The following is a 114,529-nucleotide window of genomic DNA, read 5'->3' on the forward strand; positions in this document are numbered from 1 at the left end:
ACAGGCCCGGACCCCGTGGCCCGGGCCGCCGGCCCTGCTCTTCCGCTCCTGTTCATAAAACGTTTCAAGATCGTGGACCTGCCTGCTCTTCCTCTAAGTTCGGGGAGATATTGACACGCAAGAAGAGCTGCAGGTAGTTTCAGCGAAACCTGAGTGAAACGATTCAATCGCGCTCGATCACCGGTCCGACCGGCCGGTCCGCCCTCCCCGAACGGAGCCCTCCGTGGCAGCACCCACCGACCGCCGCGCCGACGCCCTGGACGTCCTGCGGCGCCAGCACATCGAGCTCCCCTCCTGGGCCTTCGGCAACTCCGGCACCCGGTTCAAGGTGTTCGCGCAGCCCGGGGTCCCGCGCGACCCCTGGGAGAAGATCGCCGACGCCGCCCAGGTCCACCGGCTCACCGGCGTCGCACCCACGGTCGCCCTCCACATCCCCTGGGACCGGGTCGACGACTACGCCGCCCTCGCCGCCCACGCACGCGACCTGGGGGTGGGCGTCGGCACCATCAACTCCAACGTCTTCCAGGACGACGACTACCGGCTCGGCAGCGTCACCAACCCCGACCCCGCCGTCCGCCGCAAGGCGATCGACCACCTCCTGGACTGCGTGGACGTCATGGACGCCACCGGCTCCCGCGACCTCAAGCTGTGGTTCTCCGACGGCACCAACTACCCCGGGCAGGACGACCTGCGCGCCCGCCAGGACCGCCTCGCCGAGGCGCTGTCCGAGGTCTACGGCCGCATCGGCCCCGACCAGCGGCTCCTCCTGGAGTACAAGCTCTTCGAACCCGCCTTCTACGCCACCGACGTCCCCGACTGGGGCACCGCCTACGCCCACTGCCTCGAACTGGGCGAGAAGGCCGTGGTCTGCGTCGACACCGGTCACCACGCCGCGCACACCAACATCGAGTTCATCGTCGCGTTCCTGCTCAGGGCCGGAAAGCTCGGCGCCTTCGACTTCAACTCGCGCTTCTACGCCGACGACGACCTCATGGTCGGCGCCGCCGACCCCTTCCAGCTGTTCCGCATCATGTACGAGGTCGTGCGGGGCGGGGGGACGGCCGAGGACACCGACGTCGCGTTCATGCTCGACCAGTGCCACAACATCGAGCCCAAGATCGCCGGACAGATCCGCTCGGTGATGAACGTGCAGGAGGCCACCGCCAAGGCCCTGCTCGTGGACGCCGACGCGCTCGCCGCGGCCCAGCGCGACGGCGACGTCCTCGCGGCCAACGCCGCCCTGATGGACGCCTACAACACCGACGTCCGACCCCTGCTCGCCGGGCTGCGCGAGGACCAGGGCCTCGACCCCGACCCCATGGCCGCGCACGCCCGCTCCGGCTACATGGAGCGCGTCATCGACGAGCGCAAGGGCGGCACCCAGGCCGGGTGGGGCGCGTGAGCGAGCAGGACGCACCCACCGACCACAGCACCCCTCAGGGAGACACCGTGTCCGACTCCGTCGTCGACCAGCTCATCGCGCGCAGCAACGCCCTCGGCGCGGACCCGCGCAACACCAACTTCGCCGGGGGCAACACCTCCGCGGCCGGCACCCGGACCGACCCCGTCACCGGAGGGCCCGTCGAACTCCTGTGGGTCAAGGGCTCCGGAGGCGACCTGGGCACCCTCACCGAGGACGGCCTCGCCGTCCTGCGCCTGGACCGCCTGCGCTCCCTCGTCGACGTCTACCCGGGCGAGGAGCGCGAGGACGAGATGGTCGCCGCGTTCGACCACTGCCTGTTCGGCAGGGGCGGGGCGGCCCCCTCCATCGACACCGCCATGCACGCCCTCGTCCGCGCCGCCCACGTCGACCACCTGCACCCCGACTCCGGCATCGCCCTGGCCACCGCCGCGGACGGCGAGCGACTCACACGCGAGTGCTTCGGCGACCGCGTCGTGTGGGTGCCCTGGCGCCGCCCCGGCTTCCAGCTCGGCCTGGACATCGCCCGTATCGCCGAGGAGAACCCCGACGCCATCGGCGCCGTCCTCGGCGGCCACGGCATCACCTCCTGGGCCCAGAGCAGCGAGCAGTGCCAGGCCAACTCGCTGGAGATCATCCGCACCGCCGAGGCCTTCCTCGCCGAACGCGGACGCCCCCAGCCCTTCGGCCCGCCCCTGCCCGGCTACGGCGCCCTGCCCGCCGCCGAGCGCCGCGAGCGCGCCGCCGCCCTCGCCCCCGTGCTGCGCGGCCTGGCCTCCACCGACCACCCCCAGGTCGGCCGCTTCACCGACGCCGACGTGGTCCTGGACTTCCTCGCCGGTGCCGAGCACCCGCGCCTGGCCGCCCTCGGCACCTCCTGCCCCGACCACTTCCTGCGCACCAAGGTCCGACCCCTGGTCCTCGACCTGCCGGCCGACGCCCCGCTCGACGACGCCGTCGCCCGCCTCAAGGAACTGCACGAGGCCTACCGGAACGACTACCGGGCCTACTACGAGCGCCACGCCAACCCCGACAGCCCCGCCATGCGCGGCGCCGACCCCGCGATCGTGCTGATCCCCGGCGTGGGCATGTTCTCCTTCGGCAAGGACGCCAAGACCGCGCGCGTCGCCGGCGAGTTCTACGTCAACGCCGTCAACGTGATGCGCGGCGCCGAGGCCGTCTCCACCTACCGGCCCATCGAGGAGTCGGAGAAGTTCCGGATCGAGTACTGGGCCCTGGAGGAGGCCAAGCTCGCCCGGATGCCCCGGCCCAAACCGCTCGCCACGCGCGTCGCCCTCGTCACCGGCGCCGCCGGCGGGATCGGCAGGGCCATCGCCGCACGGCTCGCCGCCGAGGGCGCCTGCGTGGTCGTCGCCGACCTCGACGCCGACCGGGCCGCCGCTGCCGCCGCCGAACTCGGCGGATCCGACGTCGCGGTCGGGGTGGCCTGCGACGTCAGCGACGCCGACGCGGTGGCACGGGCCTTCGCCGAGGCCGCCCTGGCCTTCGGCGGCGTCGACCTGGTGGTCAACAACGCCGGGCTCTCCATCTCCAAGCCCCTCCTGGAGACCACCGAACGCGACTGGGACCTCCAGCACGACGTCATGGCCAAGGGCTCCTTCCTGGTCTCCCGCGAGGCCGCCCGGGTGATGACCGACCAGGGTATGGGCGGCGACATCGTCTACATCGCCTCCAAGAACGCCGTGTTCGCCGGTCCCAACAACGTGGCCTACTCCGCCGTCAAGGCCGACCAGGCCCACCAGGTGCGCCTGCTCGCCGCCGAACTCGGCGGCGTGGGCATCCGCGTCAACGGCGTCAACCCCGACGGGGTCGTGCGCGGCTCCGGGATCTTCGCCGGTGGCTGGGGAGCCCAGCGGGCCAAGGTGTACGGGGTCAAGGAGGAGGACCTGGGCGCGTTCTACGCCCAACGCACCATCCTGGGCCGCGAGGTGCTGCCCGAACACGTCGCCAACGCCGTGTTCGCGCTCACCGCCGGGGAGCTGGCGCACACCACCGGGCTGCACATCCCCGTCGACAGCGGTGTGGCCGCCGCGTTCCTGCGATGAGCGCCTCCCGCACCCCCGGGGCGAGCCCGCGCGTCCACGCGGCCGTCGACCTCGGCGCCTCCAGCGGCCGGGTCATCACCGGCCGCCTGGAGGGCGGCCGGCTCCACACCGAGGAGGTCGCCCGCTTCCCCAACGGCCCCGTCCCGGTGCCCTCACGGGGGCGCGACACCCTGTACTGGGACATCCTGTCCCTGTACAAGGGGGTGCTGGAGGGCCTGCGCCTCGCCGCCGAGCCCCACGGCGGCCTGGCGTCGGTGGGCATCGACTCCTGGGCCGTCGACTACGGACTGCTCGACGGTGACGCCGCGCTGCTCGGCAACCCGGTGCACTACCGCGACGCGCGGACCGTGGGCGCCCCGGAACGGGTGTTCGAGCACCTGCCCGCGGCCGGGCTGTACGCGGTCAACGGCCTCCAGGTCCAGCCGTTCAACACGCTCTTCCAACTGGCCGCGGCGTCCGACGACGGCCAGCTCACATCCCTGGCCCGGGACCTGCTGCTCATCCCCGACCTGCTGGGGTACTGGCTGACGGGAGAGCGGGTGGCGGAGCTGACCAACGCCTCCACCACCGGACTGGTGGACGTGCACACCCGCGCCTGGGCCGACGTGTGCCTGGACGTGCTGGAGGGGCCCTTCGGGGTGCCGGTGCGAGGACTGCTGCCGCGCCTGGTCGAACCGGGCACGGTCGTGGCGCCCCTGCGCCGGCGGGACGCGGTGGGCTCCGCCGCGGGGGCGCCCCTGGTGGCGGTGGGCTCCCACGACACCGCCTCCGCCGTGGTCGCCGTACCGGCCACCACGCCGAACTTCGCCTACGTCTCCTCGGGGACGTGGTCGCTGGTCGGGGTGGAACTGGACAGCCCCGTCCGCACGGAGGAGAGCCGGGCCGCCAACTTCACCAACGAGCTCGGCGTGGACGGCACCGTCCGCTACCTGCGCAACGTGATGGGCCTGTGGGTGCTCCAGGAGTGCCTGCGCACGTGGCGCGCGCAGGGCAGGGAGGTCGACCTGGCCGACCTGCTCGAACGCGCCGCCCGGGTGCCCGCCCTGTCCTGCGTGGTCGACGTCGACGACCCCCGGTTCCTGCCGCCGGGCGACATGCCCGCGCGCGTGGCCGCGTTCGCCGCCGGAACCGGGCAGACGCCTCCGGGCAACGACGCGGAGACGGCCAGGTGCGTCCTGGACTCCCTCGCCCTGGCCTACCGCCAGGCCGTCCACCAGGCCGCGGACCTGAGCGGGCGGCGCGTGGACGTGGTCCACGTCGTGGGCGGGGGAGCCAACAACGCCCTGCTGTGCCAGCTCACCGCCGACGCCGTGGGCCTGCCCGTCGTCGCGGGCCCCGCGGAGGGCGCGGCCGTCGGCAACCTGCTCGTGCAGGCCCGGGCGGTCGGTGAGGTCGAAGGAGGCCTGGCGGATCTGCGCAGGATCGTCGCGGACTCCACCCAGACCCTCCGCTACGAGCCGAGCGGCCCCGTCGGGCCGTGGGAGGCCGCCCAGCGGCGCCTCCACGGGTAGGGACGGGAAGGGACCGCGCGCACTCCCGGCCTGTACGGGCGGGAGGCGGTCCCGGAACCGTCGGTGTCCCCGAGGGGCGGTGGTCCGGCCGCGCCTCGGGGAGAGGTCACCGACAGGGACATACACCGCCAAGTGCTATGTGTAATAGTGAAGTAACTCATGGTTATAATCTTGGCCAAGGAGGCGCGGTTCCCGACCGAACCCCGTCCCTGGTGCGAGTGAGCCGTCCTGCCCCCGGCACGACGGACCTCCCTGCCCCGGCGAAACGGCCCGCCCCCGGGGCCCTTCGGCTTCCTGTCGGCCCCGGTGGCCCAGCGCGCGCCAGCCACCAGGCAGCCGACCACAGGAAGGGCCGTTGTGCTCCAGATTCCCATCGACGAGTTGCAGATCGCGCCCGGGTACGCCGTGGAATGGACGATCTCCTTTCCGACGCACGGTGGCGACACAGGCACCGGACAGCCGCGCCGCCTCGCCTCCTACATCCAGGACAAGCACTTCGCCGTCGCCCGGTACATGGACCAGGAGGACATCACCTGCCCGTCCTACCTCGGCGGATCGTTCGAGATCCGGGGGCGGCTCGACCGCGAGGCGCTCGACGACGCGCTGCTGCACCTCGTACGGCGCCACGAGGTGCTGCGCTGGGTGTTCCAGGAGTCCGACGGGGGGCTGGACGTCAGCGTCCTGGAACCCGAGCAGGTCAAACTCGACGCCGTCGACGCGGGCCCTGTCGCCACGTCCGCCGCGGCCCGCGACTACGTGCACCGGTTCCTCCAGGGAACCGACACACTCCGCGGACCCTGGTTCGTCATGGGGGCGATGATCGGCGAGGAGTCCACGACCCTGTACTTCGCCTGCGACCACCTGGTGTCGGACGGGGTGTCCACACCCATCGTCGTCCGGGACGTCTCCACCGCCTACGAGGCCCTCGCGGCCGGCCGGCCGGTCGAGTTGCCCGAGACGGGCGGCTACGGGGACTACGCGGCCCAGGAGCGCCGCCGCGGCCACTCCATCGGCCCCGACGACAGCCGACTGGACTACTGGAAGGGGTTCGTGGCGCGCAACGGCGGTGTCTTCCCGAGGTTTCCGCTCGAACTGGGGGTGGAGCCGGGTGTCCTCCACCCCGTGGTCAACGAGGTGCACGCACTGCTGACCGGACAGGACGCCGACGCGATGGAGGCCCGCTGCCGCGCGGCGGGCAGCGAACCCACCGCCGGGATCCTGGCCGCCGTGGCGGTCAGCCTCGCCAAGGAGGGCGGGCCGCAGGTCTACCGGGCGCTGCTCCCCGTCAGCCGCCGCAACCGCGTCGCCTACACCCACAGCATGGGCTGGTTCGTCAACACGCTCCCGATCGAGTTCTCCGTGGAGGGCGGAGGGGATTTCGGGGAGGTCGTCTCCAGGGTGCGCGCCGCGCTCCTGGTGATGCTGAGGAGCGTCAACGTCCCGTTCGACCGCGCCGTCGAGGTGATGACGGAGGGGGAGGAGCCCGGGAGCTGGCCCTACCCCGTCAACTTCTTCTCCTACCTCGACTTCAGGAGGACGCCGGGAGGGGCCGACCACGTGGCGCGCAAGGCGTGCGGGCACGTGTGGGGCTCGCACAGCGACGGCATCTTCTTCTGGTTCTACCGCAACGACGGCGGGCTGTACGTCAACACGGTCTTCCCCGACACGCCGCAGGCGCGGAGCTCCACGCGCGGGTACCTGCGGACGCTGGGGAGGACGCTCGCCGCGGCCACCCGCGACGGCACCTTCTGACCGGAGCGGGCCCCTCGCGGCACGGGGAGGGGGACCCGCACGGCCCCGGCCCCCGGTCCGCCCCCGTCACAAACCCCGGCCGGGGGATCCCACCGCGTCCTGCCACTCCCTCAGGAGCTCCCTCGTCCGTACCGTGTCCGCGTGGTCGGGCCCCAGGACACGGGCCTGGTCCGAGAGCAGGGGGAGCAGGAGCGCGACCGCGCCGTGCGGGTCCCCGGCCCACCCGCTCCAGTGGGCGACGTACGCACGGCACCGCAGGGTCTGCGCGTGCTCGGGCCCCAGCACGCGCAACATGTCCTCCAGGAGCCCGCGCAGCGACGCCAGAGCGCCCGCCCGGTCCCCGTCCGCGGCCTTCCAGTGGATGATCCTGAACCGCAGGGACAGGGTCTCGGGGTGGTCCGGGCCGAGCACGCGGGACTGGTCGTGCAGGAGCGGTTCGGCCAGCAGGAGGGCGCGGGCGTGCCCCTGCGCCCGGTCGACCAGGTAGGCGGTGTGCCGGCGGGTCCGCAGCGTCTCGACGTGCTCGGGCCCCAGCACGCGCTCCGTCTCCACCAGCAGCGCCTCGTACCCGTGCTGCGCGTCCTCGACGTCACCGCGCGCCTCCGTCCAGCGCGCGATCTCCCGCCGGGTGGACAGGGTGCCGTGGTGGTGCGGTCCCAGGACGCGCAGCTGCTCCAGGAGCAGCGCCCGGTGGGCACGCAGGGCGGTCCCGGGCTCCCCGGCCTGGGCCGCCGACCGGGCCCTGTCCTCCAGCACCGTGAGCGCGTCCGACCGGGTGCCCGGGGCGGCCGTGTCGGGCGGCGGCAGCGGCGCGGGGGAACCGCTGGGAGGCGCTGTCCCCGGCCCCGGCGCGGTGCCCCCGGTGCCCCCGGTGCCCCCGGGGGCACCGGGGGCGGCGGGGGTGGCGGGGCCGGCACCCGGCGCGGGGACCGCCAGGTGCGGTGGCGGCCAGGCCCCGCTGAGGTCGTCGTCCCCGAACAGCGCGAGGATCTCCACGGGGGCCGGCCGGCGCTCGGGGTCGTGCCGCCAGCACGCGGCGACCAGCGCCCGCAGGTCGCCGGGCACCCCGTCCGGCTCCGGCGCGGGGCCGATGAGCCGCCGGATGACGGCCGGCACGGACGGCGCCGCGAACGGGTTCGTGCCGGTGGCCGCGTAGGCGAGCACCGTCCCCAGCGAGAACACGTCCGAGGCGGGCCCCACCACCGCGCCCTCGGTCTGCTCCGGTGACATGTAGGAGGGGGTGCCCACCGGCATACCCGTGAGGGTCACCCGCGCCGCGTCCGGTGCGCGGACGATACCGAAGTCGATGATCCGCGGACCGTCCGAGGCGAGGATGATGTTGTCGGGCTTGAGGTCGCGGTGCGTGAGCCCGCAGGCGTGGATGGCCTCCAGCCCCTCGGTGATCCCCGCGGCCAGCGCGCGCAGGGCCTCCTGCGGCAGCGGGCCGTGCTCGCGCACCGCCAGGCCCAGGGATGGGCCGGGGATGAACGCGCTCGCGATCCAGGGGGACGGCGCGTCCGGGTCCGCGTCCACCACCGGGGCCGTGTGGAAGCCGCCGACCCGGCGGGCGGCCTCGACCTCGCGGGCGAACCGTGCCCGGAAGTCCGGTTCGTCGGCGTACTCGGTGAGGACGACCTTGACGACGATCCGCCTGCTGGCCGGGGTGAGGGCGAGGTACACGCGGCCCATGCCGCCCGCCCCCAGACGGTGGGTGAGTCGGTAGCGGCCGACACGCGCGGGGTCGGTGGGGTGGAGTGGTTGCACTATCCGTCGGCTTTCCGGACGCGGGAACAGGAAGGGGGGCGAAGAAGTATCCCAGCCCGCGCCGCCCGTCCGCTCCGGCCCCGCCGCGCGGGGAGGGGCCCGTACCAGAGCCAGGCGCGGCGGTGGCGCAGCATGACCACGGTGGGGTCCAGGGCGTGGGACTCCACGAGCTCCAGGGCGATCCGGGCCTTCGGCTCCTGGAAGAGCGGCTCGCCGCCTCCCGGCGCCGTCCTCCCCGATGACGGGGTGCGTCACCTCGGTCACGGACGTGCCGCCGGCCGCGACGGCCCTGCGGTGCGCGGCGTCGGCGTCCTCGACGTAAAGGCGCGGGAACGCGGGCGTGGGCGGCCAGTCCTCGGGCCCGTCGGTCAGGCGCACCGGGCCGACGGCGGAGGGGGCCGTCCCACTCGCAGCCGGCCTGGGTCCTTCGGGCTCAGCGGCTCATCGCGGTCTCCACGTCGATGCGCGCCAGTTTCTCGGGATTGCGCACGGCGTACAGCCCGGTGACGAGGCCGTCGTCGACGCGCACCGCCAGGACGCTGTCGGCCTCTCCGTCCAGCCCGATGATCAGTGCGGGGTGCCCGTTGACCTGTACCGGCCGCAGCGACGCCGCGATAGCGAGCCGGCCCAGCACGCGGGTCACCCGGTCGGCGCCCACGACGGGTGCCAGCGCGGCTCGAACGACTCCGCCGCCGTCGGTCAGCAGGACGACGTCCGGTGCGAGGACGTCGAGCAGGCGTTGCATGTCGCCCGTTCCGACCGCCCGCTGAAAGGCGTCGAGCACGTCGCGGGTCCTGGCCGGGGAGAAGTCCCCGCGCGGCCGGCGCTCGGCGACACGGTTGCGCGCGCGGTGGGCGATCTGGCGGACGGCCGCCGGGGTCTTGTCGACGGCGGCCGCGATCTCGTCGTAGCCGAGGTCAAAGACCTCGCGCAGCACGAACACCGCCCGCTCGGTCGGCGCGAGCGTCTCCAGCACCAGCATCATCGCCATCGAGACGCTGTCGGCCAGCTCGACGTCGTCGGCCACGTCGGGCGCGGTCAGCAGCGGCTCCGGAAGCCAGGGGCCGACGTAGGACTCCTTGCGCCGGCGGAGCGTGCGCAGCCGGGTCAGCGCTTCGCGCGTGGTGATTCGCACCAGAAAGGCGCGCTGGTTACGCACTGTTTCGAGGTCGACGCGTGTCCACCGCAGCCAGGTCTCCTGTAGGACGTCCTCGGCATCGGCGGCCGAGCCGAGCATCTCGTAGGCGACGGTGAACAGCAGATTGCGGTGGGCGACGAACCCCTCGGTGGCGGGGTCCACGCGGTCGTCGCGGGCGAGGTGTTCGGCTGTGGCGGTGGTTCGCTCGCTGCCCTCGTTCATTCCCGGCTCCTGCCTGTTCGCTCTTGTCGGGGTTGCACGAATTTCCCCGGGGGACGCTCGACAGCACCGACACTCTCGACCGCGTCACGCACAAGATGCCGCCCCTGGCCGCTTTGTGACAGCCGAAACGGGTGGCCTGTGACACATCACCGCACTGTCACAGGGGCCGGGCGGACGGCTTCTCATGGTCGTCAACATGCCGCGCGGCATGCGATCCACGAGTGAGGACGAAACATGGAACCCCGTATCAACCTGATGACCAACAAGATCGGCGCCAAGGTCAGCAAACGGGTCTACAACGTCAACCTGGCGATTCAGGAAGCATCGCTGCCCAAGGCCCTCCAGGAGTTGGTGGAGCTGCGCGTCAGCCAGATCAACGGTTGCGGCTGGTGCGTCGACGTCCACACCAAGGAGGCCGCGGCCGCTGGTGAGACCGCGGACCGGATCAACCTGGTCGCCGCCTGGCGCGAGTCCACCGTGTTCACCGACACCGAGCGGGCCGCGCTGGCGCTTGCCGAGGAGGGAACCCGGCTCGCCGACGCCCACCGTGGCGTGTCCGACGAGACCTGGGCCCAGGTGCGAGAGCACTACGACGACGACCAGGTCGCGGCGCTGGTCTCCCTGGTTGCCATGATCAACGCCGCCAACCGGCTCGGTGTGATCACGCGCATGCAGGGCGGTTCCTATGACCCCGGCATGTTCACCAGCCTGTCGAACTGATCGCGGGTGAGTCGCGGACGGGCCCGGGACGGTTCGATCCGGGCCGGGTCCGCACGGTTCCAGGCGCGGACCATCGACGTCGCGCACCTGAAGCGGTTCAGGGCCGGGGATTTCACCGGTGACACCACCGTGATGGTCCTCGGCCCGAAGCAGTCAGGCTGAAACCGGACCGGCCGGCCCATGCCCGGACCCGTCGTCGGAATTCTCCGTCAGGATCACCGGGACCCGAGAGGCCCGGGTCCCGGGGCCGTCCCATTGTCAATTCTATCGTTTTTCGATAGATTCCTATCGAAAATCGAGTCAAGGGGATGCGATGGGGAAGATGACAGTGCTGGCGCTGCGCTCCGTGCTCGTGATGTTGCTCGGAGGCTCGGTATTCGTGCAGGCGGTCATGGTGCCGCTGCTGGCCGTGGACCTGCGCGAGGCCGGTGCCGACCCGCTGCTCGTGCGCGCCCCCGTGGTCGCGATCGTGTTCCTGGGCATCGTGGCGGTCCAGGCCGTCCTGGTCTGTGTGTGGCGCCTGGTGACGATGGTGCGGCGCGCAACCGTGTTCTCCAGCGCCGCCTTCCGGTACGTCGACGTGATGACCGGCGCGATCGTGGCGGCAGCCCTCCTGGTGTTCGGGCTCGGGTTCGTCATGGCCCCGGGTGAGGACGTGCCACCGGGTGTGGTCCTGCTGGTGGGCGGGGCGGGCATCGCGGTCCTGGGGGTCGCGCTCATCGTGGTGGTGCTGAGGGCGCTGCTGGCCCAGGCGATCGCGAGCGAGGCCGAGGCGTCCCGGCTGCGGGACGAGCTCGACGAGGTGGTCTGATGCCGACCGTCGTCGACCCCGACGTGGTGCCGGCCAGGCACAGGACGCGGGGGCGCCCTCCCCACAGGACCCGGGGAGGGCGCCCCCGTGGCGCGCGGACGCGCCCCGCGGTACGAGCGGGCTCAGACCGTACCGTCCTCCCTCTTCTTCGCCGCGCGGACGACCCGGGCGGCCTGCACCCGCGTGACCGGCATGTCCCGGGCGTCGACGGAGGGGCGCGCGGCGTCCGCGGCCCCGGCAGGCGCCGGGTCCGCGCCTGATCCGGGCTCGGACCCCCCTGCCCCGCCGACCGCCGTGTCCCCGCCGGTAGCGGGCATGTCCAGGGTGTCGCGGAGCCGCACCGCGGGCAGGAAGAGGGCCACGGCGAGGCCGAGCAGGGCGATGCCCGCGGCGACGAGGAAGATGTCACCGGTCGCGGACCCGTACGCCGACTCCACGATCTCCCGGACGAACGGCGGCATGGCCGCCAGGTTCAGGGTCCCGCTGCCCGCCGACGCGGAGGCGTCGGCACCGGCCCCCGCCAGCCCGTCGGAGATGTTGGTGCCGACCCTGTTGGCCAGGATCGCGCCCAGCACCGACACGCCCATGGTGCCGCCCAGGGAGCGGAAGAAGGTGATGGCCCCGCTGGCCGCGCCGAGTTCGCTCAGCGGGACGGAGTTCTGCACCACGAGGACCAGGTTCTGCATGGACATGCCCACGCCGACACCCACCAGCAGCATCCCCGCCGACACGAGGAGCAGCGAGGTGGTCTCGTCGATGGTGGACAGCAGGAGGAACCCCAGGGTCAGGGAGACCAGGCCGGTGACCACGTACGGTTTCACCCGGCCGGAGTTGGACACCATGCGTCCGGAAACGGTCGAGGAGGCCATCACCCCCAGCATGAGCGGGGTGGTCAGCAGCCCCGCCGCGAGGGGCGAGTAGCCGCGCGCGAGCTGGAAGTACTGGCCGAGGAAGACGGCCCCGCCGAACATGGCCATGCCGACCGCGATGCTGGCCAGGATGGCGATGGCGGTCTCCCGCCGCACCACCAGGTGCAGTGGAATGACGGGCTGCGAGACCCGCGACTCCACCCATACGGCCAGGCCCAGCAGGACGGCGCTGCCCGCGACCATGGCGGCGGACGGCCAGGAGATCCAGGCGAAGTCGTCGCCGACGAAGGTGACCCACAGCAGCAGGGTGCTGACGCCGGCCGCGATCAGGAGGGCCCCGGCGTAGTCGACCTTCGTGTCGGGGCGGCGGATGTCGTTCAGCTTCAGGGTCCGGCCGAGGACGACGGAGGCGACGACCATGAACGGCACGCCGATGAAGAAGCACCAGCGCCACCCGAGCCAGGAGATGTCGGTGATGGCGCCGCCGATCAGCGGCCCGCCGACGGTGGCCAGGGCCATGACGCCGCCGATGTAGCCGTTGAAGCGGCCGCGCTCCTTGGGGCTGATCAGCGTGGCGATGATCACCTGGACCAGCACCTGGGAGGCGCCCATGCCGAGGCCCTGGACGGCGCGGAACGCGATCAGCTGACCGGTGGTCTGCGCGAACCCGGCCAGCAGCGACGAGACGACGAACAGGACGATCGACAGCTGGAGCAGCTTCTTCTTGTCGAACAGGTCGGCGAGCTTGCCCCAGACGGGGGTGGAGGCCGTCGACGCCAGCAGGGTCGCGGTCACCACCCAGGTGTACTGCGACTGGGTCCCGTCGAGGGAGCCGACGATCTGGGGAAGGGCCACCGACACGATGGTGCCGCTGAGCATCGTCACGCCGAGCACCAGGAGCAGCCCGCTGAGGGAGCGCATGATCGGTGGTTGCCCGGTGTCGGTTAAGGAACGTGTAGTGCTCAAGGAACGACCTCTGCGAGAACGGAAGCGGCCTCGACGGGCCGCGAAGACTGCTCAGAAGGCAAAACTGCATGATGGGCATTTTTGCACTCCATGTAGAATAACACCGTGGACAGGACACAGGGTCTGCGGGAACGTAAAAAGGCCGAGACGAGACGAGCGGTACACACCGCAGCCGTGCGCCTCACACGCGAGCGCGGGTTCGACCAGGTCACCGTCGAGGCGATCGCCGAAGCCGCCAACATCTCCCGCCGCACGTTCTCCAACTACTTCGCGTGCAAGGAGGAGGCCCTGCTGCACGGTGAGTGCCTCTACATCGACGCCTTCGCGCGCCACCTGCGCGAACGCCCGCCCGAGGAGCCCGCCTGGACCGCCCTGCGCGCGGCGGTGCGCACCCTCTACTCCTCCTGGGGCAGGCCGATGGACCGCGAGTGGGCGGCGCGCACCCGTATGGCCCGCGATCACCCCTCGCTCCTGGCCCGGCAGCTCGCCAACCAGACCCGGCTCGCCCAGGACCTGGAGGCGGCCCTGGAGGCCAGGGAGGGGCCGCCCGGTGTGCGCCACGGCGTGCTCGTCGGGGTGTTCCTCGCCGGGCTGCGGGTGGCGGTCACCGCGTGGACCGAACAGGAGGGGCGCGAGCTCCTGGCGGTCGTCGACGAGGTCCTGGACGAGGTCGGGGCTCCCTTCGACAGTTGAGGCGGGAGACCGGCCCCGGGCACGGGGCGCCGGTGTCGGCCGGGCCCGGCCGACGGTCCCGCGAAGGCCCGTGCCGCGACCCGCCGGTCCCGCGCGCGGCCGGGATACTGGGGCCCATGGACGACCTCACGCGCTCCCTGCTCCCCCTGACCACCAGCGCCGAGGAGGGCAGACGGGCCGCGCGGGTCGCGCTGCTGCCCGTCGGCAGCCTCGAACAGCACGGCCCCCACCTGCCGCTGGTCACCGACACCGTCGTCGCCTGCGTCCTGAGCCGCGCCCTCGCCGACGACCACCGGGTGCGCGTCCTGCCCCCGGTCACCATCGGGTGCTCCCACGAGCACGCGTCCTGGCCCGGCACCGTCAGCGTCTCCGCGCCCACCCTGCACGCCGTCGTCACCGACATCGCCGCCTCCCTCGGCGGCACCCGGCTCGTCCTGGTCAACGGCCACGGCGGCAACCACGTGCTGGCCAACACCGTCCAGGAGTCCGGCGGACGGATGGCCCTCTTCCCCGGCCCCCACGACTGGGCGGCAGCCCGCGCCGCGGCCGGGATGGCCACCGACAACGACGGTGACATGCACGCCGGTGAACTGGAGACCTCCGTGCTCCTGCACACCGCCCCCGACCTGGTGCGGGAGGGCTACGAGGACGCCGACCACGTCACCCCGCCGCGCGACCACATGCTCACCGTGGGCCTGGAGCCCTACACCGCCTCGGGTGTGGCCGGGAGGCCGTCACTGGCCACGGCGGCCAAGGGCCGCGCCCTCCTGGCCGCGCTCAGCGGCGCCTTCGGGGGGTACATGAGGGCTCTGGACGCGGCGCTCCACCCGGATCCGGGCGCGGTCCACGGGTCCGCCTGACCGGGGCGGGGCGCGTGGGCGGGCCCGGCCCGCTCGCGCGCGCGGTCCGCCGGGGCGGGGGAGCGCGGGCGCTCGGCTCCCCTCGGAGGTGAAGATTCGGATTGCTAGTATCTCGGAAAACGAGATAGAAAGGCTCCGATGGCCTCCCTCCTCTTCGCCGTGTTCGCGCTGGCACACCTGGGCCTGACCGTCTGGCTGGTGAGACTCGCGATCACCCGGCACGCCGCCCACACCTGGCCCGTCGCGCTCGTGGCCGCCGGGCTCGTCTACGACAACGGGATCGTCGCGATCGGTTCCAGCATCGGGGCGGGCGACCTCCTGTACGCGCTGAACCTGCCCCGGTTCCTCGTACACGCCCTGGTCACACCGCTCCTGGTGGTCTTCGCCGTCGGAGCGGCCCGCGACCTCGGGCTGACCTGGGCGCGCTCACGCGCCGTCCGCGCCGCGTTCTGGCTCCTGACGGCCCTGCTCATCGCCTACGGCCTCGCCACCGAAACCGTCGGGCTCGCCCTGGTGCCAGGAAGGGAGGGGGACGCGCTGCGCTACTCCGCCGCCGAGTCCTCCGTGCCGATCCCGTCCGTCACGGCCATCGTCGTGCTGATCCTGGTCGGTGTCGCGTTGTTCCTGCGGGCACGGAGCGCCTGGATGCTGACCGGGGCGGCGTTCATGTTCGCGACCGCGGCGATGCCCTCCGCACCCCTGGCGGTCGGCAACCTGGGCGAGGTCGCCCTCATCGCCGGGCTCGCCCTCACAGCGCGAAAGGCCGGCCACGCCTCTGTTCGCACGCCTTCGGGCCTTGCGAGAACTCCCACTCCCGGGTGAGGGACGGGCGCCTTGCATCCGGCTGTCTTGAATGCCCTGCGACCGTGATGGTCCCCCAGCTACCTGGACGGCCTCTGGTCGTCCATTCGGAGCGCGTCCGGGGCAGGGCATCGTCACTGCCAAGAGCACGGCGGTGTCCGACCCGACCAGGTCGCTCAAAGGCTTCGTCAACACCGGCAAGGTCTGGACACCGCTCGCCGGGTACGGTGCCCAGGGCCCGGCAGGGCAGACGCGCGCGGGCTGCCTCAGTGAACATTTCCTGAGGCAGCCCCGACATTCCAACTTCCAGCGCGAATTCGTTCAAGTCGTTTCACGCGGATCAGGGAACGCTTCGAGCGTGCTCTACCAGCTCTCTCAAAGCCGAGGGGTTCGTGGGCGTCCTGCATGGCGAGCTGTGAAAGCGCGAACAGCTCCGCAGGGTGGTTTCCGCGCCCCGTTCCTGGACAACACCGTTGTGCGAGCCACCCTGGCCGCACCCTCCTGGACCCACCTCAACCACACAGCCACCGCCTACGGGAATGAAGCCATCACCGAAGGCCGCGCCCGTCCCGACGCGCTGGCGACTCTGGCTGACCGCTTCGACCTCCCCCCGAACGTCTGGACGCCGACTTGGCCCCACTCTTGGACGACCTACACCAACGGCGCCTCCTCACCACGGAGGAATTCCGGTGACCAGCCCCATGGCCCTACCCGACCACCACAGGCCGGTGCCCCGGGGATCCAAGATGCTCGCCACGCTGGCGTTCATCTGCGCGATCTGCCTGCTCCGACTGCCACCGCGGGTGCTGGGACAGGTGACTGCCGCTGACGGCCACCAGGTGATCCGGGCCGAGAGGCGCGGCTCTCCACGGGATCCCGTTCCGCTCATCCTCCGGCCCCGAGTGGGGCGCGGGCCCGCTTCCTGCCGGGAAAGGGGCGACCTCCGGTCGGATCGGTCGCTCCCTCGACCGTGAACGGCCTGGCGGCAGGTCCGCCGGCCGTGAGGAAAGAACGCGGTAAGGTCCATGTCTGCGTGCGCCTGAGTCAAAGATCCTCTTTGTGAAATAGTCACATGTATCCCACTTGTTGCTCCTTTTCAGTGTTTTGTTTCGCAGGGTTTCGCCGCCCGGAGAGGCGCCCCGGGAGAAACCGGGAAGAAGACCTCCGCTCACGCGATAGGTTCGCGGGTGGGCCGACTTTTGGATTGCCGGGCATGTGGCGACGCCTGTTCTCATGCCATGTGCTTCCTTTGGTGGAATTGTCCGTTCGGAGAGAAACAGCGGCCTGTTTGCCGTCCGTGAGGAGAGACGTGTGAGTTTGGCGATGACGCCCGAGGACGACACGGATCGGCGTGTGTGCGCCGACGCGGCCGCGTGCACTCCGCCGGGGGCGGACCATGACGAGGGCTACTGGCGGTTCGTCACCTGGCTCGACGACGGCGGCTCCGCAGTCGGCCTCACCGTCCACCTGGCCCGGTACAGGGTCGAGGGCGCTGACGGAGGTCCCACGCACGCCCACGCCGCCACCTGGCACATTCGCCACCGGGACACGGAGAGCTGTGCCGACACCTCCTGGACGGACACGGGGTTCCTCGACCTGGCGCGTGCCGAGGCCGAGAACGACCCTCTCCTGGACCGCAGCGTGCGCGCCGCGATGCTGGACCTCCTCAAACCCGGCGACGGCCTGTACCCCGACCGCGAACTCCCCGGGCCCGTGGTGGCGGACGAGGACGGTCTCGACCTCGACTACGGCGGTGCCGTCCACCTGCGCGCCGTCGGGGACGACCTCCTTCTCGACCTCCGTGGAGACGGGTGCGCCTGGCGTCTGCGCCTCACCCCCGGGGCACTCGCGGTCCCCCGCACGGCCGTGGACGGCGCCCCCTCGACGTGGCGGTCCCAGGTCGTGCCGCGTGTCGCCGTGGAGGGTCTTCGGGACGATGCCGACGGTGAAAGGCCCGTCCACGGCACGGGCTGGTACGAGCACGTCCTGCCGGACGCTCCCCGCAACGTGGCCGAGCCGGTCCCGGACAGCGAACCCGTGTGGACCCGTGCCGTGGCGCTCCTGGACGACGGCTGGACCGTCACCGCCACGCGGCGCGGCCGGGCGGACGCGCTCACGGGACAGATCCGCACCGAACCGGCAGAGGTCGTGCTGCACTCCCCGGAGGGGGAGCGCACGACGGTGCGGGCGAGCGTGTCCGACGCCGTGACCTGGACGTCCCCGGTCAGCCTGCGCACCCACGTCACCGAGTGCGTGGTCGAGGCCCCCGGCGGTCTGCGGCTGCGGGTACGGGCGTGGTTCCCCTTCCAGGAGTCCCGCGCGCTCCTGCACGGCATCGGTACGCTCGTCGCCCACGCCGACGTCGAGGGCGTCCGGGACGGCGTGCCAGTCCACGGACGCGGACACCTGGAGTCTCGCCCGGCCGGCAGGATCACGCGCTTCGAGCCCCACATGCGGGGCATCGGGGCTCTGGTGAGGGAGGAGGTGCGGCGCGTCTACCCCGACAGCCCGGACAGGGACGCCCTCACCGCCCTCGCGGGCCTGGAGGAACACCCCGACGCGCTGGAGGCCTCGGTGGTGGACGACCTGCACGCCGCACTCGTGCGACCGGTCCGCCACATCGCGGACGGCGCGGGCAAGGGCATGCGCACCTACCTGTGGTTGCAGATCGTGGACCTGTACGGGGGCGACACCGAACAGCTCAAGCCCATGCTCGCGGTCATCGAGGGGCTCCAGGCGGGCAACCTCATGATCGACGACATCCAGGACCGCTCACCCGTGCGCAGGGGGCGGCCCGCCGCCCACACGGTGTTCGGAGAGGCGCTGACGATCAACGCCGGGACGGACGCCTACTTCCTCGTCGATCAGGTCCTCCCCCCGATCCTGCCCGGCGACGAGCGACTGCTCCTGTCCGTGTACCGGGTCGTCATGGGCATCATGCGAGTCGGGCACGCGGGCCAGGCCCTGGACATCACCGGCCACGCCACCGCGATGGACGAGGCCGTGCGCACCGGGGAGGCAGGCCCCCTCCTGAAGCGGATCCGCACCGCCCACCTCCTCAAGACAGCCCTGCCCATACGCAGCCTGGCCGAGATCGCCGCGCTCCTGTCCGGGGCTTCCGAGAAGCAGGTCCTGGCCGTCCGCTCCTACAGCGAGAACGTGGGCCTGGCCTTCCAGATCGGAGACGACGCGCTGGACCTGAGCGGGGTCGCCGTGCGCGCCCCCTCCGGGGCGCGGATGTCCACCAAGCTCCGGGCCGAGGACCTGCGGCAGGGCAAGGTGACGATGCCACTGGCCCACGCCGTCGCCCTCCTGCCCCCCGATCGCGTACGCGCGCTCTGGGCACGCGTGCGGGCAGGGGTGACGGACGAGGCGGAGGCCGCGCGGATCGCCGACGAACTCATCGCATGCGGTGCGGCTCGGGCCTGCGAGGACGAGTGCCGCGCCCTGGTCACCGAGGGGTGGGACCGGTTGCGGGCGGACCTGCCCCGGAACTGGTCGGCGCTGGGGCTCCACGCCCTGGGCACCTGGGCCGTCCACCGGAACGCGGAGTGGTGAGCCTGGTGCGTTCCGCGTCACCGTACTCGGAGGAGACAGCCGGCACGCCCGCCTCCGACACGTCCACGCTGAGCGTTCGCGGGGTCCACAAGTCCTACGGTCACCACCGCGTACTCGGCGGCGCCGACCTGGAGCTGCCTCCGGGGTGCCTGGGCGGCGTGGTCGGCGAGAACGGCTCCGGCAAGTCCACCCTCCTGCGGATCCTCGCCGGGCAGCTGGCACCCGACCGGGGCACCGTGACCTACGCCGAACGACTCGGCTACTGCCCCCAGAACACGGTCCTCAACCCGTCGTTCACCGTCCAACAGCACCTGCGGTTCTTCCAGGTCGCCTACGACCTGCCGAACCTGACACTGGCCCACGAGCTCATGGACCTCCTGTCGTTCACCGAGTACCGGCACCACCGCGTGGGCACCCTGAGCGGAGGGACCCGGCACAAGCTCAACCTCACCCTGGCCCTCATGCACGATCCGCCCCTGCTGCTCCTGGACGAGCCCTACCAGGGGTTCGACTGGGACACCTACGAACGCTTCTGGGGGCTGGCCGCCCGCCTGCGCGACCGGGGCCGATCGGTGCTGGTGGTCTCCCACACCGCCTTCGACACGACCCGCTTCGACCGCCTGTGGCGCCTGGAGCAGGGACGTACGGTACTGGTGCCCGCGGGCGCGGGGGAGAGACGATGAACGTGTGTCGGACCTGGAACCGCTACCGGACCGCGACGGTGTTCGCGATCACCGAGCACCTGCGCAACCGCCTGGCCCTGATCCTGATCCTGGGCTTCGTGCCCCTGTGGATCTCACTGGTCCACCTGGTGATCGCCGACGGCGACGTCACGTTCCTGCTGCGCGCCAGCGGTGAGCACCTGACAGTGAACGGCAACCACATCAGCCAGCTCTCGGGGGCGGTCAACGCCGTCACGCTCATCGTCGGCTTCATGATGTTCATCGTGACGTTCCGGTCGGTCGGCTTCGACCAGAGACTGGTACTGGCGGGCTATCCCCGCGGGCACCTGCTGGCGGCCAAGCTCACCGCGCTGATCCTGGCCGCGTCGGCGGTGTGCGCCTACGCCACGGCGGTGACAGCCGTGTACTGGACCCCCGAACGGCCGGTGGTGCTGTGGATGGCGCTGTGCGGTGCCGCGCTGGCGTTCGGCGGGATAGGGATCGCCCTCGGGGTGGCCCTGCGCGGGGAACTGGAGGGCATGTTCATCGTGATCATGCTCAGCATCATCGACATGGGCCTCCAGAACCCGGTGGCCACCCCGGCCGCCGACAGCGACATCGTGCGCTACCTGCCCTCGTACGGGAGCATGCAGTCGGGAACGGCGGCGGGGTTCGTGGAGAACGTCCCCTGGTCCCACATGGGGTTGGGGCCACTGTGGTTCGTGTGCGCGGTGGTGGTGGCGGGCACGGTGCTGTGGATGCGCACCCGTGACCGCCGCGCACCTCTGGCCGGGATGCGCGGGCGTGTTCCGTACCGGGTGTGATGGACGGTCGGGCGAACCGCCGGCACCGATGGGGCCGGAAGGGCCTGTGGGACGCGCAGACGCGAGTGGCGAGCGGCCGGGGCGGGTCCGGTGCGCAACCTGGGAGGGGTCGCGCTCATCGCCGGGCCCGTCCTCACCGGGCGCCGCCCGGGCGCTGCTGCCGCGCCTCTCCCCGCCTCCGGTTCACAGGGGAGGTGACGCCGCCGGGTCCCCGGCCCCGCGGCGGCGCACGAGCCGCACCAGCAGGACCGCGGCGCCCGGCAGCGCCGCCACCAGGGCGAGGAGCCCGTAGACCACCGACGCCGTCAACCCCGTCGCGGCTCCCAGCCCCGCCGCGCCGAACGCCAGTGCCGTGACCGCCTCACGCGGACCCCAGCCGCCGACGTTGACCGGCACACTCATCGCCAGGAGCGCCAGGACCAGCAACGGGACCAGTTGGGGGACCGGGGCGGAGGACCCGGCCAGCCTCGCGGCCAGGACGAACAGGGACACGTGCCCGGCCAGCGCCGCCGCCGACAGCGCCACCAGGAGCGGCCCGTGCGCGAACACCCCCGCGCGGGCGTCGGACGCGGCGGTGCGCAGACCGCGCCACCAGCGGGCTTGGCGGGCACGGCCCGCCCGCAGGCCCGCCGCGACCGCCAGGGCGGCCAGTGCCATGATCCCCGCCGACACCCCCACCGCCCGTAGCCCCGGGCCGAGCAGTGCGGCCGGCAGGGCCAGGAGCAGCACCGCGCCCGCCGATGCCAGTACCGCCTGACCCACCGTGCGCTCCAAAACCACCGCGCGTACGCCCCGCCCGAGGTCGCCGCTGGACCGGCCGTGGCCGACCGCGCGGTTCACGTCGCCGAGCACCCCGGCGGGCAGCGCCGCGTTCAGGAACACGGACAGGTAGTAGTCGGCCACCGCGCGGCGGAACGGCAGCCGCAGGCCCACCCCGCACGCCACCACCCGCCAGCGGGCCGCGCACAGCACCGTCGTCGCCCCGCCGACCACCAGGGCGGCCAGGGCGGAAACGGCGTCCACCGCGGAGAACGCGTCGGTGAACGCCTCACGCGGGTACCACCACACCACCGCGGCCAGGACCGCCGCCCCGGCCAGCGTCCGCGCCCACGCCCTCCACCGGCCCAACGGGGCCCCTCCGGCCGGGGCCGCGGGACCGCCCGCCCCCGCCCCGTCCCGCAACCCCCGTGTGGTCGTGGTACTCATGTGCTCGTCGCCCCTCGAACTGCGGTGGGCGCCACCGGTCCGCCGTAGGTGGGTGTGCTCCCCGCCGGGTGACCCCGGCAAACTCCGTGGAGCCGCCCGATCCGCGTGCCCCCGCCCGGTGGGACGCGCACCGGGCAGGGGACGCGCACCTTTCGCGGTCCTCGCGGCGCAACCGGGAGGGCGCCCGCGGCGCAACCGGCTCCCGTGGCCGGCCGCGGGACCCTCACACGGGTTCCGGGGAACGCGGAAGCACCAGGAGGTCGGTGTGGTGCACCGTGACCTCCAGTTCCCCCCGTGCGCACTGCGCCAGCCGGCGCTCCAGGTACGCGCCGTGGGGCAGGGACGGGTCCTGGTCGACGGCGGCGCCCACCCAGCCGCGCAGCCACGCCCGTGTCAGCGCCGCGTCGCCGGGTCCCAGGCGCCACGGGCTCGGGAACGACCGCACCTGTCGGCCCAGGCCCTCGAACGCGTCGGCCGTGAACGCGGCAGCCTCCGGGCCCAGCCGCCCCTCCCGTCGCTGGTGGTCGTCGAACGCCTGCGCGAACGCCGCGTCCGACGGATCCCCGGGAGAGAGCTCCACCCGGCCGACCACCGAGAGCGAGAACAGCGCGGGACACCCCGCCGCCGCCACCGTCTCGGCGAGCACCCCCGCCTCCGCCCCGGTGAGCAGGTCGAGCAGCGCCGAGGCCACCACCAGGGTCACCCCCGCCAGGTCCGGGGCACGCAGCGCCGCCAGGTCCAGGCGGCGCGTCCGCACCGACGCGGCGGGCACGCGCTTTCGCGCCACCTCCAACAGGGTCGGGTCACGGTCGAACAGGATCCAGCGCTGGGGGCCGGGCAGGCGCGGCCCCAACCAGCGCCCCATCGCCCCCGTCCCGCAGCCCAGGTCGGCGACGACCCGACCGTGGTCGCGCAGGAGCGCGGGCGGCGCGGTGGCGCGTGCCCGCGCGTCCGCGCCCTCGCGCAGCGCCAGCCATTGCGGCGCGAACGCCGGAACCCCGGTCGTGCTCAACGTGCCCCCTCCCGGTCGAGGACGGCGGCCATGCCCCGGGCCGCCGCCTCCCATCCTGCCAAGCCCTCACGCCGTCCGCGGGCCGAACGCCTCAGCCGGTCCCGGAGCGCGGGGCCGGTGAGCCAGCGCCGCAGGGCGTCGGCCAGGGCGTCCGGCTCCCCGGGAGGGACCAGCAGCCCCGGGCGGTTCCCCTCCGCGTCGAGGCCCAGCGCCTCGGGCACCCCGCCCACGTCCGTCGCCGCGACCGGGATCCCCCGGGCCAGCGCCTCGGTCACGACCATGCCGTACGTCTCGGCCCGGGACGGGAGCACGAGCAGGTCGGATCCGGCGTAGGCGGACTCCAGGGCGGCCCCGGTGAGGGGACCGGTGAACCGCACCCGGTCGGCCAGACCGTGTGCGCCCACGAGGTCGCGGAGCCGCTCCTCGTGGGCCTCGGGCCCGGACCCGGCACTGGAGTCGCGGGCCCCCGGGCCGACGCACACGCACCACCAGGGCAAATCCGCCAGCGCGGCGAGCGCGGCCAGGAGGACGTCGTGCCCCTTGCGCGGGGTCACCGAGGCCACGCACAACAGACGGGAGCCGTCGCCGGCGGGGGAGAGGGGCGCCGGGTCCACGCCGGGTTCGACCACGTGCACGCCGCCGATCCCGTGGTGGTCCGCCACCCGCCGCGCGGCCCACCGGCTCGTGGCCACCACGGCGCGGGCGGCACGCAGGACCGTCCGCTCGCGGCCGTCCAGCTCGGCTGCCCGCGCCTGCGGCAGCCCCGTCTCGTCGGCCAGCGGCAGGTGTACCAGGACCACCAGCCGCAGACGGGACGCGTGGGGGAGCACCACCTCGGGCACCCCGCAGGCGACGAGCCCGTCCAGGAGCACCACCGTCCCGTCCGGGACGCCGGCCAGCACGCGGGAGAGCCCGGCCCGCGCCCCGGGGTCCGGGTCCGGCCAGGCGCCGGGGACCGCGGCCTCCCGCGCCGGCCGCCCCAGACCGGCCAGGGCGTCGCGCAGACGGCGGTCGTAGGTACCGCCGCCGCTGGGCGCGCCCCCCTCCGGGACGACGAGGACGGTCCTCACAGCTCGCGCTCGTAGCTCGCCCAGGCCACGTGCGACTCGTGCAGGGTGACCGCTACCGAGTCCAGGCCCCGCGCCCGCGCGTCGATCCGTTCGACCAGCCGGTCCGCGACCACACGGGCCAGGAACTCCGTGGTGGTGTTCACCCCCGCGAAGTCCGGCTCCTCGTCCAGGTTGCGGTAGTTGAGCTCGGCGACCAGGGACCCCAGCTCACGGGTGGCCAGGCCGATGTCCACCACGATGTTGTCCGCGTCGAGCGTGCGGCGGCGGAAGGTGGCGTCCACGACGAACGTCGCCCCGTGCAGGCGCTGGGCGGGACCGAACACCGCACCCCGGAAACTGTGGGCGACCATCAGGTGGTCGCGGACGGTGACGCTGTACATCGGCGTACTCCTCGGATGTCGGAAGCGGTCGTGTCGGGCGCGCGCCACGGGCCGGGGTCAGGGTGCCGGGTAGACGATGCGGTGGCAGAGGGCGGGGAGGCTGCCGTCGGCGATGCGCGGCATCACCGAGGGCAGCTCCTCGAACGCGCTCTCCCCGGTGACCAGCGCGTCGAAGGCGGGATCGTCCAACAGCTCCAGTGCCAGGTCGAGCCGGTCCCCGTAACCGCGCGACCCCCTGCGCGCCGGCGAGACCATGCCCACCTGCGTGGCGCGCACGCTCAGGCGGCGCGAGTGGAAGTGCTCGCCCAGCGGTACACCGACCCGCCGGTCCCCGTACCAGCTCATCTCCACCACCTCCCCCTCCACGCGGGCCAGCTCCAGCGAGCGCTCCAACCCGGCCGCGCTCGCACTGGTGTGGAAGACCCGGTCGCGTTCGCCGCGCGCGTCCTGGGGCAGCGCGAACTCCACCCCGAGCCGCTCGGCGACCTGCGCGCGGGCCGGGTCCACGTCCACCAGCTGCACCCGCACCCCCGGCACCCGGGACGCCAGACGGGCCACGGCGCATCCCACCATCCCGGCGCCGACCACCGTCAGCCGGTCGCCGAGCAGCGGCGGGGCGTCCCACAGCGCGTTCACCGCCGTCTCCACCGTCCCCGCCAGGACCGCGCGCTCCGGCGGAACGCCGTCGGGTACGAGGCGCAGATCCGCTGCCGGGAGCACGAACCGCGTCTGGTGAGGGAAGAGGGTGAACACCGTCGCGCCCACCAGGTCCGGCGCGCCCTCCTCGACCACACCGACGTTGAGGTACCCGTACTTGAACGCGGTGTCGAATCCGCCCTCCTGGAACGGCGCACGCATGACCTGCCGCTGGCTCGGCGGCACCCCGCCCCGGAACACCAGGGCCTCGGTACCCCGGCTCACACCCGAGTACAGCGCGCGCACCACCACCTCGCCGGGCGCGGGAGCGGACAGCTCGCTCTCCCGGATCTCCCCCTCGCCCGGCGACCTCACCCAGAACGCCCGCGCCGTACGGCTCATGCCCCTCCTCCGTGCCGCGTGTCCGCGCGGGGACCGACGGCCCCCGTGCCGGCCCGTCCCGGCCCGGACCGCCACAACCCCACGGCGTCGCGCCCGAACGACCACGTCAGCGACACCAGGGCGGCCGAGACCACCGCCACCGCAGCCCACACGGGGACGCCCGGGGCGGCGGCGACCACCAGGGCCACCCCCTGCACCACGGCCACCGCCTTGCGCGCCTGGCTCGGCGGCAGCGGTCCGCCCAACCACGGCGCGGCCTGCGCCGCGGCGACGAACAGGTACCGCATCGCGCCGATCGCCAGCACCCACCACCCCAGCTCGGACGCCACCCGTACGCTCAGCACCAGGATCAGGAACGCGTCCACCTCCATGTCGAACCGGGCCCCGAAGGGCGACTCCGTCCGGGTACCCCGGGCGACGAGGCCGTCCACCAGGTCCAGGGCCAGAGCGACCGACGCCAGGGCGACCAGGGGCCACGCGGGTCCGCCGTCCGCGACCAGCGCGACCACGCCGCCGACGAGCACCGCCCGTGCGAGTGTCACCCGGTCGGCGGGACCCAGGCGTTCACGGCCGGACCGCCGCGCAGCCCACACCAGGACCGCCGTTCCCGCCAGCAGGTAGACGGCCCCGGCCGCCCAGCCCGCCGGTCCGAGCCCCACCGCGGACCCGAGCAGCGCCAGCAGCGACACCTGCGCGCAGGCGGCCGCGCCGAAGGCGGCGGGATCACCCACGCGGACCGTCCAGGTGCGGGAGGTCGTGGCCCAGCCGGTCCCGCTTGGCGGTCAGGTACGCGACGTTCTCCCTGCGGGCGGGCATCAGCAGCGGGACACGGGAGGCCACCTTGACCCCGTGTTCCCGGAGCGCCCGCACCTTGGCCGGGTTGTTCGACAGGAGCCGGACCGACCGCACCCCGAGGTGGGCCAGGATCCGCGCGGCCGGACCGTAGTCGCGCACGTCCACGGGCAGGCCCAGCGCGGTCGCCGAGTCCACGGTGTCCAGACCGTGCTCGTCCTGGACGGCGAGGGTGCGCACCTTCTCCACCAGCCCGATGCCCCGGCCCTCGTGCCCGCGCAGGTACACCACCACACCCCGCCCCTCGGCGCAGATCAGGTCCAGGGCCGCCTCCAACTGGTCACCGCACTCACAGCGCAGTGCCCCGAAGACGTCGCCGGTCACACACTCGGAGTGCGCTCGCGCCAGCACGTCCTCGCCCTCGCAGACCTCGCCCAGGACCAGTGCGGCATGCTCCCCGCCGTCGGTCGGGTCCCGCAGTGCCAGGACGCGGAACAGTCCCCTCCTGGTGGTCAGCTCCGCCTCTGCCACGGCCTCGGACCCCGCACCGGGGCCGCTCACGTCCGTCCCCTCCAGGACCACCCCGCCCGTGTCCGAACGGTTCCCGCCCGGACCGCCCGTGCCCTGACAGCTCATAAGCCCCTTCGTTCCGAGTCGGGACAGCAACCACACACGCCCGGTGCCCACCGTTCCACTGGGGGAAACCTTGCGCAGGTCGGCTGCGGGGCAAAGGAGGCCAACGGGCCACGGCGGTGTCCGTTTCCGCCCCGGAACCGGTCGTGCGCGATCCCTGTGACCTCCCACCCCCGGGTGGTCGGGGTCCCCGTCCGACCCGGAAGGGGTCTTGGATGGAAAGCGCTTGCCCGCTAGTGTGGGCCGCCCCGCTGTCTGAGGAGGCGTTATCCGTGGGCATCCCCCGGCGTTCCATCCTGAGAAGAAGCCCCCTGGTCGCAGGCGTGTGTGCAGTCGTTCTCGTGGGAGGGGGCGTCGCTCTGGCCGAACCGGCGGGCGGTTCGGGTCTCCAGTTGGAGCGGTTGGACCGGGGTCTGGTCGCGGTCAAGACCGCGGAAGGCGTTTTCCTGAGCTGGCGGCTGCTCGCCCACGAGGTCACCGGGCACACGGACGCCGGGCTCACGGGCCCGAGGTTCGCCGTGTACCGGGACGGCAGGGGCATCGCGACCGTGGCGGACAGCACCAACCTCCTCGACACCGACGGCACGGAGGACGCCGAGTACGAGGTCGTGCCGTTCCCGCGCAACCCCGGCGGACGGCTCGACATCGGGCCCGGGGGCGAGGCGGCCGTGTGGGCGGACGGCCACCACGACCTGCCCCTGCGCAGGCCCGAGGGCGGCACGACCCCTGCGGGGGAGGAGTACGGGTACACCGCCAACGACGTCAGCGTGGGTGACGTGGACGGCGACGGCAGCTACGAGTTCGTCGTCAAGTGGGACCCCACCAACGCCAAGGACGTCTCCCAGCGCGGGTACACGGGCAACACCTACGTGGACACCTACACGCTGGAGGGCGAACTCCTGCACCGCGTCGACCTGGGCGTGAACATCCGCTCGGGCGCGCACTACACCCAGTTCCTCGTCTACGACCTCGACGGCGACGGCCGGTCCGAGCTGATGCTCAAGACCGCGCCGGGGACCAGGACCCTGGCCTTCGACGAGGACGGGACCGCCGCGGAGGAGTACGTGACCCTGCCGGAGGAGGACGTCGAGGCCGGATACGGCCACGGCGACGACTACCGCATGAGCGCCGAGGACTACCACGAGCACCTGGTCGGGGTGTTCCAGGGGTGGCACGAGCACCCCGAGGTGGTGGCGGGGACCTGGCCGCGCACCCTGGAGGAGGCGCTGGGAACGGAACCGGCGTACGACTACCCGCTCGACCGGGAGGACGCCGTGGCCCTCGCGGACTTCTTCGTGGACGAGTACGCCCCGGGGCGCAGCGAACGGAACCTGCTCCGGGAGTTCGAGGGCTTCGTCGTGGACGGACCCGAGTACCTGACCGTGTTCGACGGCCTGACCGGCACGGAGCTGGACACCGTCCGCTACGAGCCCGGGCGCGGCGACGACGGACTCCTGTGGGGTGACTACGCCATGGCGCGCATCGAGCCGGCCAACCGGGTGGACCGCCTCCTGTCGGGCGTGGCCTACCTGGACGGCGAGCACCCCTCCGCTGTGTTCTCCCGGGGCTACTACACGCGCTCGGCCGTGGCGGCCTACGACTTCGACGGGGAGTCCCTCCACCGGCGCTGGCTGGCCGACAGCGGCCACGTGCCGATGGACAACCCCTTCGACGCCTCGCCGCACGCAGGCCGGGGCGCCGACCCCGACCTGGGGTCGCTGGCCGGACAGGGGTTCCACTCCCTGGACGTGGCCGACGTCGACGGGGACGGCCGTCAGGAGATCGTCTACGGAGCCGCGACGCTGGACGACGACGGGTCGCTGCTGTACTCCTCCCACGCCGAGGGGCCTCCCGGAAGCGAGGTGGAGGGCGAGTACACCAAGCTCGGGCACGGCGACGCCATGCACGTGGGGGACCTCGACCCCGGGCGGGAGGGCCTGGAGGTCTGGACCGTCCACGAGGGCGGCGCACACGCCCCCCACGGCTTCGCGATGCGCGACGCCGCCACGGGAGAGGTCCTGTTCGGCGGCTACACCGGGGTGGACACCGGGCGCGCCATGGTCGGCGACGTCGACCCGGACGTCCCCGGGCTGGAGGCGTGGTCCTCGATGCCGCCCGGCGACGACGTCGAGGCGGGCCTGTGGAGCGCCGCCGGCGAGTACCTGGGGGACAGGACACCGGGCACGAACATGAGCATCCGCTGGGCCGCCGACATGACCACCCAGACCGTGGAGGGCACCAGTACCGGGGACCAGTCACAGGCCCCCAGGATCGAGGACTGGAGCCGCGGCACGCTGCTCACCGCGGAGGGCACCCTCACCAACAACGGGACCAAGGGCAACCCCGCCCTGGTCGCGGACGTGCTCGGCGACTGGCGCGAGGAGCTGGTCGTGCGCACCGAGGACAGCACGGCGCTGCGGATCCACACCAGTACCGAGGTGACCGACCGCAAGCTGCACACGCTCATGCAGGACCCGCAGTACCGGGTGGGCGTGGCCAGGCAGCAGACCGGCTACAACCAGCCCGTGCAGCCGAGCTTCTACCTGGGGTCGGACACCGACTGGGGGAGTGTGCCGGCGCCCGACGCGAGGTATCCGAGGCAGTCGAGGTAGCCGTTACCGGACCGGTCCCGGAGGTCCTCACGCAGGCCTCCGTAGGTCGGGGCGTCCGCCAGCGCACCTCTCCGTCACATCGGCGCCTGGGGACCCGACTCCTTCTCCCGCCAAGGGCGTCAGAGTTCGTGGCCAAGAGAGCCGCTGGTGCAGAGCGAAGCGACCGTACGGGCATACCCAGGAGACCGGGAACGGCCGGTATCGGCAAGGAACTCCCGCTGGTGCGGGTTTTTGGGATCATCTGCTCCCAGCCGGACCGACCCCCTCTCGAAAGCGGTGCCATGACCGACCCCCTACTCGACGGCGACCCCAAACGGATCGGCCCCTAGCTGCCGCGCGCAAGGTGGGAGGGCTCTACACCGCCCAGGTCGTGGACGCCGACCCCGACGCGAACCCGCCCTGGCCGGCCACCGCCCACATCCCCGGACCCACCCTGCACCGGGCCGCGGCCGACCACGGCCCCCTGCCCGCGGAGTCGGTGGCCGTGCTGGGCGCTGGCCTGGCCGAAGGACTCGCCGCCGCGCTCTTCGTCCATCGGCTGACCGCCATGCAGGCGTCCAGGCCCAACACCTGACCGATGAGGTCGGCCGGCCCCAGCGTGATCTGTCGTGTTCGGCCTGGGTGAGTCCGCCTTCCGCCATCGCGATCTCCCCCGTGGCCCGCGGTGTGTCCAGCACAGCGTTCACTCTCACTGCATTGCAACGAATGACATGATCCTTGTTGCATTGATCTCAAAACTATTGCAACGAAATAATAGATTCTGCCTGCATCAATGCTGTTTTTAGGCAACGAACGTGTTGCCAGAGAGTAGAAAGCAACGTAGCGTTTCCATTGTCAGAAACAACGAGTCACAGGAGAGCACCATGCACACGTTCGCCACCCCCGCCCCCGTCTCCGCCGTCCTGGACATCCCCGCCGGGCGCATCCAGTTCATCGCCGCCGACCGCGCCGACACCACCGTCGAGGTCCTGCCCGTCAACGCCTCCAAGGGCCGCGACGTCAAGGCCGCCGAGCAGACCACCGTCGACTACGCCGACGGCGTCCTGCGGATCCACACCCTCGCGTCCGAGAACCAGCTCTTCGGTCCCTCCGGATCCGTCGAGGTCACCGTCCAGCTGCCCGTCGGCTCCCGCATCGAGGCCAAGGCCGCCGGCTTCGAGCTCCGCGGCGTCGGCCGCCTCGGCGACGTCGCCTTCGAAGGCGCACAGGGCCCGGTCAAGCTCGACGAGGCCGCCAGCGCCCGCCTGACCCTCCAGGACGGTGACGTCTCGGTCGGCCGCCTGGGCGGCCCCGCCCGGATCAGCGTCAGCAAGGGCGACATCACCATCACCGAGGCCGTGCACGGCTTGGTCGAGCTGCGCACCGAGTCCGGCCAGATCTCGGTCGGCGCCGCCGCCGGGGTCTCCGCCTCGATGGACGCCGGTACCTCCTACGGCCGGATCCACAACGCGCTCAACAACACCGACGGCGCAGACGCGGGCCTGAACATCCACGCGAGCACCTCCTACGGCGACATCACCGCCCGCAGCCTCTGATCCATAGCCACTGAGGAGCGCCACCATGTCCATCACCCCTTTCGACCAGGGCAAGCTCACCTCGCGGACCACCGCGGAGACCGGAGCCCCCGACGCCGCCGGGCAGGAGCGCCCGGAGCTACAGAAGGTGACGCGAAGGCTCGTGAAGAAGGTGTTCGGCGGCGGGCGGGCCGAGTCGGCTGACGAGGCGGCCGAACCGGTCCAGCCGACGAGCTGAGTACGTCGGACCCGTACCTCTGGAGGGTGGACTCCTTCCGGTCGTGCAGCACAGGTGGAACGCGAACCGGGCCACGCCGAGCTTGCTGAGCTCGGAGTGGCCCGCCCACCGACGCGGACCAAAGAGCCCCGATACGGACGGCCCTGTTTCACCCGAACTCCTCTGCGGCACAGAGCCGGCGCGGCTTTCGATAAATGACTCAAGGAATGGGCCCAAGGCTGAATCTGAGCGTGTGAAGAGGCAGAGACCGCCTTCCAAGGCAAGCCAACGCAGATGTGGCATATCCTTGCGGCAGGTCCGAATATTCCGCAGCGTCGTGGTGTTACGCTCTTCGCCGTCACCATGGAACGTATGGAATAGAGTGCGAGTGCCCACACGCAATGTCACCACACGACTGAATGAGGACCCTGCTGCGCACGCCGCAGCCATAGCCGAGGAACAGATCATCCTCGACGAGGCCTTCACCCGCCGCGACGGGATACTCCAGTACCTCGAAGCCGAGCTCGCGACCCCGGCGGGCGACGCAACCGGGCAAGCCCGGATGCGCATGATGATCAACCACCGCGAGGAGTTGCGGCGCGCAGACAAGGGCCTGATCTTCGGTCGGCTCGACGCGCTCGACCAGACAGTCCTCCATGTGGGGCGCGTCGGCATATCCAGCGCCGGAGACGACAGCGATCCTCTGGTGATTGACTGGCGTGCGCCGGCCGCACGGGCCTTCTACACCGCGACGCCGGTTGACCCCCAGGGCCAGGGCCGACGTCGCCACGTGCGCGTCGACGGGCGCGAAGTGATCAGCGTTGACGACGAGCCACTCGACGGGTCGAGGGCGAGTGAGCTGGTTGGTGAGGGCGCCCTGCTCGCCGCCCTCGGGTCGCGGCGCACTGGTCGAATGAGTACCGCAGCGGCCACCTTGCAGCGCGAGCAGGACGAGGTGGTTCGCGCTGACTCCCAAGGTCCGCTGGTCGTGCAAGGCGGCCCGGGCACCGGCAAAACCGTGGTGGCGCTTCACCGGGTGGCGTACTTGCTCTTCACCTATCCGCAGCTCGCCGCACAGGGCGTACTGGTACTCGGGCCGTCACAGCGTTTCCTGGACTACATCACCCAGGTGCTACCAGCACTCGGGGAGACCGCCCTCGTGTCGGCGACCTGCGACGCCCTCGTTCCGGGAATCGGCGTGGAGCGTGTCGAGTCGCGCGAGATCGCGGAGATCAAAGGTCGAGCGCTCTGGCAACAGGTGCTTTCCCAGTACTCGGCATCTCTCATCCCGCAGCCCGTCGACCTCGAACTGGTCTGGGAGGGGGAACGGTACACGATCAGTGAACAAAGGATTTCCAGAGCCCTCGCCTCAGCGACCTCGGGGCACTCCTACCACGCGGCGCGCGCCATCTTCAGCGAACAGGTCTACCATTTGCTGACCGACGCGATAGCCGAACGCAACGAAGAGATTCTGGCGCAGATGGAGGAGGGCTTCGAGGACCTGCTCGCCCGATTCGATGCCGGAATCACGCACTCCGACAACCGCGCTGCGCGCAACGGAACAACCGGTACCGATGTCGACGGGGCTCTCACGGAGGAGGACCTGGAGCGGCTACACGACCGGATCGCTGTCGACCCCGGCGTGGCCGCGACCCTGGAGGGGTGGTGGCCGACCCGCGATACGAAGGACGAACTACACCGGCTACTTGGTGACGAAGCACTGTTGCGCCGGTGGACGCCGGAGCTCACCGACGTCGAAAGAGGCATGATCGTCGGTGAACCGAAGGCGTGGGCGAGCAGTGACATTCCCCTGTTCGATGCCTTGGACGATCTTCTGGGTGATGTGCGATCGAGCGGGGAGCAGAGGGAGTTCCTGACCGATCGTGCCGCGGCACAGAGGGACTGGGTTTACGGACACGTCGTCGTGGACGAAGCGCAGGAACTCTCCCAGACGCAGTGGCACATGGTGATGCGCCGCTGTCCTTCTCGATCGATCACCGCTGTCGGCGACATCGATCAGGCCGAGGCACCGCACCGGCACACGACCTGGGAAGAAGCGGTCAGCGCGGCCTTCGGCACGAGATGGACACAAGCCCGGTTGACCATCTGTTACCGCACTCCGCTCGAAGTCATGGCCCTCACCGGGCCGGTACTCCAGAACGCGGGCAGCCAGAACGAACCGCCCCGCGCCGTCCGGGCCTCGGGCGTCGAGCCCTGGGAGCGCACTGTAGGCGAGCATGACCTTGCGGCCGAGGCGGTCCGTATCGTCGAGGAGCTGTCAGAGCGGTGGGCGGGAGGGACGGTCGGTGTCATCGCCCCCCTCGAACGCGTGCCAGCTTTGCGAGCGGTGCTACCCGGCACATCAGTTCTCTCCCCGACCGATGCCAAGGGCCTGGAATGGGACGCCACCCTGGTCATCGATGCCCCTGGCATCATCGCCGAACCCCGGGGCTGGAACGGACTGTATGTCGCGCTCACCCGATGCACCCAAGAGTTGGGTCAACTGCTGGTGACACAAAAGGTGGCGGTCTCACCGAGGTGATCTCGGTAAGGGTGGAGGGGTGATCCCGACACCATGGCATAACCGCGACAGAACAGGCACGTCGCTGAGATCACCTCAATGGATGCGTGCCGATTTCGCGGCTTTTGTCTCTTGCGTCTCAACGCGTTCCGCGCACCTTCCTGTATGCGGAACGACTCGGTAGCGGCGGCTGGAATCCCGCCCGGTCCTGGATGACGGCCTCGACCAGGAGGTCGACGCGGTCGCGCTGGACCTACCTCCACTTTCCGTCCCGGTCCTGGTACCCCCAGGACCAGCCGTCTTTGAGGCCGACGGCGACGTGCCCCAGATAGGCGGGGCCGATCAGGGCCCGGTCGGCATCGGCCCCGTACGTCCAGGAAAAACGGCGCCACTCGATGGTGAACACCAGGCCCCGCTGGCGGTCGAAGGCTTCCTGGGCTCGCGAACACGTCGGCGCTCGACTTCTTCGCGCTCGGTTCCTCACGCTACGAGTTTCTGCGCAGCGCGAACGACTCCGACGTGGTCGCGGTGTGTCCAGCGGCGGCGTCGGTCATCGTGACTCGTCTCCTTCGGGTCAGGACCTCAGGGGCACAGTGGCGCGGGGCGACCCCGGGGGAGCGGCGCCCCAGGGCCAGGCATCAGTCCCGGTGGGCGGCCGTGGAGCCCCGCACCACCAGTTCGGGGGTGAACAGCACCCGTTCGTGCCGGTGGGCGGGGTCGTTGAGCTCCGAGCCGAGCAGCCGCATCGCCGTGCGCCCCAGGTCGTACTTGGGCTGGGCGACGGTGGTCAGACCGGGGTGGACCAGGTCGGCGAGGTCGACGTTGTCGTAGCCGACCACCGAGATGTCGTCCGGCACCCGCAGGCCGCGCCGCCCCAGCCCCTTCATCAGGCCGAGCGCGAGCTGGTCGTTGGCGCAGAACACCGCCTGCGGGCGCTGGCGCGGACCTCCGGCCAGGACCGCGTCCACGGCCCGCTCGCCCTGCTGGGGGTTGAGCAGCGGCTGCTCGACCACCCGCACGTGGGCCTCGGGGTCCATCCCCGCCTCGGTGAAGGCGTCCCGCAGCCCCTCGTGGCGGCGCCGCACCTGTTCGATGGCGAAGGGCCCGGTCAGGAAGGTGACCCTCTCGTGGCCGAGGCCGATCAGGTGCCGTCCTGCGGCGAGGCCGCCCGCGTGGTTGTCGACGCTGACGCTGCACCCGACCTCCTCGGCGACGTCGCCCCGGTCCAGTGCCACCCAGGAGGTGCCCTGGTGGCTGAGCCACAGCAGGTCGGACAGGTCGTCGTCCACGGGCATCACCACCGCGCCCGCGGCGCGCTGCTCGGCGAGCAGGCGCACGTTGCGCCGCTGCCGGTCCTGGGCCTCGGCCGAGTTGAGCAGCACCACTGCCAGGCCCGCCTCGGCGGCCTCGTCCTCCACGCCGCGCGCGACCTCGGTGAAGAAGGGGTTGGTGACGTCCAGGACGAGCAGCCCCACGGAGCCGCTGCGGCCCGACCGCAGGCTGCTGCCGGAGGAGTTGCGCACGTAGTCGAGCTCGGCGATGGCCGCCTCGACCTTGGCCCGGGTGGCACCGGCGACGCGCTCGGGGCGGTTGAGGACGTTGGACACGGTGCCGGGGGAGACCCCGGCGTGCCGCGCGACCTCGGTGATGCCCACTGAGGGGCGGGTGGGTCGGGGCCTGGTGGACAAGGAGATTCTCCCGGGGCGTGTTCGGACGGGCATCAGGGAACTGCGCGAACGCATGCTACTGATCCGGCGCCGATGTGCGGGGGAACATGCTCACACCCGGATTGAAACGTGTCAACAACCTACCTGTGGCAGGGGCTCCGGGAGGCGCGGGGTGCGGAGCGGGCCGGGACCCGTCCCGAGGCCGTTACCAGGGCGATACCTGGGAATTCCATGGTGATCCTCTTGACGGGGGTGTGTGTGACACTTAACATCCAGTTCATATTAAAACGTTTTTGTACGTTCGGTGGAACACCACCGAACCGGCACCGGAGAAGGAGGGCGCACGTGGACCCGACAGAGGTCCCTCCACCCCTCGCGCTGGTGGACGTCACCAAGTCCTTCGGGAGCGTCAGGGCCCTGCGGGGACTGTCCCTGGCACTGCGCCCCGGAGAGATCCACGCGCTGGTCGGAGAGAACGGGGCCGGCAAGTCCACCCTGGTCAAGACCATCGCGGGCGTCCACCGGCCCGACGGCGGACAGGTCCTGGTCGACGGCACGCCGACCCACTTCACCGCCCCCGCCGACGCACAGCGCGCCGGCGTCGCGGTCATCTACCAGGAACCCACCCTGTTCCCCGACCTGTCGGTCGCCGAGAACATCTTCGTCGGCCGCCAGCCCCTCACCCGCCTGCGCACCATCGACCGGGGGCGCATGCGGCGCGACACCGAGGAGGCCTTCGAGCGCCTCGGCGTCCACATGGACCCCGACCGGCCCGCACGCGGCCTGTCCATCGCCGACCAGCAGCTCGTCGAGATCGCCAAGGCCCTCACCCGGCGCGCCCGGGTCCTGGTCATGGACGAGCCCACGGCGGCCCTGTCCGGGGTGGAGGCCGAACGCCTCTTCACCGTCGCCCGCACGCTGCGCGACTCCGGTTCGGCCCTGCTGTTCATCTCCCACCGCTTCGACGAGGTCTTCGCCCTCTGCGACCGCATCACCGTCGTCCGCGACGGCGGCTTCGTCTCCTGTGACCCCGTTGGCGACCTGGACGTGGACACCGTCGTACGGCGCATGGTCGGCCGCGACGTCACCAGCCTCTACCCCAAGGAGGACGCCGAGCACGGGGACACCGTCCTGGAGGTCGACGGGCTCACCCGCCACGGCGTGTTCGCCGACGTGTCCTTCCGGGTGCGCGCCGGTGAGATCGTCGCCCTCGCCGGACTCGTCGGCGCCGGGCGCAGCGAGGTCGTCCGCGCGGTCTTCGGCGTCGACCGCTACGACGAGGGCACCGTCCGCGTCCACGGCACGGTCCTGCCCGCCGGTCGGCCGCGGGCCGCCATGGCCGCGGGCATGGCCCTGGTCCCCGAGGACCGCCGCCAGCAGGGGCTGGTCATGGAGTCCTCCATCGATCGCAACGCGACCGCCACCCGCCGCGGGCCGCTCAGCCGCCTCGGCATCCTGCGCCCGCGCGCCGAACGCGACTCCGCCCGCGAGTGGGGCGAACGGCTCGAACTCCGGTTCGGCAGCATCGGCGACCCCGTCTCCACCCTCTCCGGCGGAAACCAGCAGAAGGTCGTCCTCGCCAAGTGGCTCTCCACCGAGCCCGAGGTGCTGTTCGTGGACGAGCCCACACGCGGCATCGACGTCGGCACCAAGGCCGAGGTCCACCGCCTGCTCTCCACCCTCGCGGGACGGGGACTCGCCATCGTCATGGTCTCCAGCGAACTCCCCGAGGTCCTGGGCATGGCCGACCGCGTCCTGGTCATGCACGAGGGCAGGGTCACCGCCGAGATCGACCGCGCCGACGCCGACGAGGAGTCCGTCATGTACGCGGCCACCGGACAGCGACCGAACGAGGCCGCCTGATGAACGCACCCTCCACCACCCAGACCTCCACCGCCGGGGCCCCGCCCCAGCCCACCGGCCGCCCCGCGCGGCGCCGGCGCCAGGTCCGAGAACTCGGCGTGCTCCTCGCGGTCGTCCTGCTCATCGCCGCCACGTGGCTGTACAACCCCGGGTTCCTGTCCACCCAGGGCGTCCGCGACCTGTTCCTGGGCGCCACGGTCCTCGCCGTCCTCGCCGTCGGCCAGGCCCTCGTCCTCATCACCAGGAACGTCGACCTCTCGGTCGGTTCCGTGATGGGGCTGTCGGCCTTCGGAACCGGGGCGCTCTTCGTGGCCCTCCCCGGGCTGCCCGTCCCCGTCGCCATGCTCGCCGGGATCCTCATCGGCCTCGTGTGCGGGCTGCTCAACGGCCTGCTCGTCACCACCGCACGGGTCCCCGCCCTGGTCGTCACCCTGGGCACCCTCTACGCCTACCGCGGACTCGGCCACTGGTGGGCCGACGGCGGCCAGGTCAACGCCACCGACATGCCCGCAGCCTTCCTGCTCCTGGGCCGCGTCAGCATCCTCGGCGTACCGCTGCCCGCCGCGATCGCCATCGCCGTGGTCGCCGCCGTCGGCTTCTACCTCGCCAACTACCGGTCGGGCCGCGAGCTGTACGCCATCGGCTCCAACGCCGACGCCGCACGCCTGTCCGGCATCCCCGCCGGACGCCGGGTCATCCTGGCCTTCGCCGCCAACGGAGCCCTGGCCGGACTCGCCGGAGTGCTGTTCGCCGCCCGCTACGGCACCGTCGACTCCACCGTCGGCAACGGTATGGAACTCCAGGTCGTCGCCGCGGCGGTCGTCGGCGGCGTCGCCATCGCCGGCGGGGTCGGCACCGTCTACGGAGCCGCCCTCGGCGCGGTCCTGCTCACCACCATCACCGCCGCCCTGCCCATCTGGCAGATCAACCCGTTCTGGCACCAGGCCGTGGTGGGCACGCTCATCCTGGCCGCCATCGGCCTGGACCGGCTGCTCGCGCTGCGCACGGCACGCAAGCTTCGAGGAGGAGGTGCCCGTGGCGCCTGAACGCACCGTCACCGCCCCGGCCCCGGCCACCGCCCCCGGCGGAACCCCCGGCCGGCGTACGACCGGATCCCGGATCACGGCGCTGCTCTCGGCACGGGAGGCCCCCGTCGTCGGATCGCTCGTGGTCGCCCTGCTCGGCGCCGGGATGTTCGTCGACATGTTCGCCACCGGCCGCAACATCGACTTCCTCGTGCTGAGTATCGCCGCCATCGCCCTGATGGCCCTGCCGATGACGCTCATCGTCATCACCGGCGAGATCGACCTCTCCGTGGCCAGCACCCTCGCCCTCACCGGCGCCACCCTGGGCGTGCTCTGGGAGTCCGGGATCCCCATCGAGACGGCCCTGTGGATCTGCCTGGCCGTCGGCGCCGCCCTGGGCGCCCTCAACGGGGTCCTGGTCACCGTCTGCGGGCTGCCGTCCCTGGCCGTCACGATCGGCACCATGGCCCTGTACCGGGGGCTGGCCTACGTGCTGCTCGGGGACCGCGCCGTGGCGAGCTACCCCCGCGACTGGGTGAGCGGCGCCCGCGCGCCCTTCCTCGGCGTCGAGGGGCTGCCGTGGGTCGCCGTGGCGATCCTCGCCCTGGCCGCGGCCTTCGCCGTCCTGCTGCACGCCACCGGTATCGGCCGGTCCCTGTTCGACATCGGCAACAACGACGAGGCGGCCCGCTTCACCGGGGTCCCCGTCAGGTGGACCAAGTTCTGGCTGTTCACCCTCAGCGGCGTCGTCGCCTCCGGAGCCGGGGTCTTCTGGACCCTCCAGTACGGCACCTCCCGCGCCGACACCGCCTTCGGGCTGGAGCTCCAGGTGGTCGCCGCCGTCCTCCTCGGCGGGGTGTCCATCTTCGGCGGCATCGGCTCGATCCTGGGCGTCATGAGCGGCGTCCTGCTCCTCGGTACGATCCGCAACGCCCTCCAGCTGTTCGGCATCAGCAGCGAGGTCCTCCAGATCGTCACCGGGCTCATCCTCATCGCCTCCGTCGTCACCCCCAACATCGTGGCCCGGATACGCGCCGCACGCGCACCCCGGCCCGGGCCGGCAACGGAACCGCCGCGGCCCGCCGCGACCGGAACCGCCCCCGCGTCCGACCCCACCAAGGGAGAACCCACATGACCGACCGCCGCCCCCGCCACCTGCTGCTGGCCGCCTCCGCGTTCACGGTGCTGATGACCGCCGCCTGCGGCGGCACGACCATCGACGACGCCCAGGAGGAGGACACCTCCGGTCCGACCGGTACCGCCGACCCGGACGCAGAGATCCCCGAGGGCCTCAAGATCGACTTCCTGCCCAAGCAGCTCAACAACCCCTACTCCGACATCGTCAACGAGGGCGGCGCCGTCGCGGTGGAGGAACTGGCCGGTGAGTTCACCGAGCGGGGCGGCACCGAGCCCACCGCCGACTCCCAGGTCGAGTACATCAACGCCGCCAGCCAGGCGGGCAGCGACGTCGTCGTCATCGCCGCCAACGACCCCGACGCGGTGTGCCCCTCACTCGACCAGGCCAGGGACAACGGCGCCGCCATCGTCGGCTACGACTCCAACGCCAACTGCACGGACATCTTCGTCAACCAGTCCTCCGACGAGCTCATCGGCCGCACCCTGGTCGAGATGATCTCCGAGCAGATCGGGGGCGAGGGCACCTTCGCCGTCCTGTCCGCCACCCCCAACGCCACCAACCAGAACTCGTGGATCGCCGCCATGGAGGAGGTCCTGGCCGAGGAGGAGTACGCCGACCTCGAACTGGTCGACACCGTCTACGGCAACGACGACGACCTCCAGTCCTTCCAGGAGATGCAGGGGCTCATGCAGTCCCACCCCGACCTGGACGGCGTGGTCTCCCCGACGACCGTCGGCATCGCCGCGGCCGCCCGCTACGTCAGCGACTCCGAGTACAAGGGCGAGGTCGCCATCACCGGCCTGGGCACCCCCAACCAGATGCGCGAGTTCGTGGAGGACGGCACCGTCGACTCCTTCGCGCTCTGGAACCCCGAGGAGCTCGGCTACCTCGCCGGGTACGCGGGCGCCGCGCTGAGCGCGGGACGGATCACCGGCGCCGAGGGCGAGACCTTCGAGGCCGGGGACCTGGGCGAGTACACCGTCGAGGCCGACGGCGAGATCGTCCTGGGCCCGCCCACCGTCTTCGACGCCGACAACATCGACGACTTCGACTTCTGACCCGACCGACCCGCCGTCCGGAGCGGGTGGAGCACGTTCCACCCGCTCCCTCCCACCTCCAGGAGGACCACGCCGTGCAGCGTGTCTGCTTCATCCTCAAGGTCCGCCCCGACCGCCTCGCCGAGTACCGGGAGCGGCACGCCCGGGTCTGGCCCGAGATGCGTGGGGCGCTCACCGCGACGGGCTGGCACAACTACTCCCTCTTCAGCACCGACGAGGGCATGGTCGTGGGCTACCTGGAGACCGAGGACTTCGAGGCCGCCCGGGAGGCCATGGCGCGTACCGACGTCAACGCCCGCTGGCAGGCCGAGATGGCGCCCTTCTTCGAGAACCTGCCCGGGCGTCCCGACGAGGGCATGGTCCCGCTCACCGAACTCTTCCACCTGCCCTGACCCCTCCCCGCCGGACCGCGGCGCCCCGCGGTCCGGTCGGGAGGAGGGTCAGTCGGCGGGGAGCTCCACACGGATCTCCCCTCCCAGGGCCGCCCCGCCCTCCAACTCCAGGTCGTCGCCGCTCCAGAACCGCCCCGGGTCGTAGTACCCGGGGCGGCGGCTTCGCGGCAGCAGACCCATCTCCTCGTAGGTCAGGGCCATGACCTCGGCGCAGTAGGCGGTCTCCAGGGCCCGCTCGCGCGAACGGCTCCCGAACGGGAGCCTGCGCAGGGGCAGGCGCCCGCGCGCCCACCGCGCTGCCAGCTGCGCGGTGGAGGGGAAGGGGGTGCCGTCGAGCCGGGCCACGGTGCGCAGGGCCGCGTCCTCCATCGCCCGGGTCGCCACGGGGTCGAGCTGGCGGACCCAGCCCTGCTGGCCGTACTTGCGGCCCCACACCAGTACGGCGTCGCGGAGGTCGTGCAACTGCACGCCGCGCTGGTGGCTGCCCGTCCACATGTCCGGCAGGGAGCGGCCCAGCTCCGCGTGCCACATCAGAGGTGGAAGGTCCTCGACCACGATGGACATGCCGACGTGGTTGACGGGGCTGTTGGTGGTGATCTGGATGGCGCGGTCGGGCACGCTCGTGCCCCGGAAGACCCACACGTCACCGGTCCGGGTGAGCTCCAGCGCCTCGTTCAGGGACATACTCGTGTCTGCCACACGGATAGCCTAGGCACATGCGATGGTGGAAAATCCTGGGAGTGGCCGCTTTCGTGGGCGTCGCGGCGTCCGGCGTGGTGATCGCGCGCGCCGAGCGGCAGCGCCGCGCCTACACGCCCGAGCAGGTCAGGGGCCGTCTGCGCGAACGCGTCGCCGAGGCCGAGGCGGCGCGGGACCCCGCACTTCCCGCCGAGGCGGCCTCCGGACCCGGGTCCGACCCCGCAATGCCCGCCTGGCGCCAGATGCTGCTCGCCGCCGTGCGCCGACAGCCCCGGGTCGACCGCGGTCCCGGCCACGAACCCCGTGACGGCGAGTCCGACCGGAGCTGAGGCCGGACCGCCGCGGTCGCCCACCCCTGCGAGCGCTGCCCCGCCGCACCGCGCCGTGTCCGACGCCACGGCCGCCGATCCCGGGCCGCCTGCCCGGGCCTCTCCCGTGTTCTGCGAGCCCAGGCCGCCCCACGAGTGGCCACCGTCCGGGGTTCCGCGTGCCCACCCTTTGTTACCGGTCGGTATTACCGACTGGTAAGTTCTTCCTGTCGCGATGGCCGCCGAGCCGAACCCGGAGAGGAAGCAGGGGAGAGCAGTGCACGAGGGCGTCCTGACCAGGCTCAGGCCGGTTCCCGGCAGCCGATTCCGGCTCTTCGTCCTCCACCACGCGGGCGGATCGCCGCTGGGTTACCGCCCCTGGGTGCGCCACTTCCCCGCCGACTGGGACGTGTGCCTCGTGGAGGCTCCCGGACGCGGCCGCAGCGCGGACGCCGAGCCCTACCGGGACGCCGCCGACCTGGCCGAATATCTCAACGAGCGCATCGGTCACGCGCTGGACCGCCCCTTCGGCCTCTTCGGACACAGCATGGGTGCGCTCGTCGCCTACGAGATGGCCGCGCGGATGGCCGCGGGCGGCGCCCGCGAGCCCTCCTGGCTGGGGGTGTCGGCGTGGAGCCCCGCGCCCGGCCCCGAGCGGGAGCAGCCCCGCCACCGCCTGGCCTCCGACCGTCTGCGCGACGGTATCGCCCGCATGGGCGGAACCCCGGCCGCGGTCCTGGCCGACCCCGCCCGGTGGCGGCTCGCGGAGCCGCTCGTCCGCGCCGACCTCGAACTGGTCGACACCTGGCGGCCGAGCCCCGGGGCCGAGAGGCTGCGCGTACCGCTGTCGGCCTTCGGCGGAGAGGACGACCCCGGTATGCCGCCCGGGCGCCTGGACGCCTGGCACGACCACGTCGACGGCCCGGTCGAGCGGCACACCATGCCCGGGGGCCACTTCTACTTCGTCGGACGCATCGACGACGTGGCCGGTCGCATCACCAAGGACGTCCACGCGGCGCTGGCCCCGGGCGTGTAGGCCCCGGGCAGGGCCACCTGCGCCGCCACCCCGGGACGCGTACGCGTCAGGGCGCCCACCGTTCTGCGGGCGCACGCGACCGGACCCCGCCGCGCGGGCGGGGTCCGGTACGGGAGCGGCCAGGACCGCGGGGCGGGCCCCGCCGGGCGACACGGTGGTCGCGCCGCCCCCCGGAGGCTGTCCGTCAGTTCCCTGCGTTCAGGGCCATCTCGTAGGCGAGGTCGGGCACGAAGGAACCGGCGGGACCGGCGCAGCCGTCGGCCTCACCGGGCAGCTTGACCCACACGAAGGCGTCGATGAGCGGGCGGCCGGTGTCGGTCGTGCTGGGTGTGCCCAGGGCGCGTCCGGTCGGGTCGCACCACTCGTCGTCGGGAGCGGGACCGTTGCCGTTGCGGCTGGTGTCGACGACCGCGCCCAGCCCGTCCAGGCCGGTGGCGCCGATGATCGCCTCGGCGTAGGCGACCTCGTCCGCGGTGGTGCGGTAGTTGGAGGTGTTGACGGCGATGCCGTCCGCGCTGTCGGCGATGTCCACGCCGTGCAGCAGCTCGGCGACCTCCTCGGGGGAGTGCCATGCGGAGTGCCCGGAGTCGATGTACACGCGGGCCTCGGAGGAACCCTCCTTGAGCGTCCGCCCGGCGTAGGCCAGCGAGTCCATGACCTCGGCCGGGGGCTGGCCCTGGCAGGAGCCCATGAGGGACAGGGCGTCGGGCTCGACGACGACCGTCGCGGGGCGGTCGTCGAGCCCGGCGGCGAACGCGTCGATCCAGGCCCGGTACGAGGCGTGGTCGGGGGCGCCGCCGCCGCTGTGGTTGCCGCAGTCGCGCCCGGGGACGTTGTAGACCACGATGATCGGCACGGCGCCGGCGGACTGGGCGGCGCCGGTCAGGGCGTCCACCTCGGACTCGATGGTCTCGGGGTTGTACCGGGTGAACCAGGTCGCCTGGGCGACGCCGGCGATGCGCTCTCCGATGAGGGAGGCGCGCGGGTCGCCCGGGTTGTCGGCGACCCAGTTCGCCGCTCCGGTGTCGGGGTTGACGTAGAAGGGCGTGTCCTGGGCGGCGGTCCGGGCCGCCTCCGTACCGGACGCCGTGCCGGACACGGTCTCGACCTGTGCGGGGCCGCAGCCGGACAGCAGGGCGCCGAGCGCCAGGGCGCTGACGGCCCCCAGGGTCGCTGATCTGCGATTCATCGGGACTACTCCTTGTGCGAGCGGGGGTGCAGGGGTAGTTGGGAGCGCTCCCAGTTGTGACGCTCCACGATAGGCACTCGTGCACTCCGTGTAAAGGGGTCGTGACAATCGGGTCCGGGTACCGTGGGCGTCCTTCGGCGGTTCCGTGCGAAAGTGCGCCGACCGCGCGGATGCAGACTCTTCCCCCACACCCCTGTCATGGTGGTTTGTCCCGGGTTACGGTTGTGATATGAGCCTTGAGTTGCCAACCGACCGACTCCTCATCCGGGAGTGGGAGCTGGGCGACGCCGAGGACGCCCTGAAGATCTACGGGGCCGACGAGGTCGCGCACTGGCTGACGCCGGAGTGGCATCCGGTGACCGATACCAACGCCATGCGCTCGGTGCTGCACGCCTGGATCGAGGCGGGGCCCAACCTGATTCCGCCCGCGGGCCGCTGGGCGATCGTCCGCGAGCAGGACGGGCAGCTGGTGGGAGGGTTGTCGTTGAAGCTCCTCCCGCCCTTCGAGGAGGACTTCGAACTGAGCTGGGCGCTGCGCCCCGACGTGTGGGGCCAGGGCTACGCCACCGAGGCGAGCCGGGCCATCATGGCCTGGGCGTTCAAACAGGGGATCGAGGAGGTGTTCGCGGTCGCGCGCCCCAAGAACGAACGAGCCGTCGCCGTGGCCCGCCGACTGGGCATGGAATGGGTCGGCGAGACCGAGAAGTACTACGGCATGCGCCTCCAGGTCTTCCGGTTGCGCCCCACCTGACCGGGACGACCGCGGGCGGCCCACCGGCACCTCCGGTGGGCCGCCCGTGTGCGGGCCCCCGCCCGGACCCCGCCCGGGGGAGCCCTCCTCCGTCGGGGCGGCCGTCGGAGTTCACGCGCGGGCGAACAGCGGCGGGTTGAGCCGGGCGAACCCCTCCTGGCGCTGGTACGGGAAGTGAGGGTAGGGCGCCTCCCGGTGGCTCACCGCATCCAGCCGCGCCACCTGCCCGGCCGTCAGCTCCCACCCGACCGCGCCCAGGTTCTCGACCAGCTGGGCCTCGTCGCGCGCTCCGATGATCACCGTCGCCACGGTGGGGCGCCGGAGCAGCCAGTTGATGGCGACCTGCGCCACCGTGCGTCCCGTCTCCTGCGCGAGCTCCAGAAGCACGTCGACCACGTCGAAGAGGAGTGCCTCGTCCACGGGCGGCCCCAGCGCGGCGGTGCGGTGCAGTCGGCTGCGCTCGGGCAGGGGGCGGTCCCGGCGCAGCCTCCCGGTGAGCCGGCCCCAGCCCAGGGGGCTCCACACCATCGCGCCCACGCCCTGGTCCAGGCCGAGCGGCATCAGGTCCCACTCGTAGTCGCGTCCCACGAGGGAGTAGTAGACCTGGTGGGCGACGTACCGGGGCAGGTGCAGCCGCTCAGCGGCGGCCAGTGAGCGCATCAGCTGCCAGCCGGCGAAGTTGGACACCCCGACGTAGCGGACCTTGCCGTCGCGGACCAGGGAGTCGAGGGCGAAGAGCGTCTCCTCGACCGGGGTGGTGGCGTCGAAGGCGTGCAGCTGGAGCAGGTCGACGTGGTCGGTGTCCAGACGGCGCAGCGCGTCCTCGGTGGTGCGCAGCAGCCGGCTCCGGGAGGTGCCGGCGTCGTCGGGTCCCTCGCCCATGGGCAGGCCGACCTTCGTGGAGATCAGGGCCCGGTCCCGGCGCCCCTTGAGGGCCTGGCCGAGGACCTGCTCCGCGGCGCCGTCGGAGTACACGTCGGCGCTGTCGAAGAGGGTCACCCCCGCGTCGAGGCTGATGTCGACCATGCGCCGGGCCTGTTCGACACCGTTGGTGCCCCACTCGCCGAAGAGGGGCCCGCTGCCGGCGAAGGTGCCCGTGCCGAGGCTGAGCTCGGGCACGAGGAGCCCGCTGGCTCCGAGAGGGCGGTACAACATGGAGGTCTCCCTGTTAATGGGTCTATTGTTCCGTTAATGTGGGATGTACGCTAGCACGGAAGCATTACTAATGGAACTGGAGTTCCCTTATGGGGTCGAGTGGGGAGCCGGGCAGCCTCCGGCCCGGCGGGCGGACGGCGCGGGTGCGCGCCGCCGTCCTGGCCGCGGCAGGAGACGCCCTGGCCGAGGGCGGGATCGACGGGCTCGACCTCGCCGACGTGGCGCGCCGGGCCGAGGTCGGCAAGACCACCGTCTACCGGCGCTGGGGCACCGTCCCCGTGCTGGTCGCCGAACTGCTGGAGGACATGGCGGAGCAGTCCCTGCCGCGTGTGGAGACGGGTTCGCTGCTGGAGGACCTGACCGCCAACGCCAGGCTGGTGCGCGACACCCTGGCCGACGCACGCCAAGGGGCCCTGTTCAAGGCCGTGATCGCCGCGGCCACCTGCGACGAGCGCACCGCCCGCGCCCTCCACCGCTTCTACGAGGTCCGCGTGCGCGAGTGGGCGCCGTGCGTCGAACAGGCCGTCGAACGCGGCGAGGTCCCGGAGGGCACCGACGCCCACGAGGTGGTCCGGGCGGTCTCCGCGCCCCTGTACTACCGGCTGCTCGCCAGCGGCCACCCGCTGGACGAGGCCGCGGCCGAGCGCTGCGCCCGCGCCGCCGTCGCCGCGGCCCGCGCCGGGGTCTACGTCCGCCCGGGCGCATGAGCGGGACCGGGCTGCGGGCGGGCCGCACCGGCGGCTCCTGCGCCGTGCCGGGGGACCCCGCCCTGGGCGGGCCGTCCCGCAGGGCCCGGGCGCGGGCACCGTGCCGCCCCGGGACGGCACGGCACGGTGTGCGGGCTCGGGCTCAGACGCCCAGGTACTGGTTGATCCGCTCAGTCTCCTCCTGCGACAGCCGCACCGCCGCGGCCGCCGTGTTCTCCTCCAGGTGCGCCACCCGCGACGTGCCCGGGATCGGCAGCATCACCGGCGAACGGTGCAGCAGCCAGGCCAGGGACAGCTGGACCGGGGTGACCCCGTGTTCGGAGGCGGCCGCGGCCAGCGGCGAGTCCGCGCCCGCCATCTCCCCCCGCGCCACCGGAGCCCACGGCAGGAACGCGATCCCGTCCTTCTCGCACTGCTCCAGAACGTCCTCGGACTGGCGGAAGGACGGCGCGTACTGGTTCTGCACCGACGCCACCGGGGTGATCGCGCGGGCCGCCGACAACTCGTCGACCGTCACCTCGCTCAGCCCGATATGCCGGATCTTGCCCTCCTCGCGCAGCTCGACCAGCGCCCCGAGCTGATCGGCGAGCGGTACCCCGGGGTCGATCCGGTGGAGCTGGAGCAGGTCGATCCGCTCCAGGCCCAGGTTGCGCAGGCTCATCTCCACCTGCTGCTTGAGGTATTCGGGCCGACCGAGCTTGTGCCACTGCCCGGGGCCGGTGCGCGCGAACCCCGCCTTGGTGCCGATGACCAGGTCGTCGGGGTAGGGGCGCAGGGCGTCCGCGATCAGCTGCTCACTGATCTGGGGGCCGTAGGAGTCGGCCGTGTCGATGAAGGTGACGCCGAGCTCGATCGCGCGCCGCAGGACCGCCAGCGCCTCGTCGCGGTCGCGGGGCGGCCCCCACACCCCTTCGCCGACGATCCGCATCGCCCCGAACCCCAGTCGGTGGACCGGGAGGTCGCCGCCGATGGCGAAGGTCCCCGACCGCTCGGCGATGTCTGGTGTGGCGTGTACGTCGGTCACGGTGTCCCTCCGGGCGGCGCTGGGGCCGCGGTTGCGTACTGGCGTCGACCACCTGCCGGGGTACGGGTCCCACGTGCGGGGAAACGCGCACCGGCGGTGTCGCGGGAAGGATCTCAGGAGGCGGAGACCGCCGCAAGGTGCCACGGTGGCGGGGGCCGCCGCCCGCCTCGGGCCCGTGGGCCCTCGGCGGCCCCGGTGCCGTGTTCCGCGCCGAGGGCCGCTCCGGGCCGCCGCCGGTGAGCGCTCCGTCAGTCGGCGGGCCGCTCGCCGGCGGAGGCCAGGTGCGCCTCGACGAGGCGGGCGGCCGGGGTCAGTGTCACCCGGTGCTCGCCGCACCCGCAGCGCTGGTAGCTGACGACGCCCTCGCTGGTGGGGTGCTCGGAGTCCGTGGACCAGAGGTGTTCGTGCCGTGTAACCATGGCCCCAGTCTGATGTAATGGCATTATGCATCTCAACCCTTACGGCCAGGAGCCGCTGACACTCGCGGTGGACCTGGTCAACCGTCCGCCGGCGGGCGTGGAGGACCTGGAGCGGCGCTGCGCCGAAGCGGGCTTCCTCCTGGAGCAGGCGGTCGGCGAGGACGACGTCGAGGCCGTCCGGGAGTTCCTGGACCTGTGGGTGCCGGTGATCGACAGCCCCGACCGGCCGACCCGCGCCGCGCGGCTGAACGCGCTGCTCATCGAGTTCTCCGCCGCCCCGCGCCTGACCGACCACGCGGGCACCGGATGGCACCTGCACTACAGGCCCGACACGCTGCCCGCCCACCGCCAGGTGGCCGCACTGATCTCGGTCGGCACCGCCCTGCACCTGACCGGCCGGGGCATGGACCGTCTCGGGCGGTGCGCGGCCCGGGGCTGCACCCGCGTCTACGCCGACTTCTCCCGCAACGGGCGCCAGCGGTACTGTTCACCGTCCTGCGGGAACCGGGACGCCGTCCGCCGCCACCGCGCCCGCGCCGGCGAGCGCGAAGGGGCGCTGTAGGGCCCCGGTGCCCGGTGCGGCCGTGACCGGGGGCATCCCGGCGCCGACACCGGGTGCGGCCCCGCGCTCCGCACCGGCCCCCCGTGCGGCTGCGGCGCGGAGCGCCCTCAACGGCTGGTGTCGCGGCGCGAGACCGAGGCCAGGTCGGTCTCGATGCGGGAGGTCGTCTCCAGCAGGGCGGGCAGCAGGTCGCGGCGCACGTCGTCGATCGAGGAGCGGTTGGCGTGCGCGGACACGTTCGCGGCCGCGATCACCCGCCCCTGCGCGTCGCGGACGGGGGCGGCCAGTGAACGCAGCCCCTCCTCCAGTTCCTGGTCCACGATCGAGTACCCCTGCTCGCGTACCCGCCGCAGTTCGGCGCGCAGCTCGCCCGGGTCGGTGATGGTGAACCGGGTCAGGGGCCTGAGCTCGACCCGGTCCAGGTAGGCGTCCAGTTCGCGGTCCTCGCGCCCGGCCAGGAGCACCCGGCCCATGGAGGTGGCCGAGGAGGGGAAGCGCGTGCCCACGGTGATGGCGACCGCCATGATTCGGGAGGTCGCCACACGCGCCACGTACAGCACGTCGTCGCCCTCCAGCACCGACACCGAGGCGGACTCGTGCACCCGGGACGACAGGTCCTCCAGGTGTGGCTGGGCCACGTCCGGAAGCCCGGCCGAGGCGACGTAGGCGTAGCCGAGGTCGAGGACGCGGGGGGTGAGGGAGAACAGCCTTCCGTCGGTGCGCACGTACCCCAGGTCGGCCAGGGTGAGCAGGAAGCGGCGGGCGGCGGCACGGGTCAGGTCGGTCTCACGCGCGACCTCGCTCAGGGTCATCGACGGCCGCTTCGCGGAGAAGGCGCGGATGACGGTCAGGCCGCGTTCCAGGGACTGCACGAAGTGGGCGCCGCGGGCCGGTTCTTCTTCGTTGGACATGTCGTCTTCCTGGTTCGGGTGGGGACCTCGGGATCGGAGTCCCCGGTGATGTTCTCATACCGAACAGAGGTGGTCACCCGCGTGGACGTCTTGACCCTGTCCGGGATCGGCGCTACGGTTTGCTCCAAGATGTTCGCTGTGAGAACATCTATTCGCTATACGAACGGGAGGCTCTCCATGATCGTGCCCCTGGACGAGGCGGTACGCGAACTCGTCCACGACGGCGACACCGTCGCCCTGGAAGGGTTCACCCATCTCATCCCCGTGGCGGCGGGGCACGAGATCATCCGCCAGGGCCGGCGCGACCTGACCCTCGTCCGGATGACCCCCGACATCGTCTACGACCAGCTCATCGGCGCCGGTTGCGCGAGCAAGCTCGTCTTCTCCTGGGGCGGCAACCCCGGGGTGGGATCGCTGCACCGCTTCCGCGACGCCGTCACCCGCGCCTGGCCCGTCCCCCTGGAGATCGAGGAGCACAGCCACGCCGGCATGGCCAACCGCTACGTCGCGGGAGCCTCCGGCCTGCCCTTCGCCATCCTGCGCGGCTACGCCGGCACCGACCTGGTCGAGAACAACCCCAACATCAGGACCGTCACCTGCCCCTTCAGCGGGCAGGAACTCGCCGCCGTCCCCGCGCTCAACCCCGACGTCACCGTCGTGCACGCCCAGCGCGCCGACCGCGACGGCAACGTGCAGCTGTGGGGCATCACCGGTATCCAGAAGGAGGCCGCACTGGCCGCCGAGCGGGTCCTGGCCACCGTGGAGGAGGTCGTCGACGACCTCGACCCCGTCCCGGGCCAGGTCATCCTCCCCGCGCGGGTCGTCGACCGCGTCAGCGTCACCCCCGGCGGTGCCGCGCCCTCCTACGCCCACGGCTACTACGAACGCGACAACGAGGCCTACCGGGCCTGGGACGCGATCGGCCGCGACCGGGAGGCCTTCGGCGCCTGGCTGGCGGAACTCACCGCGGCCCCGGCGCACCCCGCCCCGGCCGACCCGACCACCCCCGAGCCCGCCGGGAGGGGCCTGTGACCACCGTGACCTGGACGTCCGACGAGATCATGACCGTCACCGCCTCGCGTTCGCTGCGCGACGGGATGTCGTGCTTCGTCGGGATCGGGCTGCCCAGCACCGCCGCCAACGTGGCCCGCCGCACCCACGCCCCGGGCCTGTGGATGATCTACGAGTCCGGGACCCTGGGCACGGTCCCCGGCCACCTGCCGCTGTCCATCGGCGACGGGATCCTCGCCGACACCGCCGACACGGTGGTCTCGGTTCCGGAGGTCTTCAACTACTGGCTCCAGGCCGGGCGGATCGACGTCGGTTTCCTCGGCGCCGCCCAGCTCGACCGGTACGCCAACATCAACACCACCGTCATCGGCGACTACGCCGCCCCGAAGGTCCGCCTGCCCGGTGCGGGCGGCGCGCCCGAGATCGCCGCCTCCTGCCGCGAGGTGGTCGTCATCATGCGGCACAGCCGGCGCGCCTTCGTGGAGAAGGTCGACTTCGTCACCTCGGTCGGCCACGGCTCCGGGCCGGGCGACCGCGAACGGCTGGGCCTGCGCGGCGCCGGGCCGGTGCGGGTGATCACCGACCTCGGCGTCCTGGAGCCCGACCCCCTCACACGGGAGCTCGTCCTGACCGGGGTGCACCCCGGGGTGGAGGTGGACGCGGTCCGGGAGGCGACGGGGTGGGACCTGCGCGTGGCCGGGGACCTCGCGGTGACCCCCGCGCCCACCGATGCGGAGCTGTCCGTGGTGCGTTCCCTGACCGGGGCCGCCTGAGGGGAGGAGCAGACGCCGCCCTACAGTTACCTAACAGTGTTAGGTTCCAGTTCGTCCGCAGCCGGGCCCTCCCCGGCCGCACCACCCCCAGGAGGCCCACGGTGACCGACGTCCACGTCCTCGACGCCGTCCGCACACCCTTCGGCAAGTACGGCGGCGCTCTCTCCGGCGTACGCCCCGACGACCTCGCGGCCCACGTCGTCGACGCGCTCGTGCGACGCGCGCCCGGCCTCGACCCCGCCGCCGTCGACGAGGTCGTCCTCGGCAACGCCAACGGCGCGGGAGAGGAGAACCGCAACGTCGCCCGCATGGCCGCCCTCCTGGCCGGGCTGCCCACCTCCGTGCCCGGCGTCACGGTCAACCGCCTGTGCGGATCGGGGATGGAGGCCGCCGTCCAGGCCTCCCGCGCCATCCAGACCGGGGACGCCTCCCTGGTCGTGGCCGGGGGAGTGGAGTCCATGAGCCGCGCCCCCTGGGTGCTGCCCAAACCCGCCAAGGGCCACCCCGCCACCGACGCCACCCTGCACTCCACCACCCTGGGCTGGCGCATGGTCAACCCGCGCATGCCCGGCAGGTGGACCGTCTCCCTCGGCGAGGCCACCGAAGGACTGGCCGCACGGCACGGCGTCACACGGGCCGACCAGGACGCCTTCGCCCTGGACAGCCATGCCAGGGCCGCCAGGGCCTGGGCCGACGGGGTCTTCGACGACGAGATCGTCCAGGTCGAGGGCGCGCACCTGGACCGCGACGAGAGCATCCGCGAGAGCTCACCCGACAAGCTCGCCGGCCTCAAGCCCGCCTTCCGGCCCGAGGGCACCATCACCGCCGGAAACGCCTCACCCCTCAACGACGGAGCCGCCGCACTGCTCCTCGGCGACCGCGCCGCCGCCGACGCCGCGGGCCTGGAACCCCTCGCCCGTATCGCCGGACGCGGAGCCGCCGGGGTCGACCCCGACGTGTTCGGCATCGGCCCCGTCCGCGCCGCCGAGATCGCCCTCGAACGCGCGGGGATCGGCTGGTCGGACCTGACCGCCGTCGAACTCAACGAGGCCTTCGCCGCCCAGTCCCTGGCCTGCGTCCGCAGCTGGAAGGGGCTGGACCCCGACATCGTCAACCGCCACGGCGGGGCCATCGCCATCGGCCACCCGCTCGGTGCCTCCGGTGCGCGTATCCTCGGCTCCCTCGCCCACGAACTGCGCCGACGCGGCGGGGGCTGGGGCCTGGCCGCACTGTGCATCGGAGTCGGCCAGGGCCTCGCCGTCGTCCTGCACGCCGAGTAGGACCCCACCGCGCCACCTCCCCGGTACGTGCCCCGCACCGGGGAGGTGGCGGACACCGGCCGCAGGGACCACCCACCGCACACCGCGGACCGCAGGGAGCCGGTGCCGCACGAACGAAGGAACGACCGCCATGTCCACCACACCCGACGCGGCCCGCACGCCGTCCGGGCTGTCCGTCCCCGGCTACGTCCGGGACCACGACACCCACCCTCCGCTGGACTACCCGGGTTACCGGAGCACCGCGCTGCGCCACCCCCTGCGCCCGCTCACCCTGCTCCCGCACACCCTCACCGAGATCACCGCACCCGTCCTGGGCGAGGACCGCGTCGGCGCGCTCGACCACGACCTCACCCGCCAGCACGACGAGGAGCCCCAGGGCCAGCGCATCATCGTGCACGGGCAGGTGCGCGACAGCGACGGCGCGGCCGTGCCCCACACCCTCGTGGAGATCTGGCAGGCCAACGCCGGGGGCCGCTACCGCCACACCAGCGACAACTGGCCCGCCCCGCTCGACCCCCACTTCACCGGGGTCGGCCGCGCCATGACCGACGCCGACGGCCACTACCGGTTCGTCACCGTGCGGCCCGGCGCCTACCCCTGGAAGAACCACCGCAACGCCTGGCGGCCCGCCCACATCCACTTCTCCCTCTTCGGACGGGCCTTCACCCAGCGTCTCGTCACCCAGATGTACTTCCCCGACGACCCGCTGTTCTTCCAGGACCCCATGTGGAACTCGGTTCCCGACCCCCGGGCCCGCGAGCGCATGCTCGCCCGGTTCGACTACGACGCCACCGAACCCGAGTGGGCCCTGGCCTACCGCTGGGACATCGTGCTGCGCGGACGCGAACAGACCCCGTTCGAGTCCGACGAGGAGATCCTGGAGGACGACGAGTGAGCACCCACCCCACCACGCCGGCGCAGACGGTCGGCCCCTACCTCCACATCGGCCTGCCCTGGCCCGACGGCCCCCTCGCCGTCGCCGAGGGCACCCCGGGCGCGGTGTGGATCCGGGGCACCGTCTACGACGGGACCGGCCTACCCGTCACCGACGCCCTCGTGGAGACCTGGCAGGCCGACCCCGACGGACGCTTCGACCACCCCGACGACCCGCGCGGGGCACGCGCCTACCCGGGGTTGCGCGCCTTCGGCCGCTGCCCCACCGGACCCGACGGCCGCTACGGCATCCTCACCCTCAAACCCGGGACCGTCCCCGGCCCCCACGGCGACCAGGCACCCCACATCGACGTGTCCCTGTTCGCGCGCGGCATGCTGCACCGGGTCGTCACCCGCCTGTACTTTCCGGAGGAGGAGGCCGCCAACGCCGCCGACCCGGTGCTGAACAGCATCGACGAACCCGGCGCCCGCGCCACCCTCGTCGCGGAGGCGGCGTCGGACGGATACCGTTTCGACATCCGCATCCAGGGCGACGGGGAGACCGTCTTCTTCGACATCTAGCAAGGAACCTCCATGACCGGCCTGTTCGACGGTGTCCTCAACCACGGCTCCGTGGCGGGGGCCACCGACGACACCGCCTGGCTCCAGGCGCTCCTCGACGTGGAGGCGGCCCTCGCGCACGCCCTCGCCGACACCGGGGGCCTCGCGCGGGCCCGGGCGGAGGGCATCGCCGCCGCCTGCACCGCGGACCGCTACGACCCGGCCGGGCTCGGGCGGGCCGCCGCGGGCGGCGGCAACCCGGTGATCCCCCTGGTCAAGGAGCTCACGGGGCACGTCCGCGCCGTCGACCCCGACGCCGCCCGCCACGTGCACCGCGGCGCCACCAGCCAGGACGTCATGGACACCGCCGCCATGCTGGTCGCCCGGCGCGCGGGCGAGGTCATCCTCACCGACCTGCGGGGGCTCGCCGACGAGTTCCGCGACCTCGCCGGGACGCACCGCGCCACGCCCATGCCGGGCCGCACCCTGCTCCAGCAGGCCCTGCCCACGACCTTCGGGGCCGTCGCCGCCGGATGGGCCAACGGGCTGGCCGAGGCAGCCGACCAGCTCGAACACGTGCTCGCCCACCGCCTGGCCGTGCAGCTCGGCGGCGCCGTTGGCACCCTGGCCTCCCTGGGCCGGGACGGCCCCGCCGTCACCGCGGCACTGGCCGCGCGCCTGGACCTGGCCGAGCCCGTCCTGCCCTGGCACACCGAGCGCGGCCGGATCGCCGAACTCGCCGCAGCCCTGGGCCGGATCTGCGGCGCCGCGGGCACCGCCGCCCAGGACGTCGTCCTGCTCACCCAGACCGAGGTCGGCGAACTGGTCGAGGACGGCGGTCCCGGGGTCGGCGGATCCTCGACCCTGCCGCACAAGCGCAACCCCGTCGCGGCCGTCAGCGCGCTGGCCTGCGCCCGCCAGGCACCGGGGCTCGTCGCGAACCTGTTCGCCGCCCAGGTCCAGGAACACCAGCGCGCGGCCGGCAGCTGGCACGCGGAGTGGCTGCCCCTCACCGACCTGCTCCGCCGCACCGGCGGTGCCGTGGCCTGGCTGCGTACCAGCGCCTCCCGGCTGAGGGTCGTCCCCGAGCGGATGCGCGCCAACCTCGACGCCACCGGGGGACTGGCCCTGTCCGAGCGCGTCACCACCGACCTCGCACCCGAACTCGGACGTATGGACGCCCACCGCCTGGTCGCCGACGCCTGCCGGGAGTCGGTGTCCTCCGGACGCGACCTGGCCGACGTCCTCACCGCGCGCCTCGACGGAGTCCGCACCCGGGACAGGATCCTCGCGCTGCTGGACCCCTCCGGTTACCTGGGCGCGGCGACGGTGTTCGCCGACCGGGTCACCGGGGCCCGGACGGGCGGGGGCGCCGGAGCGGCCACCGCCCCCGGGCGGCCGGCGACGGGGACGGAGCCCGACACCGAACACACGAACAACGGAGAGCGGACCCATGAGCGTTGACCTGCACCACGTCGAGAGCGGCCCCGCCGACGCGCCGCCGCTGCTGCTCGGGGGGTCCCTCGGTGCCACGGCGCACATGTGGGAACCACAGGTCGAGGCGCTGTCCACCGTCTTCAGGGTGATCCGCTTCGACCACCGCGGACACGGACTCTCACCCGTCCCCGCCGGCCCCTACTCGATGGCCGACCTGGGAGGCGACGTCGTCGCCCTGATGGACCGGCTGGGCATCGGCCGCGCCCACTACGCGGGCCTGTCCATCGGAGGCATGGTCGGCCAGTGGCTGGCGGTCCACCATCCCGAACGGATCGACCACCTCGCACTGCTGGCCACCTCCCCGTTCATGGGCCCGGCCGGGAACTGGCGGGACAGGGCCGCCCTGGTGCGCGACCAGGGCACCGCCGCGGTGGCCGACTCCGTCGTGGAACGCTGGTTCACCCCCGGCTTCACCCGGGACAACCCCCACGACGTCGCCCGGCTGCGCGGCCAGATCGCCGCCACCGACCCCGAGGGGTACGCGGGGTGCTGCCAGGCGATCGAGACCTACGACCTGCGCGACGACCTCCACCGCGTCACCGCCCCGACCCTGGTCCTGGCGGGCGCCGACGACCCCTCCACCCCGCCGGCGGGCCATGCCGAACTCATCGCCGGGCGCGTCCAGCACGCCCGCCTGGTGGTGCTGGACGACGCCGCGCACCTGCTGTCCTGGCAGCAGGCCGCCAAGGTGAACACGCTCCTCACCCAGCACTTCGCCTCCGCCGACCGCTACGCGTCGGGGATGCGGGTGCGCCGCGGCGTGCTGGGCGACGCGCACGTGGACCGGGCCCAGGCGCGCACGACCGGGTTCACCGAGCCGTTCCAGGACCTGATCACCCGCTACGCGTGGGGGGAGGTCTGGACCCGTCCGGGGCTGGACCGGCGCACCCGCAGCTGCATGGTGCTCACCGCCCTGGTCGCCCACGGCCACTGGGACGAGGTGGCCATGCACGTGCGCGCCGCGCTGCGCAACGGACTGACCCCCGACGAGATCGGCGAGGTGTTCCTCCAGGCGGCCGTCTACTGCGGCGTTCCCGCCGCGAACAAGGCGTTCGCCGTCGCCCAGAAGGTCTTCGCCGAGGACGCCTGAGCGCACACGTCCCCGCGCCGTGGGGCGCGGGGACGTGTGCGCCGTCCGGTGGAGCGGCCCCGGTCAGCGCTTGAAGGCGACCCCGGCCAGCTCCCACAGCTTCACCGCGGGGTCGTCCGGGCGCGACCGGGGACCCACGTCGGGGTGGCGCCAGGAGGCGCAGTCCACGGCGCGGGGCCCGCCATCGTCGCGCCCGTCGTTCCACGGGCTGGCCAGTTCGAGGCCCTGGAAGACGACGGAGGCCTCCTCGGGGCTGCGAACCCGGCCCCACGGGGTGCCGAAGGAGTGGATCTTGTCGGTCAGCCACGCTGCCGAGGCCGGGTCGTCGGAGACGATGTGGGAGAAGATGACGCAGGACCCCGGCGCGAGCCGGTCCACCAGCCTGTGCACCATGCCGAACGGGTCGTCATGGTCCGGTAGGCAGTGCAGCAGGGACACCAGCATCACGCACACGGGCAGGTCGGTGTCGATCAGCCGCTGCGTCTCGGGCGCATGGAGGATCCGGTCGGTGTCCCGGATGTCCGCCAGCAGGAAAGCCGTCTCCGCGCTGTCGTTGATCAGCGCCCGGCCGTGCGCGAGCACGATGGGGTCGTGGTCGACGTAGACCACCCGGGCGCCGGGGTTGGCGCGCTGCGCCGCGTGGTGGGTGTTGTTGGCGGTGGGGAGCCCCGCTCCCAGGTCCAGGAACTGCTCCACGCCCTGGGCGGCCACGTACTCGACGGCCCGGGAGAGGTAGGCGCGGTTGTCGTTCGCGAAGGAGACGAGTTCGGGCGTGCCCTTCGCGAGTACTTCGCAGGCCTTCCGGTCCGCCTCGAAGTTGTCCTTGCCGCCCAGCAGGTAGTCGTACATGCGCGCGATGCTGGGGGTTTCCATGTCGATGTCCGGGGGGAAGCGCTCTGCCATCAGATGTGTGGGGCTGTACCCGGCCCGCGGACCGGGTAGAGGGGGCCCCTGCCTCCTTCTTCGTCGTGTACGCGTACCCGTCGGCCCGCTCGCGCGGTCCGAGACGGCGGTGAAGGGTCCCCGTGGCGGGGGTTCCGGGCGCGGAGCCGCCGGTGCTCCGGGACGGGCCGTCGGCCCGGCGTGGATCTGGGCCGCCATCGGTCACCTCCCCCGTTCTTCCCGCGTGAGCGCGCCGATCGCCGGTCTGTGCGCGAATTCCCGCCTCTGGGGGCGAGGGCCCGCCTTTCGGCGGGAGATCCGCGCAGCGATCTTCAGGCGAATAGTAACCGCGATTCGTCGTGCTTACCGGCGTTTTCCGAAGGAAAGAGGAAAGTGTGTATCGGCGGTCGAACGCTCATGTTCCGGGGCGGCCGAACCCGGGCAGTTCGTCGGCCACGAGCCCGGGGGCGGAGGCCCTGACGCGCTCACCCGCACCGCTCGGCGGGACCGGCGGGGGCGGGATCGCGGGCGCGGACCAGAACACGGCCGCCGAGTCACCGGCGGCGTCCGGTGAGGGCTGGGGGAACGGGTGCGAGGACGGGGAGGTGTCCCGGTCGGCACCGTCGTACGACGCTTCCGCGCTGTTCTCGTAAAATGTCTCCTCTGTCGCCGAAAGTCCTTTTATGGCGGTGGGGGAAAGCGACCTGACCCGGGCCACCAGGGCACGCCGCTCACAGCCGAGCCACCGGGTCAGCGCGAACGGGTCCCGGTCGGCCTCCACGCCCAGGGCCGCCACGGCGGCGTCCAGGTGGACGCACCTGGACTCCCACCGCTCACACGAGCACGTGGCCACCAGCGCGTCCCAGCTCCGTGGCACCAGGTCCCACCCCAGCAGGGCGAACACGCGGTCGACCGCCACGGGCAGCTCCTCCGCCAGGATCCGGGCCCGGAACACGGGCTGGGAGGCCAGCGCGGCGCACACGCGCTCCCACTCGGCCTCGGGCGGCACCGGTCGGATCAGGCTCACCTCGTGCACGCCCCCGCGGCCACCGGCGCCCCGGACCCGCGCCGCCACCTCCCCGGGGCGCACCGACAGCCGCTCCACCGCGGCACCCGCGCCGGGCGCCCCGGCGGTCACCTCCAGGTACTCGGTGAGAAGGCCCGACCACGTGCTCATCCGGCCACCGCCTCCGGAGCCAGCCGCACGACCTCCCGCAGGTCCTCCACCGACAGCGATGCCAGCCACTGCTCCCCGGTGGCGACCGCGCTGTCGGCGAGCGCGCTCTTGCGTTCGATCATCTCGTCCACCCGCTCCTCGACCGTACCCACGCACACCAGCTTGCGGACCTGGACGTCCCGCCGCTGCCCGATGCGGAACGCGCGGTCGGTGGCCTGGTTCTCGACCGCCGGGTTCCACCACCGGTCCACGTGCACGACGTGGTTGGCCGCCGTCAGGTTCAGTCCCGTCCCGGCCGCCTTGAGCGAGAGCAGGAACACCGCCGGCCCCTCCATGGTCTGGAAGCGCCGGGTCATCTCCTCCCGTGCGCCGCGCGAGGTGCCGCCGTGCAGCCACAGCACCGGGACCCCCAGGCGGGAGCGCAGGTAGGGTTCCAGCCGGTCACCGAACCGCGCGTACTGGGTGAAGCACAGTGCTTTGTCGCCCTCGGCCACGGCCTCGCCCAGGATCGCCTCCAACCGGTCGAGCTTGCCCGAGCGGCCCGCCAGGGCCGAACCGTCCCCGAGGAACTGGGCCGGGTGGTTGCAGATCTGCTTGAGCCGCGACATGGTCGCCAGGACCAGGCCCTTGCGCTCCTTCTCGGTGGCCTCCGCCATCCGCTCCGCCATCTCGTCGACCACGGCCTTGTACAACGAGGCCTGCTCCGGGGTGAGGGTGCACCAGGTGCGCATCTCCATCTTCTCGGGCAGGTCGGCGATGATCGACCGGTCGGTCTTGAGGCGGCGCAGCACGAACGGGCCGGTCATCCGGCGTACCAGCCCGGTGTCGGGCCCGTCCTCACCGGTGACGGCCTGTTCGAACGCGGCCGCGGTCCCCAGCAGGCCGGGGTTGGCGAAGTCCATGATCGACCACAGCTCGCCCAGGTTGTTCTCCACCGGTGTGCCGGTGAGCGCGATACGCGTGGTCGAGGGCAGGGAGCGCACCGCCGCGGCCTGGCGGGTCCCGTGGTTCTTGAGCGCCTGGGCCTCGTCGCACACGATCCGGTGCCAGGGCATGCCGGAGAGCTCGTCGGAGTCACGGGTGACCACGCCGTAGGTGGTCACCACCAGGTCGCAGCCGCCCACCAGGCGGGCCAGCGCGTTGCCGGTCGGCCGGTCCGGTCCGTGGTGGACGTGCACCCGCAGGCCGGGCGCGAACCGCTCCGCCTCGCGCCGCCAGTTGCCCACCAGCGACACCGGGCACACCAGCAGGGTGGGGCCGGCCGCGGGGTCGCGGAGGCGCTCGTCGGTGAGCAGGGCGAGCAGCTGCACGGTCTTGCCCAGGCCCATGTCGTCGGCGAGGACCGCGCCCAGCCCGAGGTCACCGAGGAAGCGGAGCCAGGCCGACCCCCGGTCCTGGTAGGGGCGCAGCGACCCCTCGAAGCCCGCAGGGGTCCCCATGGGGCGGGGCTCCGCCTTGGCCCCGCCGTCCAGCAGGGCACCCAGCGGGCCCTCGGCGACCACGTCTCCCACGGGCAGGGGGGCGGTGCCCGCCACACCGAGGGCCGTGCGCAGCGCCTCGTCGGTGCGCATGCGGTGGCCGCCGCGTCGGGTGACCAGGTCCAGGGCGGCGGCGACACGGTCGGGGTCCATCTCCATCCAGCGACCCCGCACGCGCACCAGGGACCGCTTGAGACGGGCCAGTTCGGCGAGTTCGGCCAGCTCGTCCTCGGACAGGGGGGCGGCCTCCGCGCCCGCGTCGGTCCCCGTTCCGCGCAGGAGGGCCTCGAAGGACACGTTGACCAGGTCGGAGGGGCTCACGCCGCCCTTGCCCCGGCGCCGCTGGGTCCCGGCCTCCTCCACCGTCACGCGCAGGCCGAGTGCGCGGCGACCGCTCCACTCGGGGAGGACCACCGCGAACCCGGCGCCCGTCAGCCGGGGCGCGGCCTCGGAGACGAACTCCTGGGCGTCCTCGGTGGTGAGCAGCAGCCGGGCGGGGGCCAGGTCGCGCAGGGCGCGCCGCAGGCGGGGGTAGTGGCGGGCGGCGCGGGCGAGGTCGGAGAGGGCCGTGGTGCCCACGTCGGCGGGGAGCCGGGCGGTGCCCTCGCCCAGCCAGACCTGTTCCAGGGGCAGGCGCAGCCCGGGGTCGGAGACCGAGCGGACCCAGAACTCGACCGACCAGGGGTCGCCGGGCCCGGGTTCGCGCAGGACGAGGAGGAGGGTGGCGCGTCCCGCGCCGCGCAGCCGGGCGCGCCAGTCCCGGAGGGGGCCGCGCAGGCGGTCGGCGGTATCGGGGTCCACGCCGGGGTGCGGGCCGGTGAGGGCGGCGGCGAGATGCTGCCCGGGGGTGGCCGGGGCCTCGGCGCGGTCCGCGACGGCGCGGTCGTCGCCCCCGGGCGGGCGGTGGCGGGGCCGGACGGCCAGGCGGCGGGCGACCGCGTCGGTGAGGAGTTCGAGGGGGGCGAGTACGCAGGAGCGTGCGGCGCGGTCCGCGGTCCCACCGGGCATGTGGGCGCGGGCGGAGGCGGGAAGCGCGGCGGTGAGCGCGGACAGGTGCTCCTCGGCCCAGTCCGTGGGGGCGGGGCGCCAGCGCGCGCGGGGAGGGCTCCCGACCAGGTCGGGGAGGACGCAGCCGGAGGTGACGAGCTGCTCGGCGAAGTCCCGGACGGCCGCCAGGTGGGCGAGGGACGGGCCGGCCAGCGCGGGGGGAAGGGCGGCCAGGAAGGCGTCGGCCCCGGCAGGGGACAGGCGGAGCGCGGGGACGCTCCAGGGGTGGAAGGCGGCCGGTTCGCCGTCGGAGGCCGTGGAGGGCAAGGGGGCGCGGGTGTCGCCGGGGAGGGTGAGTTCGAGGTCCAGGGGGCGGGCCGCCCCGGTGCCCGGGAGGGCGCGCAGTTCGGCGGGTGAGGCGGCGAACGGGTGCGGTCGCGGGGGCCGGGGCCCGTCGCCGCCGTCCCCGCGGGGAGGTGCGCCGGTCTCCCCCCAGACGGCCAGCGCGTCCCCGATCCACACGCCGTGCACGACCCGCACAGCACCTCCCGCGTTCCCCGTTGCCTGTCGGCCCCAGTATCCAGGTGCCCACCGACAGCCTGGGACGCGGTGCCCGGCGGCGGACCGGACCCCGTCCGGGTGCGCCAGGCTTCTGCGGCGGCCTCTCCTCCGGGGCCTGCCGGGTGCCGGGCGCCGCCGTCTCCGTCGCGGTCAGCGCCTCGTCGTGCCCAGGAACGCCGTCCACTCCCGGTGGGGGACGTCGAGGTGGCCTTCGTGGGGGTTGCGGGAGTCGCGGATGGCGGTGCCGGTGGGCAGGTCCGCCACCTCCACACAGTTCTCCGAGCGGGAGCTGTGGCTGGACTTGGAGAATTCGAGTTCGCTCATCCCCGTGGTGTACCCGTTCGCGGCGCGGCCGCGGTGTCCGATTCCGGTCAGGGGCCCGCCTGGGCGCCCACCGTGCGCACGAGCTCCTCCCAGCTGGGAAGCCCTGTGCCGCCGGGTGCGTCGGTGCCGTGCACGAGGGTGACGGAGGGGATCGACGCGAGGGTGTCGAGGCTGCGCCGGAACGCAGGATGCGAGGCGAGCTGCGGTTTGCAGCTGGGGGCCACCACGGTGGGCACCGCGTAGCCGACCATCTCGCACAGCAGCCCGATCGCGAAGTTGTCGGCGTGGCCGTTCGCGAACTTGTTGGTGCTGTTGAAGGTGAGCGGGCAGGCGAGCACCAGGTCGGGCGGTGGAAGGGACCTGCCGGTCCCCGGCATCCGGTACTCCACCCGGACCGGTTGCCCGGTCAGCCGTTCCAGTTCGCCCGGGTCGTGGAACCTGCGCCCCAGGGGAGTGGACAGGCAGACGACGGACCAGCCGTCCGCCTGGAGGCGCCGGACGAGGTCCGGCGCGCCCTCGGGGGCGGATGCGGCCGAGACGACGAGGTAGAGGGATTTCGCCATGACGGCAGTGTAGGCGCGGGGTCGTACGGGGTGGGGGAGTGCCGGGGGTGGCGCCCGCCCGGCACTCCGCCGCGGTCGGGGCGCGTGGTCACCCCTGCCCGGTGACAGCATGAATCTACGCCGTAAAGGTGGCCGTTCCGAAAAAGCACGACGGGCCCCGGCTCGGAACCGGGGCCCGTCGACAGGGGCAGGGTCACAGGTTCTTCGGCACCTCGTTGCCGACCGCGATGATCCCTTCCCGCATGCGCGTCCGCCACAGCAGGACGCCGCCGAGGAGGAAGAACGCGATGAGGGACAGGATCGCCACCCGGTACCCGCCGGTCAGGGACACCGCGATCGTCACGGTCAGCGATCCCAGGAACGTGGACCCCCGGTCCGAGATCTGGAAGAGGCTGAAGTACTCCGCCTCCTTGCCCTTCGGGATGAGCTGGGAGTACATCGACCTCGCCAGCGACTGCGTGCCGCCCAGCACCAGGCCGATGCCGACCCCCATGGCCAGGAACAGCGGCACGTTCCCCACCGGCAGGAAGTACGCCGCCGCGACCAGCGCGCCCCACACGACGAGGGAGGCCAGGACCGTGTTCTTCGTGCCGAGGAAACGGGCGACCCATCCGGTCAGGAACGCGCCCCCGAAGGCCACGAACTGGATCACGAGGATCGTGACGATGAGGATGTCCTGCTGCAGCCCGAGGTCCTGGGTCGCGAACGGCGCCGCGTAGCGGATCGCCGCCTGCACCCCGTCGTTGAAGAAGATGAAGGCCAGCAGGAAGAGGATCGTGTTCGGGTACCTGCGCATGTCCTTGAGCGTGTGCCCGAACTCGCGGATCGAACCTCCGACCCGGGGCCGGCCCCGCCCGCGCGCGGCCAGCGCCCCGAACCGGTTGCGCAGCGGCCTGATCGCCAGGACGGTGAAGCCCGCCCACCAGAGACCGCAGGAGGCGAACGCGATCCGCGCGGCGTCGTCCGCACCGATCCCCAGCGAGTCGGCGCTGACCACCAGGCCCAGGTGCACGGCCAGCAGGATCGCACCGCCCAGGTAGCCGATGCCCCACCCGGTCACCGACACGCGGTCGCGCTCGTCGGAGGTGGAGATCTCGGGCAGGAACGCGTTGTACACCACGATCGAGAGGCCGTACAGCAGGTTCGCCAGCACGAACAGCAGCGACGCGAGCAGGTAGCCGTCGGTGGCGAAGTACAGCCCGACCGTGCACAGCGACCCGGTGAGGGCCAGCCAGAACAGCCACCGCTTCTTGTGGCGGGACTGGTCGACCATCGCGCCGAGGACCGGCAGGCAGATGATCTGCAGCAGGATGGCGACCGTGGTCAGCGCGGGGTAGAGCGCGTTCGGGTGCAGGGTGAGCAGGTCCAGCCCGAGCGGGGCGATGGTCAGCGAGGGGTCCAGGCAGGACGCGGCGTCGGGTGCCCCCGCCGACGCGCAGGCCAGGTTGCTCAGGTAGGGGCCGATCAGGACCGTGACCACCGAGGTGATGAACACCGAGTTGGCCCAGTCGTACAGGTACCAGCCGCGCTGCTCGCGTCTGCGCTGTGCCGGGTCGTTGGAGGGGGCGTTGTCGGCCGCCGCCTCCGTGGGGTTGCCCATGGGGGATTATCCGTCCTGGAGGGTTCTGGTGGTGCCTCTGGTGTTGTCCGTCCACTGGCCCCGGCTGACGAGGAGCTGTTTGAGCGCGGTGGTGTTGTCGGTGACGATGCCGTCCACGCCCGCGTCGAGCAGGCGCTCCATCACGTGGGGCTCGTTGACGGTCCACACGTGCACCTGGATGCCCAGGCGGTGGGCGGTGTGGATGAGGTCCCGGCTGAGCACGGGGAAGGAGCCCTGCCGCAGGGGGATCTGGGCGCACACGGGGGCGCGGCTCGCCAGGGGGCGCAGCAGCGGGGCCAGGGAGGCGACGCGCAGCCGGACCACGTCCACGGGGCCGCAGGAGGTGGCGACGGGCCGGTCGAGGAGTCGCCGGGCCAGGTCCAGGCGCCGCTGGTCGAAGGAGCCCACGCACACGCGGTCCCAGGCGCCGGTGCGGCGCAGGACCCTGAGGAGGGGGAGGACGGCGGCGTCGGCCTTCAGGTCGATGTTGAACCGCGCGGTGGGCCAGGAACCGAGCAGGTCCTCCAGGAGCGGCACGGGTTCGCGTCCGCCCACGCGGGCGCGGGAGACCTCGCTGAAGGGCAGTTCGCCGATGGCGCCCCCGCTGTCGGTGGTGCGGTCCAGCGTCCGGTCGTGGAAGGCCATGAGGACGCCGTCGCTGGTGGCGTGGACGTCCGTCTCCAGGTAGGTGTAGCCGAGGTCGACGGCGTGCTGGAAGGCCACCGCCGTGTTCTCCAGTTCGGTGCTGCGCACGCCCTGGTCGTCGGTGAGCCATCCGCCCCGGTGGGCGAGGGCCACGGGCACGGGGGAGGAAAGGTACGCGTGAGTCACGTCTTGCAGTATGCCTGCTGCGGGGTGCGGCGCGCCCGCCGCAGTTCCGCGGCTGAGAGGGCGGGAAACCTGGAATGCCCGGTGGCGCGGGCGGTGTGCGGAGCGCTCTGTGGAGGGTGAAGCCGGACGTCATCCTCTCCGAAGGGACCCGTTCATGTCGTACTCCCCTCCTTGTCACCGCTGCCCGCTCCCGGAGTGCCGCCGCGGCCCGTCCGTCCGCTCGGGGGCCGCCCGCCGGCAGGAAGGCCCTCGCCGTGCCCCGGGGCCGGAGCGGTCCTTGGCCGGGCGCCGACCTTTGACCGGGGGAGAGCGTCCGGCGCGGACCCCGGCCCGTGCTCCGCTCCGCGGCGGACCGGTGGGGCGGTGCGGAGCGCCGCTGCTCGCGGGGCACCGTACGCCCGGCGACGTTCACCTGCTGGCCCAGCGGTTGGCGGAGGTCCTGGTCGGGCGCCGCGCGCCGGAGGTGCTGCGGGATCAGTTGGCGGTCCCGGTGCGCGAGGAGCTGCGCCGTCTGCGTGGGGCGATCCCCTGTGGGCTGGCCCCCCGCCTGTCCCGGGTGTTCCACCAGGCGGTGGACGACGGGGGGACGGGCGCCGCGGGGGTGGAGGCGAGTGCGGTGATCGGCTGTGAGCGGCGGTCCCGGGTGTTCGCGTTCAGGGCGCGGTGGGAGGAGGGGCGGTGGGTGTGCACCCGGTTGGAGACCGACAGCGCGGCACGGAGCCGGAGCGGGGTACCGGTGGTGCGGTCTCCGTGAGCGGTGTCCGTGTTGGTGGGTGCGGGGTCGTCCTGGTGTGCGGCCCGCGCCCACCGGGCGCCCCTCGCTGCGCCTCGGCGCTCGTGGGGTGTCGGCCTATCCCCGCGGTTCGCTCAGGCCCCGGCTTATGCGGAGGCAGGCCAGCGCCCCCGCCACGACGGCGACGGCCATGAGGACGAGAGCCGCCTGCACGACGGTGCCGGACTCCCCCGCGACCGCGGCCTTGAGCATGGCCACCGCCCAGTAGCCGGGGGAGATCGGCGCGATGGTCTGCGCCCAGGCGGGCATCATCGCGATCGGGGCCAGGGCTCCGCCCAGGGCGCTCACGGTCAGGGCGCCGATGTCGCAGACGGCCGCGAGTTCGCCGTGGCTGCGCACGACGCCGGCCAGGGCCACGCCGATGGCCAGCAGGGCGGCGGACCACACGCAGACCGCGAACAGGATCAGCGCGGGGGAGCCGGTGACGGGCATGTCCACGACCTGGGCTCCGAAGACGATGAGGATCATCTGCTGGACGACCAGCAGGAGCAGGCGGTGGGGGAGGTCAGTTCGCATGGGCCACCGCCTGGTAGAGGTCGTCGAGGGTGGGTTGGCGCAGGTCCACGGATCGGACGGGTTTGGTGGCCTCGACCAGCATCTGGGCCAGGGTGGTGGTGGGGTCGGTGGTGGGCACGCGCGCCTCCTCGTCGTCGAAGGAGAGCCGGACCTCTCCGGGCAGCCCGTGGATCAGCTCGCCGGCTTCGCCCCGGGCGATGATCCGCCCCTGGCGGGCGACGGCGATGCTGGCCCCCAGTTCGGTGAGTTCGGGGAGGTAGTGGGTGGTGTAGATGACTGTCGCTCCGGTGCGGGCGTGGTCGCGGACCACCTTCAGGAGGGACCGGCGGGTTTCGGGGTCCACGCCTGCGGTGGGCTCGTCCAGCAGCAGGAGGGCGGGTTTGTGGACCATGGCGGCTGCGGCCTGGCCGCCGCGCTGGGGCTCGCTGCCGTGTCGATGCGGGCGATCGGGGCCGAGGTCGGGTTGACGCCGATGGCCCTGTACGGGTACTTCGCGAGCAAGGACGACCTCCTGGACTGGCTGGTGGGCCGTGTACTGCGGGAGGTGCCGCGCCCCGACCCGGGGGCGCCCTGGCAGGAGCGGCTGGCCGAGAGCGCGCGGGGTGCCAGAACGGTGGCCCACCGCTACCCCCGGACGTTCCCGCTGCTGCTGAGCAGGCCCGTGGTCCTGGCCGAGGCGATGCGCGTGGTGGACCCCCTGTACGGAGCCCTGATGGAGGCGGGGGTCCCGGGCGGGCGGGTGGCCGCCTGGGAGCGGATGTTCAGCACCTTCGTGCTGGGGTTCGCGGTCTCGGAGGTGAGCGGCCGCTTCGGGGAGGGCAACCTGGGAACCCGGGAGCGCCGTGAGCGTCTGGAACCCGGGGAACTGCCGGCGCACGACCGACTGGGAGAGGTGCTGGATCTGCCCGTGGACTGGACCGCGGAGTTCGAGGAAGGGCTGGCGAGACTGCTGGCGATGATCAAGGAGGAGGGGCGAAGGGCGGGGTGAGGCCCCCTCACCCCGCCCGGAACGGCACGGCGGGTGACCGTGGGCCCCGCGTGGCACGCAGCGGGAAGCACCTGGATTTGCGGCTATGGGCGTCGATAGGGTCCTTCTGGGGTCGTCTCCGGATCGGAGCGGACCCCGTGTTCGAACGGTGGCGCCCACGTGGTCGCGCCGTACCTGGCATGCGGCGGCTCCGGACGACGGCGCCCCGCAAAGGGATTAAGGAGGGGGCGGCCGCGGCGTCCCCGCGCCGGGGCGGCCATCCGTGTATGAAACCTGCTGACATCGTCCACCTGCACAGCCTCAGCGTTCCGACCCTCTCACCGGACGGCCGGCGCGCGGTCTTCGCCCTCACCCGCCCGGACCTGGAGGAGGACGCCTACCTCGGTTCCCTGTGGTCGGTCCCCACCGACGGTTCGGCGCCGCCCGCCCGGCTCACCCGGGGCACCGGGGACAGCGGACCGGTGTTCTCCCCCGACGGGCGGTGGATCGCCTTCCTGCGCCTGGACGGGGACAAACACGCCCAGATCCACGTGCTGCCCGCCGACGGCGGCGAGCCCTGGAAGATCACGTCGCACCCCCTGGGCGCCGGAACGCCGTGCTGGAGCCCCGACTCCACCCGTGTCGCCTACACGGCCAGGGTCCCCGAGCCGAACCGGTACGTGGGCGTCGAGCCCGGCAAGGAGCCGCCCCGGCGCATCACCCGGGTCAGGTACCGCCTGGACGGCCTGGGGTTCACCAACGACCGGCGCTCGCACGTGTTCGTGTCCGCGCCGGTCGACGCCTCCGGAGAGGCGGGCGAGCCGGTCCAGGTGACCGGCGGCGACTTCGAGCACACCGACGTGGCCTGGCGGCCCGACGGCGCCGAGCTGCTGTTCGCCGCCGCGCGGCACGAGACGTGGGACACCGACCTGGTGCAGGACGTGTGGGCGTGCGCGCCGCAGGAGGGCGCGCAGGTGCGCCGGGTGACGGCGGGCAACCTGGACGCCTGGGGAGGCCGGTTCTCCGCGGACGGTTCGACGGTGTTCTTCGGCGGTGACGAGATCGGCCCCGGCCTTGACGACTTCGTGGGGCAGACGACCGGGGTGTGGTCGGTTCCGGCTGACGCCTCGGCGGAGCCGACGCGCCTGACGCCGGGGCAGGACCCGCGGATGGCGGGCCCCCTCCTGGTGGTGGCGGACGGACTGTTGGGCCTGGCGGAGAACCGGGGCGCGATGGACCTGGTGCTGGTGCCCTTCGGAGGCGGTGAGCCGCGGGTCGTCCTGGGTGACAAGGTGCAGGTCCAGTCGTTCGACAGCGCGGGCGGGGTGACGGTCGCCGTGGTCGCCGACGGGCGCACCAGCGGTGAGCTGGTGCTGGTGTCCGAGGACGGTGTCACGAGGCTCACGGGGTTCGCCCGGGAGCTGGACCCGCTGCCGATGGCGGAGCTGACGGCGCACGCGCCCGACGGGTATCCGGTGCACGGGTGGGTGACCGTCCCGGAGGGGGAGGGGCCGCACCCGGTGGTGCTGATGATCCACGGCGGCCCGTTCGCGCCCTACGGGCACCAGCTGTTCGACGAGACCCAGGTGCTCGCGGCCGCCGGGTACGCGGTGGTGATGTGCAACCCGCGCGGGTCCTCGGGGTACGGGCACGAGCACGGCCGGGCGATCATCGGCTCGGTGGGCGAGGTGAGCGCCGCCGACGTGCTCGCGTTCTTGGACGCGGCCCTGGAGGACGGGCGACTGGACTCCTCGCGGGTGGGCGTCATGGGCGGTTCGCACGGCGGATTCATGACGACCTGGATCACGGCGCACCACGGCGGGCGCTTCCGGGCGGCGATCAGCGAGCGGGCGGTCAACGCGATCGACAGCTTCCACGGCTCCTCCGACATCGGTTCCCTCTTCCCGGGGCCGCTGTACGGCGCGCCGCAGACGTGGGCGAAGGAGAGTCCGCTCACCTACGCGGACCAGATCGACGTGCCGTTCCTGATCATCCACTCCGAGGAGGACTGGCGGTGTCCGGTGGAGCAGGCCCAGCGCCTGTTCGTGGCGCTCAAGCTGCGCGGTCACGAGACGGAGATGCTGCTGTTCCCGGGTGAGGGCCACGAGCTGTCGAGGTCGGGGCTGCCCAGCCACCGGGTCGCGCGTTTCGAGGCGATCCTGGACTGGTGGCAGCGCCACATGTGATGTTCGTCGGGGGCGGGGGAGGACCCCGCCCCCTTCCCGAGGTTCTCGTGAGACACCTCACATTTCCTGGCCTTCTTGGCCGGGTTTTGGTGTGTTCCGAACGGGGATGCTGTGTGCCCGCTTCGTGGGAACGGGCGGGTTTTTGGCTCTGGTGTTATGGCCGTGCAGGTCAGAGGGTTGCCCAAGGCGAGGTAACGAAAGGGTCGCGCCCCGGTCTGGCCGTGGATTAGTGTTCCCTCAGGTCGGAACGCACCATGTGGTCACCATCAGGGTGACGGCGTCCGATTTCCGTCGCACCCCGCTCGCCAGCAGTCCTCTTCCCAGGAGCGGGGGCCACCGCAGAACGCCCGGCACACCTCCCGCGGTTGTCTCTCGCCGCGTACCGGGACCCCCCACCGCACATCCCCACGCACCTGCCACAGGTGTGTCCTCGGGATGTCCTGCGCTGGTAGACGGGTGTGGGAGAAAGGCAGTCGATCCCTTGACCCGCAAGCCCGAACCCGGTTCGCGTGGAAGGCGTCGTGTCGCGACGGTCGGTTTCGTCGCCCTCGGCGCGATCGCCCTGTCCTCGGGGGTGGCCCTGGCCGAACCCACCGAGGAGGAGGCGCAGCAGCGCTACGAGGAGCTCCAGGAGGAGCTCTCCGCGCTGAACGAGACCTTCAACCAGGCCGAGGAGGACCACTCCACCGCCCAGACCGAGCTGGAGGACATCGAGGAACGGCTGGCCGAGGCGCAGGAGGACCTGGACGCCATGTCCGGACAGGTCGCCGGGATCGCCCAGGTCGCCTACACCGAGTCCACGCACAGCCTCTTCACGGTGCTCTTCGACAGCTCCGCCGACGCGGCGCTCCAGAACGTCGCCGACCTCAACTTCCTCTCGGAGGGGCAGGAGGTGGTCCTGGCCGACTACGTGGTGGAGGTGGAGCGCGCGGAGGAGCTGCGCGACCAGGCCGCGACCTCCGAGGAGGGCGCGGCCGAGTCCCTGGCCGAAGCCGAGTCGGCCCAGGAGGAGGGCGAGGCCGCACTGGAGGAACAGGCCGCGGTGCTGGAGAGCCTGGGCGGCGTGGACCCGACCGCGGGCACGGCCGCCGACGGCGGCGCCACCACCGGCGGGGACGCGGGCGCGGTGTCCGGGGACGTCCAGGCGGTCCTGGACTTCGCCCGCGCGCAGATCGGCAAGCCCTACGTGTGGGGCGGCACCGGACCCGACGGCTACGACTGCTCCGGTCTGACCCAGGCGGCGTGGGCGCAGGCGGGCGTGAGCCTGCCCCGCACCACCTACGACCAGGTCAACGCGGGTACGAGCATCCCGCGCGACGAGGTCCAGCCGGGCGACCTGCTGTTCTTCTACAGCGAGTCGGCGCCCAGCCACGTCGGGATCTACTCCGGCAACGGGATGATGATCCACGGATCCAACCCCGCCAAGCCGCTGGAGGAGGTCTCCCTGTCCGCGTACTGGGACGGCGTCTTCACCGGCGCGGTGCGCGTCGGCTGAGGGGGCCGCGCCGCGGCCGGGGCGGGGCCCCGGCCGGGTGCGGTCCGCGTGTCCTTCGGCCCGCGGGACGCTTCTGTTCAGGGTCGCCGCCGGCCTCGCGGTGGTGATCGCCTTCTTCTGGCTGCCCTCCGTCGTGGTCGGCCCGCTGGTCTGGGGCGTGGCGATCGCCCTGGCCGTCGGTGTTGCGGCGCTCGGGACGCGGACGCTCAGGGCCGAGTCGGGCCCATGGCCCGTTCTGCGCGACGGGGCCCGGCGGGGCGCGTCGCACACCGTGCGGCGCGCCCCTTCCGTGTCCGGTAGGGCACTCTCCGGGCGATCTGGTGACACATCGGGGAAGGCCGCAGCGGTTCAGGGAAACAGGGTTATAGTGACTCTGTGTCACTGAACAAGCACGTAGGGTCTCATGTTGACGGGGTGTCCCACCGCGGCCGGGTCGAACGGGTCCTCACCCGCGTCTTCCGCAACGACTGGAGTGCGCTGACACCCCCCGAGATCGGCCGCTGGGCCCCCGACCTGAGCGTGAGCGTCGTCATTCCGGCGCGCGGCGGACAGCGCCGCCTCGACCTGGCCCTGGCCTCCCTGGCGGCCCAGACCTACCCCGAGGACCTGATGGAGGTCGTGGTCGTCGACGACCACTCCTCCCCGGGCCTGCGCCTTCCGCCGCTGCGCCCCGTGCACTGCCGCGTCCTGAACGCCCCCGACGGCGGCTGGGGCGCAGGGTACTCCCGCGCCTACGGCGCCCACGCCAGCACCGGCGACATCCTGCTGTGGATGGACGCCGACATGGTCGTGGGCCCCGAGTTCGTCGAGGCCCAGGCCCGCTGGCACCACGTGCACGCCGAGGCCGTCACCCTGGGCCGCGTCCGCTTCACCGACACCGGCCCGCAGAGCCCGCAGGAGGTGCTGGCCCGCGTCCGGTCCGGGACCCTTCGCCAGACCCTGGACACCGGCCGCCGCCACGAGTGGGTCGAACGCCTCCTCACCCAGAGCGACAGCCTGCGCGACGCCGACCACCTGGGCTTCCACGCCTACGTCGGTGCTGCGGCGGGCGTACGCCGCAACCTGTACGAGGCCGCCGGGGGCGTGGACCCCGACCTCGACCTGGGCCAGGACACCGAGTTCGGCTACCGGCTCTGGCAGGCGGGCGCCGTCCTGGTGCCCGAACACGCCGCCACCGCCTGGCACGTGGGGCGCGCGGGTACCGCCCGCACCCGGCTGCCCTCCGAGCGCTTCCGCACCGAGGTGCTCGCCGAGTTCATGCCCCACCCCCACCTCTACCGCGAGCGCGTCCCCGCCCACCGGCGCCGCATCCCTCTCGTGCACGCCGTCGTCGACGTGGCCGGCGCCCCCTACGACCTGGTACGCGGCTGCGTCGACCGGCTCCTGGACAGCGCCGAGACCGACCTGGCCATCACCCTGGTCGCCGACTGGGAGGGCGCCGGCGACAGGAGCGGGGCCCCCGGCGGTCCCCATCTGGACCTGCGCCTGGTCCAGGCCAACTACCTGCGTGAACCCAGGATCTCCTTCGCCACCGCCGCGCCCCGCACCGGGTTCCCCTCCCCCTACCTGCTCCAGGTCCCGGTGGCGTGGGGGCTGGGCCAGGTCGCCCTGTCCCGTCTGCTGGCCAGTGCCGAACGGGCCCGAGCCGGGCTCACGGAGCTGTTCTCCGCGACCTCGCCCGCGCGCGAGGCCGGGGTGCGCCTGTGGCGCACCCGGGCCCTGGCCAGAGCCATGCGGGTGCGCGGCGAGGGCGAGGACCTGGGCGACGTGGTGGCCGAGCTGCACGGGCGCTACCGCATCCACGCGGGCGAGGAGACGCTCACCGACCTGTCGCTGTACCGCTCGGTGCCGCCACCGCCGCGCGCCGACCCCGACCCGCTCACCGCCTCCCGCCGGCGCCTCGGGGCCGCATCGTGGAGGGGGGCCGCGCAGGGCGGGGAGGGGACGGGAAGGAGACGGGGCCGGCGGGCCGTCGGGGCCCTGCTGCTCTCCGTCTCACGGCGGGCCCTGCGGCGGCTCCGGCGCACCGGGGTGCGGGGCACCGGCGGGGAGCCGGACGTGTGAGAGGGCGGCACCCGCCGCGCGGCCCGGGGGAGGGGCTGCGGGGCGGGATACCCGGGATCCGGCCGTGCCCGGGCAGATGGGGGAAGACACCGACCCGCAGACGCGCGAACCCCGTCGCCGGCCACGGTCCCCGCTGGCGCGGGTGACCGAGTGCGACGCGTTCCGTACGTAAGGTACCCGATGCGCAACGCCGAACGGGCGCGCCGCGGGTGCGGCACGCCCGTCCTGTCCGTCCCCGGCGGGGCGGGGCGTCAGTCGCGCGCGCCGACGGCGTCGATCGACTCCAGGAGCTGCTCGCGCAGGTTGTCGTTGACCGGCGTCGACCCGGTCTCGGCGGACGCCGCCTCCTGGCCCTCGGGGCTCACCACGTACCGCAGGAACGCCTTGGCGTTCTCCGCCTCGGCCGCGTCCGGGTACTCCTCGCACACGGCCTCGTAGCTCACCAGGACCAGCGGGTAGCTGCCCGGTTCGGTCGTGCCGTAGTCCAGTTCCAGGGCCAGGTCGTACTCGCTGGCGTTGTCCTCGCGGCGCGGTGAGTCGGCCACCACCTGCGCGGCGGCCTCGGGGGAGATCTCCACGAACTCCCCGCCGACCCCGATCCTGGCCGTGGACATCCCGTGCACGTGCGACATCTCCACGTACCCGATCGACCCCTCGGCGCGCTGGACCGTGTCGGCGATGCCGCTGTTGCCCTGGGCGGATTCGCGCGGGGTGATCGGCCACTGGCCGCCCGGCTCGTGCGGCCAGGAGTCGGGGGCCGCGCTCTGGAGGTAGTCGGTGAAGTTCTCGGTGGTGCCCGAGTCGTCGGCGCGGTTGACCTGGGTGATCGCCAGGTCGGGGAGGTCGGCGTCGGGGTTGTCCTCGGCGATCTCCGGGTCGTCCCAGCGGGTGATGTCCTGGTTGAAGATCTTCGCGATCGTGTCCGGGCGCAGGTCCAGCGAGTCCACGCCCTCAAGGTTGAACACCACGGCGATGGCCACCACGTACGCGGGCAGGCTGAGGGTGTCCGAGCCGCCGCAGCGCTCCATGGCGTCGCCGTTCTCGTCGGCGTCCATCGCGGCGTCGGTCCCGGCGAAGGCCACCGCCCCGTCGATGAACTGGTTGCGGCCACCGCCCGACCCGATCGAGTCGTAGTACACGCGGGCGTCGTCGCACGCCGACTGGTACCCGGCGATCCAGGTCGTCATCGCGTTCTCCTGGGCGCTGGAACCGGCGCCCGACAGGCTCCCGGAGAAGCACTCCAGGTCGTCGGGGACCTCCGGAGGGGCGGCTCCCTGGACCGCGTCGTCGCTTCCGCATGCGGTGGTCGCCAGCAGCAGACCGGCCAGGGCGGCCGAGGCCGCTCCCCGGTAGGCGCCGCGGTGGCGCGGGGCGCCGGTCTGGGTGTGCTTGTTGGACGGGAGCACGACTGCTTCTATCCCCTTCGTCGGTGTCGGTGGCCTTGGTGTTCACCGCCGCGGCCGGGGCCCGGCGCGTTGTCGCTGGTGAAGGTCCACCGCCGAAGAATTTAACCACCGGTGGACCGACACCCCCAAAGCGCCCCCGTGTGGGAGGGCGCTCACCGCCTGCGGTGACGGGCGTGCATGACACGCGGGCGGTGCGGGCACGGGTACGTGCGTGATGAGCACGCACAGCACGCCCACGGCCGCCGCTCCGACGTCAACCTACCGCCTGCAACTGAGCCCCGGGTTCACCCTGGAGGACGCCGCGGACCTGCTGGACCACCTGGACCGGCTCGGGGTGGGCGCTGTCTACCTCTCGCCGATCCTGACCGCCGCGCCCGGATCCGGGCACGGCTACGACGTGGTCGACCCCACCAGGGTCGCACCCGTGCTGGGCGGCGACGCCGCCCGCGCCGCCCTGGCGGCCAAGGCGCACGAGGCCGGCCTGGGCGTGGTCGTGGACATCGTCCCCAACCACATGTCCGTCGCCCGGCCCGACGCCAACGCCTGGTGGTGGGACCTGCTCGAACACGGCAGGGAGTCCGCGTACGCGCGCTGCTTCGACGTCGACTTCGACGCCGGGCCCCTCCTGGTCCCGGTGCTCGCCGACGACGGGGACGGCGGCACGGCGGCCCTGGGCGACCTCACCGTCGTCGACGGGTGCCTGGCCTACCACGACAAGCTCTACCCCCTGGCCCCGGGCACGCACGCCGCCGGCGACCCGGCCGGCCAGGTCCACGAACGCCAGCACTACCGGCTGGTGTCCTGGCGCCGCGGCGACGCCGAACTCACCTACCGCAGGTTCTTCGACGTGGACGAGCTGGCCGCCGTCCGGGTCGAGGAGCCCGGCGTCTTCGACGCCACCCACGCCGAGATCCTGCGGTGGGCGGAGCTGGGCCAGCTCGACGGGCTGCGGGTGGACCACGTCGACGGGCTCACCGACCCCGGGGGGTACCTGCGCAGGCTCACCGAACGCTTCGGCGGGTGGGTGGTGGTGGAGAAGATCCTCGCCCCGGGGGAGAGCCTGCCGCAGTCCTGGCCGGTCGCGGGGACCACCGGCTACGACGCCCTGCGGGAGGTGTGCGGGCTGTTCGTCGACCCGTCGGGGGAGGCCGGGTTCACCGGCCTGGCGCGGGAACAGGGGGTGGAGGTGGACGTGGAGGCACTCGACGAGCGGGCGCGCCACCACGCGGCCACCGACCTGCTGCGCGCGGAGGTGCGGCGCATCGCGGCCCTGCTGCCGCCCCGGGACGGGGAGGCGGGGGGCGCGGGCCCCGACGGGGCGGTGCCGCGCCGGGAGGAGGCCGTCGCCGTCCTGCTGTGCTCCTTCGACGTGTACCGCTCCTACCTTCCCGAGGGAGAGGCCGACTGGGGCCGCGCGGTGGACACCGCCCTCGGGCGGCGCCCCGACCTGGCGCAGGACCTGCAGGCCCTCGACCGGATGGTCCGCCAGGACCCCGCCGGGGAGGCGGCCCGGCGCATCCAGCAGACCAGCGGCATGGTCGTGGCCATGGGGACCGAGAACACCGCGTTCTACCGGGGCACCAGGTTCGCGGCCCTGAACGAGGTGGGAGGAGACCCCTCGCGCTTCGCCGTCGCCCCGCAGGAGTTCCACACCCGGGCGGCACGGCGGGAGGCCGCGAGCCCCCGCACCATGACGGCCCTGTCCACGCACGACACCAAGCGCTCCGAGGACGTACGGGCCCGGCTGGCCGCCCTGTCCGAGAGGGCGGAGGCCTTCACCGGTGCGGTGCGCCGCTGGACCGGGTGGTGCCCGCTGCCCGAACCCGCGCTCAACCTGCTGGGCTGGCAGACCCTGGTCGGCGCCTGGCCCATCGGGGAGGAGCGCCTGGCCGCCTACCTGCTCAAGGCCGCCCGTGAAGCACGCCTGGGCACCTCCTGGACCGACCAGGACGCCGACTTCGAGGAGCGGGTGCGCTCGTGGCCGGGCCGGGTCCTGGGCGACCGCTCGCTGAGGGAGGAGGTCGCCTCGGTGGTGGAGTCGGTGCGCGACGCCGGGTGGAGCAACTCCCTGGGCCAAAAGGCCGTGCAGCTGATGGGCCCGGGGGTGCCCGACGTCTACCAGGGCACCGAGCTGTGGGACCTGTCCCTGGTCGACCCCGACAACCGCAGGCCCGTGGACCACGGTGCCCGCGCCGACCTGCTCACCCGGATCGAGGGCGGGTGGCTGCCCCCGGTGGACGCCACCGGTGCGGCCAAGCTCCACCTGGTCCGCACCTGCCTGCGCCTGCGCCGGGAGCTGCGCCCCACCGGTTACCTCCCGCTCATCGCCTCCGGTCCGGCCGCACCCCACGCGGCGGCCTTCGCCCGTGTCCGCGAGGGCGCGGACCAACCCGGCGTGGTGGTGGTCGCCACCCGCCTGCCGCTGGGCCTGGCCGGGGCCGGGGGGTGGAGGGACACCGTCCTGCCGCTGCCGTCGGGGCCGGGGGAGTGGACCGACCGGCTCACCGGCCGTGTCGTCGCGCCCGTGCGCACCGACGGCTACACGTGCGCGCCCCTGGCCGACCTGCTCGACCGCTACCCGGTGGCCGTGCTGGTCCGCCGGTGAGGACCCCGCCCGCCCCGCGTGACGGGATAGTCTGATCGGTGATCATGGCGCAAGCGAACACCACACACCACACCGGCCCCAGGCTGCGGATGCCCGACACCGTCGCGGCAGCCCTGGCCTGCCCCACCTGCGGCAACGGCCTCGCACGGGACGAGCGCGGCCTCGCCTGCGAGGGCGGGCACAGCTTCAACGTGGCCAGGGAGGGGTACGCGAGCCTGCTCACCGGAGCAACGCCGCCCGGAACGGGCGACAGCAAGGAGATGGTCGCCGACCGCCTGCGGTTCCAGGAGGCCGGGCACTACGACTTCGTGGGGGAGGCGCTCGCCGCCGCCCTGCGACGCGAGCTCGTCGCACCCGCCCCGGTCCTGGTCGACGTCGGCGGCGGAACCGGCCACTACCTCACCCGGGTCCTGGACGCCCTGCCGCGTGCCGTGGGGCTGACCGCGGACGTGTCCAAGTGGGCCGCCCGCCGGGCCGCGCGGGCACACGGGCGCGGCGGTGCCGTCACCGCCGACGCCTGGCGCGGACTGCCCCTGCGCGAGCATTGCGCGGACGCCGTGCTCAACGTGTTCGCGCCGCGCAACGCCGCCGAGTTCCACCGGGTGCTGCGCGCCGACGGCGTCCTGCTGGTGCTCGTCCCCGCCGCGGACCACCTGGCCCAACTGCGCGCCCCGCTGGGACTGCTGGAGGTGGACCCGCGCAAGGACGAGCGCCTGGCCGACTCCCTGCACGGGCACTTCGCGCCGACCGGCGCGCAGGACCTGCGCACCACCATGGAACTGACCCACGAGGACGTGGCGACCGTCGTCGGTATGGGCCCCAGCGCCCGCCACATCGGCGCCGACGACCTGCGCGCCCGTGTGGGCGCCCTGCCCGAGCCGTTCACCGTCACCGCGTCGGTGCGCCTGCACGCCTACCGCCCGCACTCGTGAGCGTGCGGTGTCCGCCCCCGAGCGGACACCGCACACCCGCCCCGGCACCCGCCGGCGGCTCCGGTGGCCCGTGCGGTGTGCGGCGCCCCCGCCTACGCCCCGGCGCCCTCGGCGGTCCGGTGTCCCGCGCCCGGGTGAGGGGTAGACACCCTGCGTGAGCGAACCGGACACCATCCCGACCGCGCCCGACACCCCCGACACCCCCGGCCGGGGCGTCGACGGGGACTTCGCCGTGTGGGCGCCCCACCTCGAACGCGTCCGCCTGAGCGTGGCCCCCGGCACAGGCGCCCGCCGACCGGGCGGTGCCGCCGACCCCGGGACCGGCGTGCGCGTCGTCCCGATGGAACGGGACGGGGACGGCTGGTGGCGGGCCCAGGTCCCGGGCACCGGACCGGGCACCGACTACGCCTACCTCCTGGACGAGGACCCCGCGCCCCTGCCCGACCCGCGCTCCCTGGCACAACCCCGCGGCGTGCACGGTCCCAGCCGCGTCCACGACCACGCGGCCTTCGCCTGGACCGACGCCGCCTGGACCGGCCGGGCGCTTCCCGGGGCGGTCGTCTACGAGCTCCACGTGGGCACCTTCACCCCCGAGGGCACCCTCACCGCGGCCGTCGGCCGGCTCGACCACCTGGTCGACCTGGGCATCACCCACGTCGAACTGATGCCGGTCAACGCCTTCGACGGCACCCACGGGTGGGGGTACGACGGTGTCCTGTGGGGGGCGGTCCACGCCCCCTACGGAGGCCCCGACGCGCTCAAGTCCCTGGTGGACGCCTGCCATGCCCGGGGCCTGGCCGTGCTCCTCGACGTCGTCTACAACCACCTGGGCCCCTCGGGGGCCTACCTGCCGCGCTTCGGCCCCTACTTCCGCGGCGAGAACGCCTGGGGGCCCTCCCTCAACCTGGACGGCCCCGACTCCGACCCGGTCCGACGCCACGTCCTCGACAACGCCCTGGGCTGGCTGCGCCACTACCACCTGGACGGCCTGCGCCTGGACGCCGTCCACGCCCTGCGCGACGACCGGGCCGTCCCCCTGCTGGCCGAACTCTCCGCCGAGGTGGACTCCCTGTCCGCCGCCCTGGGGCGTCCGCTGCCGCTGATCGCCGAGTCCGACCGCAACGACCCGCGCACCGTCCTGCCCCGCGAGGCGGGCGGCCTGGGAATGGCCGCACAGTGGTCCGACGACCTGCACCACGCCCTGCACGTCGCCCTCACCGGGGAGACCCACGGCTACTACGCCGACTTCGCCGACCCCGAGGCGCTGCCCGCCACCCTCAGCCGCGTGTTCTGGCACGCCGACACCTACTCCGGCTTCCGCCACCGCACCCACGGCGCTCCCGTGGACACCGCCCGCGTCCCCGGACACCGCTTCCTCGGCTACCTCGCCACCCACGACCAGATCGGCAACCGGGCGCGCGGCGACCGCATGGGCGAACGCGTCCCGCCCGGCCTGCTCGTGTGCGGCGCCGCCCTCGTGCTGTGCTCGCCGTTCACCCCCATGATCTTCATGGGCGAGGAGTGGGCCGCCACCACGCCGTGGCCGTTCTTCGCCTCCTTCACCGACCCCGCCCTGGCCGAGGGCGTGCGCAACGGCCGCCGCAGCGAGTTCGCCGCACTGGGGTGGGTGGAGGAGGAGATCCCCGACCCCATGGACCCGGCCACCCGCGACGGCGCCGTCCTGGACTGGTCCCAGATCGGGGGCGAACCCCACCAGCTGGTCCTGGAGACCTACCGGGCCCTCATCGCGCTGCGCCGCTGCGAACCGGAGCTGTCCGACCCCCGGCTGGACCGCTTCTCGGTGGTCGCGGACGGGGACGGCCGCCGACTGGTCCTGGTCCGGGGCGGCCTGCGGGTCGTGGTCAACCTGGATCCGGTCGGCGCCGACGTCGAACTGGACGCGGCCCCCCGCGAACTCCTGCTGGCCAACGGTCACCCGAAGGTGTCCGGGACCACCGTCGCGGTGCCCGGGGAGTGCTTCGCGGTCCTGCGGGTGTGAGGCGCACACCGACCCCAGCCCCCGGGCGGCCCCTCGGCCCCGGAAGCGCCCGCACAGGCCCGCCACGGGGGCAGCCGTGGCCCGGGGGCGTCGTTCTGTCGCCCCCGTCCCCTACCCTGGCCCTCATCGACTTCCCGGCATCGACACAGAAGGGGCCACCATGACCGAGGCCGACTGGACGCTCGGGCGCAGGTTCGAGGCGCCCAACGGAACGGTCCACTGGGACAGGTTCGGGGAGGGCGACCCCGTCGTGCTGCTGCACGGCACCCCGTTCTCCTCCTACGTCTGGCGCCACGTCGCCCGCGCCCTCGGCGACCGGTACACCGTCCACGTGTGGGACATGCCCGGCTACGGCGCCTCCGCCAAGTACGAGGGGCAGGACGTGTCCCTGCCCGCCCAACAGGCCGCGTTCACCGCCCTCCTGGACCACTGGGGGCTGGAGCGGCCCGCCGTGGTGGCCCACGACTTCGGCGGCGCGGTGGCCCTGCGCGCGGCCGTGCTCGACAAGGTCGCCTACGAACGGCTCGCCCTGGTGGACGCGGTGAGCCTGCGCCCGTGGGGCAGCGACTTCTTCCGCCTGGTCAACGCCAGCGCCGACGTGTTCGCCGCCCTGCCCGAGCACCTGCACGAGGCGCTGGTGCGCGCCTACGTGTCCTCGGCCGCCCACCGCGAGCTGCGTGCCGCGACCCTGGAGGCGCTGGTGCGCCCCTGGCTGGGGGAGGACGGCCGGCCCGCGTTCTACCGCCAGATCGCCCAGGCCGACGAGCGCTACACCGCCGAGGTGGAGGACGGGTACGCCGACCTCGACCAGCCCACCCTGGTGGTGTGGGGCCGCGAGGACACCTGGCTGCCCCTGGAACGGGGGGAGCGGCTGGCCGCGGCGATCCCCGGGGCCCTGCTCCACCCCCTCGACGACGCCGGGCACCTGGTCCAGGAGGACGCGCCGGCCGAACTCGTCGCAGCCCTGCTCTCCTTCCTGCGCTGAGGCCCGCGCCGGGCGGGCCAGGGAGAGCACCAAGGGCAAGAGGGGTGCTCACCGGGCGTTGAAGCGGCCTCTGGTGGATGTGGTGTATCGGGCGATGGCCGCTGATCTGGAGGTCAGGCGGCAGATTGAGAAGGTTTGTCGGCCTGCCGCTCGACATGGAAGCGTCACGGGGGGAGGGGGCGGGGCCCGGACCCTTCCGGGCCCGCGTCCACCGGGCTTTCTCCCGCTGCTTCTCTGCGCTCGTGCAGCACGACCAGGCTGAATGTCGCGCCTCGTCTTGCGGGAGATCGCCCGGACGGCCGCTCGCCGACCCGAAAACCCCCAAAAAACGCCCCCTAACCGTCCAGCACGGCGAACAGCTCCAGCCACTGGCCCGGGGCGACGAAGCCGACGGGTGTGCTCCGGGCGATCCCGGCCGACTCCAGTGCGCGGTCCACACGGCGGACCGGGTGGGCTCGGCGCAGCGACGCGCCCAGCGAGCCGCCCACCCCCTCGAACCCCAGATCCACCAGGCGCCGGTAGCCGCCCATCCGCCCCGGTTCGACCAGGGGCGTGCGGCGGCGGCGCAGGACCAGCAGGCCGGCGTCGACCCGCGGCACCGGGCGGAACCGGTGGCGGTCGATCCGCCCGGCCAGGGACCACGACCACTCCGGCCAGGTGGTGACGGTCAGCCGGCTCCACCGACCGAACCCGCCGGTGCGCTTGCGCGCGTACTCCAACTGGGTGACGAGCGTGGCGCAGGTCAGGTGCGGCGCGGCCAGACACCAGCGCACGATGTCGGCGGTGCGCGCGTAGGGGATGTTGCCGACGAGGGCGAAGTCCTCGCGCGGGGGCCGCACGCGCGTGAAGTCGGCCCGTGTGACGCGGACGCCCCGTGCGGGGTCGCGGTAGCGCTCGGCCAGGCGCTCGGCCAGGCGGGGGTCGATCTCGTAGGCCAGGACCCGGCGCGCCGCAGGGGCCAGGTGGCGGGTGATGGCGCCCTCGCCGGGGCCCACCTCCACCACCAGGTCCCGGGGCCCCACCCCGGCCACCCGCACCACGTGGCGGGCCGCTCCGGGGTCGGCGAGGAAGTTCTGGGACAGGCGGCGCCGGCGGTCGGCGGTGTTCGTGCGTGAGGGTCGTTCGGTACGTGCCACAGGAAGGTCCGTTCCGGCCACGCGCGGTGGCCGACGAGGACGGGCAGCACGAACGTGCACGCCTGGCGGCGCGCGGTAGCAGGGGTCCGGGCAGCCCGTCCGTGGGAAAGGGGACGCGACTGGGCCTGGACCGGTGGGCCACACGGGAGGGACCGCCCGGGCGCCGCGGCCGCGGAGCGGCACCGCGGGGGGCACGGGGCGGGGGGACGCGTACGGGAAACGGGGCCGCCGGCACCGGTCCCCGAGGGGACCGCGGCGGCCCGGGCCCGGCCTACCGGTGCAGGCGGGCGGGCCGGAGGCGCTTGGCGTACGAGTGGGCGTTCACCGACCAGGCGAAGGCCCGGTCGAAGATCGCGTGGCAGCAGCACATGGCATGCACCGTAGGGGCCCGGCCCCGGGCGGTGCAACCGGTTTTCCACCGTGCCGCCGCCGACTCGCCGACCCCGGTCGCGCGACCCCGGACCGGGCGTGCCCGGGAGGAAAAGGGGTCGCGGTCGGGAAACCGACCGCGCCATACTCGCGTCCATGCCTGATTTCGCAGACTTCGACACACGCCACTACCGCACCGTGGACGCGGCCACCGGCTACGACGGCTGGTCGGCCACCTACGAGGACTCGGTCCTGGACGCGATGGACCTGGCCCTGCTGGAGGGGCTCACCACCCCGGACTGGTCGGCCGTGGCCCACGCCGCGGACCTGGGCTGCGGGACCGGCCGCACGGGCTCCTGGCTGCGGGGGCGCGGAGTCGCCCGGATCGACGGCGTCGACATCAGCGCCAAGATGCTGGAGCTGGCCGGCAGGCGCGGTGCCCACGACACCCTGACCCTGGGCGACGTGCGCGCCACCGGCCTGCCGGGGAACTCCTACGACCTGGCCATCGCCTCGCTCATCGACGAGCACCTGCCGGACCTGGCCCCCTTCTACGCCGAGGCGTGGCGGCTGGCCCGCCCCGGAGCCGCCTGCGTGCTGGTGGCCTACCACCCGCAGTTCGTGATGGTCTCCGGGATGCCGACCCACTACACCGACGCCTCCGGTGAGGACATCGCCATCGCCACCCATGTCCACCTGATCAGCGACCACGTACGTGCCGCGACGGCCGCCGGGTGGACCCTGGCCGAGCTGTCCGAGGGCACGGTGGACGACACGTGGGTGGCGGCCAAGCCCAGGTGGGAGAGGTTTCGGGGGCATCCGGTCTCGGCGGCCTTCGTCTGGACCAGGCCCGCCTGACCCCTTCCGCGCCGGGGTCGGTACCGCTCCCGCCGGGCACCTGCGGGGGTCGCCCGCGCCGCCCCGCCGGGCGGCGCGCGCTCACGGGGCGGCGGGCTCCCCTGGGCCGGTCAGCGCCGCCAGCCACACCGCGCGGTGGCGCTCGACGTAGTCGGCGGCCGGGCCCCAGTGGTCGGCGTGCCCCTCGGCGTGCAGCCGGGCCCACGGCTGCACGCCCGTTCGGGCGCCCTCCTCCAACAGGTCGTACATGCCGCGTACCCGGTGCAGGATCGCGTCGGGCAGTTCCCGGCGCAGGGCGTCGTCGCAGCCGTAGCCGTCGGCCAGGGCGCGCAGCCGGAGCGCGTCCGCCCCGGGGTCGCCGCCCGCGTGCAGTGGCACGAACCCGTGCGCCGCGTACCCCAGGTCGCCCATCCGTGTGCCCGGACCGGCGCCGTCCCAGTCGATGAAGGTCCAGTCCTCGCCGTCGCGCACCAGGTTCCACGGTGCCAGGTCGTAGTGGCAGACGACCTCCTCGCGCGGATCGGGGATCGCGACCTCCCACTCCGGCTCCTCGGGGGGACGGAAGCCGGCCGTGAGGTCGTGCAGCCGCCGGATGATCCCGCCCAGCCGCCGGAGTTCGGCCCTGGTCGGCAGGGGAAGGGAGTCGGCCATCTCGCCGGGGCGGTAGCCGAGCACCTGGCGTCCCCGGGAGTCCATGCCCAGGGGGACCACGGAGGCCTCGAAGGAGGACCGCCGCAGGTGTTCGAGCAGGAGCATCACCGAGCGGGACGACCGCGTCCACGGTTTGCGCACGGTCCGTCCCACGCGCACGACCCTGTCGGCGACGTTGCCGCCCTCCAGGACCTCCTCATACGGCTCACGGCCGGCTGGGTCCGTCATCGCAGCATTATCACCGCACACGCTTCGGGGCGCAGGTGGTTTTCCCGGCCGGGCGCGGTCAGCGCCCGGCCCCGCCCTCGGCGGAGTCCAGGACCGCGTCGCCCAGAGCGAACTGCCACAGGAACAGGGCCAGGGTCAGTACCGCCGTACCCGCGAACACGGCGGTCAGGCCGAAGAACTGCGCGACCAGCCCGCCCGCGACGGCGCCCAGCGGAATCGTCCCCCAGGCCAGCAGCCGGTAGGCGCTGTTGAGCCGCCCGAGCAGGTGGTCGGGGGTGATTCTTTGGCGCAGCGACACGGTGATCACGTTCCACACCGAGATCCCCACGCCGCCGACGAAGAAGCACGCACCCACCGCGAGCGGGTCGGCGGTCAGCGCCGGAACCCCCACGAAGGCGGTGAAGGCGAGCGCGCACGCCCGCAGGGACCACGCCCGGCCCAGGAACCGGCCGATCGGCTCGGCCGCCAGGGCGCCGAGCACGCTGCCCGCCGCGGTGGCGGTCAGCAGCAGCCCGTAGGCGGGTTCGGACAGGCCCATGGGGGACGCGGGGCCCACCGCGAACAGCACCAGGACGGTGAAGGCGGCGTTGGAGGCGAAGTTGCTCAGGCCCACCATGGCGGCGAGGGTGCGCAGGACCCGGTGCCTCCACAGGAACCGCAGCCCCTCGGCGATGTCGGTGCGCATGGTGGTGGGCGCGGCCCGTTCGATCCGGAAGCGTCCGCGTACCAGGAGCAGCGCTCCCACCGCGACCAGCCACAGTGCCGCCGGTGCCGCGAACGCCGCAGCCGCGCCGAGTGCCACCAGCAGGCCTCCCAGGGGCGGACCGGCGAACTGGTGGGCGGTCAGCTCGGCGGCGTACAGGCGCCCGTTGGCCCGTGAGAGCTGGTCGCGTCCGACCAGCTGGGGCAGGATCGACTGGGCCGAGGTGTCGTAGAGGGTCTCGGCGGTCCCGATGCACAGCGCCACCGCGCAGAGGAGCCAGATCGATCCCAGGTCCAGGGCCAGGGCCGCGGCCAGACCCGCCAGGAGCAGTCCCCGCGCGACGTTGGCGCCGACCATGAGGCGGCGGCGGTCGCACCGGTCGGCGAGGGCGCCGGCCGGGAGGGAGAAGAGCAGCCAGGGGACCGTCAGCGCGAACACCACGCCGGCGATCAGGGTGGGGGAGTCGGTGAAGCGCAACGCGACCAGGGGCAGCGCGATCTTCAGGACTCCGTCGGCGAGGTTGGAGAGCCCGGAGGAGGTCCACAGGGTCCAGAACCGGGGGCCGAGGCGGTTGGCGCCGGTGGTGGGCGGGCCGTCGGAACGGGGGGTCGTTTCCGTCATGGATCGAGTTTGGCAAATCGATTGGGATAATTCAATCGATTTGTCGGTCGTTGCTATGCTGGCGCCATGGGTGAGCGGGAGGGCGCGGACGGGCCGAACACGCGGGCACAGGGGGAGCCGCCCCCCGCGCGCAGGCGGCGCCCGGCCACGATCCAGGAGGTCAAGGCTCTCTCCCACCCGTTGCGGATCCGCATCCTGCGGCTGTGCCTGGTGCGGGAGCTCACCAACAAGGAGCTCGCCGACCGGCTCGACACCGCCCCCGGCACGGTGCTCTACCACGTCCGCCTGCTCGTCGAGGCCGGCCTGCTCCTGCCCGCGCCCGTGCGCACCGGCGCCGCCGGCGCGCTGGAGAAGCCCTACCGCGCCACCGGGGAGTCCTGGTGGCTGGACGGTCCGCTGGTCGGGGCCGAGGCCGGGGCGGCCGGCGCACCGGTGGAGGCCTTCCAGCGGGAACTGGACGAGGCCGGACCGGCGTCGGTCCGCTCCTACACGCGGTTCGTGCTGCACCTGTCCGACGAGGAGATCGCCGAGCTCGACCGCCGTATCGTCGCCGTCCTGGACGAGTACGTGCTCACCGACCACGAGCGCCGGGGCAGGCCTGTCTACGGCGGCGCCTTCCTGCTGCACGGCATCGCCGGCGAGGACCCCGCCGCAGGCGGGTGACCGGACCGGGCCCCGGGGACCCGGGCACGCCTCACCCGTACTGGAGGAAGAGGAACACCGCCAGGGCGATCAGCGCGATCGCCACCAGCACCGCCGCGGTGATCTTGACCGCCGAGTAGGGCCGCTCGCCCTGCACCTCCCCCGTGCAGCCGTTCACCACGACCTGCCAGCTCCGGCCGCCGTGCAGGTAGGCGCCCGCCCACACCGGCAGCAGCACCAGCTTGCCCGTGACCCGTGAATACGCCGTCGACACCGACGCCACCCGCTGCTCGTCACCGCCGATGTCACGGCGGCAGTCCTGCTCGATGGTGCCCGCCATGACCTGTTTGGCGTTCTCCAGCCCCTGCTCGGGCTCCACGTCGTAGCGCAGCGCCTCGTGCCCGGCCAGGTACTCGTGCGCGTAGGGGCGGGCACCCTCCAAAGGCCAGGGCCGGAGCTTTTCCACCCTCTCCGGGGCCAGCCTGGTGGTGCCGTTGACCAGCACGTCGTCGAAGAACCGCGACACCCGGCCACTGGCGGGGTACCAGCGCGTCCTGCGCACCTGCCGGGTCTGCGTGACGGTCTTGCCGTCCTGCTGGGTCGTGTACGTCTCGGTCACCCAGTAGTGCTCTCCCCGCTGCCCCCGGTACTGCGAGACCGTCTGCGCGTCGAACGTCCAGTGCGGCAGGTAGGTGCTCCTGAACCGCTCGGCCTCGTTGACCCGCTTGAGGCTGCCGGGCGCGAACCACCGGCTGCGCGCCCACGTGCCCAGCGCCTCGCGGGCTGCCGGGCGGTCAACGGCGAACGGCAGCACGGCCTCGGGGACGACCTGGGTGTCCTCGGAGGTGTCGGTGACCAGGGGCGCCGCGCAGAACTGGCAGGAGCCGGCCAGGTGGTCGCCCTGCACGTGCGCACCGCAGCCACGGCACACGAACCGGTACTCGGCCACCTGCGTGGCCGGCCGGAGCGTGAACAGGGACCTGACGTCGTGCTCGCGGATCTGGCGGGTGGCCGTCGGCACGCGCTCCTCGCTGCCGCAGTAGGGGCAGCGCATGCGGTCGGCCCCCGCGGCGAACTCCAGACGGGCCCCGCACGCCCCGCAGGGGAACTCGCGGGGCCCGGCAGGGGGAGGGGGAGGGGTGGGGGCGGTCATGGCGGCCTTCTGTGCTCGGGGAGGAGGGGGACGGTACCGCTCAGGCGGAGGGCATGGGCGGAGGCGTCGCGGGGAACAGCCCGGCCAGTTCCGGGACCTGCCGGGCCGGGGCCCACTGCGCCATCCCCGCCTTCCAGACCAGTGTGTCCGGGGTGAGGCGGCCCCCGCCGGCCTGCTGGGCGAGTCCGTCGCGGTCGAAGGGCCCCTGCTGCTGACCGTCGACCCCGACGAACCACTCGGCCCGGGCGGGCAGCGGCGGGGGACCCGCCGGAACCTGCGGGCCGCCCTGCTGAGCGGAGGGCTGCCGGGGGGTCGTGTTCTGCGCCATCTGCTGGGCGGCGGCCAACCCCATCCCCATACCCATGGCCTCGCCCATCCCGCTGCCCGGGGTCGTGGCGGCGTCGCCCACGGCGGTCGCGGTCTGGAACCTGGAGTACTGGTCCATGTCGCCGAGCACACCCATCTGGGTGCGCTTGTCCAGGGCCTTCTCCACCTCGGGCGGCAGGGTGATGCTCTCGACGTTGAAGTGGGGGACCTCCAGACCCACCGACGCCATGTCCCCGGTCAGCGCCCGCGCCATCCGCAGGCCCAGGTCGTGCTGGTGGATCGCCAGCTCCAGCACCGGCACGTCCCGTGCGGCCGTGGCCAGGGCGCTCCCCAGCCGGCTGGTGACCATCTGCCGCAGGTACCCCTGCACCTCCTCGGTGCGGAACCGCGGATCGGTGCCGACCAGTTCGGCGACGAAGCGGGGCGGGTCGACCACCCGCACCGAGTACCCGCCGAAGGCGCGCAGCCGCACCGGGCCGAACTCCGGGTCGCGCACCATCACGGGGTTCTGGGTACCCCACTTGAAGTCCGTGAACTGCCTTGAGCTGACGAAGTAGACCTCCGCCTTGAACGGCGAGTCGAACCCGTACTTCCAGCCCTTGAGGGTGGTCAGGATCGGGATGTTGCGCGTCTCCAGGGTGTAGGTCCCCGGTGCGAACACGTCGGCGATCCTGCCCTCGTTGACGAACACCGCGATCTGCGACTCGCGCACCACCAGCTGGGCGCCCATCTTGATCTCGTTGTCGTGGCGGGGGAACCGCCACACGATGGTGTCGCGTGTGTCGTCGGTCCACTCGATGATGTCGACGAGCTCGCCGCGGATGGCGTCGAACAGTCCCACGTGCTCCTCCTGCGTCCCTGGTTGTCACCGGTTGGACGCGGGCGCCGCCCGCGTAGTTCCAAGGTGTTCGCGGTTCTCGCCGTTGCACCGGACCCGGGTCCGGTGCCCGGACGGGCGCGGGGAACCTCAGAAGCGCAACCAGGTGCCCGCGAGCCCCTGCTGTCCGCGCCCGGGCACCGACCAGTCGCACACCCCGTCGGCGAACACCTGCCCGGCGCGTTCGGCCTGCCCGGGTGTCAGGTCCGCGGGGTGTGTCGCCGCGTCGAAGGGGACCCGGCGGCACGCGACCACGTCCAAAGCCAGGGGCGCGCCCGCCACCACACGGGGCGAGGTGTGCACGGGGTAGGCGTCGGCGCACACGTCCCCGTGCCCGGCCGTCAGGGGGAGCTGCTCGGTGACCACCCGGCGGACGGGTTCGCCCACCCAGCACGAGTCCGCGAGCCACGGCGGGCGCGCGGCGCGCACGTGGTCGATGGCGGGGCGGGCGGGGTCGGCGGCGCGCAGCTCCCGCACCCCGCTCGCCCAGGCGTCCAGTTCGGCCAGGGCGCGCCCGGCCACCGGGGCGGAGGAGGAGAACCCGCCCCGGCCGCGCTCCTCCACGAGCATCACGTGGTTGTCGGCGGTGCCGTTGGCGGCCAGCAGGCGCTCACGCAGGGAGAACGAGTGGAAGCGCATGTGGATGGTGCCTCCCGGGACGTCGTCCTCGTAGGCGCGGTGGTCCACGACGGGGATGTCGGCCAGACCGCCGCCCCCGTTGAGCAGGCGTCCGGTGCGGTAGGCGGCGACGGTGGCGCGGGGGTCGGCCTCGGTGCGCCCGTCCACCACCCTGCCGTCGGCGTCCAGTCCGCCCACGTGTTCGTTCAGGTGCAGGAACTGGTCGGCGTCGATCGTGCCGTCCAGGAGGGCTCCCAGCCCGTACTGGACGCCGGCGTTGTCCAGGGGGCGGCGGGGCAGACCGGTGGCGGGGTCGGTCCCGTAGACGTTGCCGGTGTGCGCGTACAGCTCGCAGCGGGCCCCGCCGGGGTTGTCCTCGGGGTGGTGGCGCAGGTGTGCGGGGACCCGGTCCGCGCACACGCCCCCGGGGTCGACGCGGTCGGCCTCCCCGGCGAGCTTGTCGATGGCGTCCCAGCGCGCGAACCCGGACACGGCGCGCTGCTGTTCCCGGCTCAGGGCGCCGGGATGCGCGTCGGCGTAGTCGCGCAGCAGCAGGGCGTCGGCGGCGGTGGGCACGACGGAGAAACCGACGTCGGGGAAGGACTGGGAGACCAGGACGCCGTCGAGCAGGCCGGGCTGGTTGTCGCCGATCTGGTGGGCCTGGTAGGCGCCACCGGACGCACCCCAACCCAGGGTCAGGTCGGGGGCGCCGTGGGTGAGGGCGAACCGCTGTGCGACGGCGGACGCGGTCTCGGCCGCCAGAAGGTCGTTGCAGTTGTGGCCGAACACGTTGAGGGAGGCCGAGGCCACCGCGTAGCCCCGGGAGAGCATGCCGTGGTCCAGGACCCCGGCGGTCCTGGCCCCCTGCACGTACCAGCCGCCCGCGCATCCGCCGCCGAAGGTGTACACCAGGCGGCGGTTCCAGCCCTCGGGGGGCCGCCACGGGTCGGGTTCGGCGGCGCCGGGAGTGTACAGCAGCGCCGTCTCGTAGATCGACCTGTTCACGGTGCCGGTCTCGACCCGCACGGTGTAGGGCACCCTGCGCCCTGTGGAGGTGGTGGTCTCGGCGGCGTCGCGGGGCACCCGGTCGGGGTCGGCCATGGGAGCCCAGGAGCCGTCGGCGGTGCGGTACATGTGGCGGACCACGGTCGCGGCGGAGCAGTCGGCGTCCAGGGGCGGGCCGAGGGTGCCGCCGCCGTGGAGGTCGAAGCGCTCGGTGTCGCACACGAAGGGTTCCTGCTGGGGGCCGGAGAACACCGGGCCGGTCAGGGGATGGCTGGTGACGGTGACCCGGGCCGTCTCGGATACGCCCCGGCCGTCCGCGCCGGCGCCGGGGGCGGAGGCGGTCAGGACGGTGTCGCCCTCGGGCAGCCCCGAGACCAGGCCCTCCAGTGCCGGGGTTCCGTCGGACAGGCGGACCGTGCGCAGGGCGGGGGTGGCGTCGGTGCCGCCCGCCGCCAGGCCGACGCGGTCGGCGGACACGGTCGCGGGCGGGACCACCCTGACCAGCACGGTGTCGCCCATGACGGTGTCGGGGCGGGAGGAGAGCACCTCCAGGGAGAGGGGCGCGTCGGCGTCGCGGGGGGCCTCGGGGCCGGCGGGGGAGGGCGCCGCCCCGGCGGAGAGCGCCCACAGTCCGGACAGCAGGGGCGTACCGGAGACGGTGAGCAGGGCGGCGGTGGCGGCGGCTCCCGCGCCCAAGAGCGCGCGGCCCCACGGTCTTGCCCTCACGGGCGCGGGGCCGGAGCGGGGCACGCCGCCGGGTGCTCCCCCCGGCCGGTGGCGTGCCGGTCATCCTGGTCCGGGACCTCGCCGGCCGCCGCTGCCGACCCGGGCGCTGCTGCGGGCCGTGTCCACGGTGCCGCCGGGCTCGTGCGGTGGTGGCGGCCGTTCGCACCGTGCGGGGCCCGAAGCCGGTGATGTGCTCCCATGGCGGGTTCGGTACCCGGAACCGGAAGAGGCCGAACACGCGGTACGGACAAGGCTGGGGGGACGTTCGCCGACGCCCGGGTGACCTGCCGGTGGCGGCACCGCGCGGGCGCGCTGCGGCCACCGGCGTGCGGTGGCGCGGACGCCGCCGGCTCAGGTCCGGTGGATCCGCCGTCCGGTGATCCGTCCGGGGATGAGCTTCAGGACCTGGTCGCGCTCGCCCGCGGCCCAGGGCAGGGGCAGGCGGCCCTGGGGGATGCGCGCCAGTTCGTCCGTGTCGCGGACCCATCTGCACCGCCCGCTCGCCAGGACGCTCCACCCCTCGCGGCGCTCCTCGTCGAAGAGGTCGACCTGGAAGGCGGCGTGGCCGCGCGCGTAGCGCATCACGGTGCCCGCCAGGGTGGACCGGAAGACCACGGTGTCGTCGAGCAGCGCATAGTTCACCGGCAGGACCGTGGGGGCGGCGTCCCCGTCGATGGTGAACGCCACCCGGCCGATGTCGCGGGTCCCCATCAGGTTGAAGCAGGTCTGCCGTTCCAGGACCGTGAAGTCGGCCTGGTCGTCCCCCTCGATGAGGTCGGCGCCCTCCATCAGCTCCTGGTCGTCCGCGAGCCGCTCCGTCCCCGCGTACTCGTCCGAGGTCCGCTGTGCGGGTGGCGCTGCCGCCTCCGCGACCGGTTCCCGGTTCCGGCCCGGTGCTCCGGCGCCGTGTGATCGTTCCATGACAGGCTCCCCGAAGTCGGTGCCCTCGCTCCGTTCCCCGCCATCCTCGCCGGTCCCGGCCCCGAGGACGTGGACCGCCGGCCCCCTGTCCGATGGTGGAGGTCCCTCTCTTTCCGCCTACCCGGAGGGCCACAGGGCTCAAACAGAAAGGGACGTTTGGCTCATATGGCATTAATCGTCGCTGTCTAGGCTGGGTGGGCGGGAGCCCGCCTCCCGGTCCCGCCCTCCCGGGGCCGGAGCACCCCCCGCCCACGGGTGCCCGACAATGGGCACGCGGCGGCGGGCGATCCCGACCCAGGGCGGACGAGCCGCCCCGGGTCCCCGCGTCCAGCGCTAGGAGGTGCCCACCTGATGGGCGGAGACAGAACGATCCGGGTGTTCCTGGTGGACGACCACGAGATCGTCCGGCGAGGTGTCGGATCACTCCTGGACGAGGAGGAGGGCATCGAGGTGGTCGGCGAGGCCGGAACCGCGGCCCAGGCCCTGGCGCGGGTCGGCGCGCTCGCCCCCGACGTGGTCGTGCTCGACGTACGCCTTCCCGACGGCGACGGCGTCACCGTCTGCCGGGAGATCCGCTCCCTGCTCCCAGACACCCGCATGCTCATGCTGACGTCCTACTCCGACGACGAGGCGCTCTACGGGGCGGTCATGGCCGGAGCGTCCGGGTACATCCTCAAACAGATCCACGGCACCGACCTGGTCGGAGCGGTTCGCACGGTCGCCGGCGGACGATCCCTGCTCGACCCCGAGTCCACCACCCGCATGCTCAGGCGCCTGCGCGAGGAGGCGGTGCGCAAGGACCCCCTCAGCGAACTCACCGAGCAGGAACGCCGCGTCCTGGAGCTCATCGGCGAGGGACTCACCAACCGGGAGATCGGAGCGCGGATGTACCTGGCGGAGAAGACCGTCAAGAACTACGTGTCCAGGGTCCTGGCCAAGCTCGGCATGGCCCGGCGCACCCAGGCCGCCGCCTACGCGGTGCGGATCTCCATGGAGCAGGGGTAGGCGCCCCACGCGGGGCCCGCCCCGGGCTCACCCGGCGGCGCCCCCGGCCCCCGCTGCGCGCCGCAGCGGAACCGACCACTCCACGCGCGCGCCCCCGCCCGGACCACGGGAGACCGACAGGCGCCCGCCCAGCTCCTCGGCGCGCGAGGCGGCGTTGCGCAACCCGCTGCGGGAGACCCCCCGCGCGATGCCCCGGCCGTCGTCGCTCACCCGCAACACCAGCTCCTCGCCCACGGACAGCTCCACGTCCACCGCCGTGGCCCGCGCGTGGCGGGCCGCGTTGGAGAGGAGCTCGCGCAGCACCGCGACCAGGTGCTCGCCGACCGCCTCGTCCACCGCGTTGTCGATCGGCCCCTGCGTGAGCAGGCGGGGCGCGAACCCCAGGGTCTCCGACGCGGCGTTGACCAGGTCCAGGACCCGCGAGCGCAGCCACGGGGCGTCCTCCCCCGAACTCTGGAGCGCGAAGATCGTGGAGCGGATCTGGCGGATGGTGTCGTCCAGGTCGTCGACCGCGTTCTGTACCCGCTGCGAGGAGGCGGTGTCGTCGATACGGCGCACGGTGCCCATCAGCGTGATGGCGGTGGCGTACAGGCGCTGGATGACCGTGTCGTGCAGGTCGCGCGCGATGCGGTCACGGTCCTCCAGCACGCTCAGGCGCTCGGAGTCCAGACGGGCCTCGGCCAGTTCCAGGGCCACCGCCGCCTGGTCGGCGAACGGGGACAGCATGCCCAACCAGCTGTCCTGGAACACCCCGCCCCCCGGTTTTCGGGCCAGGACGAGCACGCCCCGCGCGCCGTCGGGCGGGCCGAACGGCAGCACCAGCACCGGTCCCACCCCCTGGCGGGTCAGGAAACCGACCCCGCCCTCGCCGGAGGCCGACACGTCGGTCTGCACGGGTTCGCCGCTGCGGTAGACACGCCCCAGCAGGGTCTCGGGCGCGCACGTGAGCGTGGAGCCCCGCGCCCCGGCGCCCACCGCCCCGCCGTGCTCCTCGGGGCCGTCCCACACCCGTACGGTGAGGGTGTCGGGCTCCTCCCCGGGCATCGCGATGACCGCGAGGTCGGCGTGGGCCATCCCCCGGGCACGGCGCGCCACCAGGCGCAGCACCTCCTCGGGAGGGGCACCGGACAGCAGCCGCGTGGTGATCTGGCCCGAGGCGTCCAGCCACGTCTCCCGGCTCTGGGTCTGGGCGAAGAGCTGGGCGTTCTCGATCGCGGTCCCCGCGGCGGTGGCCAGGGCGCGCAGCAGGAGCTCGTCGTCCCCCGTGAACTCGGCGCCGTCGCGCTTGTCCGTCATGTACAGGTTGCCGAACACCTGGTCGCGGATGCTGATGGGGACGCCGAGGAAGGTGTGCATGGGCGGGTGCCCCGCCGGGAATCCGCGCGACTCGGGGTGGTCGCGCACGTCGCGCAGGCGCAGGGGGCGCGGCTCCTTGATGAGCAGCCCCAGGACGCCCTCGCCCTTGGGCCAGTGCGCGATGCCCGCGATCTCGTCCGGTTCCAGACCCACGGGGACGAAGCGGCTCATCTCACCGTCGGGACCGATCACGCCCAGGGCGCCGTACCGCGCGTCGACCAGGCTCGCGGCCGTCTCGGTGACGCGCACCAGCAGGGGGTCGAGTTCGAGCCCCTCACCGATGGACACGACCGCCTCCAGGAGCGTGTGGATGCGCTCCTGGCTCGCTGAGATCTCGCTCAATCGCGACCTGACCTCGTCCAACAGGTCGTCGAGCCGGACCTGGGGCAGGGACAACCGGTCCTGACCGTGGGGTGCGGTGCGGCCGCCGTCCGTCTGGCTCATGGAGGCTCTTTCCCAGCAGCTGTCGAAGGACTCGACCCCGAGTCTAGGGGTAGGTCCCGGTCGGCCGCCGTCGGCTTCCCCCGCCGGCCGGGCCGGGCGGAGCCGCCCCTCTCCCGCACCGGCAAGGGGTCAGGCGGAGATACCGCCGTCGCTGTGGAGGAGCTGGCCGTTGACCCACGACCCCCGGGGCGAGCACAGGAAGTCCACCAGGTCGGCGGTGTCCTCGGGGGTGCCCACCCGCCCCAGCGGGGTGTGGCCCGCGCACTCGGCCCGGGTCCCTGCCGACATCCATCCGGTGTCCACCGGGCCCGGGTTGACCACGTTCGCGGTCACGCCCAGGTGGGCGAGTTCGCGGGCGCCGGCCAGGACGATCCGGTCCAGGGCGCCCTTGCTCGCCCCGTAGGGCAGGTTGCCGACCGTGTGGTCGCTGGTCAGGGCGATGATCCGCCCCCTCCCGTGCACGCCGCAGAACCGGAGGCCGAACTCGCGGACCAGCTGCCAGGTGGCGCGGGCGTTGACCGCGAAGTGGCGGTCGAAGGAGTCCACGGTGGTGTCCAGCAGGCCGGAGTCGACCGACTCGCAGTGGCACATCACCAGCGCGGTGACGGGCCCGAGCCGCTCCTCGACCTCGTCGAGGATCCGGGCGGGGGAGGCGGGGTCGGCCAGGTCGGCCTCCACGGCGTGGGCGGCCGCGCCGCGCTCGGCCAGGGCCGCCAGAGTGGCCTCGGCGGCGCCGGGCTCGGCGCCCCAGTCCATGCGCGCGTCGTAGGGGGTCCAGTGGGTGAAGGCCACGTCCCAGCCCGAGGACGCCAGCCGGCGAGCGATCGCGGAGCCGATACCGACGGTGCGGCCCGCACCGGTGACCAGGGCGAGGGGGCGCGTGGGGGAGGAGGGCGCTGAGAACGGCATGGGGCCATCGTGGTGCAACGCGCCCGGCGGGGCAAAGGAATCGCGCGGCCCGCCGGGCCCCGGGTGCCTCAGCCCGTCAGGCCGGGGATGATGCGCGGCCCCACCCGCCGCACGTAGTCGCGGAACAGGGCCACCGCCGGGGGCTCGTATCCGCCGCCAGACCCCTCCCGCGGCCAGACCAGCCCGATCGGGCGGTCCGCGCCCTCCCCCCGGATCGCGACCTCCACCGTCCCGGCCAGCGGACCGCGCGGGCGCGCCGGAAGCACCGACACCCCCAGCCCCGCCGCCACCAGGCCGCGTGCGGTCGAGATGTCGTCGGCCTCGAACGCGACCCGGGGCGTGAACCCCGCCCGGTCGCTCAGACGGTCGGTGAGGTGGCGCACGCCCCGGCCGGGCTTGAGCAGGACGAACTCCTCCTCGGCCGCGGCCACCGCGGCGACCCCGCCCGGGGAGTCGGCCAGGGGGTGGCCCTCCGGCACCACCAGCCGCAACGACTGCGTGTGCAGCACCGCGGCCGCCAACCCGGGCCCCGAGGGCAGCGGAGAGGTCAGGGCCAGGTCCGCGCCGCCCGAGGACACCCGGCGCAGCGACTCCGCCCACGGCTCCTGGGTCAGGGAGAAACGCACGCCCGGGTGCTCGGCACGGAACCCGCGCAGCAGCACCGGCACCACCTCCACCCCCAGCGTGGGCAGGAACGTCAACGCCACCCGCCCCTCCTCGGCGCCGGTCAGCTCCGCCATCCCCCGGCGAAGGTCCTCCAGCGCCCGCTCCACGTGCGGGAGCAGGAGCCTGCCTGCGCGGGTCAGCCGAACCCCGCGCCCGGTGCGCTCCACCAGGGCGATCCCCAGCTCCTCCTGGGCCCGCGCCAGGGCCCGGCTCAGCGTCGGCTGGGGGATCCCCAGCGACTCCGCGGCCTGGGTGACGTGTTCGGTCCCCGCGACCGCCGCCACCATCCGCAACCTGGGCGCCAGCACCCTGGCGAGCGCGTCCGCGTCCGGCCCGGGGGCACGGCGCCCGCCCGCGTCCCGGTCCGCCTGCTCCGACCCCTCCACACGTTCCATGCGTTCAAGTATGGAACAGAAGCAATCCATGCATTGGACGTATGAAACCGTGGTTCCTAGCGTGGACCCATGACCGTGACCACGTCCCCGCCCGACCGCGACGCCCGCCCCCGCGCGGGCACCGCCGCCTACCGGCGCACGGTCATCGCCATGGTCGCCGTCGCCGTGGCCACCTTCGCCCAGCTGTGGTCGGTCCAGCCGGTCCTGCCCGCGATCGCCGAGGGTTTCGGGTCCTCCGCCTCCCAGGCCGCGCTCGCGGTCTCCGTGGCCACCGGCGGACTGGCCGGGTTCACCCTGGTGTGGAGCGGTGCCGCCGACCGGTTCGGCCGGGCCCGCGTCATCGCCGTGTCCCTGGCGCTCACCACCCTCCTGGGGTGCGTGACGCCCCTGGCCGGGGAGCTCTGGATCCTGCTCGCCCTGCGCGTCCTGCAGGGCGCGGCCCTGGGCGGGGTGCCCGCCGCCGCCGTCGCCTACCTGTCCGAGGAGGTGCACCCCGCCGACGCCCCGCGTGCCACCGGCCTCTACATCGCGGGCAACCCCCTGGGAGGGATGGGCGGGCGCCTGCTCGCCGGGTTCGCCGCCGACCTGGGCGGCTGGCAGTGGGGGATCGCCGCCAGCACCCTGCTCGGGCTGGTGTGCCTGCTCGTCTTCGTCCTGGTCCTGCCGCGCCCGTGGCGGCGCGCCGCCGGCGCTCCCACCGCAGCGGTGACGGGGGAGCACGGCGCGCGCCGGAGGCAGGGGCCCGCCGGCACCGTCCCGGGGATGGGGCGGCGCCTGGCCGCCGCGCTCACCACGCGCGGCCTGCCCGCCCTCTACGCGCAGGCGCTCCTGCTGATGGGCGCGTTCATGACCGTGTACAACCTGCTCGGCTTCCGCCTCATGGGCGAGCCCTTCGGGCTCTCCCAGTCCGCCGCCTCCCTGCTCTTCCTCTCCTACACCGCCGGGATGGTCGGCTCGGCGCTCGCCGGGAACGCCTCCGTCCGCTGGGGCGGCTACCCCGTACTGGCCGTCTCCACGGTGCTGATGGCCGTCGGCCTGGGCGGGCTGCTCAGCACCGCGCTGGTCGGGCTCATGGCCGCCCTCCTGGTACTGACCTTCGCCTTCTTCTGCGCCCACGCCACCGCCTCGGCCTGGGTGGGCACCCGTGCGGTCACGGGTCGCGCCCAGGCGATGGCCCTGTACACGCTCGCCTACTACCTCGGCTCCAGCCTGTTCGGGTGGTGCGGCGGCCTGGTCTACGACGCCGTGGGCTGGGGCGGCGCCCTGGCCTTCGCGGCGGGCCTGTGCGCGGCGGCGGCCCTGGTGGGACTGCGGCTGCGCCGCCTCCCCCCCCGCCGGCCTGAGGCCGGCCCGGGCGGCCCGCCCCGGCCGGGGTTCCTGATCGCTGCGTCGCGCGTCCGCGACGTGTCCCTGCGCGCCGTGTGCCCCGCGACGGGGGAGTGTGGGGAGGACACATCGGCCGGTTTAGTTTAAAATTCAACTACCTTGGTCCCAGGACACACCGGCGACTTCGACGGAAGGTGACGACATGGACGTGCGCCCCGCGGGAATCCACCACGTGACCGCGATCGCCAGCGATCCGCAGGCCAACGCGGACTTCTACCTCAACGCGCTGGGTATGCGGCTGGTCAAGCGCACGGTCAATTTCGACGCGCCCGAGACCTACCACCTCTACTACGGCGACCGCGCGGGCAACCCCGGCACGATCATGACCTTCTTCCCCTGGCCCGACGCCCCCCAGGGGAAGATCGGCGCGGGGCAGGCCACCACCACGACCTTCTCCGTGCCCGAGGGCTCCCTCGGCTGGTGGGCGGAGCACCTGGCCTCACTGGACGTACACACCACCCGCCCGGCCGAGAGGGGCGAGGAGGACGTGCTCACGCTGCGCGACCCCGACGGCCTGGTCATCGAACTCGCCGCCAGTGCCGACGCCCACGACACCGACCCCTGGGACGGGGGAGCGGTACCGGCCGCACACGCCATCCGGGGTATCCGCGCCGTCACCCTGACCGAGCAGGACGTCGAGGGCACCGTGGAGATGCTGAGCGGGCAGCTCGGCTTCCGGCTGGTGGACGAGGACGGCGACCGGCTCCGCTTCCGCACCAACGCCGGCGCAGACGGGGTGGGCACCATCGTCGACGTCCTGGCCGACCCCCGGGCCCCGCGCGGCGTGGTCGCGGCGGGCACCGTCCACCACGTCGCCTACCGCGCTCCCGACGGGCCCGTCCAGGAGGCCTGGCGCCAGACCCTGGAGAACGCCGGGGTGGGCGTCACCGAGATCCGCGACCGCTGCTACTTCACGTCCATCTACTTCCGGGAGCCCGGCGGGGTCCTGCTGGAGATCGCCACCGACGGCCCCGGCTTCGACTACGACGAGCCCCTGCTGGAACTGGGCCGGGCGCTCAGGCTCCCGCCGTGGCTGGAGCCCAGCCGCGAGGACATCGCCCGCCACCTGCCCGCGCTGGAGGTTCCCCGGTGACAGCCACCCAGGACTTCGTTCACGTCTTCGAGCCCGCCTCCGTGCCGGGAGCGCCCACACTCCTGCTGCTCCACGGCACCGGCGCCGACGAGCGGGACCTGCTGCCGCTGGGCCGCGCCCTGTCCCCCGGGGCGGCCCTGCTCTCACCGCGCGGCCGGGTGAGTGAGAACGGCATGAACCGCTGGTTCCGCCGCCTGCGCGAGGGCGTCTTCGACGTCGACGACGTGGTCCGGCGCAGCGCCGAACTGGCGGAGTTCGTCACCGCCGCCGCCCGGGAGTACGACCTGGACCCCGAGCGGATCGTGGTCAGCGGATTCTCCAACGGGGCCAACACCGGTGCCGCCCTGCTGCTGCTCCACCCGCGCCTGCTCGCCGGGGCGGCCCTGTTCGCGGGCGGAGCACCCCTGCAGGGGCGCGAGCCCGACGCGGTGGACCTGTCGGGGGTCAGGGTGTTCCTGGGGGCGGGGGTCGCCGACCCCATCACCACCATCGACCAGGCGCGGCTGCTGGCCGCCCAGCTCGGCGCCAGGGGAGCGGACGTGGAGGCGCGCGAGCACCCGGGGGGACACCAGTTGGCCCCCGACGTGCTGGCCGAGGCCCGCGACTGGTTCGACCGGTCCCGGTTCTGACCGGGTTCCACAGACTGCGGCGGCGCCCCCTGATCCCGGGCGCCGCCGCTTCCCCCTTCTGCGAATCTACGTAGTAAAGGCGCAGTTCTCGTAAGGGGTTCACGGTACCCGGCTGCCTGAGAAGCGCCGATACGGGCTGGATAAACTCGCCACGTTCCCGCCCGATCCACCGAAATGAACCCATGATCATCTCTCTCCTCGAACGCGTGCGGTAGATGGACCCTGAGATCCTCGCCCTGGTCATGGCCGTCGCCGTCGGCGCGGGCTGGGTGGACGCCGTCGTCGGAGGCGGCGGGCTCCTGCTGCTGCCCGCCCTCCTGGTGGCCGCCCCCACCACACCCCTGGCCACCCTGCTGGGCACCAACAAGCTCGGCGCCGTCTTCGGCACCACCTCAGCGGCCATCGCCTACGCCCGCAAGGTGCGTGTGGACCGCCGCGTCGTCCTGCCCACCGCCGCGCTCGCCCTGGTCGGATCCGGCATCGGCGCCGCCATGGCCACCGCGCTCACGGCCGACGTCCTCAAGCCCGTCATCATGGTCGTCCTGGCCGGAGTCGCCCTGCTCGTCTACTTCCGCCCCGCCATGGGGGCGGTACCCGACCCGCGCCTGCGCACCCGCAACCGGCTACTGGCCGTCACCGCCCTGGCCGGGCTCGGCGTCAGCCTCTACGACGGCCTCATCGGCCCCGGCACCGGCGTCTTCCTCATCATCGCCTTCACCGCCGTCATCGGGATGGACTTCGTCGCCGCCTCCGCCTCGGCCAAGATCGTCAACGTGTGCACCAACCTCGGCGCGCTCACCGTGTTCGCCCTCGGCGGCCACGTCGACTGGACCCTGGGGCTGATCCTGGCCGTATGCACCATCACCGGCGCCCAGATCGGCGCACGTATGGCGCTGCGACGCGGTTCCGGGTTCGTCCGCGCGGTCCTGCTCGTCGTCGTCCTGGCCCTGCTCCTGCGCATGGGCTGGGACCTGCTCACCTAGGGAGTGTTTTTTGGAGGTTTTCGGGTCGGCGAGCGGCCGTCCAGGCGATCTCTCGCAAGACGATGTGCGAAGTTCAGCCTGGTTGTGCTTCACGAGCGCAGAGGCGCGGCGAGAGGAAGCCTGGTGGACGCGAGCCCGGAAGGATCCAAAAAAACACGACCTAGCCCGAGGCGGCGGCGTACAGGATCGCGGACTCCTCGTCGGGGCCCAGGTCCCCGGTCGGCCGCGCCCCGCCGCGAACGGCCGCGCCCCGCCGCGAACGGCCGAGGCCCGGGAAAACGGGCGGCGCGCAACCCGTCCCCGGGGCTACCCTGGCCCGTCGGTCCGCACCCCCGCAGGCCGACGCCCCGAGGAGTAGCCCTGCAGATCCACGAGTACGCCGAGAGGGACGCCGTCGGCCTCGCCGACCTCGTCCGGACCGGCCAGGTCCGTGCAGCCGAGGTCGAGCGGGTCGCCCGCCTGGCCCTGGAACGCGCCCACGACGACCTCAACGCGCTCACCGGCCCCCTGTGGGAGTCGGTCCCCCTCCCATCGGCCGACGGCCCCCTGGGCGGGGTCCCGTTCGTGGTCAAGGACAGCGGACCCTTCGCGCGCGGAACGGGTTTCACCCTGGGCAGCCGGGCCGTTGACGCCGTCGCCACCGCCGACCACACCCTGATGGCGCGGTTCCGTGCCGCGGGGCTGGTACCACTGGGCCAGAGCACCGCCCCCGAACTGGGGCTGCACTTCGCCACCGAGTCCGCGCGCCACGGGATCACCCGCAACCCCTGGAACCCCGACCGCGGCGCGGGCGGTTCCAGCGGCGGTGCGGCCGCCCTCGTGGCCGCCGGGGCCGTGCCCTTCGCCCACGGCAACGACGGCGCGGGGTCGCTGCGTGTGCCGGCCTCCGCCTGCGGCGTCATCGGGCTCAAACCGACTCGCGGGCGCACACCCTGCGGGCCGCTGGCGGGGGAGGCGGGGTTCGGGCTGATCGCGGAATTCGGACTCACCCGCACCGTCCGCGACACCGCCCGGCTGCTGGACGCGGTCTGCGCACCGCCGGTGGGGGAGAAGTTCATCGTCTCCGCCCCCGACCGGACCTACGCCGAGGCGGTGCGTACCGACCCCGGGCGGCTGCGGATCGCGGTGACCACCACCCCCTGGGCCGACACCAGCGTCGCCGCACCCGTCGCCGAGGCGGCCCTGGACGCGGCCCGTGTCCTGGAGTGGATCGGCCACACCGTGGAGGAGGACCACCCGCACCTGGACCCCGAGGACGTGGTCGAGGGCACCGCCCTCGCCGCACTGGCCACCGGGACGGCCCTGCTGCGCGCGCCACGCCGCCCCGACCCCGCCCTGTTGGAGGACGTCTCCCGGGTGGTGCTCTCCGAGGCCCGGCGGTGCACGGCCCTGGAGGTGGCGGCCATGTTGGACGCCCAGCACCGGGTGACCCACCCCCTGGGCGCGTTCCTGGCCCGGTACGACCTGCTGGTGACCCCGACCCTGGGGCGGCTTCCGGCACCGCACGGCACCCTGGACTACGACGCACCAGGGCACAGCGTACGTTCCTGGTTGCGCGCCCTGCTGTCGTACGGGCCCTTCACCGCACCTTTCAACGTCTCGGGTCAGCCCGCGATCAGCCTGCCCCTGGCCCAGAGCCGGGAGGGGCTGCCCATCGGGGTGCAGCTGGTGGCGGCGCACGGGCGCGAGGACCTGCTCCTGGCAGTGGCCGCCCAGCTCGAACAGGCCGTCCCCTGGAGGGACCGCAGACCCCCGATCCACGTGTGAGCTGTGCCCCCGGCCGTACCGGCCCCGGATCACGGGGGCGCGGGGGCTCACACGGCGGGTTCGAAACCCCCGGTCAGCGCCGCCCTGACGTCCTCCACGATGCGCAGCGCCGCATAGTGGTTGGCCGCACCCCAGTGGTCGTGGTCCACCCGGTACACCGCCTCCCCGCGCACGGCGTCCAGGTTCGCCCACACACCCTCGGAGAAGGTTCGGGGTGCGTCGGGGTAGCCCGAACCGGCCATGACGAAGACGGCGTCCCCGTCCGCCTGGTCCAGGTTCTCGTAGCTCTGCGCGATGAAGTCGGTCGAGCCGTCCCCCTCCAGCTGGCCGTCGGGCCTGGCGAAGCCCAGGTCGGCCACCACCTGTCCGGGGAAGGACTCCGGTGTCTCCAGGCGGATCTCGCTCTCGCTCTGCAACCGCACCAGCGACAGCTCCGTGGCGGCGGGGTCCACGCCCTCGGCCCCGATCTCCTCGCGGGCGGAGGCCACCGCCTCCTCGTACCCGCCCAGGGCGTCCCCGGCCCGCGCCGGGGCGTCCAGGACCTCGGCCACCTCGTCCACGTGTCCGCGCCAGGACCCGGTGCCCTCCCACTCCAGCAGCACCGTCGGCGCGATCGCCTCCAGGCTCTCCAGCATGTCGGCCTGCGCGCCCACCTGGGTGCTGACGCCGATGATCAGGTCCGGCGCGGTGGTGGCGAGCGCCTCGATGTTGACGTCCTCCTCGGAGGGGGAGTTGGTCACCAGCGTCAGGTCGCCTCCGTCGGCGTCCGCGGGCAGGAACGGCGCCAGGCCCTGGTCGTCGCCGCCGGGTGTGCCCATCGTGGCGACCACGTCGTGGCCCAGGAGGGTGACGGCGGCCAGGGTCGGGCGCCACAGCACCGCGATCCTGCGCGGTGTGTCGGGGATCTCCACCGACCCGTTGGCCGCCTCCACCGTGCGGGTTCCGCCGTCCGGCTCCGGCGGGGCCGCGGGCTGCGGGGAGCACCCGCAGGCGAGGAGCGCGGCGAGGGCGGTTACTGTGACCAGGGCGCGTGTGCTGCGGGGGAGCCGAACCATGGGGGCCCTTCCGTGCGAACAGGATGAAGGTAAGGCTAACCTGTCCCGTGGGGTCCGCGGTTGTCCGACCGCACCCCGGGAGCCAGTACCCCGCCCGGGCGGCCCCACCCCACCACCCACGCCACAACGAACGGGGAAGCCGTGGCCCTGCGCGCGCCCACCCTCACGCGCCCCACCCTCACCAGGCGCGTCATACGACCCATGGGCCTGCTCATCTCCCTCGGCGTCCTCGCCGTGTGCGCCCTGTTCAGCGTCACCGTCGGAGCCAAGCCCATCCCCGTCGCCGACGTCTGGGCCGCACTCTCCGCCTACGACGGCACCTACGACCACGACGTCATCCGCAGCCTGCGCGTGCCCCGCACCGTCATCGGCGTCTTCGTCGGTGCCGCCCTGGGCCTGGCCGGGGCCCTCATGCAGGCCCTGACCCGCAACCCCCTCGCCGAACCCGGCCTCCTCGGCATCAACTCCGGCGCGGCCGCGGCCGTCGTCATCGCCGTCTTCGCGTTCGGCGCCGGCGGGGCCGCGTTCGTGTGGCCCGCGTTCCTCGGCGCCGCTGTCGCGGCCGCGGCCGTCTACGCCCTGGGCTCCCGCGGGCGCTCCAGCGCCACCCCGGTCCGCCTGGCACTGGCCGGGACCGCGGTCGCCGCCGTCCTCCAGGGGCTCATCTACGGTGTGATCGTCCTCAACGACTTCGTGTTCGACCGCATCCGCTTCTGGCAGGTGGGCTCCCTCTCCGGGCGCGACCTCGACGTCTTCTGGCAGGTGGCCCCCTTCCTCGTCGCCGGAGTGGCCCTGACCCTGTGCCTGGGCCCCTCCCTCAACGCGGTCGCCCTCGGGGACGACCTCGCGGCCACGCTCGGCGCCAGGATCCCCTCCATCCGCGCCGCCACCGCCCTCGCCGTCATCTTGCTGTGCGGGGCGGCCACCGCCTCGGCGGGGCCCATCTGGTTCGTGGGCCTGATCATCCCCCACGCCGCGCGCATGATCACCGGCCCGGACCAGCGCTGGCTGCTGCCCTACGCCGCCGTCCTGGGCGCGATCCTGCTCACCGCGGCGGACGTCGTCGGCCGGATCGTCCTGCCCAACTCCGAACTGGAGGTCGGTATCATCACCGCTTTCGTCGGGGCGCCCCTGTTCATCGCCCTGGTCCGCAGCAGAAGGATGGCCCAGCTTTGAGCGAGACCCTGGCGCCGCCGCGCCGCCCCGTGTCCGGCCGCGCCACCCCGCGCGGCGCCCTGGTCGTACGCCTGTTCGGTGAGCGGTTCTCCCTCCTGGTCCGCCCGCGCACCGTGCTCGTGTGCCTGGTCCTGGTCGTGGTCAGCGTCCTCACACTGGCCGTGACGGTGACGGTGGGGGACTACGCGATCCCCCTGGAGGCAGTCCCCGGGGCGATCCTCGGCTACGGCGAACGCCTCGACGTCTTCTTCGTCCAGGGTGTGCGCCTGCCCCGCGCGCTGACCGCGATCGGCGTGGGCGCGGCCCTGGGCATCGCGGGAGCGGTCTTCCAGAGCCTGTCCCGCAACGCCCTGGGCAGCCCCGACATCATCGGCTTCACGTCCGGGGCCGCCACCGGCGCCGTCCTGGTCATCCTCGTCCTGGGCGCGGGCCGCCTGGCGGTGTCCGTGGGGGCCATCACGGGAGGCCTGGTCACCGCGGCGATCGTCTACCTCCTGGCGATGAAGAACGGCGTGCAGGGCTACCGGCTGGTCCTGGTGGGCATCGGCGTGTCCGCGATGCTCGGGTCGGTCCGTGACTACCTGCTGACCCGCGCCGAACTCACCGACGCCCTGGGCGCCCAGATCTGGATGATCGGCAGCCTCAACTCGCGCGGCTGGGGCGAGGTCGCCGTCGTGTGGATCTCCCTGCTGGTCCTGGCCCCCGTGCTCCTGGCCCTGGGGCAGCGCCTGCGCTTCATGGAACTGGGCGACGACACCGCGCGCGGCCTCGGCGTCTCCATCTCCTCCACCCAGATCCTGGCCCTGGCCACCGCCAGCGCACTGACCGGCGCCGCCATCGCGGTGGCCGGCCCCGTCGGCTTCGTGGCGCTGGCCGCGCCCCAGCTCGCTCGGCGCCTGACCCGCACCGGCGGCACCACACTGGTGGGCTCCGCGCTCATGGGCGCGGCCCTGCTGGTGGTCGCGGACCTGGTGGCACTGCGCGCCCTGGCCCCCACCCAGCTTCCCGTCGGCGTGGTCACCGCCGTGATCGGCGGGAGCTACCTGATCTGGCTGCTGTACACCGAATGGCGCGGCGGACGTGCCTGAGCGAGACCGAGAGAGAACGATGACCACTCCAGCCGACGCCGGTTCCCGCCTCAACGGCCAGGACCTCACCCTTGCCTACGAGCAGCGCGTCATCTCCCAGAACCTGGCCGTCACGATCCCCGACAACTCCTTCACCGTGATCGTGGGCCCCAACGCGTGCGGCAAGTCCACCCTGCTGCGGGCCCTGTCGCGCACGCTCAAGCCCGCGAGCGGGCACGTCCACCTGGACGGTCAGGCCATCGGCTCCTACCCGGCCAAGGAGGTCGCGCGCCGCCTGGGACTGCTGCCGCAGACCTCCATCGCCCCCGACGGCATCGGTGTCGCCGACCTGGTGGCCCGGGGCCGGTTCCCGCACCAGGGCTTCCTGCGCCAGTGGTCGGCCCAGGACGAGGCGGTGGTCGCCGAGGCCATGGACGCCACCGGGGTCACGGCTCTGGCCGACCGGTCGGTGGACGAGCTGTCCGGGGGCCAACGCCAGCGCGTGTGGCTCGCCATGGTCCTGGCCCAGCAGACCCCGCTGCTGCTGCTGGACGAGCCCACCACCTACCTGGACATCGCCCACCAGATGGACATGCTCGACCTGTGCGCGGACCTGCACGCCGAGCGCGGTTACACACTGGTGGCGGTTCTGCACGACCTCAACCACGCGTGCCGCTACGCCAGCCACCTGATCGTGATGAAGGAGGGCGCCATCGTCGCGGAGGGGGACCCGGCGACGGTGGTCACCGCCGAACTCGTGGAGGAGGTGTTCGGGCTGCCGGTCCGGATCATCCCCGACCCCGAGACCCACACACCGATGATCGTGCCCGTGGACCGCAGGGGCGCGGCCCGCTAGGGTGCCGCGCGGCCAGGCCGGACCGCGCGGGAGCCACCACTCCGCCACGGGGCGCCGACCTTCACGTCCGCCCCACCCGCACACATGGCGGACCGCGTCGTGTCCGCCCGGCCCCGGGCCCGGGTGTGCCGCGGATGTCACAGGCGGGGCCGCTGTCTCGTCGTAGGGGGTACAGACAACCCCCGACCAAGGAGTGGACGTTGGACCTCACACTGTGGATCGCCGCCGGACTGCTGGCCGCAGTGGCCCTGACCGGTGGGATCAGCAAGACGTTCGTGCCCAGGGAGAAACTGGCCGCGGTCCCGGGAGGGCAATGGACCGAGGACGCCGGCCCCGCCTTCGTCAAGACCCTCGGCATCCTGGAGATCATGGCCGCGGCCGGCCTGATCCTGCCCGCCGCGCTCGACATCGCACCGATCCTGGTACCGGTGACCGCCCTATGCTGGGTCCTGCTGATGGTCGGCGCGATGATCACCCACGGCCGCCGCGGCGAAGCCGGGTTCGTGGTCCTGAACACGGTCTATCTCGCGCTTGCGGCGTTCATCGCGTGGGGCCGCCTGGTTCCCGCTCCCTTCACCGGATGACCGAGGGCCCGCCCGGCCCCGGCGGGTGACTGCCCTGTGCGCCTCCCCGCGAGGCCGGCCGCAAACGCGGCGGGGCCCGGCCTCTTCCGACACCGGGGCCGAGGGGCCCGGCCGGCGACCGCGCCACCCCTCGTGGCGCCAGGGTTTCCAGGAGGAGCTGGTATGAGCAGGACCGATGAGTTCCAGACGTTGCGGCCGCTGCTGTTCTCGATCGCCTACCGGATCCTGGGCAGCGTCGGCGAGGCCGAGGACGCCGTCCAGGAGACCTGGCTGCGCTTCGCCGCCTCCCCGACACAGCCCACGTCGGTCCGGGCCTTCCTCGCGGCGACGGTGACCCGGATCTCGATCGACGTGCTGCGCTCGGCCCGCGCCCGGCGCGAGCAGTACGTGGGGCAGTGGTTCCCCGAACCGCTGATCGAGGACCCCTACGAGGATCCGGCGCGGTCGGCCGAGCTGGCCGACTCGGTGTCGACGGCGGCCCTGCTGCTGCTCGAACGGCTCAGCCCGCTCGAGCGGGCGGTGTTCGTGCTGCGGGAGGTGTTCGCCTTCGGCTACCCCGAGGTCGCCTCGGCTGTAGGACGCTCGGAGGCGGCGTGCCGCCAACTCGCGGCGCGGGCACGGCGCCACATGGCCGCGGGCCGACCCCGTTTCGAGGCGGACCGCGAAGTGCGGGAGGAACTGGCTTCGCGGTTCTTCGACGCCCTGCGCGAAGGCGACGTCGCCGGTCTCAGGGAACTGCTCGCCGCCGATGTGTCGATGGCCGGTGACGGCGGCGGCAGGGCACCGCAGCTGGCCAGGGCGGTCACCGGCGCCGAGAACGTGGCCCGGCTGCTGGCCTCCGTCTATCCCCGCATGGCCCGGGTCGAGGTGACGTGCGAGCCACACCAGGTCAACGGCCAGCCGGGCGCGATCTTCCGCGACCGGGACGGCAGGGTGCTCCACACCATGGCGCTCGACATCCTCGACCGGCGGATCCGGATGATCCGTGCGGTAATCAACCCCGACAAACTCGGGCACCTGGGGCCGGTGGCGGACGCCTGGGCCATCGACCGCGAAGTACGTCGGACGCACCGGTCCGCAGGGTAACCACGACAGCCCCCCGCCTCCGGCCCTCCCCGCAGGAAGGTTCACGCCCTCCGCGGCGGGAGGGCTGCGCCATGTCCGCCGGGGGCCGGGGGCGGCGGTGGGGGAGTGCCCACACCGCGTGAGCGCTCCCCCACCACGACAGGGCCGCAAGGGCCGGGGCCTCCGGGGAGGCCGAGCGCCGATGCCCCGGCACCCTGACGGGGTTCGGTCCCTCAAGCACCCGACAGCTCCAGCCGCAGCACCAGCGACACCAGCTCCAACAACACCTCCTTGACCGACTCCCGGTCCCGCGCGTCGCACAGCAGCAGCGGCACCCGCTCCTCCAGGTCCAACGCGACCCGCACGTCGTCGGCCCGGTGCGTGCGCTGCCCGTCGAAGCAGTTGACCGCCACCACGAACGGCAGCCCGCGCGACTCGAAGAAGTCGATCGCGTCGAAGGAGTCCGCCAGGCGGCGCGTGTCGGCCACCACCACCGCTCCCAGCGCCCCTTCCGTCAACTCCTCCCACATGAACGAGAAGCGGCGCTGCCCGGGGGTTCCGAACAGGTACACCACCGTCGACGCGTCCAACGTGATGCGGCCGAAGTCCAGCGCCACCGTCGTCGTGGACTTGCCCTCCACGCCCTCCAGGTCGTCCACACCCACGCTCTCGGAGGTCATGACCTCCTCCGTGTGCAGCGCCTCCACCTCGCTCAGCGCCGACACCAGGGTGGTCTTGCCCGCCCCGAATCCCCCGGCCACCACGATTTTCAGGGTGTCGGGGACAGGACCTGCCCCCTCGGCCTCCATTACGACCAACGCCCCATCCACTCCATCCGGCCTCTCGGGCCCATTCGCTCCACCTCACAACTCCCGGATGCGGCCCAGTACCGCGCGCAGCGTCGCCGCGTCGGGCCTGTTCCGCTCCCAGGCCGAGGTGTGCACCGTCACGTATCCCTGGTCCAAAAGATCGGCCAGCAGGATCCTGGTCACGCCCAGGGGAAAACCTGTCCGCGAGGCGACCTCCGCCACCGAGAGCGGACGCGCGCACAGCGACAGGATCAGCTCCAGCTCGGGGTCCACCTCCGGCGGCTCCACCGACGCGACCGTCACCACCTGCGACGTGATCGAGAAGTCCGAGCGTGAGGGCCGTGTCCGCCCGCCCGTCAACGAGTAGGGCCTGATCAGGCTCGACTCGAACGACCACCCCTGCGGGGACTCTTCGCCAGGCGGCACCGCGCTCACTCCCTCACCTCCTCATGGCCCGCGGGCCCGCGCGTCCACGGACGCCGCGGCCCCTGCCTCACGACCTCCCGTGTCCGCGCCTGGGCAGCGCCGACAGGTGCGGTCCCACCTGGCGCACCAGGCGGTTCACCTCGAACGCCGCCTGGCCCATGTCGCAGGTGGACTCGGCGACCACGGCCAACGAGGCGCCCCGGCCCGCGGCCAGCACGAAGAAGAACACGTTGTCCATCTCCACCACGGTCTGGCGCACCTCCGAGGCGCCCAGCCGCGAACGCGCACCGCGGGCCAGGCTGGCGAACCCCGACGCGATCGCGGCGAGCCGTTCGCCCTCCTCCCGGTCCAGTCCCGGGGACGAGGACAGCAGGAGCCCGTCCGCTGACAGCAGCAGGGCGTCCCGCGCACCCGCGACCCTGTCCACCAGGTCTGCCAGCAGCCAGTCCAAGGTTGTGGCCGGGGTCTCCCCGCCCACTTCGTCACCACCGGTGACCCGGTCTCCTGCCGTAGTGCCCGCCGACATCGACATCACCCTTTTGACCTCTCACCGGGGCGCGCACCGCGCGCGCCACCCTCGTCCAGTTCCTCGGACTCCGCGCGGCCGCGCAGTGTCCCGGACTGGAAGGCACTCATCATGGACCGGATGTCCGACAGGGAGCGCTGCTCACCCGGGGCCTGCGCGCTCACGGCCGGCGCCTTCTCGGTGACGGCCGCGTGCTTGCGTCGCCGTCGGGGCAGGCCCATGTAGGTGTCCTCCTCCGCACCGCCGGGGAGGGCGTCACCGTTCGCGGGGCCGCCCTGGGACCGGGGCGCCGCCGGCGCCCGGACGTTCGGGCGCGGCTCCCGCGACACCTCCGCGGGTGCCGCCGGCACTCCTGCGGGGTCCACGGCCGGGGCAGCCGGTCCCGGGCCGACGACAGGACGCCGCTGCGGCCCGGTCGCCCCCGGGAGAAGGGGAGCCTCCTCGGGGGCTGCCAACGCCCCGCGGGGGATGAGCACCACCGCACGCGTCCCCTGGTGGGGCGAGACCTGCAGCGTCACCTCGAAACCGTGCCGGGCCGCGATCGTGGCGACCACGAACAGGCCCAGGTTCGAGTCCTCGCGCATACGCGCCAGGTCGAACCGCGGCGGGTCGGCCAGCAGCACGTTCGACGAGCTCAGCTGGGCCTCGGTCATGCCCAGCCCGTGGTCCTCCACCTCCAGGACGTGGCCGCCGTGCTCGGTCTCCCGGCCCCGTACGGTCACCTCCGTCCCCGGGGGGGAGAACGAGGTCGCGTTCTCCAGCAGCTCGGCGAGCAGGCGGACGGTGTCGGTCCCCACGTCGCCGCGCAGCGCGACCGCGGGCAGCCCCACGATCCGCACCCGCGCGTAGTCCTCGATCTCGCTGGCGGCCGCACGCACCGCCTCGTGCAGACCCACCGGGCCCAGCCCGCGGCGTACCGGGTCGTCCCCGCTCAGCAGCATCAGGTTCTCGGCGTTGCGCCGCAGCTGGGTGCTGAAGTGGTCGATGCGGAACAGGGCCTCCAGCACCGCGGGGTCGGTCTCGCTCCGCTCCAGGGTGTCCAACAGCCCCAGCTGCCGGTGCACGAGCGACTGCGTGCGGCGCGCGATGTTGCGGAACATGGCCCGCACCCCCGCACGGACCTGGGCCTCCTCCACGGCGGCGGCGACCGCGGCGCGCTGGGCGTCGTTGAACGCCTCGGCCATCTGGCCGATCTCGTCGCGCACATGCACCCGCAGTTCGGGCACCTCGGTGTCCACGTCCACGCTTCCGCCCGCACGAAGCCGGGCGGTCACCTCCGGCAGGCGCACGCGCGCGTGTTCCAGGGTGAGGATGCGCAGGTGCTGCAGCCGCCGGCCCAGGCGCTGGGTACCGCCCACGGCCACGGCTGTGGAGGCCAGGGCCGCCACGAGGGCGGGCACGCTCATGAGTAGGACACTGTTGCGCAGTTCGGCGGACTGGGAGTGGCTGAAGGCGGTGACCTGCTCGGTCTGGGTCTCCTCCACCCCGCGCATGCGCAGGTCCACGGCCTCGGCCGCGCCGCGCCAGGCGGTGGCGTTGACCGGGACGGTGTTCTCGCCCCGGATGGGCATGCTGATGATGCTCTCCTGGAGCTGGTACACGCTCTGGAGGGAGGAGTAGGACTCCAGGAGGAGGTATTCCTCGCTGTCCTCGTCGCTGAGTTCGGCGCCGACGCGCCCCCAGGTGTAGTGCTGGGCTCCGGCGGCCGCGGCGAACTGGGAGTGGGCCTCGGCGGGGAAGGCGTTGACGGCCACCGCGTGGGCGAGGACGGCGTCCTGCTGGTTGAGGAGTTCGCGGGTGCGGACCAGGGAGGTCAGGGAGCGCAGGGCGGGGACCTGTGCGGAGTCGGCGCGCTCGACCTGTGCGTCCCACACGCGCAGTCCGCTCTCGATGGTCTCGGTGTAGGCGGTGGCGGCCTCCTCCAGCGTGCGCTCGGCGGGGGAGAGGCCGTCCACCTTCTGGCGGTGGGCTTCGAGCCGGTTGAGGGCGCGCTGGAAGTCCTGGGCCTGTTGGGGCAGGTCGTCCTCGCCGAAGGCGCGGAGGTGCTGCTGGAGGGTTTCCACGGCTCTGGTGGTCTCCTGGCGGGTGAACTCCAGGCGGCTGGCGGTGCGCTCGGTCCCGCTGGCGGAGTCCATGGTGGCGCGCCGCTCGCGCTGGAGTTCGCCGATGACCGTGATGACGGGGGTGGCGACCTGTTCGGTCAGGGCCGCTGTGGTGCGCAGTTCGCGGATGTCGGTGACCAGGACGGCGGTGAACGCAGCCCACAGGACCAGCAGCGCGGTACTGGGGATCAGGACCAGCGTGATCATGCGGGCACGAAGCGATCGGCGCTTCTCGTGGGGCATGGGCTCGCTTCCGGGGGGAGAGGCGGGCGAGGCTGGGGAAGCGTCCGCCGAGGTGGGGGAGGACCAGGGTTGCCCTGAGTGAATCGTTCCGGGGGAGATTACGCAAGCCTGAAATGGCTGGTGGAGGCGGGGTTGGTCGAATCGCCCCAGGTCAAAGCGCTGGCCTCAGCTTGGTAACGCGAACCGTTCGAAAAAATCTACATTGTAAAGGCGGGGGTTTTCTCCAAGAAAAACAGACAAAAAGAACAAAGGAGCGGTTTCACCGCACCAAATACCAAAGGGGGAGCCTGATGCAGGAAACGGTGTGTGATTTCAGGCCTTCTGACGGGTACGTAGCCTTCTGCGAACGCGCCCGAACCCACGGGCCGCGACCGTCCACTGACGGAGTGGCACCATCGCCGGCACAGAACACGGGACGGCCACTCCTGTCACACCCGCACCGATGGCAGCAGACCCGCTCGCAGAACCCGGGTACACGGGGGAGAGGACCCATATGAAGCTCACCGAGGACCAGATCCAGGACGGCCTGACCCGGCTGACCGGGTGGGAGCTGGACCCCGCCGCGCCCGCCATCCGACGCACCGTGCGCCTGGCCGACTTCCTCGCGGCCGTCTCCCTGGTCAACGACATCGCCCAGGCGGCCGAGCAGGTCGACCACCATCCGGACATCGACATCCGCTACAACACGCTCCACCTGGCCCTGAGCACCCACTCCGAGGGGGCCGTCACCGAGGAGGACATGGCCCTGGCCGCCCGCATCGACGAGCTCGTGCCCTGAGCCCGCGACGCCCTGACCGCCCGTGGCGGGCCGGGAGCAGCCGACCCGGTGCGGGGGCACAGAGCACCGGGGGTCGGGGAACGGCCCTCGCCCTGTACACCGCGATCTCGCCCACCGGCCGTCCGGCGGCGTCGGCGCGTGTGCGGCCGGCTCTTCGGAGGACCTCGGGGGCCCGGCGTCCGGCCGCGGGGCTGCCGCTCTTTCCGCCGGTGGGTGCGGCGTTGGCCGCGTTGCCCTGTCCTCGTGCGGTGGTGGCGGACGCCGGGTGGGGTGCTGTGACCGACGACGACTACGTGTGGGTGTGAACCCGGCGTCTCGCGAGCGGGGGTGCGGCGCGGGGTGTCTTCCTGGGTTCGGCGGGGTTCAGAGGCCGACTTTGCGGATGGGGTTGTCGCGCCAGGCGTCGGCGGGGCGGATGTAGGTGTCGACGGCGGTGGATTTTTCGGACCAGCGGCCTTGGCGGGCGATCCAGGCGCGGGGGGCGCCGGCGGCTGCGGCGGCGGTGGCGGGTCCGGCTCGGAGTGAGTGGGCGGTGATGCCTTCGATGTCGGCGTTGTGTGCGAGGCGTTTGACGATGAGGTTGATGCCGGCTCCGGACATGCGTCCGGTTCCTCGTCCGGCGGCGTCGGTGGTGCCGGCGAGGCGTCCGTGTCTGTCGACGGAGCGTAGTAGTGGTCCTTGGGTGGTTCCGGCCTCGGCGAGGGCTTGGAGGTAGGCGGTTGTGGTGCGGACGGGGCAGGTGAGTCGGTGTGTGCCGTAGGGGACGGCCACGGTGGCGCCTGCTGCGTCTTTGTCGGTTTTGGAGGTGGCGACGAACACTTCCAGTCCGTCGGGGACGGGTCGGAGGTCGGTGATGTCGAGGGCGGCGAGTTCGGAGCGGCGGGCCATCATGGCGTAGCCGAGGAGGAGGAGGGTTCGGTTGCGGAGGCCGACGAGGGTGTCGTCGGCGGTTTCGAGCATGCGGCGGAGTTCGTCGACGGTGAGTGCGGGGGCTTGGCGGCGTCGTCCTCCTTGGCGTGCCCATTGGCGGTTGTAGGAGCGCAGGGCCATGCGGGCGGCTTTGGTGGAGACGGCGTGTCCGTGGGCGGCGTGGCGGGAGGCGATGGCGCCCAGGGCCCGGTCGATGGTGGCTGGGGCGGATCCGTTGGTGGCGAGGTGGTCGACGTAGGAGGCGAGGGTTTCGGCGGTGGCGGGGAGGGGGGTGCGGTTGGTGTTCGTGCACCAGGTGGTGAAGGTGCGCCAGTCGCGGGTGTAGCCGGTGCGGGTGGAGGTGGCCCAGCCGTCGGCGACCCGGGCGGCGGCTGAGGGGGTGAGGTGGGTGTCGGGTGTGTGGGGTGTGAGTTCGTGTGGGTTGTGGCGGGTCACGATGTCGGTGGTGGGGTGGGGGGTCGGTTCGGTCATG

At 73.1% G+C, this 114,529-nt stretch carries 101 protein-coding genes; 57 read left to right on the forward strand and 44 right to left on the reverse strand.

All coding sequences use genetic code 11. The features are described 5' to 3' along the window. Positions 1-223: 223 nt before the first annotated feature. The 4 genes from rhaI to ACFWTE_RS01950 all read left to right on the forward strand — a co-directional run bounded on the left by rhaI (position 224) and on the right by ACFWTE_RS01950 (position 6,749). A complete protein-coding gene (rhaI, locus tag ACFWTE_RS01935; RefSeq protein WP_378776988.1) occupies positions 224-1,402 on the forward strand; it encodes an L-rhamnose isomerase in 1,179 nt (392 codons plus the stop codon). Then, positions 1,390-3,486 (forward strand): bifunctional aldolase/short-chain dehydrogenase, encoded by a 2,097-nt coding sequence (locus ACFWTE_RS01940; protein WP_378776990.1) that lies wholly within the window; start codon positions 1,390-1,392, stop codon positions 3,484-3,486. Before rhaI ends, ACFWTE_RS01940 begins: the two co-directional genes overlap by 13 nt. Further along, on the forward strand, positions 3,483-4,997 hold the full coding sequence (locus ACFWTE_RS01945) for a rhamnulokinase family protein (RefSeq protein WP_378776992.1): 1,515 nt from the start codon (positions 3,483-3,485) through the stop codon (positions 4,995-4,997). Before ACFWTE_RS01940 ends, ACFWTE_RS01945 begins: the two co-directional genes overlap by 4 nt. A gap of 357 nt (positions 4,998-5,354) precedes the next feature. Beyond that, complete coding sequence (locus ACFWTE_RS01950; RefSeq protein ID WP_378776994.1) at positions 5,355-6,749, forward strand: condensation domain-containing protein; 1,395 nt, start codon at positions 5,355-5,357, stop codon at positions 6,747-6,749. Positions 6,750-6,815: 66 nt separating this feature from the next. On the opposite strand, the gene ACFWTE_RS01955 is transcribed toward ACFWTE_RS01950, so the two are convergent. Together ACFWTE_RS01955 and ACFWTE_RS01960 are read right to left on the reverse strand one after the other, a co-directional pair. Beyond that, complete coding sequence (locus ACFWTE_RS01955; protein ID WP_378776996.1) at positions 6,816-8,513, reverse strand: protein kinase; 1,698 nt, start codon at positions 8,511-8,513, stop codon at positions 6,816-6,818. A 433-nt stretch (positions 8,514-8,946) separates the two neighbouring features. Continuing rightward, positions 8,947-9,873 carry an RNA polymerase sigma-70 factor gene (locus ACFWTE_RS01960; protein ID WP_378776998.1) on the reverse strand — a complete coding sequence of 309 codons (927 nt, stop codon included), beginning with the start codon at positions 9,871-9,873 and terminating at the stop codon, positions 8,947-8,949. Positions 9,874-10,107: 234 nt separating this feature from the next. On the opposite strand from ACFWTE_RS01960, the gene ACFWTE_RS01965 reads away from it, so the two are divergent. Continuing rightward, positions 10,108-10,593, forward strand: a complete 486-nt coding sequence (locus ACFWTE_RS01965) for a carboxymuconolactone decarboxylase family protein (protein WP_378777000.1) — start codon at positions 10,108-10,110, stop codon at positions 10,591-10,593. Positions 10,594-10,906: 313 nt separating this feature from the next. Then, positions 10,907-11,404 carry a DUF2975 domain-containing protein gene (locus ACFWTE_RS01970; RefSeq protein WP_378777002.1) on the forward strand — a complete coding sequence of 166 codons (498 nt, stop codon included), beginning with the start codon at positions 10,907-10,909 and terminating at the stop codon, positions 11,402-11,404. A 122-nt stretch (positions 11,405-11,526) separates the two neighbouring features. On the opposite strand, the gene ACFWTE_RS01975 is transcribed toward ACFWTE_RS01970, so the two are convergent. Further along, positions 11,527-13,194: an MFS transporter gene (locus ACFWTE_RS01975; RefSeq protein WP_378777004.1), complete on the reverse strand. Its 1,668-nt coding sequence runs from the start codon at positions 13,192-13,194 to the stop codon at positions 11,527-11,529. A 219-nt stretch (positions 13,195-13,413) separates the two neighbouring features. Here ACFWTE_RS01975 and ACFWTE_RS01980 point away from each other — a divergent pair, with 219 nt between their 5' ends. The 6 genes from ACFWTE_RS01980 to ACFWTE_RS02005 all read left to right on the forward strand — a co-directional run bounded on the left by ACFWTE_RS01980 (position 13,414) and on the right by ACFWTE_RS02005 (position 20,637). Next, positions 13,414-13,932: a TetR family transcriptional regulator gene (locus tag ACFWTE_RS01980; protein WP_378777006.1), complete on the forward strand. Its 519-nt coding sequence runs from the start codon at positions 13,414-13,416 to the stop codon at positions 13,930-13,932. 116 nt (positions 13,933-14,048) lie between these two features. Beyond that, complete coding sequence (locus ACFWTE_RS01985; RefSeq protein ID WP_378777008.1) at positions 14,049-14,792, forward strand: creatininase family protein; 744 nt, start codon at positions 14,049-14,051, stop codon at positions 14,790-14,792. A 138-nt stretch (positions 14,793-14,930) separates the two neighbouring features. Beyond that, complete coding sequence (locus tag ACFWTE_RS01990; RefSeq protein WP_378777009.1) at positions 14,931-15,614, forward strand: hypothetical protein; 684 nt, start codon at positions 14,931-14,933, stop codon at positions 15,612-15,614. Between the two features lie 1,290 nt (positions 15,615-16,904). Continuing rightward, positions 16,905-19,151 carry a polyprenyl synthetase family protein gene (locus tag ACFWTE_RS01995; RefSeq protein ID WP_378777011.1) on the forward strand — a complete coding sequence of 749 codons (2,247 nt, stop codon included), beginning with the start codon at positions 16,905-16,907 and terminating at the stop codon, positions 19,149-19,151. Positions 19,152-19,156: 5 nt separating this feature from the next. Beyond that, positions 19,157-19,834: an ABC transporter ATP-binding protein gene (locus ACFWTE_RS02000; protein ID WP_378777013.1), complete on the forward strand. Its 678-nt coding sequence runs from the start codon at positions 19,157-19,159 to the stop codon at positions 19,832-19,834. Continuing rightward, entirely contained in the window at positions 19,831-20,637 is an 807-nt protein-coding gene (locus ACFWTE_RS02005; protein ID WP_378777015.1) for an ABC transporter permease, read from the forward strand. Before ACFWTE_RS02000 ends, ACFWTE_RS02005 begins: the two co-directional genes overlap by 4 nt. Positions 20,638-20,820: 183 nt before the next feature. Here ACFWTE_RS02005 and ACFWTE_RS02010 read toward each other — a convergent pair whose 3' ends face one another. The 7 genes from ACFWTE_RS02010 to ACFWTE_RS02040 all read right to left on the reverse strand — a co-directional run bounded on the left by ACFWTE_RS02010 (position 20,821) and on the right by ACFWTE_RS02040 (position 26,696). After that, a complete protein-coding gene (locus ACFWTE_RS02010) occupies positions 20,821-21,843 on the reverse strand; it encodes a lysylphosphatidylglycerol synthase domain-containing protein (RefSeq protein WP_378777017.1) in 1,023 nt (340 codons plus the stop codon). A gap of 223 nt (positions 21,844-22,066) precedes the next feature. Then, entirely contained in the window at positions 22,067-22,855 is a 789-nt protein-coding gene (locus ACFWTE_RS02015) for a class I SAM-dependent methyltransferase (protein ID WP_378777019.1), read from the reverse strand. Beyond that, the gene (locus tag ACFWTE_RS02020; protein ID WP_378777021.1) at positions 22,852-23,925 is read right to left on the reverse strand and encodes a glycosyltransferase family 4 protein; all 1,074 of its coding nucleotides are present in this window, start codon (positions 23,923-23,925) and stop codon (positions 22,852-22,854) included. Before ACFWTE_RS02020 ends, ACFWTE_RS02015 begins: the two co-directional genes overlap by 4 nt. Beyond that, a complete protein-coding gene (locus tag ACFWTE_RS02025) occupies positions 23,922-24,305 on the reverse strand; it encodes a 6-pyruvoyl tetrahydropterin synthase family protein (protein ID WP_378777022.1) in 384 nt (127 codons plus the stop codon). Before ACFWTE_RS02025 ends, ACFWTE_RS02020 begins: the two co-directional genes overlap by 4 nt. A gap of 57 nt (positions 24,306-24,362) precedes the next feature. Continuing rightward, entirely contained in the window at positions 24,363-25,343 is a 981-nt protein-coding gene (locus tag ACFWTE_RS02030; RefSeq protein ID WP_378777024.1) for a zinc-binding alcohol dehydrogenase, read from the reverse strand. After that, the gene (locus ACFWTE_RS02035) at positions 25,340-26,074 is read right to left on the reverse strand and encodes a CDP-alcohol phosphatidyltransferase family protein (protein WP_378777026.1); all 735 of its coding nucleotides are present in this window, start codon (positions 26,072-26,074) and stop codon (positions 25,340-25,342) included. Before ACFWTE_RS02035 ends, ACFWTE_RS02030 begins: the two co-directional genes overlap by 4 nt. Then, positions 26,067-26,696: a GTP cyclohydrolase II gene (locus tag ACFWTE_RS02040; RefSeq protein WP_378777029.1), complete on the reverse strand. Its 630-nt coding sequence runs from the start codon at positions 26,694-26,696 to the stop codon at positions 26,067-26,069. The genes ACFWTE_RS02035 and ACFWTE_RS02040 overlap by 8 nt, the downstream gene beginning before the upstream one ends. A gap of 287 nt (positions 26,697-26,983) precedes the next feature. On the opposite strand from ACFWTE_RS02040, the gene ACFWTE_RS02045 reads away from it, so the two are divergent. From ACFWTE_RS02045 to ACFWTE_RS02065, 5 genes are all read left to right on the forward strand, one after another. Further along, positions 26,984-29,380, forward strand: a complete 2,397-nt coding sequence (locus tag ACFWTE_RS02045; RefSeq protein WP_378777031.1) for a rhamnogalacturonan lyase — start codon at positions 26,984-26,986, stop codon at positions 29,378-29,380. A gap of 343 nt (positions 29,381-29,723) precedes the next feature. Continuing rightward, on the forward strand, positions 29,724-29,954 hold the full coding sequence (locus ACFWTE_RS02050; RefSeq protein WP_378777032.1) for a hypothetical protein: 231 nt from the start codon (positions 29,724-29,726) through the stop codon (positions 29,952-29,954). A gap of 220 nt (positions 29,955-30,174) precedes the next feature. Then, entirely contained in the window at positions 30,175-30,915 is a 741-nt protein-coding gene (locus tag ACFWTE_RS02055; RefSeq protein ID WP_378777034.1) for a DUF4097 family beta strand repeat-containing protein, read from the forward strand. Positions 30,916-30,940: 25 nt separating this feature from the next. Next, complete coding sequence (locus tag ACFWTE_RS02060) at positions 30,941-31,132, forward strand: hypothetical protein (RefSeq protein WP_378777036.1); 192 nt, start codon at positions 30,941-30,943, stop codon at positions 31,130-31,132. Between the two features lie 367 nt (positions 31,133-31,499). Continuing rightward, positions 31,500-33,653, forward strand: a complete 2,154-nt coding sequence (locus ACFWTE_RS02065) for a HelD family protein (protein ID WP_378777038.1) — start codon at positions 31,500-31,502, stop codon at positions 33,651-33,653. A 232-nt stretch (positions 33,654-33,885) separates the two neighbouring features. On the opposite strand, the gene ACFWTE_RS02070 is transcribed toward ACFWTE_RS02065, so the two are convergent. Beyond that, complete coding sequence (locus ACFWTE_RS02070; protein ID WP_378777040.1) at positions 33,886-34,116, reverse strand: hypothetical protein; 231 nt, start codon at positions 34,114-34,116, stop codon at positions 33,886-33,888. Positions 34,117-34,270: 154 nt separating this feature from the next. Further along, entirely contained in the window at positions 34,271-35,320 is a 1,050-nt protein-coding gene (locus ACFWTE_RS02075; RefSeq protein WP_378777042.1) for a LacI family DNA-binding transcriptional regulator, read from the reverse strand. A 324-nt stretch (positions 35,321-35,644) separates the two neighbouring features. Between ACFWTE_RS02075 and ACFWTE_RS02080 the strand changes: the two genes are divergently transcribed. The 5 genes from ACFWTE_RS02080 to ACFWTE_RS02100 all read left to right on the forward strand — a co-directional run bounded on the left by ACFWTE_RS02080 (position 35,645) and on the right by ACFWTE_RS02100 (position 40,775). After that, a complete protein-coding gene (locus ACFWTE_RS02080; RefSeq protein WP_378777044.1) occupies positions 35,645-37,162 on the forward strand; it encodes a sugar ABC transporter ATP-binding protein in 1,518 nt (505 codons plus the stop codon). Further along, on the forward strand, positions 37,162-38,208 hold the full coding sequence (locus tag ACFWTE_RS02085) for an ABC transporter permease (RefSeq protein WP_378777046.1): 1,047 nt from the start codon (positions 37,162-37,164) through the stop codon (positions 38,206-38,208). The genes ACFWTE_RS02080 and ACFWTE_RS02085 overlap by 1 nt, the downstream gene beginning before the upstream one ends. Further along, complete coding sequence (locus ACFWTE_RS02090) at positions 38,192-39,322, forward strand: ABC transporter permease (protein ID WP_378777047.1); 1,131 nt, start codon at positions 38,192-38,194, stop codon at positions 39,320-39,322. Before ACFWTE_RS02085 ends, ACFWTE_RS02090 begins: the two co-directional genes overlap by 17 nt. Beyond that, on the forward strand, positions 39,319-40,383 hold the full coding sequence (gene rhaS / locus ACFWTE_RS02095) for a rhamnose ABC transporter substrate-binding protein (RefSeq protein WP_378777049.1): 1,065 nt from the start codon (positions 39,319-39,321) through the stop codon (positions 40,381-40,383). Before ACFWTE_RS02090 ends, rhaS begins: the two co-directional genes overlap by 4 nt. A 74-nt stretch (positions 40,384-40,457) precedes the next feature. Beyond that, positions 40,458-40,775: an L-rhamnose mutarotase gene (locus ACFWTE_RS02100; RefSeq protein ID WP_378777052.1), complete on the forward strand. Its 318-nt coding sequence runs from the start codon at positions 40,458-40,460 to the stop codon at positions 40,773-40,775. A gap of 48 nt (positions 40,776-40,823) precedes the next feature. Here the strand turns inward: ACFWTE_RS02100 and ACFWTE_RS02105 are convergent, their stop codons facing one another. After that, positions 40,824-41,459 carry a hypothetical protein gene (locus ACFWTE_RS02105; protein ID WP_378777244.1) on the reverse strand — a complete coding sequence of 212 codons (636 nt, stop codon included), beginning with the start codon at positions 41,457-41,459 and terminating at the stop codon, positions 40,824-40,826. A 56-nt stretch (positions 41,460-41,515) separates the two neighbouring features. On the opposite strand from ACFWTE_RS02105, the gene ACFWTE_RS02110 reads away from it, so the two are divergent. Both ACFWTE_RS02110 and ACFWTE_RS02115 read left to right on the forward strand, forming a co-directional pair. After that, positions 41,516-41,803 carry a hypothetical protein gene (locus ACFWTE_RS02110; protein WP_378777246.1) on the forward strand — a complete coding sequence of 96 codons (288 nt, stop codon included), beginning with the start codon at positions 41,516-41,518 and terminating at the stop codon, positions 41,801-41,803. A 256-nt stretch (positions 41,804-42,059) separates the two neighbouring features. Beyond that, a complete protein-coding gene (locus ACFWTE_RS02115) occupies positions 42,060-42,818 on the forward strand; it encodes a thioesterase II family protein (protein WP_378777248.1) in 759 nt (252 codons plus the stop codon). A gap of 184 nt (positions 42,819-43,002) precedes the next feature. On the opposite strand, the gene ACFWTE_RS02120 is transcribed toward ACFWTE_RS02115, so the two are convergent. Then, the gene (locus tag ACFWTE_RS02120) at positions 43,003-44,007 is read right to left on the reverse strand and encodes a glycoside hydrolase family 6 protein (protein ID WP_378777054.1); all 1,005 of its coding nucleotides are present in this window, start codon (positions 44,005-44,007) and stop codon (positions 43,003-43,005) included. A gap of 229 nt (positions 44,008-44,236) precedes the next feature. On the opposite strand from ACFWTE_RS02120, the gene ACFWTE_RS02125 reads away from it, so the two are divergent. After that, positions 44,237-44,758, forward strand: a complete 522-nt coding sequence (locus ACFWTE_RS02125) for a GNAT family N-acetyltransferase (protein ID WP_378777056.1) — start codon at positions 44,237-44,239, stop codon at positions 44,756-44,758. Positions 44,759-44,869: 111 nt separating this feature from the next. Here the strand turns inward: ACFWTE_RS02125 and ACFWTE_RS02130 are convergent, their stop codons facing one another. Then, positions 44,870-45,913 carry an aldo/keto reductase gene (locus ACFWTE_RS02130; RefSeq protein ID WP_378777058.1) on the reverse strand — a complete coding sequence of 348 codons (1,044 nt, stop codon included), beginning with the start codon at positions 45,911-45,913 and terminating at the stop codon, positions 44,870-44,872. 89 nt (positions 45,914-46,002) lie between these two features. Between ACFWTE_RS02130 and ACFWTE_RS02135 the strand changes: the two genes are divergently transcribed. Continuing rightward, a complete protein-coding gene (locus ACFWTE_RS02135) occupies positions 46,003-46,620 on the forward strand; it encodes a TetR-like C-terminal domain-containing protein (protein WP_378777060.1) in 618 nt (205 codons plus the stop codon). 142 nt (positions 46,621-46,762) lie between these two features. On the opposite strand, the gene ACFWTE_RS02140 is transcribed toward ACFWTE_RS02135, so the two are convergent. After that, positions 46,763-47,644, reverse strand: a complete 882-nt coding sequence (locus tag ACFWTE_RS02140) for an aldo/keto reductase (RefSeq protein WP_378777062.1) — start codon at positions 47,642-47,644, stop codon at positions 46,763-46,765. A 248-nt stretch (positions 47,645-47,892) separates the two neighbouring features. Next, positions 47,893-48,063 carry a hypothetical protein gene (locus tag ACFWTE_RS02145; protein ID WP_378777064.1) on the reverse strand — a complete coding sequence of 57 codons (171 nt, stop codon included), beginning with the start codon at positions 48,061-48,063 and terminating at the stop codon, positions 47,893-47,895. 25 nt (positions 48,064-48,088) lie between these two features. Between ACFWTE_RS02145 and ACFWTE_RS02150 the strand changes: the two genes are divergently transcribed. Beyond that, the gene (locus tag ACFWTE_RS02150) at positions 48,089-48,625 is read left to right on the forward strand and encodes a CGNR zinc finger domain-containing protein (RefSeq protein ID WP_378777066.1); all 537 of its coding nucleotides are present in this window, start codon (positions 48,089-48,091) and stop codon (positions 48,623-48,625) included. A gap of 107 nt (positions 48,626-48,732) precedes the next feature. On the opposite strand, the gene ACFWTE_RS02155 is transcribed toward ACFWTE_RS02150, so the two are convergent. Further along, on the reverse strand, positions 48,733-49,536 hold the full coding sequence (locus ACFWTE_RS02155) for an IclR family transcriptional regulator C-terminal domain-containing protein (RefSeq protein ID WP_378777068.1): 804 nt from the start codon (positions 49,534-49,536) through the stop codon (positions 48,733-48,735). Between the two features lie 177 nt (positions 49,537-49,713). Between ACFWTE_RS02155 and ACFWTE_RS02160 the strand changes: the two genes are divergently transcribed. The 7 genes from ACFWTE_RS02160 to pcaD all read left to right on the forward strand — a co-directional run bounded on the left by ACFWTE_RS02160 (position 49,714) and on the right by pcaD (position 56,621). Next, positions 49,714-50,568 carry a CoA transferase subunit A gene (locus ACFWTE_RS02160; protein WP_378777070.1) on the forward strand — a complete coding sequence of 285 codons (855 nt, stop codon included), beginning with the start codon at positions 49,714-49,716 and terminating at the stop codon, positions 50,566-50,568. Further along, a complete protein-coding gene (locus ACFWTE_RS02165) occupies positions 50,565-51,320 on the forward strand; it encodes a CoA-transferase subunit beta (RefSeq protein WP_378777072.1) in 756 nt (251 codons plus the stop codon). The genes ACFWTE_RS02160 and ACFWTE_RS02165 overlap by 4 nt, the downstream gene beginning before the upstream one ends. Positions 51,321-51,421: 101 nt before the next feature. Beyond that, positions 51,422-52,600 carry a thiolase family protein gene (locus ACFWTE_RS02170; RefSeq protein ID WP_378777073.1) on the forward strand — a complete coding sequence of 393 codons (1,179 nt, stop codon included), beginning with the start codon at positions 51,422-51,424 and terminating at the stop codon, positions 52,598-52,600. 130 nt (positions 52,601-52,730) lie between these two features. Beyond that, entirely contained in the window at positions 52,731-53,495 is a 765-nt protein-coding gene (gene pcaH, locus ACFWTE_RS02175) for a protocatechuate 3,4-dioxygenase subunit beta (protein WP_378777075.1), read from the forward strand. Continuing rightward, positions 53,492-54,055: a protocatechuate 3,4-dioxygenase subunit alpha gene (gene pcaG / locus ACFWTE_RS02180; protein WP_378777077.1), complete on the forward strand. Its 564-nt coding sequence runs from the start codon at positions 53,492-53,494 to the stop codon at positions 54,053-54,055. Before pcaH ends, pcaG begins: the two co-directional genes overlap by 4 nt. 12 nt (positions 54,056-54,067) lie before the next feature. Beyond that, entirely contained in the window at positions 54,068-55,498 is a 1,431-nt protein-coding gene (gene pcaB / locus ACFWTE_RS02185) for a 3-carboxy-cis,cis-muconate cycloisomerase (protein ID WP_378777080.1), read from the forward strand. Next, the gene (gene pcaD, locus ACFWTE_RS02190) at positions 55,488-56,621 is read left to right on the forward strand and encodes a 3-oxoadipate enol-lactonase (RefSeq protein WP_378777082.1); all 1,134 of its coding nucleotides are present in this window, start codon (positions 55,488-55,490) and stop codon (positions 56,619-56,621) included. Before pcaB ends, pcaD begins: the two co-directional genes overlap by 11 nt. Before the next feature lie 63 nt (positions 56,622-56,684). Here pcaD and ACFWTE_RS02195 read toward each other — a convergent pair whose 3' ends face one another. From ACFWTE_RS02195 to ACFWTE_RS02225, 7 genes are all read right to left on the reverse strand, one after another. Next, positions 56,685-57,524: an SAM-dependent methyltransferase gene (locus tag ACFWTE_RS02195; protein ID WP_378777084.1), complete on the reverse strand. Its 840-nt coding sequence runs from the start codon at positions 57,522-57,524 to the stop codon at positions 56,685-56,687. A gap of 394 nt (positions 57,525-57,918) precedes the next feature. Further along, a complete protein-coding gene (locus ACFWTE_RS02200) occupies positions 57,919-58,680 on the reverse strand; it encodes a hypothetical protein (RefSeq protein WP_378777086.1) in 762 nt (253 codons plus the stop codon). Beyond that, the gene (locus ACFWTE_RS02205; RefSeq protein ID WP_378777088.1) at positions 58,677-61,685 is read right to left on the reverse strand and encodes an SNF2-related protein; all 3,009 of its coding nucleotides are present in this window, start codon (positions 61,683-61,685) and stop codon (positions 58,677-58,679) included. The genes ACFWTE_RS02200 and ACFWTE_RS02205 overlap by 4 nt, the downstream gene beginning before the upstream one ends. Positions 61,686-61,856: 171 nt before the next feature. Then, complete coding sequence (locus tag ACFWTE_RS02210) at positions 61,857-62,030, reverse strand: DUF397 domain-containing protein (RefSeq protein ID WP_378777090.1); 174 nt, start codon at positions 62,028-62,030, stop codon at positions 61,857-61,859. A gap of 47 nt (positions 62,031-62,077) precedes the next feature. Further along, positions 62,078-62,593, reverse strand: a complete 516-nt coding sequence (locus ACFWTE_RS02215; protein WP_378777092.1) for a flavoprotein — start codon at positions 62,591-62,593, stop codon at positions 62,078-62,080. A gap of 193 nt (positions 62,594-62,786) precedes the next feature. Then, a complete protein-coding gene (locus ACFWTE_RS02220; protein ID WP_378777094.1) occupies positions 62,787-64,193 on the reverse strand; it encodes an MFS transporter in 1,407 nt (468 codons plus the stop codon). Between the two features lie 6 nt (positions 64,194-64,199). Then, positions 64,200-65,024, reverse strand: a complete 825-nt coding sequence (locus ACFWTE_RS02225; RefSeq protein WP_378777096.1) for a glycerophosphodiester phosphodiesterase family protein — start codon at positions 65,022-65,024, stop codon at positions 64,200-64,202. A gap of 295 nt (positions 65,025-65,319) precedes the next feature. On the opposite strand from ACFWTE_RS02225, the gene ACFWTE_RS02230 reads away from it, so the two are divergent. Beyond that, the gene (locus ACFWTE_RS02230; protein WP_378777098.1) at positions 65,320-65,778 is read left to right on the forward strand and encodes an Rv3235 family protein; all 459 of its coding nucleotides are present in this window, start codon (positions 65,320-65,322) and stop codon (positions 65,776-65,778) included. A gap of 96 nt (positions 65,779-65,874) precedes the next feature. Here the strand turns inward: ACFWTE_RS02230 and ACFWTE_RS02235 are convergent, their stop codons facing one another. Both ACFWTE_RS02235 and ACFWTE_RS02240 read right to left on the reverse strand, forming a co-directional pair. Next, positions 65,875-66,333, reverse strand: coding sequence for an ABC transporter permease (locus tag ACFWTE_RS02235; RefSeq protein ID WP_378777100.1), 459 nt, complete (start codon positions 66,331-66,333; stop codon positions 65,875-65,877). After that, positions 66,323-66,724: an AAA family ATPase gene (locus ACFWTE_RS02240; protein ID WP_378777102.1), complete on the reverse strand. Its 402-nt coding sequence runs from the start codon at positions 66,722-66,724 to the stop codon at positions 66,323-66,325. Before ACFWTE_RS02240 ends, ACFWTE_RS02235 begins: the two co-directional genes overlap by 11 nt. Between ACFWTE_RS02240 and ACFWTE_RS02245 the strand changes: the two genes are divergently transcribed. From ACFWTE_RS02245 to ACFWTE_RS02260, 4 genes are all read left to right on the forward strand, one after another. Beyond that, complete coding sequence (locus ACFWTE_RS02245; protein WP_378777104.1) at positions 66,716-67,321, forward strand: TetR/AcrR family transcriptional regulator; 606 nt, start codon at positions 66,716-66,718, stop codon at positions 67,319-67,321. The genes ACFWTE_RS02240 and ACFWTE_RS02245 overlap by 9 nt on opposite strands. Before the next feature lie 266 nt (positions 67,322-67,587). Further along, positions 67,588-69,486 carry a S9 family peptidase gene (locus tag ACFWTE_RS02250; protein WP_378777106.1) on the forward strand — a complete coding sequence of 633 codons (1,899 nt, stop codon included), beginning with the start codon at positions 67,588-67,590 and terminating at the stop codon, positions 69,484-69,486. A gap of 481 nt (positions 69,487-69,967) precedes the next feature. Then, on the forward strand, positions 69,968-70,981 hold the full coding sequence (locus ACFWTE_RS02255) for an NlpC/P60 family protein (protein WP_378777108.1): 1,014 nt from the start codon (positions 69,968-69,970) through the stop codon (positions 70,979-70,981). A 414-nt stretch (positions 70,982-71,395) separates the two neighbouring features. Beyond that, a complete protein-coding gene (locus ACFWTE_RS02260) occupies positions 71,396-73,045 on the forward strand; it encodes a glycosyltransferase (protein WP_378777110.1) in 1,650 nt (549 codons plus the stop codon). A 251-nt stretch (positions 73,046-73,296) separates the two neighbouring features. On the opposite strand, the gene pstS is transcribed toward ACFWTE_RS02260, so the two are convergent. Further along, positions 73,297-74,451 (reverse strand): phosphate ABC transporter substrate-binding protein PstS, encoded by a 1,155-nt coding sequence (gene pstS / locus ACFWTE_RS02265; protein WP_378777112.1) that lies wholly within the window; start codon positions 74,449-74,451, stop codon positions 73,297-73,299. A 214-nt stretch (positions 74,452-74,665) separates the two neighbouring features. Here pstS and treY point away from each other — a divergent pair, with 214 nt between their 5' ends. The 4 genes from treY (at position 74,666) to ACFWTE_RS02285 (ending at position 80,972) form a co-directional block, all read left to right on the forward strand. Next, positions 74,666-77,056, forward strand: coding sequence for a malto-oligosyltrehalose synthase (treY, locus tag ACFWTE_RS02270; protein WP_378777114.1), 2,391 nt, complete (start codon positions 74,666-74,668; stop codon positions 77,054-77,056). Positions 77,057-77,100: 44 nt separating this feature from the next. Further along, positions 77,101-77,988 carry a putative RNA methyltransferase gene (locus ACFWTE_RS02275; protein ID WP_378777116.1) on the forward strand — a complete coding sequence of 296 codons (888 nt, stop codon included), beginning with the start codon at positions 77,101-77,103 and terminating at the stop codon, positions 77,986-77,988. 154 nt (positions 77,989-78,142) lie between these two features. Then, a complete protein-coding gene (gene treZ / locus ACFWTE_RS02280) occupies positions 78,143-79,987 on the forward strand; it encodes a malto-oligosyltrehalose trehalohydrolase (protein WP_378777118.1) in 1,845 nt (614 codons plus the stop codon). A 160-nt stretch (positions 79,988-80,147) separates the two neighbouring features. After that, entirely contained in the window at positions 80,148-80,972 is an 825-nt protein-coding gene (locus ACFWTE_RS02285) for an alpha/beta fold hydrolase (protein ID WP_378777120.1), read from the forward strand. A gap of 335 nt (positions 80,973-81,307) precedes the next feature. Here the strand turns inward: ACFWTE_RS02285 and erm are convergent, their stop codons facing one another. Beyond that, positions 81,308-82,108, reverse strand: a complete 801-nt coding sequence (erm, locus tag ACFWTE_RS02290) for an ErmE/ErmH/ErmO/ErmR family 23S rRNA (adenine(2058)-N(6))-methyltransferase (protein WP_378777122.1) — start codon at positions 82,106-82,108, stop codon at positions 81,308-81,310. Between the two features lie 525 nt (positions 82,109-82,633). On the opposite strand from erm, the gene ACFWTE_RS02295 reads away from it, so the two are divergent. Next, positions 82,634-83,335, forward strand: a complete 702-nt coding sequence (locus ACFWTE_RS02295) for a class I SAM-dependent DNA methyltransferase (protein ID WP_378777124.1) — start codon at positions 82,634-82,636, stop codon at positions 83,333-83,335. An 81-nt stretch (positions 83,336-83,416) separates the two neighbouring features. On the opposite strand, the gene ACFWTE_RS02300 is transcribed toward ACFWTE_RS02295, so the two are convergent. Then, positions 83,417-84,214, reverse strand: coding sequence for a phosphotransferase (locus ACFWTE_RS02300; protein WP_378777125.1), 798 nt, complete (start codon positions 84,212-84,214; stop codon positions 83,417-83,419). A gap of 58 nt (positions 84,215-84,272) precedes the next feature. Further along, complete coding sequence (locus tag ACFWTE_RS02305) at positions 84,273-85,538, reverse strand: MFS transporter (protein WP_378777127.1); 1,266 nt, start codon at positions 85,536-85,538, stop codon at positions 84,273-84,275. Between the two features lie 66 nt (positions 85,539-85,604). Here ACFWTE_RS02305 and ACFWTE_RS02310 point away from each other — a divergent pair, with 66 nt between their 5' ends. Continuing rightward, positions 85,605-86,201 (forward strand): ArsR/SmtB family transcription factor, encoded by a 597-nt coding sequence (locus ACFWTE_RS02310; RefSeq protein WP_378777129.1) that lies wholly within the window; start codon positions 85,605-85,607, stop codon positions 86,199-86,201. A 31-nt stretch (positions 86,202-86,232) separates the two neighbouring features. Here ACFWTE_RS02310 and ACFWTE_RS02315 read toward each other — a convergent pair whose 3' ends face one another. The 4 genes from ACFWTE_RS02315 to ACFWTE_RS02330 form a co-directional block, all read right to left on the reverse strand. Then, positions 86,233-87,333, reverse strand: coding sequence for a hypothetical protein (locus ACFWTE_RS02315; RefSeq protein WP_378777131.1), 1,101 nt, complete (start codon positions 87,331-87,333; stop codon positions 86,233-86,235). A 40-nt stretch (positions 87,334-87,373) separates the two neighbouring features. After that, positions 87,374-88,501 carry an SPFH domain-containing protein gene (locus ACFWTE_RS02320; protein ID WP_378777133.1) on the reverse strand — a complete coding sequence of 376 codons (1,128 nt, stop codon included), beginning with the start codon at positions 88,499-88,501 and terminating at the stop codon, positions 87,374-87,376. A 126-nt stretch (positions 88,502-88,627) separates the two neighbouring features. Then, positions 88,628-90,856, reverse strand: a complete 2,229-nt coding sequence (locus tag ACFWTE_RS02325) for a DUF6351 family protein (protein WP_378777135.1) — start codon at positions 90,854-90,856, stop codon at positions 88,628-88,630. A gap of 381 nt (positions 90,857-91,237) precedes the next feature. Then, positions 91,238-91,807: a pyridoxamine 5'-phosphate oxidase family protein gene (locus ACFWTE_RS02330; RefSeq protein ID WP_378777137.1), complete on the reverse strand. Its 570-nt coding sequence runs from the start codon at positions 91,805-91,807 to the stop codon at positions 91,238-91,240. A gap of 351 nt (positions 91,808-92,158) precedes the next feature. Here ACFWTE_RS02330 and ACFWTE_RS02335 point away from each other — a divergent pair, with 351 nt between their 5' ends. Further along, positions 92,159-92,812 carry a response regulator gene (locus ACFWTE_RS02335; protein ID WP_378777139.1) on the forward strand — a complete coding sequence of 218 codons (654 nt, stop codon included), beginning with the start codon at positions 92,159-92,161 and terminating at the stop codon, positions 92,810-92,812. Positions 92,813-92,839: 27 nt separating this feature from the next. Here ACFWTE_RS02335 and ACFWTE_RS02340 read toward each other — a convergent pair whose 3' ends face one another. The 3 genes from ACFWTE_RS02340 to ACFWTE_RS02350 all read right to left on the reverse strand — a co-directional run bounded on the left by ACFWTE_RS02340 (position 92,840) and on the right by ACFWTE_RS02350 (position 96,474). Then, complete coding sequence (locus tag ACFWTE_RS02340) at positions 92,840-94,612, reverse strand: GAF domain-containing protein (RefSeq protein ID WP_378777141.1); 1,773 nt, start codon at positions 94,610-94,612, stop codon at positions 92,840-92,842. A gap of 129 nt (positions 94,613-94,741) precedes the next feature. Beyond that, a complete protein-coding gene (locus ACFWTE_RS02345; RefSeq protein WP_378777143.1) occupies positions 94,742-95,521 on the reverse strand; it encodes an SDR family oxidoreductase in 780 nt (259 codons plus the stop codon). A gap of 68 nt (positions 95,522-95,589) precedes the next feature. Next, positions 95,590-96,474: a LysR family transcriptional regulator gene (locus tag ACFWTE_RS02350; RefSeq protein ID WP_378777250.1), complete on the reverse strand. Its 885-nt coding sequence runs from the start codon at positions 96,472-96,474 to the stop codon at positions 95,590-95,592. Between the two features lie 177 nt (positions 96,475-96,651). On the opposite strand from ACFWTE_RS02350, the gene ACFWTE_RS02355 reads away from it, so the two are divergent. The 5 genes from ACFWTE_RS02355 (at position 96,652) to ACFWTE_RS02375 (ending at position 102,440) form a co-directional block, all read left to right on the forward strand. Then, positions 96,652-98,055, forward strand: coding sequence for an MFS transporter (locus ACFWTE_RS02355; RefSeq protein WP_378777145.1), 1,404 nt, complete (start codon positions 96,652-96,654; stop codon positions 98,053-98,055). Between the two features lie 55 nt (positions 98,056-98,110). Continuing rightward, the gene (locus ACFWTE_RS02360; RefSeq protein ID WP_378777147.1) at positions 98,111-99,061 is read left to right on the forward strand and encodes a ring-cleaving dioxygenase; all 951 of its coding nucleotides are present in this window, start codon (positions 98,111-98,113) and stop codon (positions 99,059-99,061) included. Continuing rightward, on the forward strand, positions 99,058-99,690 hold the full coding sequence (locus tag ACFWTE_RS02365) for an alpha/beta hydrolase (protein ID WP_378777149.1): 633 nt from the start codon (positions 99,058-99,060) through the stop codon (positions 99,688-99,690). Before ACFWTE_RS02360 ends, ACFWTE_RS02365 begins: the two co-directional genes overlap by 4 nt. Before the next feature lie 215 nt (positions 99,691-99,905). After that, positions 99,906-100,673 (forward strand): TSUP family transporter, encoded by a 768-nt coding sequence (locus ACFWTE_RS02370; protein ID WP_378777151.1) that lies wholly within the window; start codon positions 99,906-99,908, stop codon positions 100,671-100,673. 366 nt (positions 100,674-101,039) lie between these two features. Then, entirely contained in the window at positions 101,040-102,440 is a 1,401-nt protein-coding gene (locus tag ACFWTE_RS02375; RefSeq protein WP_378777252.1) for an amidase, read from the forward strand. A 47-nt stretch (positions 102,441-102,487) separates the two neighbouring features. Here the strand turns inward: ACFWTE_RS02375 and ACFWTE_RS02380 are convergent, their stop codons facing one another. Then, complete coding sequence (locus tag ACFWTE_RS02380) at positions 102,488-103,495, reverse strand: ABC transporter substrate-binding protein (protein WP_378777153.1); 1,008 nt, start codon at positions 103,493-103,495, stop codon at positions 102,488-102,490. A 141-nt stretch (positions 103,496-103,636) separates the two neighbouring features. On the opposite strand from ACFWTE_RS02380, the gene ACFWTE_RS02385 reads away from it, so the two are divergent. The 5 genes from ACFWTE_RS02385 (at position 103,637) to ACFWTE_RS02405 (ending at position 108,264) form a co-directional block, all read left to right on the forward strand. Then, on the forward strand, positions 103,637-104,671 hold the full coding sequence (locus ACFWTE_RS02385; RefSeq protein ID WP_378777254.1) for a FecCD family ABC transporter permease: 1,035 nt from the start codon (positions 103,637-103,639) through the stop codon (positions 104,669-104,671). Next, the gene (locus tag ACFWTE_RS02390) at positions 104,668-105,759 is read left to right on the forward strand and encodes a FecCD family ABC transporter permease (protein ID WP_378777156.1); all 1,092 of its coding nucleotides are present in this window, start codon (positions 104,668-104,670) and stop codon (positions 105,757-105,759) included. The genes ACFWTE_RS02385 and ACFWTE_RS02390 overlap by 4 nt, the downstream gene beginning before the upstream one ends. A 19-nt stretch (positions 105,760-105,778) precedes the next feature. After that, positions 105,779-106,594, forward strand: a complete 816-nt coding sequence (locus tag ACFWTE_RS02395) for an ABC transporter ATP-binding protein (protein ID WP_378777158.1) — start codon at positions 105,779-105,781, stop codon at positions 106,592-106,594. Positions 106,595-106,794: 200 nt separating this feature from the next. Next, positions 106,795-107,178 (forward strand): DoxX family protein, encoded by a 384-nt coding sequence (locus tag ACFWTE_RS02400; RefSeq protein WP_378777160.1) that lies wholly within the window; start codon positions 106,795-106,797, stop codon positions 107,176-107,178. 162 nt (positions 107,179-107,340) lie between these two features. Then, positions 107,341-108,264, forward strand: coding sequence for an RNA polymerase sigma-70 factor (locus tag ACFWTE_RS02405; protein ID WP_378777162.1), 924 nt, complete (start codon positions 107,341-107,343; stop codon positions 108,262-108,264). 212 nt (positions 108,265-108,476) lie between these two features. Here ACFWTE_RS02405 and ACFWTE_RS02410 read toward each other — a convergent pair whose 3' ends face one another. Genes ACFWTE_RS02410 through ACFWTE_RS02425 form a run of 4 tightly spaced genes read right to left on the reverse strand, consistent with a single transcriptional unit; the run spans position 108,477 to position 112,313 of the window. Next, positions 108,477-109,052, reverse strand: coding sequence for an ATP/GTP-binding protein (locus tag ACFWTE_RS02410; protein WP_378777256.1), 576 nt, complete (start codon positions 109,050-109,052; stop codon positions 108,477-108,479). Between the two features lie 54 nt (positions 109,053-109,106). Continuing rightward, positions 109,107-109,487, reverse strand: a complete 381-nt coding sequence (locus tag ACFWTE_RS02415) for a DUF742 domain-containing protein (protein WP_378777164.1) — start codon at positions 109,485-109,487, stop codon at positions 109,107-109,109. A 58-nt stretch (positions 109,488-109,545) separates the two neighbouring features. Then, on the reverse strand, positions 109,546-110,010 hold the full coding sequence (locus ACFWTE_RS02420; protein ID WP_378777166.1) for a roadblock/LC7 domain-containing protein: 465 nt from the start codon (positions 110,008-110,010) through the stop codon (positions 109,546-109,548). Beyond that, a complete protein-coding gene (locus ACFWTE_RS02425) occupies positions 110,010-112,313 on the reverse strand; it encodes a nitrate- and nitrite sensing domain-containing protein (RefSeq protein WP_378777168.1) in 2,304 nt (767 codons plus the stop codon). Before ACFWTE_RS02425 ends, ACFWTE_RS02420 begins: the two co-directional genes overlap by 1 nt. 529 nt (positions 112,314-112,842) lie before the next feature. Here ACFWTE_RS02425 and ACFWTE_RS02430 point away from each other — a divergent pair. Then, complete coding sequence (locus ACFWTE_RS02430) at positions 112,843-113,127, forward strand: 4a-hydroxytetrahydrobiopterin dehydratase (protein WP_378777258.1); 285 nt, start codon at positions 112,843-112,845, stop codon at positions 113,125-113,127. 363 nt (positions 113,128-113,490) lie between these two features. On the opposite strand, the gene ACFWTE_RS02435 is transcribed toward ACFWTE_RS02430, so the two are convergent. Then, entirely contained in the window at positions 113,491-114,528 is a 1,038-nt protein-coding gene (locus ACFWTE_RS02435) for a tyrosine-type recombinase/integrase (protein WP_378777170.1), read from the reverse strand. Between the last annotated feature and the right edge of the window lies 1 nt (position 114,529).

Origin of the sequence: Nocardiopsis sp. NPDC058631 (assembly GCF_042716955.1) — a bacterium.
Taxonomy (GTDB): domain Bacteria; phylum Actinomycetota; class Actinomycetes; order Streptosporangiales; family Streptosporangiaceae; genus Nocardiopsis.

Bases quoted from the DNA above. Each gene is read 5' to 3' on its own strand.
- ACFWTE_RS01945 (WP_378776992.1), top strand. From the start codon at position 3,483: ATGAGCGCCTCCCGCACCCCCGGGGCGAGCCCGCGCGTCCACGCGGCC.
- ACFWTE_RS01960 (WP_378776998.1), bottom strand. From the start codon at position 9,873: ATGAACGAGGGCAGCGAGCGAACCACCGCCACAGCCGAACACCTCGCC.
- ACFWTE_RS01965 (WP_378777000.1), top strand. From the start codon at position 10,108: ATGGAACCCCGTATCAACCTGATGACCAACAAGATCGGCGCCAAGGTC.
- ACFWTE_RS01970 (WP_378777002.1), top strand. From the start codon at position 10,907: ATGGGGAAGATGACAGTGCTGGCGCTGCGCTCCGTGCTCGTGATGTTG.
- ACFWTE_RS01975 (WP_378777004.1), bottom strand. From the start codon at position 13,194: ATGCGCTCCCTCAGCGGGCTGCTCCTGGTGCTCGGCGTGACGATGCTC.
- ACFWTE_RS01985 (WP_378777008.1), top strand. From the start codon at position 14,049: ATGGACGACCTCACGCGCTCCCTGCTCCCCCTGACCACCAGCGCCGAG.
- ACFWTE_RS01990 (WP_378777009.1), top strand. From the start codon at position 14,931: ATGGCCTCCCTCCTCTTCGCCGTGTTCGCGCTGGCACACCTGGGCCTG.
- ACFWTE_RS02005 (WP_378777015.1), top strand. From the start codon at position 19,831: ATGAACGTGTGTCGGACCTGGAACCGCTACCGGACCGCGACGGTGTTC.
- ACFWTE_RS02010 (WP_378777017.1), bottom strand. From the start codon at position 21,843: ATGAGTACCACGACCACACGGGGGTTGCGGGACGGGGCGGGGGCGGGC.
- ACFWTE_RS02025 (WP_378777022.1), bottom strand. From the start codon at position 24,305: ATGTACAGCGTCACCGTCCGCGACCACCTGATGGTCGCCCACAGTTTC.
- ACFWTE_RS02030 (WP_378777024.1), bottom strand. From the start codon at position 25,343: ATGAGCCGTACGGCGCGGGCGTTCTGGGTGAGGTCGCCGGGCGAGGGG.
- ACFWTE_RS02045 (WP_378777031.1), top strand. From the start codon at position 26,984: ATGGAAAGCGCTTGCCCGCTAGTGTGGGCCGCCCCGCTGTCTGAGGAG.
- ACFWTE_RS02060 (WP_378777036.1), top strand. From the start codon at position 30,941: ATGTCCATCACCCCTTTCGACCAGGGCAAGCTCACCTCGCGGACCACC.
- ACFWTE_RS02085 (WP_378777046.1), top strand. From the start codon at position 37,162: ATGAACGCACCCTCCACCACCCAGACCTCCACCGCCGGGGCCCCGCCC.
- rhaS (WP_378777049.1), top strand. From the start codon at position 39,319: ATGACCGACCGCCGCCCCCGCCACCTGCTGCTGGCCGCCTCCGCGTTC.
- ACFWTE_RS02105 (WP_378777244.1), bottom strand. From the start codon at position 41,459: ATGTCCCTGAACGAGGCGCTGGAGCTCACCCGGACCGGTGACGTGTGG.
- ACFWTE_RS02120 (WP_378777054.1), bottom strand. From the start codon at position 44,007: ATGAATCGCAGATCAGCGACCCTGGGGGCCGTCAGCGCCCTGGCGCTC.
- ACFWTE_RS02125 (WP_378777056.1), top strand. From the start codon at position 44,237: ATGAGCCTTGAGTTGCCAACCGACCGACTCCTCATCCGGGAGTGGGAG.
- ACFWTE_RS02130 (WP_378777058.1), bottom strand. From the start codon at position 45,913: ATGTTGTACCGCCCTCTCGGAGCCAGCGGGCTCCTCGTGCCCGAGCTC.
- ACFWTE_RS02135 (WP_378777060.1), top strand. From the start codon at position 46,003: ATGGGGTCGAGTGGGGAGCCGGGCAGCCTCCGGCCCGGCGGGCGGACG.
- ACFWTE_RS02145 (WP_378777064.1), bottom strand. From the start codon at position 48,063: ATGGTTACACGGCACGAACACCTCTGGTCCACGGACTCCGAGCACCCC.
- ACFWTE_RS02150 (WP_378777066.1), top strand. From the start codon at position 48,089: ATGCATCTCAACCCTTACGGCCAGGAGCCGCTGACACTCGCGGTGGAC.
- ACFWTE_RS02155 (WP_378777068.1), bottom strand. From the start codon at position 49,536: ATGTCCAACGAAGAAGAACCGGCCCGCGGCGCCCACTTCGTGCAGTCC.
- ACFWTE_RS02160 (WP_378777070.1), top strand. From the start codon at position 49,714: ATGATCGTGCCCCTGGACGAGGCGGTACGCGAACTCGTCCACGACGGC.
- pcaH (WP_378777075.1), top strand. From the start codon at position 52,731: ATGTCCACCACACCCGACGCGGCCCGCACGCCGTCCGGGCTGTCCGTC.
- pcaB (WP_378777080.1), top strand. From the start codon at position 54,068: ATGACCGGCCTGTTCGACGGTGTCCTCAACCACGGCTCCGTGGCGGGG.
- pcaD (WP_378777082.1), top strand. From the start codon at position 55,488: ATGAGCGTTGACCTGCACCACGTCGAGAGCGGCCCCGCCGACGCGCCG.
- ACFWTE_RS02195 (WP_378777084.1), bottom strand. From the start codon at position 57,524: ATGGCAGAGCGCTTCCCCCCGGACATCGACATGGAAACCCCCAGCATC.
- ACFWTE_RS02200 (WP_378777086.1), bottom strand. From the start codon at position 58,680: ATGAGCACGTGGTCGGGCCTTCTCACCGAGTACCTGGAGGTGACCGCC.
- ACFWTE_RS02210 (WP_378777090.1), bottom strand. From the start codon at position 62,030: ATGAGCGAACTCGAATTCTCCAAGTCCAGCCACAGCTCCCGCTCGGAG.
- ACFWTE_RS02215 (WP_378777092.1), bottom strand. From the start codon at position 62,593: ATGGCGAAATCCCTCTACCTCGTCGTCTCGGCCGCATCCGCCCCCGAG.
- ACFWTE_RS02220 (WP_378777094.1), bottom strand. From the start codon at position 64,193: ATGGGCAACCCCACGGAGGCGGCGGCCGACAACGCCCCCTCCAACGAC.
- ACFWTE_RS02235 (WP_378777100.1), bottom strand. From the start codon at position 66,333: ATGCGAACTGACCTCCCCCACCGCCTGCTCCTGCTGGTCGTCCAGCAG.
- ACFWTE_RS02240 (WP_378777102.1), bottom strand. From the start codon at position 66,724: ATGGTCCACAAACCCGCCCTCCTGCTGCTGGACGAGCCCACCGCAGGC.
- ACFWTE_RS02250 (WP_378777106.1), top strand. From the start codon at position 67,588: ATGAAACCTGCTGACATCGTCCACCTGCACAGCCTCAGCGTTCCGACC.
- treY (WP_378777114.1), top strand. From the start codon at position 74,666: ATGAGCACGCACAGCACGCCCACGGCCGCCGCTCCGACGTCAACCTAC.
- ACFWTE_RS02275 (WP_378777116.1), top strand. From the start codon at position 77,101: ATGGCGCAAGCGAACACCACACACCACACCGGCCCCAGGCTGCGGATG.
- ACFWTE_RS02285 (WP_378777120.1), top strand. From the start codon at position 80,148: ATGACCGAGGCCGACTGGACGCTCGGGCGCAGGTTCGAGGCGCCCAAC.
- ACFWTE_RS02295 (WP_378777124.1), top strand. From the start codon at position 82,634: ATGCCTGATTTCGCAGACTTCGACACACGCCACTACCGCACCGTGGAC.
- ACFWTE_RS02300 (WP_378777125.1), bottom strand. From the start codon at position 84,214: ATGACGGACCCAGCCGGCCGTGAGCCGTATGAGGAGGTCCTGGAGGGC.
- ACFWTE_RS02305 (WP_378777127.1), bottom strand. From the start codon at position 85,538: ATGACGGAAACGACCCCCCGTTCCGACGGCCCGCCCACCACCGGCGCC.
- ACFWTE_RS02310 (WP_378777129.1), top strand. From the start codon at position 85,605: ATGGGTGAGCGGGAGGGCGCGGACGGGCCGAACACGCGGGCACAGGGG.
- ACFWTE_RS02315 (WP_378777131.1), bottom strand. From the start codon at position 87,333: ATGACCGCCCCCACCCCTCCCCCTCCCCCTGCCGGGCCCCGCGAGTTC.
- ACFWTE_RS02330 (WP_378777137.1), bottom strand. From the start codon at position 91,807: ATGGAACGATCACACGGCGCCGGAGCACCGGGCCGGAACCGGGAACCG.
- ACFWTE_RS02335 (WP_378777139.1), top strand. From the start codon at position 92,159: ATGGGCGGAGACAGAACGATCCGGGTGTTCCTGGTGGACGACCACGAG.
- ACFWTE_RS02340 (WP_378777141.1), bottom strand. From the start codon at position 94,612: ATGAGCCAGACGGACGGCGGCCGCACCGCACCCCACGGTCAGGACCGG.
- ACFWTE_RS02345 (WP_378777143.1), bottom strand. From the start codon at position 95,521: ATGCCGTTCTCAGCGCCCTCCTCCCCCACGCGCCCCCTCGCCCTGGTC.
- ACFWTE_RS02350 (WP_378777250.1), bottom strand. From the start codon at position 96,474: ATGGTGGCGGCGGTCGCGGGGACCGAACACGTCACCCAGGCCGCGGAG.
- ACFWTE_RS02355 (WP_378777145.1), top strand. From the start codon at position 96,652: ATGACCGTGACCACGTCCCCGCCCGACCGCGACGCCCGCCCCCGCGCG.
- ACFWTE_RS02360 (WP_378777147.1), top strand. From the start codon at position 98,111: ATGGACGTGCGCCCCGCGGGAATCCACCACGTGACCGCGATCGCCAGC.
- ACFWTE_RS02370 (WP_378777151.1), top strand. From the start codon at position 99,906: ATGGACCCTGAGATCCTCGCCCTGGTCATGGCCGTCGCCGTCGGCGCG.
- ACFWTE_RS02380 (WP_378777153.1), bottom strand. From the start codon at position 103,495: ATGGTTCGGCTCCCCCGCAGCACACGCGCCCTGGTCACAGTAACCGCC.
- ACFWTE_RS02395 (WP_378777158.1), top strand. From the start codon at position 105,779: ATGACCACTCCAGCCGACGCCGGTTCCCGCCTCAACGGCCAGGACCTC.
- ACFWTE_RS02405 (WP_378777162.1), top strand. From the start codon at position 107,341: ATGAGCAGGACCGATGAGTTCCAGACGTTGCGGCCGCTGCTGTTCTCG.
- ACFWTE_RS02410 (WP_378777256.1), bottom strand. From the start codon at position 109,052: ATGGAGGCCGAGGGGGCAGGTCCTGTCCCCGACACCCTGAAAATCGTG.
- ACFWTE_RS02420 (WP_378777166.1), bottom strand. From the start codon at position 110,010: ATGTCGATGTCGGCGGGCACTACGGCAGGAGACCGGGTCACCGGTGGT.
- ACFWTE_RS02425 (WP_378777168.1), bottom strand. From the start codon at position 112,313: ATGATCACGCTGGTCCTGATCCCCAGTACCGCGCTGCTGGTCCTGTGG.
- ACFWTE_RS02430 (WP_378777258.1), top strand. From the start codon at position 112,843: ATGAAGCTCACCGAGGACCAGATCCAGGACGGCCTGACCCGGCTGACC.
- ACFWTE_RS02435 (WP_378777170.1), bottom strand. From the start codon at position 114,528: ATGACCGAACCGACCCCCCACCCCACCACCGACATCGTGACCCGCCAC.